The sequence below is a fragment of the Kribbella catacumbae DSM 19601 genome (assembly GCF_000372465.1).
Classification (GTDB): domain Bacteria; phylum Actinomycetota; class Actinomycetes; order Propionibacteriales; family Kribbellaceae; genus Kribbella; species Kribbella catacumbae.
Genome location: NZ_AQUZ01000035.1, coordinates 1 through 95081, shown reverse-complemented (window position 1 = coordinate 95081; position 95081 = coordinate 1). Strand labels below are relative to the sequence as shown.

82 protein-coding genes and 1 riboswitch are annotated in these 95081 nt (G+C 67.6%); of the genes, 48 read left to right on the top strand and 34 right to left on the bottom strand.

Annotation, left to right across the window (positions count from 1 at the left end):
• Positions 1-181: 181 nt before the first annotated feature.
• Positions 182-1621, bottom strand: coding sequence for an NADP-dependent phosphogluconate dehydrogenase (gene gndA, locus A3ES_RS0130125; protein WP_020390568.1), 1440 nt, complete (start codon positions 1619-1621; stop codon positions 182-184).
• 247 nt (positions 1622-1868) lie between these two features.
• Between gndA and A3ES_RS53520 the strand changes: the two genes are divergently transcribed.
• From A3ES_RS53520 to A3ES_RS0130105, 3 genes are all read left to right on the top strand, one after another.
• Positions 1869-6659 carry a DUF2961 domain-containing protein gene (locus A3ES_RS53520; RefSeq protein ID WP_020390567.1) on the top strand — a complete coding sequence of 1597 codons (4791 nt, stop codon included), beginning with the start codon at positions 1869-1871 and terminating at the stop codon, positions 6657-6659.
• An 11-nt stretch (positions 6660-6670) separates the two neighbouring features.
• A complete protein-coding gene (locus A3ES_RS0130110; protein ID WP_237745094.1) occupies positions 6671-7213 on the top strand; it encodes an isochorismatase family protein in 543 nt (180 codons plus the stop codon).
• A 173-nt stretch (positions 7214-7386) separates the two neighbouring features.
• A complete protein-coding gene (locus A3ES_RS0130105; protein WP_020390565.1) occupies positions 7387-7608 on the top strand; it encodes a hypothetical protein in 222 nt (73 codons plus the stop codon).
• Between the two features lie 4 nt (positions 7609-7612).
• On the opposite strand, the gene A3ES_RS0130100 is transcribed toward A3ES_RS0130105, so the two are convergent.
• The 4 genes from A3ES_RS0130100 to tyrS all read right to left on the bottom strand — a co-directional run bounded on the left by A3ES_RS0130100 (position 7613) and on the right by tyrS (position 11064).
• The gene (locus A3ES_RS0130100) at positions 7613-8440 is read right to left on the bottom strand and encodes an NAD(P)H-binding protein (RefSeq protein ID WP_020390564.1); all 828 of its coding nucleotides are present in this window, start codon (positions 8438-8440) and stop codon (positions 7613-7615) included.
• Positions 8440-9144, bottom strand: coding sequence for a 3-keto-5-aminohexanoate cleavage protein (locus tag A3ES_RS0130095; protein ID WP_020390563.1), 705 nt, complete (start codon positions 9142-9144; stop codon positions 8440-8442). Before A3ES_RS0130095 ends, A3ES_RS0130100 begins: the two co-directional genes overlap by 1 nt.
• A 92-nt stretch (positions 9145-9236) precedes the next feature.
• Complete coding sequence (locus tag A3ES_RS48895) at positions 9237-9839, bottom strand: hypothetical protein (protein ID WP_020390562.1); 603 nt, start codon at positions 9837-9839, stop codon at positions 9237-9239.
• A gap of 22 nt (positions 9840-9861) precedes the next feature.
• Entirely contained in the window at positions 9862-11064 is a 1203-nt protein-coding gene (gene tyrS, locus A3ES_RS0130085; RefSeq protein WP_020390561.1) for a tyrosine--tRNA ligase, read from the bottom strand.
• Between the two features lie 235 nt (positions 11065-11299).
• Between tyrS and idi the strand changes: the two genes are divergently transcribed.
• Positions 11300-11851, top strand: coding sequence for an isopentenyl-diphosphate Delta-isomerase (gene idi / locus A3ES_RS0130080; protein WP_020390560.1), 552 nt, complete (start codon positions 11300-11302; stop codon positions 11849-11851).
• Between the two features lie 3 nt (positions 11852-11854).
• Here idi and A3ES_RS0130075 read toward each other — a convergent pair whose 3' ends face one another.
• Positions 11855-12853 (bottom strand): 2-dehydropantoate 2-reductase, encoded by a 999-nt coding sequence (locus tag A3ES_RS0130075; protein WP_020390559.1) that lies wholly within the window; start codon positions 12851-12853, stop codon positions 11855-11857.
• A gap of 129 nt (positions 12854-12982) precedes the next feature.
• Between A3ES_RS0130075 and A3ES_RS0130070 the strand changes: the two genes are divergently transcribed.
• From A3ES_RS0130070 to A3ES_RS0130050, 5 genes are all read left to right on the top strand, one after another.
• Positions 12983-13663, top strand: coding sequence for a response regulator transcription factor (locus tag A3ES_RS0130070; protein ID WP_020390558.1), 681 nt, complete (start codon positions 12983-12985; stop codon positions 13661-13663).
• Positions 13664-13665: 2 nt separating this feature from the next.
• On the top strand, positions 13666-15096 hold the full coding sequence (locus A3ES_RS0130065; protein ID WP_020390557.1) for a sensor histidine kinase: 1431 nt from the start codon (positions 13666-13668) through the stop codon (positions 15094-15096).
• A 226-nt stretch (positions 15097-15322) separates the two neighbouring features.
• Positions 15323-16921 carry an ABC-F family ATP-binding cassette domain-containing protein gene (locus A3ES_RS0130060; protein ID WP_020390556.1) on the top strand — a complete coding sequence of 533 codons (1599 nt, stop codon included), beginning with the start codon at positions 15323-15325 and terminating at the stop codon, positions 16919-16921.
• 273 nt (positions 16922-17194) lie between these two features.
• The gene (locus A3ES_RS53515) at positions 17195-19066 is read left to right on the top strand and encodes a DUF222 domain-containing protein (RefSeq protein WP_020390555.1); all 1872 of its coding nucleotides are present in this window, start codon (positions 17195-17197) and stop codon (positions 19064-19066) included.
• 1703 nt (positions 19067-20769) lie between these two features.
• A complete protein-coding gene (locus A3ES_RS0130050; RefSeq protein WP_026163338.1) occupies positions 20770-21633 on the top strand; it encodes an SDR family NAD(P)-dependent oxidoreductase in 864 nt (287 codons plus the stop codon).
• 137 nt (positions 21634-21770) lie between these two features.
• Here the strand turns inward: A3ES_RS0130050 and A3ES_RS0130045 are convergent, their stop codons facing one another.
• Positions 21771-22046 (bottom strand): DUF1905 domain-containing protein, encoded by a 276-nt coding sequence (locus tag A3ES_RS0130045; protein ID WP_020390553.1) that lies wholly within the window; start codon positions 22044-22046, stop codon positions 21771-21773.
• 81 nt (positions 22047-22127) lie between these two features.
• Here A3ES_RS0130045 and A3ES_RS0130040 point away from each other — a divergent pair, with 81 nt between their 5' ends.
• Positions 22128-22649: a GNAT family N-acetyltransferase gene (locus tag A3ES_RS0130040; protein ID WP_020390552.1), complete on the top strand. Its 522-nt coding sequence runs from the start codon at positions 22128-22130 to the stop codon at positions 22647-22649.
• On the opposite strand, the gene A3ES_RS48885 is transcribed toward A3ES_RS0130040, so the two are convergent.
• From A3ES_RS48885 to A3ES_RS0130020, 3 genes are all read right to left on the bottom strand, one after another.
• A complete protein-coding gene (locus A3ES_RS48885; protein WP_020390551.1) occupies positions 22603-23679 on the bottom strand; it encodes a cation diffusion facilitator family transporter in 1077 nt (358 codons plus the stop codon). The genes A3ES_RS0130040 and A3ES_RS48885 overlap by 47 nt on opposite strands.
• Positions 23679-24086 carry an ArsR/SmtB family transcription factor gene (locus A3ES_RS0130025; protein WP_026163336.1) on the bottom strand — a complete coding sequence of 136 codons (408 nt, stop codon included), beginning with the start codon at positions 24084-24086 and terminating at the stop codon, positions 23679-23681. The genes A3ES_RS48885 and A3ES_RS0130025 overlap by 1 nt, the downstream gene beginning before the upstream one ends.
• 71 nt (positions 24087-24157) lie before the next feature.
• Entirely contained in the window at positions 24158-25165 is a 1008-nt protein-coding gene (locus tag A3ES_RS0130020; protein ID WP_020390549.1) for a LacI family DNA-binding transcriptional regulator, read from the bottom strand.
• A gap of 114 nt (positions 25166-25279) precedes the next feature.
• Between A3ES_RS0130020 and A3ES_RS0130015 the strand changes: the two genes are divergently transcribed.
• Genes A3ES_RS0130015 through A3ES_RS0129995 form a run of 5 tightly spaced genes read left to right on the top strand, consistent with a single transcriptional unit; the run spans position 25280 to position 32522 of the window.
• Positions 25280-26638 carry an ABC transporter substrate-binding protein gene (locus tag A3ES_RS0130015; protein WP_026163335.1) on the top strand — a complete coding sequence of 453 codons (1359 nt, stop codon included), beginning with the start codon at positions 25280-25282 and terminating at the stop codon, positions 26636-26638.
• A 44-nt stretch (positions 26639-26682) separates the two neighbouring features.
• On the top strand, positions 26683-27582 hold the full coding sequence (locus A3ES_RS0130010; protein ID WP_026163334.1) for a carbohydrate ABC transporter permease: 900 nt from the start codon (positions 26683-26685) through the stop codon (positions 27580-27582).
• On the top strand, positions 27579-28451 hold the full coding sequence (locus A3ES_RS0130005; RefSeq protein WP_020390546.1) for a carbohydrate ABC transporter permease: 873 nt from the start codon (positions 27579-27581) through the stop codon (positions 28449-28451). Before A3ES_RS0130010 ends, A3ES_RS0130005 begins: the two co-directional genes overlap by 4 nt.
• Positions 28452-28477: 26 nt before the next feature.
• Complete coding sequence (locus A3ES_RS0130000) at positions 28478-30442, top strand: glycoside hydrolase family 2 protein (RefSeq protein ID WP_020390545.1); 1965 nt, start codon at positions 28478-28480, stop codon at positions 30440-30442.
• Positions 30443-30497: 55 nt separating this feature from the next.
• Positions 30498-32522, top strand: a complete 2025-nt coding sequence (locus tag A3ES_RS0129995; protein ID WP_020390544.1) for a ricin-type beta-trefoil lectin domain protein — start codon at positions 30498-30500, stop codon at positions 32520-32522.
• On the opposite strand, the gene A3ES_RS48880 is transcribed toward A3ES_RS0129995, so the two are convergent.
• The 3 genes from A3ES_RS48880 to A3ES_RS0129980 all read right to left on the bottom strand — a co-directional run bounded on the left by A3ES_RS48880 (position 32474) and on the right by A3ES_RS0129980 (position 35381).
• Complete coding sequence (locus A3ES_RS48880) at positions 32474-32845, bottom strand: GNAT family N-acetyltransferase (protein WP_020390543.1); 372 nt, start codon at positions 32843-32845, stop codon at positions 32474-32476. The two genes, A3ES_RS0129995 and A3ES_RS48880, sit on opposite strands and share 49 nt — an antisense overlap.
• 5 nt (positions 32846-32850) lie before the next feature.
• Entirely contained in the window at positions 32851-34041 is a 1191-nt protein-coding gene (gene rocD / locus A3ES_RS0129985) for an ornithine--oxo-acid transaminase (protein ID WP_020390542.1), read from the bottom strand.
• Between the two features lie 167 nt (positions 34042-34208).
• Positions 34209-35381 carry a hypothetical protein gene (locus A3ES_RS0129980; RefSeq protein WP_026163332.1) on the bottom strand — a complete coding sequence of 391 codons (1173 nt, stop codon included), beginning with the start codon at positions 35379-35381 and terminating at the stop codon, positions 34209-34211.
• Positions 35382-35498: 117 nt separating this feature from the next.
• Positions 35499-35710, bottom strand: a riboswitch (cobalamin riboswitch).
• A 99-nt stretch (positions 35711-35809) separates the two neighbouring features.
• Between A3ES_RS0129980 and A3ES_RS0129975 the strand changes: the two genes are divergently transcribed.
• Complete coding sequence (locus A3ES_RS0129975) at positions 35810-38863, top strand: hypothetical protein (RefSeq protein WP_157630817.1); 3054 nt, start codon at positions 35810-35812, stop codon at positions 38861-38863.
• On the opposite strand, the gene A3ES_RS0129970 is transcribed toward A3ES_RS0129975, so the two are convergent.
• From A3ES_RS0129970 to A3ES_RS0129945, 6 genes are read right to left on the bottom strand one after another with little or no spacing between them, the layout of a single operon-like run.
• Positions 38860-41025 carry a glycoside hydrolase family 31 protein gene (locus A3ES_RS0129970; RefSeq protein WP_020390539.1) on the bottom strand — a complete coding sequence of 722 codons (2166 nt, stop codon included), beginning with the start codon at positions 41023-41025 and terminating at the stop codon, positions 38860-38862. The two genes, A3ES_RS0129975 and A3ES_RS0129970, sit on opposite strands and share 4 nt — an antisense overlap.
• The gene (locus tag A3ES_RS0129965; protein ID WP_051084844.1) at positions 41025-42161 is read right to left on the bottom strand and encodes a glycoside hydrolase family 15 protein; all 1137 of its coding nucleotides are present in this window, start codon (positions 42159-42161) and stop codon (positions 41025-41027) included. Before A3ES_RS0129965 ends, A3ES_RS0129970 begins: the two co-directional genes overlap by 1 nt.
• Before the next feature lie 8 nt (positions 42162-42169).
• Complete coding sequence (locus tag A3ES_RS0129960) at positions 42170-43420, bottom strand: ABC transporter substrate-binding protein (RefSeq protein WP_020390537.1); 1251 nt, start codon at positions 43418-43420, stop codon at positions 42170-42172.
• A 14-nt stretch (positions 43421-43434) separates the two neighbouring features.
• Entirely contained in the window at positions 43435-44259 is an 825-nt protein-coding gene (locus A3ES_RS0129955) for a carbohydrate ABC transporter permease (protein WP_020390536.1), read from the bottom strand.
• A complete protein-coding gene (locus A3ES_RS0129950) occupies positions 44252-45166 on the bottom strand; it encodes a carbohydrate ABC transporter permease (protein WP_020390535.1) in 915 nt (304 codons plus the stop codon). The genes A3ES_RS0129955 and A3ES_RS0129950 overlap by 8 nt, the downstream gene beginning before the upstream one ends.
• The gene (locus A3ES_RS0129945; RefSeq protein WP_020390534.1) at positions 45163-46371 is read right to left on the bottom strand and encodes an ROK family transcriptional regulator; all 1209 of its coding nucleotides are present in this window, start codon (positions 46369-46371) and stop codon (positions 45163-45165) included. Before A3ES_RS0129945 ends, A3ES_RS0129950 begins: the two co-directional genes overlap by 4 nt.
• A gap of 241 nt (positions 46372-46612) precedes the next feature.
• Here A3ES_RS0129945 and A3ES_RS0129940 point away from each other — a divergent pair, with 241 nt between their 5' ends.
• From A3ES_RS0129940 to A3ES_RS0129915, 6 genes are all read left to right on the top strand, one after another.
• Positions 46613-47803 carry an ROK family transcriptional regulator gene (locus tag A3ES_RS0129940; RefSeq protein ID WP_237745093.1) on the top strand — a complete coding sequence of 397 codons (1191 nt, stop codon included), beginning with the start codon at positions 46613-46615 and terminating at the stop codon, positions 47801-47803.
• A 105-nt stretch (positions 47804-47908) separates the two neighbouring features.
• Positions 47909-51220, top strand: coding sequence for a TIM-barrel domain-containing protein (locus tag A3ES_RS0129935; RefSeq protein ID WP_020390532.1), 3312 nt, complete (start codon positions 47909-47911; stop codon positions 51218-51220).
• Positions 51217-54063, top strand: coding sequence for a TIM-barrel domain-containing protein (locus A3ES_RS0129930; RefSeq protein ID WP_020390531.1), 2847 nt, complete (start codon positions 51217-51219; stop codon positions 54061-54063). Before A3ES_RS0129935 ends, A3ES_RS0129930 begins: the two co-directional genes overlap by 4 nt.
• Positions 54064-54288: 225 nt before the next feature.
• Positions 54289-54573 (top strand): hypothetical protein, encoded by a 285-nt coding sequence (locus tag A3ES_RS48875; protein WP_157630816.1) that lies wholly within the window; start codon positions 54289-54291, stop codon positions 54571-54573.
• 40 nt (positions 54574-54613) lie between these two features.
• Complete coding sequence (locus A3ES_RS0129920) at positions 54614-55774, top strand: epoxide hydrolase family protein (RefSeq protein WP_020390529.1); 1161 nt, start codon at positions 54614-54616, stop codon at positions 55772-55774.
• Between the two features lie 84 nt (positions 55775-55858).
• Positions 55859-56455, top strand: coding sequence for a response regulator transcription factor (locus tag A3ES_RS0129915; RefSeq protein ID WP_026163331.1), 597 nt, complete (start codon positions 55859-55861; stop codon positions 56453-56455).
• A 36-nt stretch (positions 56456-56491) separates the two neighbouring features.
• Here A3ES_RS0129915 and A3ES_RS53510 read toward each other — a convergent pair whose 3' ends face one another.
• Positions 56492-56626 (bottom strand): SapB/AmfS family lanthipeptide, encoded by a 135-nt coding sequence (locus A3ES_RS53510; RefSeq protein WP_085955588.1) that lies wholly within the window; start codon positions 56624-56626, stop codon positions 56492-56494.
• 142 nt (positions 56627-56768) lie between these two features.
• A complete protein-coding gene (locus A3ES_RS52940; protein WP_237745092.1) occupies positions 56769-57173 on the bottom strand; it encodes an NAD-dependent epimerase/dehydratase family protein in 405 nt (134 codons plus the stop codon).
• 15 nt (positions 57174-57188) lie between these two features.
• Here A3ES_RS52940 and A3ES_RS55640 point away from each other — a divergent pair, with 15 nt between their 5' ends.
• The gene (locus A3ES_RS55640) at positions 57189-57416 is read left to right on the top strand and encodes a hypothetical protein (RefSeq protein WP_020390525.1); all 228 of its coding nucleotides are present in this window, start codon (positions 57189-57191) and stop codon (positions 57414-57416) included.
• Between the two features lie 340 nt (positions 57417-57756).
• The gene (locus A3ES_RS0129895) at positions 57757-58383 is read left to right on the top strand and encodes a DUF2461 domain-containing protein (protein WP_020390524.1); all 627 of its coding nucleotides are present in this window, start codon (positions 57757-57759) and stop codon (positions 58381-58383) included.
• Positions 58384-58725: 342 nt separating this feature from the next.
• On the opposite strand, the gene A3ES_RS0129890 is transcribed toward A3ES_RS0129895, so the two are convergent.
• Entirely contained in the window at positions 58726-59598 is an 873-nt protein-coding gene (locus A3ES_RS0129890; protein ID WP_020390523.1) for a helix-turn-helix domain-containing protein, read from the bottom strand.
• A gap of 475 nt (positions 59599-60073) precedes the next feature.
• Here A3ES_RS0129890 and A3ES_RS0129885 point away from each other — a divergent pair, with 475 nt between their 5' ends.
• Both A3ES_RS0129885 and A3ES_RS0129880 read left to right on the top strand, forming a co-directional pair.
• Entirely contained in the window at positions 60074-60265 is a 192-nt protein-coding gene (locus A3ES_RS0129885) for a hypothetical protein (RefSeq protein ID WP_020390522.1), read from the top strand.
• Complete coding sequence (locus tag A3ES_RS0129880) at positions 60262-60477, top strand: hypothetical protein (protein WP_040455865.1); 216 nt, start codon at positions 60262-60264, stop codon at positions 60475-60477. The genes A3ES_RS0129885 and A3ES_RS0129880 overlap by 4 nt, the downstream gene beginning before the upstream one ends.
• A 242-nt stretch (positions 60478-60719) precedes the next feature.
• Here the strand turns inward: A3ES_RS0129880 and A3ES_RS0129875 are convergent, their stop codons facing one another.
• On the bottom strand, positions 60720-60953 hold the full coding sequence (locus A3ES_RS0129875) for a DUF397 domain-containing protein (RefSeq protein ID WP_020390520.1): 234 nt from the start codon (positions 60951-60953) through the stop codon (positions 60720-60722).
• Positions 60954-61654: 701 nt separating this feature from the next.
• On the opposite strand from A3ES_RS0129875, the gene A3ES_RS0129870 reads away from it, so the two are divergent.
• Both A3ES_RS0129870 and A3ES_RS0129865 read left to right on the top strand, forming a co-directional pair.
• Entirely contained in the window at positions 61655-62482 is an 828-nt protein-coding gene (locus A3ES_RS0129870) for an SAM-dependent methyltransferase (protein WP_020390519.1), read from the top strand.
• 267 nt (positions 62483-62749) lie between these two features.
• Positions 62750-63550 carry a hypothetical protein gene (locus A3ES_RS0129865; protein ID WP_157630815.1) on the top strand — a complete coding sequence of 267 codons (801 nt, stop codon included), beginning with the start codon at positions 62750-62752 and terminating at the stop codon, positions 63548-63550.
• 38 nt (positions 63551-63588) lie between these two features.
• Here A3ES_RS0129865 and A3ES_RS0129860 read toward each other — a convergent pair whose 3' ends face one another.
• Positions 63589-65076: an alpha/beta hydrolase gene (locus A3ES_RS0129860; RefSeq protein ID WP_020390517.1), complete on the bottom strand. Its 1488-nt coding sequence runs from the start codon at positions 65074-65076 to the stop codon at positions 63589-63591.
• 154 nt (positions 65077-65230) lie between these two features.
• Here A3ES_RS0129860 and A3ES_RS0129855 point away from each other — a divergent pair, with 154 nt between their 5' ends.
• Complete coding sequence (locus tag A3ES_RS0129855) at positions 65231-66367, top strand: NAD(P)/FAD-dependent oxidoreductase (RefSeq protein WP_020390516.1); 1137 nt, start codon at positions 65231-65233, stop codon at positions 66365-66367.
• A gap of 123 nt (positions 66368-66490) precedes the next feature.
• Here the strand turns inward: A3ES_RS0129855 and A3ES_RS0129850 are convergent, their stop codons facing one another.
• On the bottom strand, positions 66491-67453 hold the full coding sequence (locus A3ES_RS0129850; protein ID WP_337587773.1) for a helix-turn-helix domain-containing protein: 963 nt from the start codon (positions 67451-67453) through the stop codon (positions 66491-66493).
• 90 nt (positions 67454-67543) lie between these two features.
• Here A3ES_RS0129850 and A3ES_RS0129845 point away from each other — a divergent pair, with 90 nt between their 5' ends.
• Positions 67544-68434, top strand: coding sequence for an ABC transporter ATP-binding protein (locus tag A3ES_RS0129845; protein ID WP_020390514.1), 891 nt, complete (start codon positions 67544-67546; stop codon positions 68432-68434).
• Positions 68431-69267: an ABC transporter permease gene (locus A3ES_RS0129840; RefSeq protein WP_020390513.1), complete on the top strand. Its 837-nt coding sequence runs from the start codon at positions 68431-68433 to the stop codon at positions 69265-69267. Before A3ES_RS0129845 ends, A3ES_RS0129840 begins: the two co-directional genes overlap by 4 nt.
• Before the next feature lie 73 nt (positions 69268-69340).
• On the opposite strand, the gene A3ES_RS0129835 is transcribed toward A3ES_RS0129840, so the two are convergent.
• Positions 69341-70354, bottom strand: coding sequence for a sigma-70 family RNA polymerase sigma factor (locus tag A3ES_RS0129835; RefSeq protein WP_026163329.1), 1014 nt, complete (start codon positions 70352-70354; stop codon positions 69341-69343).
• A 64-nt stretch (positions 70355-70418) separates the two neighbouring features.
• Between A3ES_RS0129835 and A3ES_RS0129830 the strand changes: the two genes are divergently transcribed.
• Both A3ES_RS0129830 and A3ES_RS0129825 read left to right on the top strand, forming a co-directional pair.
• Positions 70419-70997 carry a DinB family protein gene (locus A3ES_RS0129830; RefSeq protein ID WP_020390511.1) on the top strand — a complete coding sequence of 193 codons (579 nt, stop codon included), beginning with the start codon at positions 70419-70421 and terminating at the stop codon, positions 70995-70997.
• Entirely contained in the window at positions 70994-71614 is a 621-nt protein-coding gene (locus tag A3ES_RS0129825) for a maleylpyruvate isomerase family mycothiol-dependent enzyme (protein ID WP_020390510.1), read from the top strand. Before A3ES_RS0129830 ends, A3ES_RS0129825 begins: the two co-directional genes overlap by 4 nt.
• A gap of 72 nt (positions 71615-71686) precedes the next feature.
• On the opposite strand, the gene A3ES_RS0129820 is transcribed toward A3ES_RS0129825, so the two are convergent.
• From A3ES_RS0129820 to A3ES_RS48865, 4 genes are all read right to left on the bottom strand, one after another.
• On the bottom strand, positions 71687-72454 hold the full coding sequence (locus tag A3ES_RS0129820; protein ID WP_026163328.1) for an alpha/beta fold hydrolase: 768 nt from the start codon (positions 72452-72454) through the stop codon (positions 71687-71689).
• A gap of 215 nt (positions 72455-72669) precedes the next feature.
• Positions 72670-73680, bottom strand: a complete 1011-nt coding sequence (locus tag A3ES_RS0129815; RefSeq protein ID WP_020390508.1) for a 1-aminocyclopropane-1-carboxylate deaminase — start codon at positions 73678-73680, stop codon at positions 72670-72672.
• A 102-nt stretch (positions 73681-73782) separates the two neighbouring features.
• On the bottom strand, positions 73783-74445 hold the full coding sequence (locus A3ES_RS0129810) for a GntR family transcriptional regulator (RefSeq protein ID WP_020390507.1): 663 nt from the start codon (positions 74443-74445) through the stop codon (positions 73783-73785).
• A 22-nt stretch (positions 74446-74467) separates the two neighbouring features.
• Positions 74468-75379: a DMT family transporter gene (locus A3ES_RS48865; protein WP_020390506.1), complete on the bottom strand. Its 912-nt coding sequence runs from the start codon at positions 75377-75379 to the stop codon at positions 74468-74470.
• 113 nt (positions 75380-75492) lie between these two features.
• On the opposite strand from A3ES_RS48865, the gene A3ES_RS0129800 reads away from it, so the two are divergent.
• The 3 genes from A3ES_RS0129800 to A3ES_RS0129795 all read left to right on the top strand — a co-directional run bounded on the left by A3ES_RS0129800 (position 75493) and on the right by A3ES_RS0129795 (position 78501).
• Positions 75493-76746, top strand: a complete 1254-nt coding sequence (locus A3ES_RS0129800) for an MFS transporter (RefSeq protein ID WP_020390505.1) — start codon at positions 75493-75495, stop codon at positions 76744-76746.
• A gap of 141 nt (positions 76747-76887) precedes the next feature.
• Positions 76888-77025: a hypothetical protein gene (locus tag A3ES_RS54405; protein WP_157630814.1), complete on the top strand. Its 138-nt coding sequence runs from the start codon at positions 76888-76890 to the stop codon at positions 77023-77025.
• Positions 77026-77097: 72 nt separating this feature from the next.
• Positions 77098-78501: a dihydrolipoyl dehydrogenase family protein gene (locus tag A3ES_RS0129795; RefSeq protein ID WP_020390504.1), complete on the top strand. Its 1404-nt coding sequence runs from the start codon at positions 77098-77100 to the stop codon at positions 78499-78501.
• A gap of 244 nt (positions 78502-78745) precedes the next feature.
• Here the strand turns inward: A3ES_RS0129795 and A3ES_RS48860 are convergent, their stop codons facing one another.
• The 3 genes from A3ES_RS48860 to A3ES_RS0129780 are packed head-to-tail and all read right to left on the bottom strand — an operon-like array spanning position 78746 to position 80786.
• The gene (locus A3ES_RS48860; RefSeq protein WP_020390503.1) at positions 78746-79516 is read right to left on the bottom strand and encodes a phosphatase PAP2 family protein; all 771 of its coding nucleotides are present in this window, start codon (positions 79514-79516) and stop codon (positions 78746-78748) included.
• Positions 79513-80457: a hypothetical protein gene (locus A3ES_RS0129785; protein ID WP_020390502.1), complete on the bottom strand. Its 945-nt coding sequence runs from the start codon at positions 80455-80457 to the stop codon at positions 79513-79515. Before A3ES_RS0129785 ends, A3ES_RS48860 begins: the two co-directional genes overlap by 4 nt.
• Positions 80454-80786 (bottom strand): PadR family transcriptional regulator, encoded by a 333-nt coding sequence (locus A3ES_RS0129780; protein ID WP_020390501.1) that lies wholly within the window; start codon positions 80784-80786, stop codon positions 80454-80456. Before A3ES_RS0129780 ends, A3ES_RS0129785 begins: the two co-directional genes overlap by 4 nt.
• Before the next feature lie 120 nt (positions 80787-80906).
• Here A3ES_RS0129780 and A3ES_RS56820 point away from each other — a divergent pair, with 120 nt between their 5' ends.
• The 11 genes from A3ES_RS56820 to A3ES_RS0129725 are packed head-to-tail and all read left to right on the top strand — an operon-like array spanning position 80907 to position 92791.
• The gene (locus A3ES_RS56820; RefSeq protein WP_020390500.1) at positions 80907-82502 is read left to right on the top strand and encodes a discoidin domain-containing protein; all 1596 of its coding nucleotides are present in this window, start codon (positions 80907-80909) and stop codon (positions 82500-82502) included.
• A gap of 12 nt (positions 82503-82514) precedes the next feature.
• On the top strand, positions 82515-83744 hold the full coding sequence (locus tag A3ES_RS0129770; RefSeq protein ID WP_020390499.1) for an MFS transporter: 1230 nt from the start codon (positions 82515-82517) through the stop codon (positions 83742-83744).
• Positions 83741-84718, top strand: coding sequence for a TolB-like translocation protein (locus A3ES_RS0129765; protein WP_020390498.1), 978 nt, complete (start codon positions 83741-83743; stop codon positions 84716-84718). The genes A3ES_RS0129770 and A3ES_RS0129765 overlap by 4 nt, the downstream gene beginning before the upstream one ends.
• 32 nt (positions 84719-84750) lie before the next feature.
• Positions 84751-85374 carry a TetR/AcrR family transcriptional regulator gene (locus tag A3ES_RS0129760; RefSeq protein ID WP_020390497.1) on the top strand — a complete coding sequence of 208 codons (624 nt, stop codon included), beginning with the start codon at positions 84751-84753 and terminating at the stop codon, positions 85372-85374.
• A gap of 47 nt (positions 85375-85421) precedes the next feature.
• Complete coding sequence (locus A3ES_RS0129755; protein ID WP_020390496.1) at positions 85422-86633, top strand: Glu/Leu/Phe/Val dehydrogenase dimerization domain-containing protein; 1212 nt, start codon at positions 85422-85424, stop codon at positions 86631-86633.
• Positions 86633-87868, top strand: coding sequence for a CoA-binding protein (locus A3ES_RS48855; RefSeq protein ID WP_020390495.1), 1236 nt, complete (start codon positions 86633-86635; stop codon positions 87866-87868). The genes A3ES_RS0129755 and A3ES_RS48855 overlap by 1 nt, the downstream gene beginning before the upstream one ends.
• Entirely contained in the window at positions 87861-89441 is a 1581-nt protein-coding gene (locus A3ES_RS0129745; protein WP_020390494.1) for a thiamine pyrophosphate-binding protein, read from the top strand. The genes A3ES_RS48855 and A3ES_RS0129745 overlap by 8 nt, the downstream gene beginning before the upstream one ends.
• Entirely contained in the window at positions 89441-90625 is a 1185-nt protein-coding gene (locus A3ES_RS0129740; protein WP_020390493.1) for an acyl-CoA dehydrogenase family protein, read from the top strand. The genes A3ES_RS0129745 and A3ES_RS0129740 overlap by 1 nt, the downstream gene beginning before the upstream one ends.
• A gap of 5 nt (positions 90626-90630) precedes the next feature.
• Positions 90631-91401: an inositol monophosphatase family protein gene (locus A3ES_RS0129735; RefSeq protein WP_020390492.1), complete on the top strand. Its 771-nt coding sequence runs from the start codon at positions 90631-90633 to the stop codon at positions 91399-91401.
• A 59-nt stretch (positions 91402-91460) separates the two neighbouring features.
• Positions 91461-91958 (top strand): SigE family RNA polymerase sigma factor, encoded by a 498-nt coding sequence (locus tag A3ES_RS0129730; RefSeq protein WP_020390491.1) that lies wholly within the window; start codon positions 91461-91463, stop codon positions 91956-91958.
• Positions 91958-92791: a PASTA domain-containing protein gene (locus A3ES_RS0129725; protein ID WP_020390490.1), complete on the top strand. Its 834-nt coding sequence runs from the start codon at positions 91958-91960 to the stop codon at positions 92789-92791. The genes A3ES_RS0129730 and A3ES_RS0129725 overlap by 1 nt, the downstream gene beginning before the upstream one ends.
• 2 nt (positions 92792-92793) lie before the next feature.
• Here A3ES_RS0129725 and A3ES_RS0129720 read toward each other — a convergent pair whose 3' ends face one another.
• Complete coding sequence (locus A3ES_RS0129720) at positions 92794-93810, bottom strand: LacI family DNA-binding transcriptional regulator (protein ID WP_020390489.1); 1017 nt, start codon at positions 93808-93810, stop codon at positions 92794-92796.
• Positions 93811-93963: 153 nt separating this feature from the next.
• Here A3ES_RS0129720 and A3ES_RS0129715 point away from each other — a divergent pair, with 153 nt between their 5' ends.
• A complete protein-coding gene (locus tag A3ES_RS0129715) occupies positions 93964-94881 on the top strand; it encodes a beta-L-arabinofuranosidase domain-containing protein (RefSeq protein ID WP_020390488.1) in 918 nt (305 codons plus the stop codon).
• The last annotated feature ends 200 nt before the right edge of the window (positions 94882-95081 follow it).

Here is a 95081-nt window from a genome sequence, read left to right as displayed (position 1 = left end):
CCGCTGCCGCCGCTGACCAGCCCGGCCATACCACCCCGCACGCACCACCGAACCACGATGACCCAGCGGACACTCCGGGATTTCCATACCCAGAATCATATCCACGCTAAGCGACATAGGACATACGTTCGACCCCCAGCGCCAATCCCCACGCCGCCTCACCGCAGAGGCATCACGAAGATCAGGCCGACTGCTCCTTGCGATCCCCCGACCAGTCGAGGTGGAACGCACCCTCACGATCGACCCGCCGATACGTGTGCGCCCCGAAAAGATCCCGCAGCCCCTGGATCAACGCCGCAGGCAGCCGCTCGGCCCGCAACCCGTCGTAGTACGACAGCGCAGCAGAGAACCCCGGAGCCGGTACTCCGGCCGTGGCCGCCGTAGCGACCACGCGACGCCAAGCGTCCTGGCCGCCGATGACGGCCTCCTTGAAGTAGTCGTCGACCAGCAGCGACGGCAGCGCAGCGTCCCGGTCGTACGCCTCCTTGATCCGGTCGAGGAAGCGCGCCCGGATGATGCACCCACCCCGCCAGATCGTCGCCATCGCCCCGAGGTCGATGTTCCACCCGTACTGGTCGCTGGCCGCCCGGATCGCGTCGAACCCCTGCGCGTAGGCGACCAGCTTCGACGAGTACAGCGCGTGCCGCACGTCCTCGATGAACGCGTCCCGATCCACGTCCACCTTCGAGTCGGAAGGCCCAGCCAGTACGCCGGCAGCCGCCGACCGCCGTACCGTGTCGCCCGACAGCGAGCGCGCAAAGACCGCCTCCGCCATCCCGCTGACCGGAATGCCCAGGTCCAAAGCGACCTGTACCGTCCAGCGACCCGTGCCCTTCTGCTCCGCCTGGTCGAGTACGACGTCCACGAACGGCCCACCGGTCGACTCGTCGACCTGCGACAGCACCTCGGCGGTGATCTCGATCAGGAACGACTCCAGGTCGCCGCTGTTCCACTCGCGGAACACGTCCGCGATCTCGGTCGCACTGAGCCCGAGAACGCTGCGCAGCAGGTCGTACGCCTCGGCGATGAGCTGCATGTCGGCGTACTCGATGCCGTTGTGCAGCATCTTCACAAAGTGGCCGGCGCCGTCCGGGCCGACGTGTACGCAGCAGGCCTCGCCGCCGACGTGGGCGGAGATCTTGGTCAGCATCGGCTCGAGCGCCGCGTACGACTCCGGCGAACCGCCCGGCATGATGCTCGGGCCGTTGAGCGCGCCCTCCTCGCCACCGGAGACGCCGGCGCCGACGAAGTGCAGGCCCTTCGCCTTCAGGGCGTCCTCGCGCCGTCGGGTGTCGGCGAAGTGCGCGTTGCCGGCGTCGACGACGATGTCGCCCTCGTCGAGCAGCGGTACGAGTTCGTCGATCACCGCGTCGGTCGGCTCGCCGGCCTTCACCATGATGATGACCTTGCGCGGCTGCTCCAGCGCGGCGACCAGCGCGGGCAGGTCGTCGGCCGCGGTGAACTCGCCCTCGTGGCCGAACTCCTCGATCAGCGCGTCCGTGCGGGCCTTGGACCGGTTGTGGACGGCGACACGGAAGCCGTTGCGGGCCAGGTTCCGGGCCAGGTTGCGGCCCATCACCGCGAGCCCGGTGACGGCGATCTGGGCTGGAGCAGAACTCATGGATTTCTCCTGCGGGTGAGTGCTGGAAGTCTGAGTGCGAGACCAGTCTGCTGCCCCGGGCAACCTGCTGCTCCATCGGGGCCAACTGCTGGAACGCGCTTCCCATTCCAGCCGCGCGGCGAGTGCGCACCGCCGCGCGTATTAGCAGTCCGTGTGCACGAAGTAAACGGCTTCGAACTCTTCTCAAGCACGCCGGTCCGGTGGTAGACATCTGAGAAATCGATTTCCCAGATCGTGAGGTCCGCCCATGACCAGCTCGCTGCGACCCTTCGTCGCGGTGCTCCTCGGAGCAGTTCTCGCCTTCCCCGCCACCGCAAACGCCGCCTCAGCCAACACCGCAAACGCCGCCCCGGCAGCCTCCAATGCACAGCCCGCCAGTACTGCGCTCGCAGGCGGCAACGGTCCTGTCGGCTGGGACGCCTACCGCCAGCTCGACCGGCTGCCCGAACTCCAGACCGGCGTCCGCACCAAGCAGTTCTCCAGCTTCGGCCGCGACGGCACCAACAACGACGGTTTCGACGGCAAGTACTCCTGCCTCCGTACGACGTCCGCCGGCTGCGTGCTCGCCGAGGACGCCGGCCCCGGCGAGATCGCCTCGATCTGGTTCACCCGTGACGAGGGCGACGTCCGCAAGACCGGCACCATCACGGTGGAGCTCGACGGCAAGAAGGTGCTCGACGCAAGCTTGCAGGATGTTGTCGACGGCAAGCTTGGCTCGCCGTTCGTGTACCCAGTGGTCGCCAACGCGCTGGAGACCAGCGGCGGCGTCTACATCCGTGTACCGATGCCGTACCAGCAGTCGATGCGAGTGACCGTCCAGAACAACCCGTACTTCTACCACGTCAGCTACCGCGAGTTCCCGGACGCGGATGGCGTGAAGACCTTCGACCCGGCCGACAAGGCAGCAGACGTCGTCGCCCTGCTCAAGGCGTCCGGCACCAAAGACCCAAAGCCTGCCAAACCAGGCGCCAAGACGGTCGGCACCCCACTAAACCTTGCCCCCGGCAAGCAACAGACCCTCGCCGACACGTACGGCCCGGGGGAAGTCAGCGCGCTGAGGCTGAACCTTCCGCAGATCGTCGGCCTGGACCTGAAGGCCTTCAGCGACGACGGCCGCGCGTTCACTGGCGGCAGCAAGTTCACGATGCAGGTCGACCCGGCCAACACCGGCGTCAAGCTGATCCGCCGGCTCGACCTGCGGATCGGCAACCAGCGAGCGAAGGTGTTCGTCGACGGCGTCCAGGCTGGTGAGTGGACGCCGTTGCCGGCCAAGGGCGCGCAGTGGGCCGACCAGATCGTCGAGCTGCCGGCCAGCGTCACCGCGGGCAAGTCGCAGATCGAGATCCGCAACGAGTTCGTCTCGTCCGACAACGACTTCAACGAGTTCACCTACTGGGCCGACTCGATCGTCGGCGGAACCGCCAAGCGCACCGACACTCTCGATGTCGGACCGCAGCACCTCGCCGACGAGCAGGCGCACGCCTACTCGATCACCGACCAGAAATGGCAGGGCTCCCACTCCATGCCGTACGCCGCCACCCCGGCGGATGCCGAACGCGTGAAGCCCTCCGACGCCCTGCTGTCCGGCGTACGGGTGCAGGTGACCGTCGACGGCAAGAAGCGCGTCGATGCCCCGCTCGGCGAGTTCTTCGGATCCGGCCTGGGGGAGAACGCGGTCCGCTCGCTCTTCTTCGCCATGGATCCGAACGGCTGGTACTCCGCGTGGTGGCCGATGCCCTACCTCACCCGCGCGACCGTCACGCTGGTCAACACCTCGCAGTACAAGCTCTCAGGTCAAGCGGAGGTCACCTCGGCGCGGGACAGCAGCGTCGCTGGAGATCTCGTCACCGGCCAGAGTGGCTACTTCACCGCGCTGTCGCAGCGTGGTGAGACCAAGCTGGGCAGCGACTGGATGATCGCGAACACCACCGGCCGCGGCAAGTTCGTCGGCGTCTCGCAGACCATGGAAGGCCTGCAGCCGGATGGCAACACCCGCGGCTACCTCGAAGGCGACGAGCGCGTGTACGTCGATGGCGAGCGCACGCCGGCGATCTATGGCACCGGCACGGAGGACTACTACGAGTCCGGCTGGTACTTCAACCAGGGCACGTATTCCACGCCCTTCCATGGCAACTCGGGCCACGAGGTCCAGGCCGGCGAGTGCAAGGTGGAGTGCGACAGCGCGTTCCGCTTGCACATCACCGACTCGATCGGCTTCCAGAACCAGCTGGCCTTCGGCATCGAGCACGGCCAGCAGAACGATCACCCGGCGATCTACGGCTCGACGGCCTACCTGTACTCCGCTGCGAAGTTCGGCGCTCGCGAGACCGACCGGATCGACACCGGCTCGGCGGAAAGCCGCTCGCAGCATCAGTATGCCGACGGCGCGGCCACCCAGGCCGACCTGACCAGCGTCTACGAAGGCGATCACGACGACACCGCGCTGACCGACCAGGTCCGCTCCGGTACGGCGCCGATCCGCTTCACCGCGAAGGTCGATCCGGTCAACCGTGGCGTGACGCTGCGTCGTACCAGCGACCAGAACCTGGCTGGGCAATCGGCCAAGGTGTTTGTCGACGGCAAGGAAGCCGGTACCTGGTTGCAGGCCCTCGGCAACGACCGCCAGCGCTGGCTGGACGACAACTACCAGTTGCCCGCAGCAAGCACTCTCGGTCGCACCAAACTCACGATCGAACTCAGGCCAGCCGGCGCGACACCCTGGACAGCGGCCGGCTATGTCGTCCAGTCCTCAGTCATCCCGTACGCCGACCGCACTGCGCCCGGTCCGGTGCAGAACCTCACCGCCGCGGGTCGCACCGACAACGCGATCGCGCTCAGCTGGTCCGAGACCTCGGACGACAGCGGCATCGCGAAGTACAACGTGTTCGGCGCGAAGGCGGGCGCCGCGGAGAAGCTGATCGGTTCGAGCAGCACGCCTGGGTTCCTGCACAAGGATCTCGGCCTGAATGAGACGTGGACCTACCGCGTCTCGGCCGTCGACCTGGCCGGGCACGAGGGAAGCAAATCGACCTCCAAGCAAGCCACGTCGGGCACCACCGTAAAGATCGAGGGTGAGTCCCTGCTGCCGGTCGTCTCGGCGACAGTGCCGGTGGATCCGCAGGGCAACTGCTGCGGGGTCAGCTGGTCGGGAGGGACGCAACTCTGGATCCACGGCGCGAAGGCGGGTGACAACGCCGTCCTGTCGTTCACGGTCCCAGCCAATGGCAACTACAACTTGTCGGCGGCGCTGACCAAGGCCGTCGACTACGGGATCGTCGACGTCAGCATCGACGGAACCAAAGCGGCGTCCTTCGACGGCTATGTCCCGTCCGGAGTGACGACACAGAAGGTTGACCTCGGCAGGAGAACTCTTGCTGCGGGCAAGCATCAGCTGACCATCGCGCTGACAGGCAAGAATGCTGCCGCCACCGGCGATCTGGCCGGCCTCGACTACCTGGAGTTAGAGTTGGAGCAGATCAAGAGCGAGCCCTTCACGAAGGTCGACGAGGTAGTGGCCGCAGGCAAGTTCGTGAAGGTCTACGACCCGAGCGTCGGGGAGTCCAGCCCGTGGTACTACAACGACCACACGCTGATCCAGGACCGGAAGACCGGCACCTGGCATGTCTACGCGATCACTCACGCCGAGCCGGCCAACCCGCTCGACGAGAAGAGCTTCGGGCATGCCACCGCGCCTTCGCCGAACGGTCCGTGGACCAAGCAGCCGCCCGCGTTGGTGGCCGACCCGGCCGCGGGTGAGAGCCACATCTGGGCTCCGCATGTGATCTACGACCAAGGCGTCTACTACATGTTCTACGCGGGTGGGACGGCCGACCATACGGCGTACCGGATGTCGTTGGCGACCTCGACGGATCTCGCGAACTGGACCAGGGATGCGGCGAACCCGCTGTTCACGGACGGCTTCGACGGGCGCGATCCGATGGTGCACAAGGTCGGCGAGCAGTGGGTGATGTACTACACCGCCAACTCGACGCCGAGTGGCGGCAACCACATCGTTGCCTACCGCACCAGTGCTGACCTGAAGCACTGGAGCGAGCGGAAGACAGCGTTCAAGCATCCGCAGACGGGGACGTTCGGCGGGCCGACCGAGTCGCCGTTCGTGGTCCAGCGCGGCACGGACTGGTATCTGTTCGTCTGCTGCGACGGCGGGTACGAGTCGACCAAGGTCTACAAGAGCAAGGATCCGCTGAACTTCACGATCGACCAGTTGGCCGGCACGATCCCGGCTCATGCGGCGGAGGTCGTGCAGGACGGCACCAACTGGTACGTCACCGGCGCGGGCTGGGGCAAGGGCGGGTTGTTCATCGCGCCGCTCGACTTCAACAAAATGCAGACCACCAAGGGGACGGTGGTCAGTACGAAGTACTACCGGGCCACCGTGCAGACGACTCCGCGAGCCGTGTTGACGGCGCTGGAGGTCGACGCGTCGGGCCAGGCGCAGTACAAGCCTGCGCTGGACTCGTCGTCACGGGCGACCGCGCCCTATCTCGGCGTGGGCAACTTCGGCGCGACCGATCTCACCGGGGCGGCGGCGGAGGTCGAGGATGCGGACGGGAAGCTGCGGATGAAGGGTATTCCGCTCGGTGACGAGCCGATCACCGCCGATTGGACCTTCGACTTCGGGTCGAAGACCTTCGACACGAGTCTGCGCTGGAACGTCAACGAGGCGCCTAGCGCGACACTGTGGGAGGTCTCCTTCAACGTCGACTCCGCGCTCGCCGACCAGGGCGATCCGGGCGGCTTCGGTCGCAACGGTGACTATCCCGGGCTGCCGAAGTGGTCGATGGCAACCAGCCCCGGCCTGAGCGTGGTGACGGCGTACAAGCAGGGCTCGGCCTGGGCGGCGGACAACCACTGGTACGACCCGCAGAACAGCGCTGTCGCCTGGCAGCCACTCTGGCAACCGGGCGGTCGCGCTTGGTCACCCGGCTCGTACGACGGCGGCACCTGGCGCTTCGGCTTCTCCGCCACCGAGAAGGACACTACCTTCGCCGAGACTCTGGCAGGCACGTTGAACTAGAGTCAGAAAATGTGACCACACCTACCTTGGCGCCTCGTACGACGGCGTTGGTGCTGATCGACCTGATGCCCCGGATCATCGCGCTCGAAACGGCGCCGCTGTCCGGGGCGAAGGTGCTGGAGCGCTGCGTCGCGCTGGCCAAGGCCACCCGGTCGGTGGGTGGGCTGGTCGTCAACGTCCGGGTCGAACGCCCGGGCGTCGACGTCCAGCCCGAGGGCAGTGGGTTCGCGCCAGAGCTCGACCGGCAGCCGGGTGACGTGGAGATCGTCAAGCGCACGATCGGCGCGTTCCACCAGACCGGCCTGCACGAGATCCTGGAGGCACGCGGCATCAAGACCGTCGTCCTCGGCGGCATCGCGACGAACTTCGGCGTCGAGTCCACCGGCCGCGCCGCCGACGAGCACGGCTACGACACGGTCTACGTCACCGACGCGATGACCGGCCTGGACGGCGCGGCCCACGAGTTCGCCGTCTCCTACGTCTTCCCGAAGTTCGGCACCACCTGCACCGGAACGGAGTACGTCGCCGCCCTCAGTCACGATCAGGGCGGGTGAGCATCGACGTACCGCAGCCCGATCTTCCAGGTCCGGAAACGTTCAGTGACACTGCGGCAAATCCCTAGCAAAAAGTAGCCGTCTGATCACTGTCCGCGAGACCGGCGGTCGATCCCTGGATTCCTCCCCACGACCAATTGCGTGCTCAGCCAGAAGCAGAGCACGCTTAGGTCATGACGAAGCCGGCGAAACTGGGTGCCGAGAGCTCCGCTTCGCACTATCCGCACGCCAGAGACGACTGCGCCGAATGCCACGGCCATGACGCGGATGTCGTCGCCCGCTGGCCCAATCACGAGGTGCGCTGGTGCCACCGCTGCACCGGGGTCGCACTCGCCCTGGTCGTCAACCTCGGCCACGAGGTAACCGTCGGCTCCCTCGACCGCGTAGACGCCTAGGACACTAGCCGAACAGCGCGGCGTTCTCCCGGGCCCACTGCTGGAGTGTCCGCGCCGGGTGCCCGCTGACCTTCTCGACGGTGTCCGTGACGGTCGTCTCGTCGATGATTCCGTCGCCGAAGAACGCCTCGATCGCCTCCGCGTACTGCGCCGGCATCGACCCGAACAGGTCGTCATGCGTCTCTGTCCGGCTCATCTCATAAGCCTGCAACGGACGCCCGATCGCCTCGGCGACGATCGCCAGCTGCTCCGCCGGCCGCAGCGCCACCGGACCGCTCAGCCTGTACGCCGTCCGCGCGTGCCCGTCCTCGGTCAGCGCAGCCACCGCCACGTCGGCGATGTCGTCCGGGTGGATCGTCGAGATCGGCACCTCGGGGAACTGCAGCCGTACCACGTCGCCCGCTTTGAGCTGATCGAGCCAACGAAGCGTGTTCGACATGAACGAGTTCGGTCGCAGGAACGTCCACTCCAGCCCAGACTCCTGGACGGCGGCCTCGGCAGCACCGTGGTACTGCGCGATCGCATTGCCCGTCTCCGTGCCGATCACCGAACTACTCGACAACAGCACAGCCCGCCGTACGCCGGCCTGCACCGCGTTCGCGAGCAGCTCTTCCATCCGGTCGTACCCGCTGAGCAGGAAAACCCCGCTGACCCCGGCGAGCGCATCGGCAAACGTATCCGGCTGATTGAGATCACCCAGCACCGCCTCAACCCCAGCAGGCAGCTCGACCGGCTTACGCACCAACGCCTTCGCCGGCACCCCTTTCGCAGCCAGCGCCCGCACGACCGCTCCGCCCGCGTTCCCCGTCGCACCGGTCACCAGAACCGCCATCACTTCCCCCTCAAATACGCAACCAGTTGCCCGTTGTCAGTGACGCTCTCACCACGCGGCCCGGTCAGCATGTCCTCAAAACCAGCCCGCAAGCCATACCCCTGCGCCCGCGCCCACTCCAGCACCGGCCAGGCCCAATCGTTCTCGCCATGAACCACCACTTCATAGCCAGCCGGCAGCACGGCGAGGATCGCCCGCGCCGCCGCGACACCGTCTGCACCAGGCGAGATCCCCGGCAGCGCTTCCACCAGAACGCGCACCACCGGCCCTTGCCAGGCCAGGAACTGCTGCGCGGCCGAAGGGGTGAAGAGCCCGGCTTCGATCCCGATCCCGCGCTCGACCAGCAGGTCCGCGACCCGTTCGGCGCCTTCCTCATGCCAGTTGACGCTGGCGAAGTCCGGCCCGGTCCACTCGCCGATCAGAGCCAGCCGCTTGTCCATGTCCGGCTCGATCTCTTGCCGCGTGGACACCCCGACCGCCAGCCCAGGACACCGCTCCCGAACCGCGGCCACCGCCGGCTCCACATCCGACCACTGCAAGCTCTCGCGCTCATCCGCCCCGCGTGGATGGAAGTGCACCGCGTCAGCCCCAGCCAGAACCGCGTCGGACGCGGCCTGCGCCAGTTCCGCCGGAGTCACCGGTACTCCGGGGTGGTCGGCGCGCGAGCGGTCGCCGTTGAGACAGGCCTTCACGATCGATTCCATCCCCAGCCACCCTGCCAGACCAAAGCCTGATCCGCGATCGTTTCGACGACGAGTGGGACTCATTCGCGGTGTTGCCGGGGTCGGCTAGCAGGTTATCCGCCAGCAGGCGGCTGACTGTCGATGGCGGTGAGGCTGTCCCGATCGACAGGACATAGTCGCCCAAACGCACCCTTCCTGCCACCTTCGTGAGCGTGGCGGGCGGGCTGCGCGGCGACTATGTCCTGTCGGTCGGGACATAGTGGCCGCTCCCGGATCGCGAGTTCTCGCTTCTCACTGGTCGCCTTGGCCCAGGCGCCGGCTGCCGGCAGGTGGATCAGACAAGAGAGGTTCCAGGTCTTGTACTGCGTGGGCCTGGCCGGCCCGACGATGCCGGTTGCCCAGTCGACCAGCCGCTGCGGACCGTCGACCTCGGCCCACGTCGACCGCAGCGGATGCGGCTTGATGATGTCCGGCCAGTCGGGACGCGGCGTCGGGTCGAGCACGCCTGGGCGAGGTCCGGTGGCGGCCTGGACGTGGAAGACGACCCGGCCGCCACGACCGAGTTCCGCGTTGTCGGCGTGCACGAGGCGCAGTACGAAGGTGGGCACGCCGAGCACGTCGTCGAGATGCCTGGTCGTCGCTTCGACCTCCGACCACCAAGGCCGGTCCGCTTCGAAGGGCGGCAGCTGTCCGGCGTACCGGTCGCCGACGCTCACCAGCGCTTCGACGGTCTTCGTCTCAGGCGCGGACGATCCGGTGGAAGGTGCGAGAGCCGGAGCGGAGGGTGACCGGCTCGGAGAGGGGGATGGGTTGGTCATGGCTGAGCACCTTCTGATCCTCGATCGAGACTGCTCCCTGACGGATCAGCCGGCGGAGGTCGGAGTTGCTCAGCTCAGGGCGCGCCGCTTGCAGCAACTCGAGAATGGTCGGACTGGAAGTCTGCACCGCTATCTCCGGAAGGTCACCCGGAATATTGCGGTGGGTGAACTGCTCGGTGAAGCCCGCGCGCTCGGCCTTGGCCGTGTTCGCGCCGTGGTAGCGCGTTACGACCGCGGCGGCGAGTTTGAGTTTGGCGTCGCGGGCTGCCGGACCGCCCTGCGCGGCGGCTTCGCCGAGGGCGGCGACGACGTCCAGCGGGAGTTCGGTGTACACGTGTGCGTAGGTCTGCACCAAGGTGTCGGGCAGGCTCATCAGCTTGCCGAACTTGTCCTTCGGGGTGTCGGTCAGCGCGATGTAGTTGTTCAGCGACTTCGACTGCTTGGGCCCGCCGTCGATCCCCGGCGTGATGGTCGTGATGACGAGAGCCTGGGGCGGTGACCCGAGGCGTTGCTGGAAATGCCGGCCGAGTTGCTCGTTGAAGAGCTGGTCAGACCCGACGATGGTCAGATCGCTGTCCATCGCGAAACTGTCGTAGCCCTGCAGTACCGGGTAGATCAGCTCGTGCAGCGCGATCTCCCGCCCGGCCGCGATCCGCTCACGGAACATGTCGCGCGCCATCAGTTGCGCGTGCGTGACCTGGCTGAACAACCCGAGCAGCGTCGCGACCTCCATCGAGCCGAACCACTCCGAGTTGCGGCGTACCTCGAAAACCTCGGGCTCGGTCCGCAGGACGAGCGACACCTGGTCGAGGAACGAGGCCGCGTTCGCCTCGATCTGCGCAGGGCTGAGCGTCGGCCGCGTCTCGGACTTGCCAGTGGGATCGCCGATCCTCGTGGTCAGGTCGCCGAGCAGGAACACCACCTTGTGGCCCAGATCCTGCAATTGCCGCATCATCCACAGATTGACGGCGTGCCCCAGATGCAGGTCGGGCGCGGTGCAGTCGACGCCGTACTTGATCCGCAGCGGCCGTCCTGCCGCGAGCCGTTCGATCAGGGCGGTCTCGCCGACGATGGTGTCGGTCGTCCTCCGCAGCCGTTCGATCACGGCTGGTGCTTCGATCATGGGATTCCTCTCGAAAAATCAACTGCGAGAGGCACTCAGCGCCTCCGGCAACGGAAAGAGGCAGGAACCACGACGGGTTCCTGCCTCGGAGGCTCTGGGGTGGAGCGAACTACAGCAACAGGCCGGCTCGTCCCAGAGCCGGTCGATACTGCGCGAGTCGCTTGATCACGGGCCCAGGCTAACAGTCCCGGGCCGGATCCAGACAGCGAGTTAGGCTGAGCGGGTGGAGACAGAGATGGTGACTCTGGTCGACGAAGCCGGCCAGGCGATCGGTTACGAGGACAAGGCGACGGTGCATCACGCCGCGACGCCGTTGCATCTCGCGTTCTCCAGCTACGTGTTCGACGACCGCGGCCGGGTGCTGCTGACCCAGCGCGCGTTCAGTAAGCGCACTTGGCCCGGGGTCTGGACCAACAGTTGCTGTGGGCATCCACTCCCGGGCGAGACGCTCGAATCCGCCGTACGTCGCAGGCTCTCCGACGAGCTCGGGCTGGTCCCGACCGCGATGGACCTGATGCTCCCGGCGTTCCGGTACCGCGCGGAGATGCCCGACGGCATCGTCGAGAACGAGCTGTGTCCGGTGTTCCGGGTCGTCTGCGAGGGGGAGCCGGTCGCCAACCCGGCCGAGGTCGCGGCGTACGAGTGGGTCGAGTGGCGCGACGTCGCAGTACGGCCTGAATTGTCGCCGTGGTGCCTATTGCAGCTGAGCGAGCTGAGCACCCTCGGCCCGCTCCCGGCGGAGTGGCCGATCGCTGATCCCGCCGCGCTTCCGGCCGCTGCGCGCTAGGCCTTAACGGCTCGTCAGGAGCTTGAGGAGGGTTGGGGCTGGGACCGCTGTGGCTTGGCCTGACTCGGCGGTGCGGATCAGGGCGATCAGTTTGGCGTTGACCGGAGCTTCGCGGCCGAGGGATTCGGCCAGCCGGACGACTTCGCCGTTCAGGTGGTCGATTTCGGTCTGCCGGCCCGCTTGCAGGTCTTCCCACATCGATGACCGGGCCAGCGGATCGATGGCGAGCATCTTGCTGGCGAGTCGCTTGAAGAGGAAGTCCGGCAAGCGCAGTACCGGCGGCATCCGATGGGCCGGCAAAGCCGTGAGCTGAGCCGGCGTGATCCCGGCCGCCTTCAGCAGGTCAAGGGTTTCGGACTGTGCGGCGGCCAGGCAGCGGCGGTAGTCGCGCTGGGCCAGTTCGTCGCGCAGCGGCAGGTCGGACAGCGCGTTGACCGGGTTGTTGAGGTTGAGCAGCAGTTTCGCCCACTGGACCGGGAGGATCTCGTCATGCTGCTTCAGCGGGAGACCAGCACGCTCGAAGGCCTCCTCGTAGGGCTGCAAGGCCGGATCCTTCTGGACGTCGAGCCCACCCTCGGTCCCTTGGTGGAAAGCGCCGCCGCCGCGGTTGAGTACGTTGAACGGAACCATCCCGGTCAGCACGGTGTGATCCGGCAACCGCTCCTGCAGCAACTCGCCGTTCCGGATGCCGTTCTGAAAGCTGATCACCACGGCTCCGGGCTTGAGCACCCCGGCGAGCTCGCCAGCGGCCGTCGCCGTCCCAGCCGACTTGACCGTCACCAGTACGAGGTCAGCCTCAGCAGCCGCACCCGGCGTCGTCTCGTACCGAACAGCCGGTACTACGAGGTCGGCGCCGAGGTAGTCGGTAAGCCGCAGCCCATGCTCGGCCAGCTCGTCCGCGAGCCGCTGCCGCCCGATGAAGGTGACGTCCGCGCCACCGGCCGCCAGCCGCCCGCCGACGTAACAGCCGATCCCGCCCGCGCCGTACACAGCGATCGCCACAACAGTCTCCTCATCCGAGCCGGAGTCCCTTGTCTAGCAGGGCGCTAGTGCAACCGGACGCGCGGGTCCAGGGCCGTGCCGCACCGCCCGCACCTGCAATCGCACCCGAGGGTGCGCCACACTGGTTGGGTGGCACACAGCTTGTTGTTGGTCGACGACGAACCGCGGATCCGGCGGGTACTGCGGCTCGCCCTCGAAGACGAGGGCTACGAGATCTTCGAGGCCGCCAACGGGCTGGACGCGCTGTCGGCGCTGCGACGCGAGCCGCCGGACGTAGTACTGCTCGATCTGATGCTGCCGGACCGGGACGGGTTCACCGTCTGCCGGGAGATCCGGCGCACCAGCGACGTACCGGTGATCATGGTGACCGCGCGGACTGACAGCCACGATGTCGTCGCCGGGCTGGAGGCGGGTGCCGACGACTATGTGACGAAACCGCTCGTGGCCAAGGAGTTGTCGGCCAGGATCAGGGCGTTGCTGCGGCGGGTGGAGCCTGGTACGCCGGTGCAGGAGCAGTTCGTCGTCGGCGACCTGGAGATCGACGTACCGGCTGCTGAGGTGGCTCGGGACGGGGCCGTGCTGCCGCTGACCAGGACCGAGTTCAAGCTGCTGGTCGAGCTGGCGAGCCTGGAGGGCAGGGTGTGCAGCCGCGAGCACCTGCTGTCGAAGGTCTGGGGCTATGGGTACTTCGGTGACAGCCGAATCGTCGACGTGCACATCCGTCGGCTGCGGCTGAAGATCGAGCGCGACCCGGCCAGCCCCAAGCATCTCGTCACCGCTCGGGGCCTCGGCTATCGACTGGTGAGCTGACCGTGCGGCAGCGATTCGGGCTGCGCGACCGGGTGATGCTGGCTTACGGGTTGCTGGCCCTCGGGCTGTCCGGCGTACTGGCGCTTGTCACCTTCGGGGTGGTGTCCAACTACCTCACCGACCAGCGGACGTCGTCGGCGATCGTGGAGACGTCCGACAACGCGGCGACGCTGCACTACGGGCTCTATGGACTGACGCCGGAGTGTATGCCGGTTCGTCGCGAGGAGACCGAGTGTGCGACAAGCGTTGCGGTGCCACCGGCCAAGGTGGCGAAGCTGGTCGAAAGGCTGCCGTCGACCGACTCCGCCGCGATGCTGCTGGGCTACAACGGCAGCTGGTACACGGTTTCGGCAAATGAGGGCGACGTACCGGCCGACATGGTGGCGACCGCCCGGAGCGGTATCGAGGTGCATCGGCGGATCGAGGTAGGCGGCGAGCAGGTGCTCGCGGTCGGGGTGGCGGTGGGCAAGCCGGGCGAGGCTTTCTTCGAGTTGCATCCGTTGACCAGGCTGGACAGCACGCTGCGGACGTTGAAGCTGACGCTGATCTTGGCGGCGATCGTGACCGCGCTGCTGGGGTTGGCCGTCGGCCGGCTCGCTAGCACGGTGGCGCTGCGGCCGCTGGCCGAGCTGACGCAGGTGGCGGCCGCCGTTGCACGCGGGCGGCTTGATGCCCGGCTGCAGGCGGAGAACGATCCGGATCTGGGTGGTTTGGCGCGTTCCTTCAACCAGACGGCCGCGGCACTGGAGAAACGCGTCGTCGCCGATGCGCGCTTCGCCGGCGACATCAGTCATGAGCTGCGCACGCCGTTGATGACGATGATGAACTCGATGCAGCTGATCCAGAACCATCGCGCGGAGCTGCCCGGGGCGGTGCGCGAACCGGTCGAGCTGCTTGGGGACGATCTCGATCGGTTCCGGCGGCTGGTGGTCGATCTGCTGGAGATCTCCCGCGACGACGGTGGTGACCAGGGCACCCGGGAGACGGTCCGGATCGCCGACCTGGTCCGCGCCGCCGCCGACGCGACCGCCGGACGGGAGATCACCGATGTGTCGCCGGATGCGGCCGAGCTCACGATGGAGGCGGACAAGCGTCGCCTCGAACGCGTGATCGCCAACCTGGTCGACAACGCGGAGCAGCACGCGGGTGGTTGCAAGGGCGTCACCGTCAGGGCCGGCGGCAAGGGCGTCATCGTGTACGTCGACGACGCGGGCCCGGGCATTCCGGCCGCCGACCGCGATCGCATCTTCGAACGCTTCGGCCGCGGCGAAACCTCCCCGGACAGTCGCACCGACGCCCAACGCGGCGGCATCGGCCTGGGCCTGGCCATCGTCGCCCGCCACGTCGAATGGCACCACGGCACCATCCAGGCCAAAGAGCGCCCCGAAGGCGGCGCCCGCTTCATCATCGAGCTCCCCACCCAAAACCACTAACCACCGCATAGCCACGCTCCACCTCAGTGCGGAACTCCGTCGTCGCACCCACCTCGGGCTGGCCGGCCGCGGCTTATCGGGCCCGGGCGGCGAAGACCGGATAAATCGGCTGACGTGCTAGGCGTGAAGTTCTACTCTGGGGCATGGCTACTTGCCTCTGTGTCTAGCTGCGGACTCGCTTCCCCACCAGAAGTGCGTCCGCTTGCTATCACGGAGAGTAACCATCATGATCACCGTCCGCGGTGTAGATATTCGCGTCGGCGCCCACCTACTGCTGTCCGACCTCTCGTTCCACATCAGCCCCGGCGACCGGATCGGCCTCGTCGGCCGCAACGGCGCCGGTAAGACCACGCTGATGAAAGCCCTGGCCGGCGAGGACCGCCCGGCGCCCGGCACCATCGCGTCCACCGGCTCTGTCGGCTACCTGCCACAGGACCCGCGCGCCGCCGACCCCGCCATCACGGTCACCGCCCGGATCCTGTCCGCGCGCGGCCTCGACGTCGCAGTACAGCGGCTGAAGAAGGCTGAGACCGCGATGAGCAGCGCAGTCGGCGAAGCTCAGGAGCGCGCGATGGTTGCCTATGCCCGAGCCGAGACGGAGTTCCAGGCCGGCGGCGGCTATGCGGCCGAGGCTGAAGCCGCACGTCTCGCGGCGGGCGTCGGTCTGCCCACCCGCGCTCTCGACCAACCGGTTGGAGAGCTCTCGGGTGGTCAGCGGCGCCGCGTCGAGCTGGCGCGCATCCTGTTCGCCGAACACGACACCCTGCTGCTCGACGAACCAACCAACCATCTGGATGCCGACTCGGTCGGCTGGCTGCGCTCGTTCCTGCTCGGCTACCCCGGTGGGCTCGTGGTGATCAGCCACGACCGCGACCTGCTCGCGGCGACGGTCAACCGCGTGTTCCACCTGGACCCGCACCGGACGACGATCGACATCCACAACACCGGCTGGAAGAAGTACCTAGAACAGCTGGAACTGGACGAGCGTCGCCGTACCAGGGAGCGCCACACGGCCGAGCGCAAGGCCGCAGTACTCCACGCCCAGGCAGACAAGATGCGAGCCGGAGCCTCAACCGCCGCAGCCGCAAAGAACATGGCCAGGCGAGCCAACAAGCTCCTCACCGACCTCGAGCCGGTACGCCGTACCGCCCGCGTCGCCAAGATCCGCCTGCCCGACCCAGCGCCATCCGGCCGGACCCCGCTGACCGCGAGCGGCCTGACCAAGTCGTACGGCGGATTGCAGGTGCTCAAGGGTGTCGACCTGGCCGTGGATCGCGGCAGCAGACTGGTCATCCTGGGCCTCAACGGCGCGGGCAAGACCACGCTGCTCCGGATCCTCGCCGGCCGGGAACACCCGGACGGCGGCGAGGTGATGCACGGTCACGGCCTGCGGCTCGGGTACTTCGCGCAGGAGCACGACACGCTCGACCTGGCCGGTACGGTCCGGCAGAACCTGGCGTCCGTAGCGCCCGGCCTGACCGACGGCGAGGTCCGCAACGTGCTCGGCTCGTTCCTGTTCAGCGGAGATGATGCGGACAAGCCGGCCGGCGTGCTCTCGGGTGGCGAGAAGACCCGGCTGGCGCTGGCCGGCCTGGTCCACTCGGGCGCGAACGTCCTGCTGCTCGACGAGCCGACAAACAACCTGGACCCGGCCTCCAGGGGCGAGGTGCTCGGCGCGGTCGGCAGCTACCCGGGCGCGATCGTGATGGTTACCCACGACGAGGGCGCGATCGAGGCGCTTCGCCCCGACCGGGTCCTCATCCTCCCCGACGCCACCGAAGACCTCTGGACCGACGACTATCTGGACCTGGTCTCCCTCGCCTAGCCCATAACCCGCCAGTCGCAGTGCGATGGAAGCGGCGGCTATGTCCCGACCGACAGGACATAGTCGCCGCGCAGCCCGCCGGCCACGCTCACCGGGGCGCCTGGCAGGTGCGTTTTGAGGACTATGTCCTGTCGATCGGGACAATCTGTCCGCCATCCACAGCCAGTCGACTCCTGGGGATAGTCTGGCCGCTTCCTGCCAATCGCAGAATCCCTTGAAAATAAGGGGTTCTGGGTTCGGAAACTGTCGGTGGGGATGCCTAGACTTTTGGGTATGGAGATCCCGGAGCTGCGCCCCGCGTGGTCGCAAACTGGCAGCGAACTGCTGGTCACTTTCGACACGCTGCAGGCTGCCCGCTCCGCCCTCGACACCTACGAACTGCAGATCATCGCCCGCATCGACGAGACCGGCCTGGCCAAAGAAGAAGGCGCCCGCGACACCGTCGAACTCCTGTCGCTGCGCGCCCGCCTGAACGGCAACGACGTCCGCCGCAACCTGGCCCTGGCCACCAACCTCGCCAAGTACCCGGCCGTCACCGCCGCCCTGCCCGACCCGTCCGCCGGACCCACCACAAGCAACACCCCCGAGACCCCCGACGACACCGACACCGAGGCTGCCGCGGACCGTGGCGGCGATCTCCCTCAGCCGCCGGTCATTCACCCAGGCCAGGCCAAGGCGATCGTCGCCGCCCTCGAGAAAGCACCCACCACCGTCCCGGTCGAGGACCTGGAAGCCGCCGAACGGATCATGGTCGAAGCGGCCCGCCACCTGGCACCGGGAGACCTCACCATCCTCGGCAAGCAGATCCTGGCCCGCCTCGACACCGACGGCCCCGAACCCGCCGAAAACGACGCCGCCGAACGCGAACGTCTCCGCCTGCGCCGCGTCGACAACGGCGTCCAGTTCACCGGCTTCCTCGCCAACGAGCATGCCGAACTGCTGCAGACCCAGATCGACAAACTGTCCAAACCCCACAAAACAGACGACGGCGAGCGCGACCCTCGCTCCCGTGACAAGCGCCAGGCCGACGCCTTGACCACCATCCTCGAACGAGCCGCCGGCAGCACCGCCCCCGGCCCCGGCGTCCCCCACATCACCGTCACCATCGACTTCGACGACCTCAGGACCGCCACCACCGAGGCCCACAGCAACGCCCGCACCGACGAGCGCGACCTCAAAACCGCCACCACCGAGGCCCACAGCAACGCCCGCACCGACGAGCGCGACAGCGAGCCCGGCTGCGAGGCGGGTTATGGCGACGCGGGGTCTGGCGAGGCGGCGTGTGGCGGCGCGGGGTGTGGAGACGCGGACTGTGACGGCGCGGGGTCTGGCGAGACGGTGTGTGGCGACGCGGAGTGTGGAGACGCGACGCGTGGAGGCGCGGGGTGTGGCGAGGCGGAGTGTGGCGACGCGGTGTGTGGAGACGCGGACTGCGATGGCGGTGACTGCGACAGCGGGAGATTGTTCGGGGGTACCGGCGGCGTGGGGGAGTTGGTGTTCGGCGAGAACCTGTCCGCCTCAGCCGTCCGCCTCCTGGCCTGCGACGCCCGGATCCTGCCGATCGTCCTGGGTTCGGACTCGCGGCCGCTGGACGTCGGCACGGAAGAACGGCTCGTCACCCCAGCGATTCGTCGCGCCCTGGTCAAACGCGACAAGGGTTGCGTGATCTGCCACGCCCCACCTTGGCAGTGCCATGCCCATCACATGATCCACTGGGCCGACGGCGGCCCGACCAGCCTCGCCAACCTGATCCTTGCCTGCAGCCCCCACCACACCGCCATCCACCACGGCCACTGGACCATCACCATCACCCACGGCGCCGTCGAGGTCACCCGTCCCGCCTGGGCCGACCCAGTACGCCGAACCCTCGCCGACCTCACCACCCTCAAAGACACAGCCGGCAACCCCTGGCCACAACCCGCCGACAACACCAACACCAAGGTCAGCACCAACACCAAGGTCAACGCCAACGCCAAGGTCAACCCAACCCACGAACAGCCCAACCGCCTACCTCCAGCCGCCAGCCTCATCCCCGCACCCACCACGGCAATGGCGCGCGACAGCATCCGATCCTGGCTAACCCCAGAAGCCACCGCCCAACTAAACCCCTGGGGCGACAGCGGCACCCCCTCCGCCGGCCCGTAACCCACACCCAGCACGTCCCCCCAGCGACCACAGCTAACCGGCAGGCCGTCGCTCACTCCTGCCCAGCCCAGCGCCTGGGTCGACATCGGTACCCCGTCCGCCAGCCCGTGGGCCTGCGCCCGGCACATCAACGCCCGGCGCCCACAGCAGGACGGACGAGCCCAGATCCATCGCTCGCGCGTGCTGAACCAGCTGGCCGTCGCTCGCTCCTGCTCAGCCCAGTGCCTGGGTCGGCAGCCGGTACTCCGTCCGCCGGTCTGTGGGTCCGCGGCCGGTACGTCAACGCCCAGCGATCACAGCTGAACTGGCGGGCGGTCGCCGGATCCTGCTCAGCCCAGTGCCTGGGTCGACATCGGTGCCCCGTCTGCCGGCCCGTGGGTCCGCGGCCGGTACGTCAACGCCCAGCGGTCACGACTGAACTGGCGGGCGGTCGCTAGCTCCTGCTCAGCCCAGTGCCTGGGTCGACATCGGTACCCCGCCGGCCGGCCCGTGGGTCCCCGCCGGTACTCAACGCCTAGCGATCACGGCTGAACCGGCAGCCCGTCGCTCACTCCTGCCCAACCCAGCCCAGCGCCTGGGTCGACATCGGCACCCCGTTCGTAGCCCCACGCCCGGCACCTCACCCCGGCGACCACGGCTAACCGGCTGGCCGTCGCTAGCTCCTGCCCAGCCAAGCGACTGGGGGCGACATCAGTACCCCGTCCGCCAGCCCGTGGGTCCCCGCCGGTACTCAACGTCCAGCGATCACCGCTGAACGGCAGGCGGTCGCTCGTTCCTGCTCAGCCCAGCGCCTGGGTCGGCAGCCGGTACCCCGTCCGGCGGCCCGTGGGTCCTCGCCCGGTACGTCAACGCCTATCGGCCACAGCTGAACCAGCCACCCGTCGCTCACCTGTGCCTAGCCCCAACCCCCGCGGCAGAGCGGCGAACGGCGACGGGCACGCGATCTGGGAGGTGGTGCGCGGTAGGCCAGCAACCTTGGCTTTCTGCATCAACGCCCGTCCCGGGAAGCCCGCCGCCCGCCGCCCGCCGGCCCGCCGGCCCGCCGCCCGCCGCCCGGCCCGTGGGCCCACGCTGGCACCTCAGCGCTCAGCGACCACAGCAGGACAGTGGTCGGTCCAGGTCCATCGCTCGTGCGTGCTGAAGCAGCCGGCATCGCTCGCTTCTGCCCAGCCCAACCCCTTGTACGCATCCGCGCCCACTCGACCAAGCCGCATCGACTACAGCTCACTGCAGAGCTTGGGCTGGGGAGCAACGAGCAACGGCGGGGCCGGTTCACCTGATCGCTCGCATTGAGGGCCGGGCGTGGGGCTACGTCTCGGGCGTGGGGCTACAGGCCGACGGAGGGGTACCGCTGGCGTCACAAGGGGCTGGGCTGGGCACGAGCGAGCGACGGCCGGTTCACCTGTGATAGCTGGGCGTTGAGGTACCGGGCATGGAGCCACGGGGCCGGCGGAGGGGTACCGCTGTCATCAGAAGGGGGTGAGCTGGGTATGGGCGAGCGACGGCCTGCGGGTTCAGCTGTGGTCGCTGGGGGAGGCGCCGGGCGTGGAGCCACGGGGCCAGCGGAGGGGCGCACCGCTGTCGCTCAAGTGTGGACGGTGTCTGGCGCGGCTCGACGAGGGGAAGCAGGGGGGCGGAGTTGTCTGTGCTGGACTGTTTGGCTGGGTATGCTCGCCGACCAACTAGCCAGGGAGAGTCTGTAGATGACGGGAAGACTGTGGTTTGTGACCGGGGCCGGTCGGGGGCTTGGGCGGGCTTTTGCCGAGGCGGCGCTGGAACGGGGTGACCGGGTGGTCGCGACGGTTCGGCGCGTCGGTGTTCTGGACGACCTGGTCAAGGTGTACGGCGATCGGCTCATCCCGCGGCGTCTCGATGTCACCGATCGGGCCGAGGTTTTCCGGGTGCTCGACGAGGTGGCCGCGACGGTCGGCGTACCGGATGTGGTCGTCAACAACGCGGGCTACGGGTTGGTCGGCGCGATCGAGGAACTGTCCGAGGAAGAGGTCCGGGCGCAGTTCGAGGTGAACCTGTACGGCGCGCTGTGGGTTTCGCAGGCCGTGCTGCCGCATCTGCGGGCGCGTGGATCGGGGCGGATCGTCCAGGTGTCGACGGTCGGCGCGGTCGGGCATCTGCCGCTCTTCGGCGCATACAACGCGAGCAAGTGGGCGCTCGAAGGCTTCAGCTCCGCGCTTGCGGCTGAGGTCGCGCCGCTCGGCATCGGCGTACACCTGCTGCAGTTGGGTGGCTTCGCGACCGACTGGTTCGGGTCGAGCATGCAGTACGGCACGGCCCTTCCGGCGTACGACGAAACGCGGGCAGGCATCTTCGGCATGCCCGGATATCCGACGCCGGAGATGGTGCAGGAAGCCGAGCCGTCGACCGACGAGTCACCTCGGGTCGCGGCGGAGGCGTTGCTGGCGCTTCTCGATGAGCCCGAACCGCCGCTCCGCAAGGTGATCGGTACGGGCGCGCACGACATGGTCCGGATGGCGCTGGAGTGGCGGCGGGACGACTACCAGCGCGACCCGGCCTTCGTCTGGCCGGATCCAAGTCAGCCCACGGGGTGAGCCGGCCCGAGTCAGCCCGGGGTGAGCTGGCCCGAGTCAGCCCGGGGTGAGCTGGTCCGAGTCAGCCCGGGGTGAGCTGGTCCGAGTCAGCCCGGGGTGAGCTGGTCCGACTCAGCCCCAACGGTGAGCCAGGGCGCCTAGAGTCGCTCCTCCAGATGCACGGTGATCTCCTCGCCGGGCTGTTTGCCGAGCAGGTCCCGGAGCTCGCCTTTCACCGGGAGCTTGTGGGTGCCGTCGCCGAGCGCCATGAACGAGCTCTCGAACGGGTGCCCGTCCATCGTCCCGCGTACCTTCACCAGGCCGCGCGTTCCGAAGTACTCGGCGGAGCCCGGCATCTGGAGGTACGTCCAGCCGCCCTTGGCCGGGCTCTTCAGCAGCGGTGCGATGAACGTCTTGTCCAGTTTGGTGGTCATGATGTTTCCTCCTCAGGATCGGCCTTCACTGGGTACGTAGAGACCGTCATCCCGTTTTCGACAGGGTGCGAGGATGGTGCGGTGATTTCTTCTCTGAGTATCCGGCGCGGTGGGCGCGATGACGTCGCGGCGGTCCTGGAGATGCTCGACAAAGCAACCGACTGGTTGGTTGCCCGCGGGCGGACCGACCAGTGGGGGACCGAGGCGCATTCGACCAACCCGCGCCGGGTCGAGCAGATCGAGGGGTTCGTCGCCGACGAAGGGCTCTGGGTGGCCGAGTTGGCCGGGCGGGTCGTCGGCGCGCTGGCGGTCGGTGAGGCGCTGCCCTACGTGCCGCCCGCGACCGAGCCGGAGCTCTACATCCGGCTGCTGGTGACCGATCGGACGGTTCAGGGCAGCGGCATCGGCACCGACCTGCTCGAGCACGCGCGCACGTTGGCACGCGGGCTCGGCGTCGAGCTGCTCCGGGTGGACTGCTTCGGCGGCGGCGACGGCGCCCTGATCCGGTACTACGAGGAGCAGGGCTTCACCCGGGCGGAGCCGTTCGGCGTACAGGTCAGTGATTCGGAGTGGCCGGGCCAGCTCCTGTACCAGCGGCTCTGACCTCGACGGCCTCGACGGCCTCGACGGCCTCGACGGCCTCGACGGCCTCGACGGCCTCGACGGCCTCGACGGCCTCGACGACCTCGACAGAGCCGACGGGCCGGTGCACCTCGCCGTGCGCGTCACTGCAGTGAGCAGCCTGTACGTCGCCTGACGCGTGGTCGACCTGGAGCGTCGAGTGGGTCAGGTGGTGCCGCTCGGCCAGCAGCGTCTCGATCTGGCTGCGGATCTCGTGGCAGTCCAGCCCTTCGCTGACCAGGATGTGCGCCGACGCGGCCGGCTCCCCAGAGGTGATCTCCCAGACGTGCAGATCGTGCACCTCGACCACCCCCGGTACTGCGCACAGCTCGGCGCCGACCGTGGCCGGGTCGAGGCCGGCGGGTGCCGCCTCGAGGAAGATCCGGCCGGAGTCGCGGACCAGCCCGATCCCCGCCTTCAGCATCAGCGCCGCTACGATCATCGCGGCGATCGAGTCGGCGCGGGTGAAGCCGGTGAGCAGCACGACCAGACCGGCGACGGCGGTGGCGACGAAGGCGAAGAGATCGTTGAGGATGTGCTGGAAGGCGCCCTCGACGTTCAGGCTGGAGCGGTTCGCCTTGCTGAGCAGCCAGGTCGCGATCAGGTTCACCACGATGCCGACGACGCCGGTGATCAGCACCAGCGCGCCCTTGACCTCGGGCGGGTCGATCAGCCGGCTGATCGACTCGTAGACGAAGAACGCCGCGAGCAGCAGCAGGGTGATGCCGTTGGCCTGCGCGGAGAGAATCTCGACCCGCTTCAGACCATAGGTGAAACCACCGGCAGGCGGCCGCGCCGAGAGCCGGATCGCGATCAGCGCAAGGGCGATCGCGGCGGCGTCGGTGAGCATGTGCGCGGCGTCGGTGATCAACGCGAGCGAACCGGCCGCGAAGCCGACGACCACCTCAGCGGCCATGAACGCCAGGATCAGCGCGAGCGCCCAGCTCAGCAGCTTCCGGTCGGCATCAGCACTGACCGCGTGGCCGTGACCATGGCCGTGACCCGCACCCATCAGCCACGCTCCGGGTGGATCGCATCCGTGTGCTCGGTGTGGGCGACGGCAAGATCGACGAGCATCCGGACGTGCGCGTCGTCGAGCCGGTAGTACGCCATCCGGCCGTCCCGGCGTACCGAGACCACCCGATGGGCCCGCAGCAACCGGAGCGCGTGCGAGGTGGCCGACTCGCTCATCCCCGTCACCGCGGCGAGATCGCAGACGCACAGCTCGCCGTCCAGCAGCGCGACGAGCAACTTCAGCCGCCGCGGGTCACCGAGCAGCCCGAACACGTCGGCCGTGTCGACGACATCCTGCTCGGAAGGCATCCTGGCATTGACCGCCTCCACCCGCTCGGGATCCACCAGCCGCACAGTGCAACTGTCGATCGCCGCAGGCGTTTGCACATCTGCAGAACTCTTCATACGTCGACTATAGACCACCCGGCCCGACCCCGCTGGTTCGGTGGGGCCTACCCGCTGGGCTGACTGCGGGATCAGAGGGTGGTGCTTTCGCGGATCACCAGGTCGTAGTCGGCGGAGAGTTCGGCGGGGGCGGATTTGTCGCCATCGAGGCGGTTCAACAGGAGTTGGACGGCGTGCTTGGCGATCTGGGTCTTGTCGGGGCGGATGGTGGTGAGGCTGGGGGTGCTGTAGCGGCCGTCCTCGATGTCGTCGAAGCCGACCAGGGCGATGTCGTCGGGGACGCGGAGGCCGTGGCTGAGGATGGTACGGAGGGCGCCGAGGGCCAGCAGGTCGTTGTAGCAGAAGACGGCGTCGGGGGGATCGGGGAGCGCGAGCAGGTCGGACATGGCAGCGGCGCCGTCGGCGCGGTGGAAGAACTCGGTGGGGCGGATGAGGTCGGGACGCATCTCGTGGCCGGCCGAGCGCAAGGCTGACTGGTACCCCTCGGTCCGGAGACGGCCGGTCTGGCGGCTCTCGTCAGACTGGTCTCCGATCGCGGCGATCCGCTGCCGGTCCAGGTCGATCAGATGCCGGGTCGCGAGCTCGGCGGCGCCGACGTTGTCGATCATGATGTGGTCGAGCCCGCCCTGGACGACGCGCTCACCGAGCAACACCACCGGCGTCGACGACGACCTGTTGCGCAGGTCGGCACTGCCGAGCGCCAGTGGGTTGAAGATCAGCCCGTCGAACATCGCGGCACGGTTGCCACGCATGACCAGCTCGCGCTCGCGGACCGGGTCACCGTCGGTCTGGTCGACCACGACCGTGTAGCCGGCGGCTGCCGCCTGCTCGATCACAGCCCGGGTCAGCTCGGCGAAATACGGTACGTCGAGCTCCGGCAGCACCAGTGCGATCAGTCCCGAGCGACCGTTCCGCAGGTTTCGGGCGACCGCGTTGGGCTGGTACCCGAGCTCGTCCAGCGCCTGCTGCACCCGGGCTCGGGTGGCGGGCGCGACCTGGGGGAAGTCGTTGACGACGTTCGACACCGTCCGGGCCGAGACCCCGGCCCGCTCGGCGACTTCACGCAGTGTGGCGGCCACTGTGCACCTCGTTTCCGATAGGGCGAACTCTTGACACTTGCAACGTTGCAACCTTAGCGTCTCCAGCATCACTTGCAACGTTGCAAGCCCAGCGAATTGTCCAGAGGACGCGACATGGCCAATCCCCTTGTAGTCCCGGTTTCCCGTCGAAATGTGCTCCGGGGTGCTGGTGCCGCCCTGGTCGCCGGCGGCCTCGGTGCCTGCGCACCGGGCAACACCACCGGCAGCAATCCGCTGCCGACCAGCACTGCGACCACGCCACCGTCGGGCGAGCTCACCATCTGGGATCGCACCGGCGACCTGTACAAGGTGTTCGACAAGGCGATCGCGTCGTTCACCGCGAAGTACCCGCAGGTGAAGGTGAATCACCTCGCTGTCGACATCAACGCCAAGCTCCCGGCCACGCTGATCAGCGGCGCGGGTGTCCCCGACGGCGCGTTCTACGACGACGCGCTGCTGACCGGCGTTGCGCCGCATCTGCATGACCTCAGCCGGCTGATCGAGCAGTACAAGTCCGACATCGCGCCGTACAAGCTCGGTGTGGTCACCGTCGACGGCAAAGTCATCGCGGTGCCGTGGGACCTGGACCCCGGTCTGCTGTTCTACCGCGAGGACATCGTCACGCAGGCGGGCGTCGACCCGGCGAGCCTGACGACGTACGACGCTCTGCTCGGGGCAGCGCGGACGGTCCGGGAGAAGTTCCCGCAGGCCAAGCCGATCCACCTCGAGAACGACCAGTTCCTGGCGCAGCTGTGGATCGACATGTTCGCGAACCAGCAGGGCGGGGCGATGGTCGATGCCCAGGGCAAGCTCTCGATCGACTCCGACCCGTACCGCAAGACGCTCACCTGGCTGGATACGGTGCGCGGCGAGGGGCTCGGAACGCTGGCGAAGTACACCCAGCCGACCGACCTGCAGACGCAGGACAACGGGACCCAGGTGTTCGTGCCGTGGGCGCAGTGGTTTGCGTTCGTACCGCAGCAGTTGCTGAAGGCAAGCAAGGGGAAGTGGCGGGCAGCCGCGCTGCCCGCCTGGCAGGCCGGTGGTCCGCGGGCCGGCGTGATGGGCGGCTCGTCGTTCGTCATCCCGGCCAAGGCGAAGAACCCCGAGCTGGCCTGGCGGCTCTATGAGCACCTCGTCTTCAGCAAGGAGGGCTACACCACGGTGTACGGGTCGAACGAGGTCTACCCGGGCGGCCTGAACACGTCGATCCCGTCGTACCTGCCGGCGCTCGACCCGAACGCTCCGCTGTTCAAGCCGATCGAGGCACTCGGCGGCCAGGACCTGTGGAAGGTCGCGGTCGAGGCGGGCAAGCAGGTCCCCGGCGGGTACAGCATCCCGACCTGGTGGGGGAAGGCCGTCGACTACTTCGGCGTCAACGTGCAGAAGTTGCTCGCCGGGCAGATGGGGCCCGATGAGGTCCTGAAGACCTCGGCGACCCAGATTCAGAAAAACCTGATGGGGCCCAGTTGATGGTGACCGTCACCGAGCCGACGGCGACCCGGGGGGAGGCGAGCATGATCCGGCGACGCCGCGGCGGACGGCCGGGCCGGCGCGGGTCTCGCCGGGTCAAGGCCGCGCCGTACCTGTTCGTCGCACCGTTCGTCCTCGTGTTCGCCGCCTTCAGCGCCTACCCGATCTTCTTCGCGCTGCAACTGAGCTTCACCAACTGGCACGGCGCCGGTGCGCTCGAGGTCATCGGGTTCGCCAACTACCGCTTCCTGCTGACCAGTCCGGACTTCTGGCAGTCGATGGCAACGTCGGGTGCGCTGTGGCTGCTCGTCGTACCGGCGCAGATCCTGCTCGCGCTGACGATCGCGGTCGCGTTGCGGAAGGCGAGGTTCCGCGGGCTGTTCAGTGCCGCGCTGATCGCGCCGTTCGTCACCCCGCTGGTGGCGATGGCGCAGGTCTGGATCATCTTGTTCGACCAGGACTTCGGCGCGGTGAACCATGGCCTGACCTCACTCGGGCTGCCGGCCGTCGGATGGTTGACGACGTCGGCGTGGGCGAAGGTGACCGTCGCGCTGCTGGTGCTCTGGCGAACGACCGGGTACGCGGTCATCTTGCTGATGGCGGGATTGTCGACGATCCCCTCGGACGTCTACGAGGCGGCCCGGATCGACGGCGCCGGCGCGTGGCAGCAGTTCTGGTCGATCACCGTCCCGCTGGTGACGCGGACGTTGAGCTTCGTCGTCGTGATCGGGACGTTGACCGTGTTCCAGCTCTTCGCCGAGCCGTACGTCGTGACCGGTGGCGGACCGTTCAACGGCACCCGGACCGCGGGGCTCTATCTCTACAAGCACATCACCAACTCCGACCTCGGCCTCGGTGCTGCGAACTCGATGCTGCTCGTGCTGATGGTGCTGGCCCTGTCGCTCGCGTCGATCCGCCTACTGCGGTCGAGGGAGGACTCATGAGCACGCGGACCGGAACGTCGGCTTCCGTCCGGCTCGGAGCTGCCGGACGTTACGGCCTGCTGGTCGTTGCCGGGGTCGTCAGCCTGGCGCCGCTGCTGTGGATGATGGCGTCCTCGCTCAAGGCCGGCGGTGACATCATCGCCCGGCCGTTCAGCTTCGATCCAGGTCAGTTCACGTGGGAGAACTTCCGGTCGATGCTGGACACGATCCCGATCGGCACCGGGTTCCGGAACACGGCGATCGTGGTCGTGGTCAAGGGCGCGCTGACGATGATCTTCTGTCCGATGGCCGGGTTCGCGTTCGCGAAGTACGCCTTCCCGGGCAAGCGGCTGCTGTTCGGCACGGTGCTGACCACGCTGATGCTGCCGACGCTCGTACTCCTTGTCCCGTTGCTGCTGGAGATGAGTCAGCTCGGGTGGGTCAGCACGTTCCAGGCCCTGATTCTCCCCGGCGCGATCGATGCGTTCGGCGTTTTCTGGATGCGTCAGGTGATCATGGCGATCCCCGACGAGCTCCTCGACGCCGCCCGGGTCGACGGTGCCGGCGAGCTACGGATCTTCGCGAGCATCGTGCTGCCGGTGATCCGGCCGGGGCTGGCGGCGCTCGGCGTACTGACCTTCATCAATATCTACAACGACTTCGTCTGGCCCGTGGTGGCGGTGAACGACGAGCAGCACCAGACCTTGCAGGTGATGCTGTCGGCGCTGGCGCAGAACATCCGCTCGGGTCAGCTCGGCGCCGACTGGACCAGCGTCTGGGGTCAGCTGCTCGCCGCCAGCACCGTGGCCGCGATCCCGGTGCTCATCGTCTTCATCGTCCTGCAACGCCATCTGATCAAGGGCGTCATGGCCGGCAGCCTCAAAGGCTGACGCGTACGCCGACCTGGAGAACAACCGTGAACACACCACGCCCCGACTACCCACGCCCCCACTTCGACCGCTCGTCACGCTGGCTCAACCTGAACGGTGACTGGGATTTCGCTCGTGACTCAGCCGACCCTGACGACTTTCCCGAGACCATCGTGGTGCCGTTCCCCTGGGAGCACCCCGACTCCGGCGTTGGCGCGCACTGGTTGCCGACGGCCTGGTACCGGCGGCGGATCGCGCGGCCGGCACAGTGGGCGGGGGAGCGGATCATCTTGCACTTCGGCGCCGTCCATCACCACGCGACTGTGTGGGTGAACGGGGAGCTCGCCACCGAGCATGAGGGTGGATATCTGCCGTTCGAGTCGGACATCACCGAGCTGCTCGACGACTCCGGCGCAGGGACGCTGGTCGTGCGTGTCGACGCGCCAACGGACAAGCGGTTCATCCCGCACGGTAAGCAGCGAAGCCTGCCGGCCGACGACTACGACGGCTGCGCGTTCACTCCGTCCAGCGGGATCTGGCAGACCGTCTGGCTCGAGCCGCGGCCGGTGGCGTACATCTCCGAGCTCGCGCTCCGCCCGACTCCGGCGCTGGACGGCATCGAGGTCACGGTCACCGGCCCGTCGCCGATCCGGATCGAGATCCCGGGCGTCGCTATCCGCGAGTACGACGGATGGCCGGGAACGGTGACGATTCCGATCGCCGAGCCGCGACTGTGGAGCACCGAGGATCCTTTCCTGTACGACGTGATCGTCACGGCCGGCCAGGACACGGTTCGTGGGTACACCGGTCTGCGCAAGGTCGAGTGGCAGGGCAGCACCCTCACGCTGAACGGCGTACCGACGTACGTGCGGGGCGTGCTGGATCAGGGATTCTGGCCGTCGGGCGGTCACGCGGCGCCGAGCGACGAGGCGTTCCGGCGTGATCTCGAGCTGGCGCGCGAGGCCGGGTTCAACCTGGTCCGGAAGCACATCAAGCTCGAGGACCCCCGCTGGCTGTACTGGGCCGACTGTCTCGGCCTGCTGGTCTGGGCCGAACCGCCGTCGACCGGACGGTTCACGGACGCGGCCGTTGCCGCCTTCGAGGAGGTGACAGCAGGGATGGTGGCGCGGGACGGGAACCACCCGAGCATCGTGATCTGGGGTGCGTACAACGAGGAGTGGGGGCTGGACTGGGACGTCCCCGGCGATCCCGCGAAACAGGATGCCGTACGCCGTGCGTACCGGATCATCTCCGACGCGGATCCGACTCGTCCGGTGGTCGACAATTCGGGCTGGGCGCATGTCGAGACGGATCTGGTCGACTGGCACTACTACGACGACAACGTCGAGTCGTGGGCCGCGGTGGTGGATCGGTTGACCACCACCGATGACGGGAGCTTCCCGGTGCGGCTCGGGCCGGAGTTCGTTGCGAAGAAGGCGATTGCGGCCCCTGGGTTCGACGCGACGGACAAGGTGCAGCTCAACGGCGAGTACGGCGGCGGGTCGACGAGCGTCGAGCGTGGATGGCACCTGCGCTGGCAGACACAGGAACTCCGCCGCCACCCTCGCAACGCCGGCTACATCTACACCGAGCTCTACGACATCGAACACGAGACCGTCGGCATCTACACCTACGACCGCAGAACCAAGGACCTCGGCGGCACCGTCCCCGCCGACGTCCATGCGCAGACCACACTGATCGTCGACCTCGCCCCGGAGGCACCCGGCCGCGATCTCGTCGTGCCGGCCGGCGAAACGGGCGGGCCGGATGCGATGCCGGTCGTGGTGCCGGTCCGGATCTCCCACCACGGCCGTGATCAGCTCCTCGGGACCCTGCACTGGTCCTTGTCAGGCGCCTCCGGCTCGGCACCGGTCGATGCCTTGCCGTTCGCCGTCGGTGATCCGATCGACATCGTGGTGCCTGTCTCGCGCGACGATCGTCTGCTCCTGTGGATCACCGATCCGGCGGGCGCGGTTGTTGCCCGCACCTTCGTGGACGTCAGGCAGAACTGACGCTCACCTTCTCTTGGACTTCTCGACCCACCCGCCGTTCGTCAGAGGAGGCAACATGTCCATCCGTAGGTTGTTGGTCACCCTCGGCATCATCGCCGCAGCCCTGGTGGCCACCCCGGCCAGTGCGGCACCGCCGGGAAACGTGTTGTACAGCCCCAACCTCAGTACTTATCCGAACGCCGACGCCAGCTATCCGCGGGCGATCCGGCTCGATCACGACGGGAACGGTGGCCGGACCATCCTGTCGACGTTTGCCCGGCGCAACGAATCCGGCCCGGCCACCTTCCCGATCTTCCGGAGTACCGATGGTGGTGCCACCTTCGGCGCGAGCCCGATCAGCACGATCAGCTCGAACACGGCCGGCTGGGACCTCGGCGCGCCAGTCGTCTACGAGGTGCCGCGGACCGCGAGCGGCCTGAACCAGGGCGACCTGCTCGCCGCCGGTACGGCGTGGGACGAAGGCAACTTCACCGCGCAGAAGATCGAGGTCTTCAAGAGCACCGACCACGGCGCGAGCTGGCAGTACCTGTCGAACTGCACCCAGACCAGCGGTCAGCCGAACACTATCGGTCAGGGCATCTGGGAGCCGTGGTTCCTGCTCGCGCCGAACAACACCCTCGCCTGCTTCATCTCCGACGAACGCCCAGCGGGTTCGCCGACCAACAACCAGATCATCGGGCACTACACCTCGACCAACGGAGGCGCGTCCTGGAGTGGCAGCATCACCCCCGACGTGGCGTTCCCCGCCGACAATCTGGCCCGCCCGGGCATGTCGATCATCACCGCTCTGCCGAACGGCCAGTTCCTGATGACGTACGAACTGTGCCGCGACGCCACCAACGCCGACCACGCGTGCGAGGTGTACCTCAAGACCAGTGCCGACGGACTCAACTGGGCACCGACCAACAGCCCCGGCACTCTCGCCCAGACGACTGACGGCCGCCATCTCCTGCACACGCCGTACGTCGCCTGGATCCCTGGCGGTGGACCGAACGGCACGTTGCTGATGTCCGGACAACGCGTGGTCACCGGACCGACCGGCAGCAAGGCGGTGATGGCGGAATCGGGATCGGTGCTGTTGGCAAACACCTCGCTCGGCAGCGGCAGCTGGACCGAGCTCGAAGCGCCGGTCAACGTCAACCCCACCGGCAGCTACGGTCCTGGTGCTCCCGGCTGCCCGGGCTACAGTTCGCCGATCGTCCCGTCGATCAACGGTACGTCGTTCCTCTACCTGGCGGCGACGTGGCTCGGGACCGGGAACCAGTGCCAGGTGCGCTTCGGGACCGGAGTCGTCGGCGGACCGACTGGCACGATCACCGGACCGGCCGCGGCCGGCAAATGTCTTGACGTCGATCACAACACGGCGGTCAGCGGGAATGCCGTGCAGTTGTGGACCTGTGGCGGCGTACCCGGACAGCAATGGACGGTGATGGCCGACGGCACCCTTCGCGCGTTCGGCAAGTGCCTCGACATCGTCGGCAACGGTACGGCGAATCTCACTAAGGTCCAGTTGTGGGACTGCGGCACCGCCGGTGGACAGCAATGGCGCCCACAGGCCAACGGCTCGCTACTGAACCCGCAGTCTGGTCGTTGCCTCGACAGCCCGAGTGGCGCGACCGCCGACGGCACTGACCTCCAGATCTACGACTGCAACGGCCTCGATCCGCAGAAGTGGAACCTGCCCGGCTTCCCGACCGGTCCGATCACCGGACCCGCGGCCGCCGGCAAGTGCGTCGACGTGGACACCAATACGCCGACCAGCGGGAACGTCGTCCAGTTGTGGGCGTGCGGCGGCGTACCGGGTCAGCAGTGGAGCATCTCCACCGACGGCAAGATCCGTGCCTTCGGCAAGTGTCTGGACATCGTCGGCAACGGTACGGCGAACTCCACCAAAGTCCAGCTGTGGGACTGCGGCACCGCCGGTGGGCAGATCTGGCAACCACAGGCGAACGATTCCCTGCTGAATCCGCAGTCAGGTCGCTGCCTGGACAGCCCAAGCGGTGCGACCGCCGACGGTACCGACCTGCAGATCTACGACTGCAACGGCTCAGACGCGCAGAGATGGAAGGTGCCGGTGTAAAGAGGGCCTACCCGGGTCATCAGGGCCGCTGCGACGCCGGTGCCCCAGCCGTCGGGATGGGCGTAGAAGCTGTAGAGCTCCGCGAGGTCCGCCGACGAGGGAACGCTCCAGGAGAAGGCCAGCGGGCGGCCGTCCACTCCTGCGAGCAGGACCAGGCCGTGCGGGTCGGCGATCCGGTCGTGCCAGCGGTTCAACCGCGAGGAGATCTGATCGGCGGCGAACTCGGGATCGAAGAAAGGTGCGTACGCCGCCTCCCAGGAGGCGGCGTGCACGCTCCCGATCGCCGTACCGTCGGCCGCGGTCGCGAGTCGGACCTCGATCATCGGGATCAGCCCGCCAGCGCCTTGAGCGACAGGGCGAGTCGCTCCGTCATCCAGTCGAGCTCCTCGGTAGTGATCACCAGCGGCGGCGACAATCGGATCGTCGACCCGTGCGTGTCCTTCGCCAGTACGCCGTGCTCCGCGAGCTGCTCGCACAGCACCCGGCCCGTCCCGAGCGCGGGATCCAGATCCAGCCCGGCCCACAAACCATGCACCCGCAAGCCGACCAGACCCTGCGCCCGCAACGGCTCCAGCCGGTCGCGCAACGCCTGCTCCATCGCCAGCGCGTGCTCCTGCAGGTCACCCGGCTCGAGCAGCTTGATCACGGCGCGGCCGATCGCCACCGCGAGCGGGTTCCCGCCGAAGGTGCTGCCGTGCGTACCGGGCGTGATGACGTCCATCACCGCGCGGTCGGCGACGACGGCCGACAGTGGCATGATGCCGCCGCCGAGCGCCTTCCCGAGGACATAGACATCCGGTACGACGCCCGCCCGTGAGCTCGCGAAGGTGGCGCCTGCACGACCGAGCCCGGACTGGATCTCGTCGGCCATCATCAGCACCTGGTTCTTGGTGCAGAGCTCGCGAACCGCAGCCAGATACCCCTCGGGCGGTACGACGACACCCGCCTCGCCCTGGACCGGCTCGATGAGTACGGCGACCGTGGTCTCGTCGATCGCGGCCTCCAGCGCGGCCGCGTCGCCGTACGGGACCGAGCGGAAGCCGGGCGTGTACGGGCCGCAGTTGTCGTGCGCCTCGGTATCGCCGGAGAAGCTGATGATGCTGATGGTCCGGCCATGGAAGTTGCCGTCAGCAACGATGATGGTGGCCTGGCCGTCGGGCACGCCCTTGACCAGGTAGCCCCAGCGGCGGGCCAGCTTGAGTGCGGTCTCGACCGCCTCGGCGCCGGAGTTCATCGGCAGCACCGCGTCCTTGCCCGCTAGCGCGGCGAGCTCGGCGCAGAACGGGCCGAGCTGGTCGTGGTGGAAGGCGCGACTGGTCAGCGTGACGCGGCCGAGCTGCTCGGTCGCGGCGGCGATCAGCGCGGGGTGCCGGTGGCCGAAGTTGAGTGCGGAGTACCCGGCCAGACAGTCCAGGTAGCGGCGGCCCGAGGTGTCGGTGACCCAGACGCCTTCAGCCGTCGCGACGGTGACAGGCAGTGGGTGGTAGTTGTGCGCGCCGTAGGAGTCCTCCAGCGCCATCGGGTCAGTCACAGATCAGCCTTTCGATCACGAAGCTCAGACGAGCTGAGCTTAGGCGCCGCACACGCACAGCTGTGCTCACTCCGTCACCATATGCGACGGGATCGCAGATACAAGCGATCGGGGCCAGCCTTCCGACAAAGGCTGGCCCCGGTCGGTCAGTGGGGTCAGGAACCGAGGACGTCGCGTACTTCGCGCGCCGCGCCGACCAGGTTCTGCAACGAGTCGCGGACCTCCGCCCAGCCGCGTGTCTTCAGGCCGCAGTCGGGGTTGACCCACAGCCGCTCGGCCGGGATCGCGTCCAGACCCTTGTGCAGGAGGGCGACCATTTCGGCGGTACCCGGCACGCGGGGTGAGTGGATGTCGTACACGCCCGGCCCGACCTCGCGGGGATAGCCGGCCTCACCCAACTCGTGGGCGACCTGCATGTGCGACCTGGCCGCCTCCAGGCTGGCCACGTCGGCATCCATCTCGTCCAGCGCGTTGAGGATGTCGCCGAACTCGACGTAACACATGTGCGTGTGGATCTGGGTGTCCGCGCGGACGCCGCTGGTGGTCAGCCGGAAGACCTCGGTACCCCACGCGAGGTACTCCGCCCGATCGGCCTGCCGCAGCGGCAACGTCTCACGCAACGCAGGCTCGTCGACCTGGATCACCGCGGCGCCGGCCGTCTCCAGATCGCCGACCTCGTCCCGCAGGGCGAGCGCCACCTGACGAGCCGTCTCGCTGCGGGGCTGGTCGTCGCGAACGAACGACCACGCGAGCATCGTCACCGGCCCGGTCAGCATCCCCTTCACCGGCCGATCGGTCTGCGACTGCGCGTACTGCCGCTTCGCGAGCAGCAGATAGGTCACCGGACCTACTAGGACCGGCCGGGCCTTGAGACCTAGCGCGACGGCTTCCTTCAGTTCGGCGACCTGCTTGCCGGCGTCGGCGGTGAAGACGGTGTCAGGACCGAGCTCGGGGACCAGGTAGTGGTAGTTGGTGTCGAACCACTTGGTCATCTCCAGCGGCGCGACCTCCTGCGTACCGCGCGCCATCGCGAAGTACCCGTCCAGCGCGTCGGCCTCGACGGCGGCGCGGTACCGGTCAGGGATCGCACCGAGCATCACCGAGGTGTCGAGCACGTGGTCGTAGTACGAGAAGTCGCCGGTCGGCACCTCGTCGATGCCATCGGAAACGAGGTGGCGCCAGTTGGCCTCGCGCAGGTCCTTCGCGGTCTGCCGGAGGGCTTCCGCGCTGACGCTGCCCTTCCAGTAGCCCTCGATGGACTTCTTCAGTTCCCGGTTCTGACCTTGCCGGGGGTAGCCGTACACCGTGGCCACGGATTGCGTAGTCAAGCGTCTCTCCTTCGTGAGCGCGTCTCGAAAGACCACGGGCCCCGAACGGGAGAGAAAGCGCAGCAACCACTCGCGCGCCGACCTTCCCACGAGGTCACCGAGATCACCACGAGCGCCGGGCGCACGTGGGCAGTGGCAGGTCTTCGGACTCGCGGGCACGTCTGTCGCCAGACACCTACTGGCCGTCGCTTCCCGGACCCGAAGGCCCAGTGCTGATGACGGCGGTCGTTCCCACTCACCGCTGCGGGGCAGTCCCGGAATCACACCGGGTTCCCTCTTACGACGTCCTGCCTGGCGGGCAGGACGAACCAACTGCGACTACCACCCTACGCCCTGAACTCTTGTTGGAGGCAGCCAAGTGTGCGGCAATGTAACTGCACGTAACGGACCGTTGACTGTGGCGATCTAGCTTGTGGGGGCGAAGGCCGATGGTTGAGACCGAGGCGCCTGGGCCTGCTGATTTTCGGTGGGTGGGGGCGGTGCTGGCCGGGCTGGCGGCGGTTTGGCTGGCGATGAACGAGATCGGCCTGCTGGCGAAAGGGTTTCTGGAGCAGGGCGGATCGTCGTGGTCGTTCAACGGGATGAGCGGGCCGCTCGCGGCGACGGAGTACCGCGATTGGCACGGCATTCTCACCACTGAACAACTGAGTAAGTGGTTGCCGTTGCTGGAGTTCTACCTCGTGCTCGACTTCATCCTCATCGCCATCTACGTTCTGGCGCTGAGACGCTTCGTTGCCGTCGGCCCGGTACTGGTGCTGGCGGGACTCGACGTGGCCGAGAACGTCATGACCTACTGGCTCGGCACCGAGCGTTGTGGCGGGGGAGACTGCGTCTCAACCGCGCAGGCGTTCATCGTCATGGTGATCACGGAGCTCAAGTGGGCCGCTTTTGTCGCCGTCCTCATCCTCTTGATCTATCGCCACCGCCGGACGATCTGGGCAGCACGGCCACGGATCGTCCGCGCGTTATGGATCCAGCGGTTCAGCCTGCTCGCCTTCCTCCCACTTGCCGTGCTGGCGGTCGTGCCCGGCACCGAGGTCCTCGACCAGCTCCCAGACGTCCAGCGCAGCTGGCTCGACACCGGCACCGGTGTCCGTCACGCCCTCATCGCCGCTCTCCTGTACTACGCGGTGCTGCTGCCGGCGCTCTTCTTGCTGGGCCGGCTCCGTGCTGACTGGGCCGTGCGCCGAGTGAACGGTGCAAGCTTCGGATGGCCCTTCTACAATCAAGAGGGGCAACCGCGCCGGCACAACCTCAAGCTCTGGATCATCGGTCCGATCATGCTGCCAGTGGTGGCGCTCGTGATCGTCGTGACCGGTCAAGGCGAGGTCTTCAAGCGGCGCCTGGTCGTGTTCTGCCTGATCCCGCTGCTTGTACTGCTCCTGTCGTACCTCTTCCGCAAGTACCTGGAGGTCGAGCCGAAGGCGCTCCGTCCGGTCGGGGAGTGGTTCCCCCGCGACGTGATGATCGCCGGCGATGCCCTCGCCGTGACGGCGGTGTCCCTCGGCGGTCTGGGCATGATCCGCGCCTTCGCCGCACTTGCGGCCGGTGACGAGGTCGGGCTGTTCGATTCGTCGTACGTCGTCCATCCGTCGGTGGCGCTCGTGATCGGCGTGGTGCTGGCCATCGGTCCGTGGCTGCTCTCGTGGCCGCTCCTGCGAGCGATCCAGAAGTGGGGACAGCCGGAGACCACCGGACCACTCGGCTGGTACGGCCACCTCGCCACGCCTGGCGTGAACCCCAACGGGGAGACGCAGGTCGATGTGGCGCCGCGGGGCAAGGTGCGGTCCGGGCTCGTGGTCGGTGCCAGCCTCGCGGTACTCCTGCTCGGGTCCTTCCCGCGACGGATCGCGGACGCGCTCGGTGTACTGGCGGCGACGATGCTCGGGATCGCGACGCTGGTGATCCTGATCGCGGTGATCGTGGCCTACGCCCAGGAACGGCAACCACCGGAGGCGTTCCAGACCCGGTGGCTGCGACTGCGTGCCACGCCGATCATCGCCTTGCTGGTCGCCGCGATGATCGCGACGAGTCTGATCGGCGGCAAGACAGAAGTACACCCGGTGACGGCGGACACCAGCGCCGCGCCGCCGGACCGACCCACCCTGCGGGAGGCCTTCGATGCGTGGGAAGGTCAGTCGACTCGGTGTACGGTCGCTCTGCAAGGTGGTCTTACCTTGCGGCCGATGGTGATGATCGCCGCGGAGGGTGGCGGCATCCGGGCGACGTACTGGACCGCGTCCGCACTGGAGAAGCTCAGTACTGCGGGCAATGGTTGCGCGAAGCATGCGGTGCTGTTCTCCGGCGGTGCCAGCGGAGGTGCTTTCGGGCTGACGGTTGCCCGGTTCCACGATCGGCCCTTGACAGCGGTCAAGGCGATGGCGGGTCACGAGGCGCTCGGGGCCGCGACGATCTCGTTGCTGTCGAGTGACCTGCTCGCGAGTGTCGCAGGGCTGCGGTTCGATGCGTCCGCGGAGTACCGGACTCCTTCGCGGCAACCCTTGGACCGGGCAGGCTTGATGGAGACGGCGTGGGAACGCAAGGTCCCCGAGTTGCGCCGATTGTTCCTGCCGGACGACGGGAAGGCCGGCGAAGCGATGACCGGCCAGCTGATTCTGACTACCTCGGCCGTCCGCAACGGGTGCCGCGCGCTGGTGAGCCAGGTCGACCTCAGCGACGGAGCCCGTACTGCGAACGGCTGGCCCGACTGCGGCGCTGGAGTGGCAGGAGCACACAACTACGACCTCTTCGGCGCCTTTGGACCGACGGAGGATCGCAAGGACGCCGGATGTGTCGGCAACCTGCAGGCCCTGAGCGCGGGTCTGCTGGCGAGCCGGTTCCCCTATGTCACACCGTCTGGTGTGGTCGGCCGTTGTGGTGACCTGAAGCCGGCCCAGTTGGTGGATGGTGGTTACACCGACAACACCGGGATCGGCACGATCGTCGATCTCGCGCCGGCCTGGGGTCCCGCGGTGCGGGAGCACAACGACAAGGTCCTTGCCGCGGGCACCGGTGAGGTCGTGGTACCGCTGGTCGTCTACATCGAGAACGGCACCGGTAAGGACTACAGCGTCGGCAACGACGACCCGGTGGAGGGGATCGGGAACACCTTCAAGCAGGGAACGAATCTCTCGTCGGTCCCCGAACTGCTGGTGCCACCGGCAACAAAGCTGATCACGGCCAAGGAGGATGGCACCAGCGACCGCGCGCTGCTCCAAGAAGCGCGAGCGGCAGCGGCCAAGCAGCTGTGCTCGGACTCGACCGCGTGCGCCGACCTTCGCAAGAAGCTGCCGAACTCGACGTACGTGATCAGCCAGAGCACCCAGCCGTCGCTGTCCGCGCCACTCGGCTGGACCCTCTCCCAAGCCAGCCAGAACGACCTCGACCACGACCTCCTACTCCAAGCCGACAAACAATGCGCCCCAGACTGCCGCGGCTACGGCACCCTCCACGACCTGCTTGTTGCCCTTGGCATCGGTTAGCTGAAGGTGGGGGCGAGGTCGGGCCAGCGGGACGCCTTGCAGTAAACGGGGACTACCTCTAGCGGTACTTCGCGGGTGACCAGGCCGCTGAGGGCTGGTTCGCCTGTCCAGACGTCGATCCAGTCGCCTTCTGGGAGGTACGTCGTCCAGGTGGTGGCGGCTGGTTCGAGGACTGGGTTGACGAGGAGGTCGTTGCCGAGAAGGTACTGGTTCGGGTGGTTCCAGATCTCCGGGTCGGTCGGGTGGTCGAAGAAGAGCGGACGCATCAGCGGGTGGTCCGTGCTGATGGTGAGGGCCGCTTGCTCGGTCAGGTACGGGACCAGGCGCTCGCGGAGTTCGGCGTACCGGCGGAAGAGGGGGATGACGCGGTCGTCGCCGGTGGTTTCGGCGACATGCCAGGGGGTGCGGTCGCGGAGGGGGAGTTGGTGGTGGTTGAACTCCGAGTGGTACTGCATGATCGGCATGAACACCGAGGCCGCCGCGGCTCGCAGATAGAGCTCCGCGTCCGGGACGGGTCCGGAGAAACCGGCTAGATCCCAACCCCAGTAGACGATTCCGCAGGATGCGGCGGTCAGGCCGGCCGTCACCGAGGCGCGGAATGCCTCCCAGGTGGAGTCCTCGTCGCCGGCCCAGAAGATCCCGTGCGCCTGCGAACCGGTGAAGCCTGCGCGGGAGAACGTCACCGGCGCCTTGCCTGCCGAGCGAAGCAGATCACCGAAGGCTCGCGCGTAGTGCACCGGGAACAGGTTGTTGCCTTCGTCTCCCCGTTTGCCGTCGGCGTACTGGAGATCGTGGCCCCAGGCGTGCTCGCCACCGTCGGTCTTGAAGCCGTCCACGTCGAGGTCGTCGACGAGGTAGCGGCGCTTCTCGGTCCACCACTCGCGGGTGCGCTGGGTGGACAGATCCGGCATCAGCGCCTTCGGGAACCACCAGCCGCGGTTGTGGTACGCCGTACCGTCTGCTTCCAGTACTGCGTGGCCGTCGCGGACCATCGCGTCGGCGTCGGCTGCGACCTGACCGGTACTGAACTCCGTCTTCTGCAAGGGGATCTGCCAGAGGATGACCTTGACCCCGCGCGCATGCAGCTCGTCGATCATCGCCTTGGGGTCAGGCCAGGCGCCGTCGGGACGGTATTCGAAGTCCCCCGCGCTGTGAGCGCTGCCGTCAGCGGTCACCTCGTAGCGCGCGTCCCGCCAGATGGTGATGCCTTCCTCGTCACTCCAGGCCTCGATCACTACCGCACCGACCGGGATCGCGAGGTCGCGATGCGCGTCCATTCGCGCCATCACCAGCTCCTGGGTGTTCCACTCGTTGCCTGAAGCCCACAACCGAAACACCCACTCCGGCAACTCTTCAGCCCGTCCCACTTCATCCAGGAACTGCTGCAGTACTGCGGTCGCCGAGCCTTCATAGATGCCGAGATCAACTACCGGGTCGTTGCCCAGCGCCACTTCGACGACGAGCTTGTCGCCTTCCGACGAGTACCACGTACGCCGCGACGTACGGACGTGGAAACCCCACCCGTCGCCACCCGTCACATGAGCGAACGGCATCGGCAGATACGTCCGCCCATGCACCCCCTGCGACTTGTACTGCTCAAACACCACAGCATCCAGCCGCTTCCCCCGCTGATCCAGTGCGTCGTACCGCTCCCCAAATCCCACCAAGTGCTCACCCTCCGCCAGAGGCAGTGCGAACCGAGCCCGGTGAACACCTTGCGACGAGACCAGCCACTCCACCTCCCGCACCCGCGCACCACCACGCCGCACCTCACCACGGTCAGCAACCCAGGAAGCCGGCGAGACCTCGAACCACTCAGTACTCTCGACCAAGTCGCCGAGGTATGCGTGGAAGCGGTACTTGATTGGCTGGGTGAGTGGTGGCGTCACCACCGACCAGCCGCCATCGCCTCCGAGGGAGCTTGCCTGGGCCTCGGCCAAGTGGCCCTCGCCGCCCGCCAGCGCTGCGGCGTCTGCGGAGTTTGCCTCCGCCGGGGAGAGTGCGAGCTCGACCGAGCCCCACTCGCAGACCACCCGCTCGACATCCGGCGACGCCACTACTCCAAGGTGGACTCGTTCGCCGGTGAGCGGTTGCACCGGGATGCGTTGGTCGGGGGAGGTGGCGTACGGGTGTTCGATGCCGTACGGGCGATGGGTGAGCATCAAGCGTCCTTCTCGGAGAGGATGCCGAGTTCATCGGCGAGGATCAGGTACATACCGTGGGACCAAAGCAGCGGGCTGGCGACCGTCCCCCAGCGGGCGATCCACTCGGTGCGGGAAGCCGGGTGGAGCAGGTGGTGGGGGACCTGCTCGGGAAGATCACCGTGCTCGTCGACTTGGTCGGCAATCCACCGCAGATGCCGCAGCGCACCGGCGGTGTCACCCGCCGCCGCCAGGTTCCAGCCGAGCAGCGCCGACAGCAGAATCCACTGCCCACCGCCGTAAAACACGTCGGCCGTGAACCGATGCACCCCACCATCGAAGTCGAGATCCTTCGCCACCGCCGCCCGCGTCATCGCCCCTAGCGAGTCGTCCGGAGCGACCAACCCGAACGGCACGATGCAAGCCGGTAACGACCCGTCGACCGCCGAGCTGCCGAGCCACTTCACCAAGTGCCCGTCCACGATCCCCTCGGTCGTCACCAGCGAACGGATGTCAGCGGCAACCTTCAGCGCCGCAGCCGACCATGATGCCGACCGCAACGCCTCACAGGTGCCAACGGCAACCAACCCGCCATGGATCGCACCCAGCGTGGAGACATGCCGATGCTCGACATGCTCCTCCCACCAGTCGTAACAAGGCCGATCCCAGAAGGCGACAAGGTAGTCGACCGCGACATCGATCCCCTCCCGCCAGCGAGCCAGATCCAGCTCGTGCCTCGCCGCATGGGTGACCACCGACCACAGCCACATCCCGTAGCCATCGGTCTGGAAGTCCCACCAAGGATCCGACCCGTTCTCACCGTCGAAGGTGAACCGCGTCGGCAACATCGCCTCGTTAGACGGCACCTCACCCCGAGTGAGGGCCGCACGCAGATCGTCAACCTGCGCGCGGCGACTACGCAGTACGCCGTCCACCCAGTCGTGGAACCGCCCGGCCGAGCCGACATCGCCGTACCGCGAGATACCTTCGGCGGTGAAGGACCCATCGCGCAGCCAGGCATACCCCTTGTACGCCGAGAACGTCGGCGAGGCCGGATAGGCACCGCCCGCGTCCTGGTGCTCGGTGATGACCGCGTGGCTGTGCTCGGCCAGCGCGCGCAGGCGGGTGAGTTCTTGCAGGTCTGGGGCGGAGATCATCGGTTCCGTCACTTCTTCAGCAGGCCGTTGACCTTGGTCTGGGCATCGGCCAGCGCCTTCTCGACCGGCTTGCGCCCGGCCGCGGCCGACGTGAGCTCAGCGGTGACCAGGTCCTGCATCTCCTGCTGACGCTCGATCACCGGCGGCAGCACGGTCTCCTCCAGCGCGGCGAAGACGGCCTTGCGGTTGGCCGGCTTCTTCTGGTCGAGGTACGGCGCCAGCTTGGCCTCGTCCGCGACCGGCGGCAGCTCCCACGAGGTGGCCAGCCGGGTCTTCGTCGTGTCGTCCGAGGAGGCCAGGAAGGTGACCCACTTCTGCGCGGCCTCGGCGTTCTTCGAGGCGGCGGAGACGACCAGGCCGTTCACGAACATCGCGGACGCCTTCTTGGTGTTGCCGGGCTCGACCACGACGTCCCACTCGAACGGCGCCGCCGCCATCGCGCTGAACATCCAGATCCCGGTGTGCCACATCGCCAGCTTGCCCGACTTGAACAGTTTCGAGTCGAAGTCCGGCGTACCGGCGCCGTCGGCCTCGGTCGGCATCGACTTGCCGACCTTGTCGATCAGGAACTTCGCCGCCTCGACACCGGCCGGTGAGTTGAAGGTCGCCGCGGTCTTGTCGGCGTTCAGGAACTCGCCGCCGTTCTGCGCGAGCACCTTGTAGAACTCGTTGTACGACACGGGCTGGTAGTCACCCCACACCTTGGCGCCCTTGTCCGTCAGCTTTGCAGCTGCGGCCTGCTCGTCCTTCCAGGTCCACTCCGCCGTCGGCTCGGCAACGCCGGCCTTCTTGAACAGCGCCTTGTTGTAGAACAACACGACGTTCGAGAACGACTCCGGTACGCCGTACTGCTTGCCGCCGTCGTTGAACGCGTCGACCAGCGACTTCTTGTAGACACTCGTGTCGACGTTCTTCAGCTCCGCCAGCGAACCGTTCTTCGCGTAGGTGACGAAGTTCTCGTAGTTCAGCTCGAACGCGTCGGCCGCGGTGCCACCAGCTACCGAGGTCTGCAGCTTGGTGAAGTAGTCCGCGTACGGCACGGTCTCCACCTGGACGGTGATGTTCGGGTTCGCGGTCTGGAAGGCGTTGACGATCGCCGTCAGGTCCTTCTCATGGCCGTCGTTGGAGGAGAAGTTCATGTACCGCACGACGGACTTGCCCTCCGGCGCCGCGGCCTCCTTGGTCGCCGATCCCTGCCCGCACGCAGCCAGTAGCACGGTGAGTGCGACCGTGGTGGCCGCTGTTTTGATGAGACGCATGATGGTGGTTCCCCTCATTTGATACCGGTGTGTGCGACACCGGCGATGATGTGGCGCTGCGCGAGCAGATACACGATGGCGATCGGGACGATCGAGACGACGGAGCCCGCCATCACGACGTCCCACTGAGTGGTGAACTGGCCCTGCAGGGTGGACAGACCGAGCGGGAGTGTCATGAACTCCGGCGACCTGATCACCACCAGCGGCCAGAGGAAGCTGTTCCAGCTGCCCATGAACGCGAACACCGCGACGGTCGCGAGCGCGGGCCGGATCAGCGGCAACACGATGGTGGTGAAGATGCGCAGGTGGCCGGCGCCGTCGATGGTGGCCGCCTCGTCCAGCTCCATCGGTACGGCGGTCACCGCCTGGCGGAGCAGGAACACCCCGAACGCCGAGGCGATCGTGGGCGCCAGCAGGGCGAAGTACGTGTCCTGCAGGTTGAAGGTCTTCATCTCGATGAACAGCGGAACGACGAGCACCTGCAACGGCACCATCAAGGTGGCCAGGTAGAAGCCGAACACGACGTTCTTGAGCGGGAAGTGCAACCGCGCGAACCCGTACGCCGCCATCGAGCCGGTCACCAGTTGCAGGGCGGTCGAGGCGATCGCGATCCCGAGCGAGTTGAGAATGATCCGCCACATCGGGATCGCGTCGAGCAGCGTGCGGTACGCGTCCAGCGTCGGGTTCTCGACGACGAGTTTCGGCCCGTCGGCCAGCGAGCCCTCGGGAGTGATCGAGGTGATCACCGTCCACAGGAACGGGAACAGCATGATCGCGGCGCCGACCAGCACAGCGACGTACAGGGCGAGCTTGGCGGGGAGGGATCTGGTGTCACGCATAGTGCACCCACCGGCGCTGGCCGCGGATCTGGACCACGGTGATGAGCAGGATGACGGCGAAGAGGATCCAGGACAGCGCGGACGCTTCACCGGCCCGGCCGTAGCGGAAGGTGAGGTCATAGATCTGGCCGACGACCACCTGGCTCGAGCCGGACGGCCCGCCGGCGGTCATCACGTAGACCTGGTCGAAGACCTGGAAACCGTTGATCAGGGAGATCACCACCACGAAGAAGGTCGACGGCGAGAGCAGCGGAAGAGTGACACGCCAGAACCGTTGCCAGGCGCTGGATCCGTCCACCTTCGCGGCCTCGTAGATGTCACTGGGGATGGCCTGCAACCCGGCGAGCAGAATGACCATCACGAACCCGAGGTCCTTCCACGCCGAGCTCAGAATGACGGCCGGCAGCGCCCAGTGCGGATCGGTCCACCAGCCCGGCTCGGGCAGACCGATCGCCCCGAGCACCTGGTTGACCAGGCCGTTCGTTGGATTGAGCAACCACTTCCAGACCAGCGCGACGACGACCCAGCTGGTGACGACGGGGAGGAAGTACGTCGCCCGGAGGAACGCGCGACCTTTGAGTTTCTGGTTGAGCGCCAGCGCGAGGCACAGCCCACCGGCGTACACGATCGGGAGGTAGCCGGCGACGTAGATCAGCGTGTGCAGGAAGACCCGCCGGGTCATCTCGTCGGTGAGCAGGTTCCGGTAGTTGCCCAGACCCACCCATTCCATCGGTGAGATCAGGTTCCACTTGTGCAGGCTCACCCAGAGCGAGGACACCATCGGGACCAGGGTGAAGACGAACAGCGGGATCGCGCTCGGCAGCAGGAAGAACAGCACCCAGCCGAGGCGCTTCCAGCCGCCCGGCTTCCGGGTCTTGGTGCGGACGGGCGTCGCGTTTGCCTTCATCGGGTCTCCAGCCGCGCGCGGACGAGACGGCTCTGCTCGCCGCCGTTGCCGGCGGAGTCGAACGGGGACGACAACACCAGCGACGCGGCGCCGCGGGCCCATTGGTCCTCCGTCCACGGCTCCACCACGACGGGTACCTCTCGGCGGGCCGGTAGCAACGATCGCCGGAACGACGGCTCGAACCCGGTCTGCCAGAACTCCCATCCATCCACTCCCTCGCCCATCAGCACGACGACCTCCGGGTCGACCGTGTGGATCACTCCGGCGAGCGCGCGGCCGAGCATGCCGCCTGCCTCTTCGAAGACCTGCTGTGCCTGGGCGTCGCCGGTGGTTGCTGCACGCAACAAGGTCGGCAGGGTGCCCCGCGGGCCGATCGCTTTGCGAGCGCGCGCAGTACGGACGATGCCGGCGGCACCGATGTACGCCTCGAGGCAGCCGACCGAACCGCAAGTGCAAGGCGGCTGCTCGGTGCCGGGGGACCAGACGGGGATGTGGCCGATCTCGCCGGCGCCGCCGTTGGCTCCGCGATAGATGCCACCGTCAACGACGATGCCGCACCCGATACCCCGCCCGATGGTGACGACCAGGTACGCCGAATGGTCGCGGCCGATCCCATAGAGCCGCTCGGCAGCGGCCAGCGTGTTGACGTCGTTGTCCACCAGGACCGGGGTGCCGATCGCAGTACGCAGTACGGGCCCGACCGGAACGGATTGCCAGCCGAGGGTCGGGGCGTCGACGATGCCGGACGCCTGAGAGTCGACAGACCCCGGCACGCCGACGCCGACGCCGAGCAGCCGGTCGTCCAGCTCGGCGACCTGCTTGGCGAGGATCTGGCCGAGGCGCTCGATCGCGTCGGCGGCACCCGGGTCGTAGTCCAGCTCTGCCGACGACCTGACGGTGCCGTCCAACTCGACGGTCACCACGGCGACGTGATCGGCGGTGACCTTGGCCCCGAGCGCGACGCCCGCATCCGTCACCAGCCCCAGCAGCCGGGCCGGCCGGCCACCCTTCGAGGGCACGGACTCCAGTTCCTCGACCAGCCCGCGGGCGATCAGATCCTTGGTCACCTGAGTCACCGTCGCCGGGCTCAATCCCAGCCCCTTGGCGATCTCGGTCCGCGAGGTCGGGCCTTGCGTCCCCAGCAACCCGACGATCCCCGACGGCACCAGATCACCCCGGGGGATCGGACCTTGCCCACTCGCCACGTGCTCTCCTCGACTTACTTCGCCACTAAATTTAGCCAAAAACTAAGCCCGCTCCCGAGAGGTGTCAAGGGTTTGCGTACCTAAGAACAGGCAGTACTCGGTCGCACGCCGTCGGTAGCCGGTCTGCCAGGCGTGATCGGTGCCGCGGCCGGGCACTACTTCCTGTCGGTCGGTACGAGGTGTTGACGACGGTCAGGTGCCGGGGTTAGCTGGGACTTCCTTCGGTGACCTTAGTAAGGCGGTGAGGCGGGTGCAGCCGGTTCGGGTGGGGAGCAAGGAGCTGATTCGGGAGATCAACGCGTCGCTGGTGCTGGGGGAGCTCCGGGGTGGGCTGGTGTCGCGGACGGAGTTGGCCAAGCGGACCGGATTGAGCCTGCCGACGGTGTCCGAGATCGTCGGCGACCTGATCGGCTCCGGCGTGATCGAGGAGCGGGAGACCGCGTCGTCCGGAGGTGGCAGGCGACCCGTGCTGCTCGGGTTGAAGCCCGATGCCGGGTACGTGATCGGCATCAAGCTCACCGAGACCCGCGTGATCGCCGTACTCACCGATCTCAACGCCGGGATCGTCGAGCGGATCACCGCGACCGTCAGCCAGGACGACGTCGGTACCGTCGTACGGACTGTTGCCGCCGTGGTCAAGAAGCTCAAGACCAAAGCCAGTCCCGTGTACGGCGTCGGCGTCGGGCTCGCCGGCGTGATCGACCGGGCCAGCGGTCTGGTCCGGCACGCGACGTACTCCGATTGGCACGACGTCGACCTCGCCGCCTTGCTGGAGAAGCGGACCGGACTCCCGGTCGTCGTCGACAACGACGTCAACACCTTGGTGGCCAGCGAGCAGTGGTTCGGGGCCGGCCGGGGTGTCGCCGACGTGGCCGTGGTCAGCATCGGCCGTGGTGTCGGACTCGGCATGGTGCTCGACGGACGCCTGTACCGCGGCGCCGGCGGCGGGGCCGGTGAGTTCGGGCACACCAAAGTGGTTGCCGATGGCCCGCTTTGCGACTGTGGCGGCCGCGGCTGCCTCGAAGCGCTGATCGGCGAGCCCGCCATTCTCGCCGCGACGAGCACCACCACCATCGAGCAGGCGACCGACCTCGCCCGCGGCGGTGATGAGAATGCCCGCGAAGTCTTCACCCAAGTCGGCCGGACCCTGGGGACGGCCGTCGGCAACCTGGTCAACCTGTTGAACCCGAAGCTGATCGTTCTCGCGGGTGAGGGGACCCGGGCCGGCGATCTCTTCCTTCCCGGCTTCGACGAAGCCCTGCACCAGGCCGTTTTCGACGGACTCCAGCGTGACCTGGAGGTCGTCGTGGACGACTGGGACGACGAGGCCTGGGCGCAGGGCGCCGCGGGCCTGTTCCTCGGCGAACTCTTCCAGCCCAACCTCCGCCCGGATGAGGCCGACCGCCCGTCCCTCACCACGCGTTCCGCCTGACCACACCACCTTCCGCCTGACCACACACCACCTTCCGTCGGCCGACCGGGCTCCTCCGGCGCCGACCGCACCGGCTGTCCCGGCCGGAGAGACGTGAGGCCGTAGATGAGGTATGCCCTGACACCGCCGCGAAGGCGGTGGGTCGCTGCGCTCCTGGTGCTCGCAGCGGTCATCTTCCAGTTCACCCCCACACCTGCTTTCGCCGGCATGCTGACCGGCGTCTTCCACGCCCCGTACGGCGCCGACGAGCTTTACAACACCGCCCTGACCGAGCGCGCACCCCGCGACCCGATGGCCGGCCAGGCCGTCGAGGTCAAGGCCACCACCTGGCCGATCTCACCAGGGCAGACGGTCTGGATCACCTGGACCAAGAACGGCGTCAACCAGACGCCCGTCGGTGCCGCGTTCGACTACAACAGCGGCAACAACACGTACTGGAAGGTCCCGCTCGGCACCTTCGCCCGCGGCGACAAGATCACCTACACCGTCAACGCCGACGTCGACGGCGCCAACCAGAAGACCACCGGCCCGTTCTCCTTCGCAGTCACTTCGTACTCCGGTACGGGCAACGTCTCAGGTTTCGTCAACAACGGCACCAGCGTCGACGTGACGACCGGCGACACCGCCGGCAGCTTCACCCCGAAGGTCCGGTTCGCGTTCCCCGCGACCGACCGCTTCCACGTGCAGGTCGCCCCGACGGGCAGCGGACTCAACATCACCGGCTCCTCGGCGTACACGGTGACCGACAGCGCGGGCACCTTGCAGATCGCCACGACCAAAGTGGTTCTCAAGATCCAGAAGTCGCCATACCGCGTCGCTGTCTACAAGGGCGACGGCACGACGCTCATCGCCAGACAGTACGACCCGACCGCCTTCCGCAACACCGGCTGGGCTAGTGACGGCAGTACGACGGTGACGAAGGTCGAGGACCACTGGCTCTCACCCGTGGGTGAACGTTTCGAAGGACTGGGCGAGCGGTACGACGCGCTGAACCAACGTGGCAAGGACGTTCACAACTACGTCTACAACCAGTACCAGGACCAGGGCCCCACAGCTCGCACCTACCTCAGCGTCCCCTTCTTCACGAACTCCGCCGGCTACGGCATCTACGTGCCCAGCACCCGCTACTCCGTGTTCAACCTCGGCACCCACTTGAGTGACATGGCCGGCTTCACCGTCGACACCGGTGGCGCGCTCAACTCGACGGTCGACTACTACTTCTTCACCGGCACGCGCGCCGAGATGCTCGACCAGTACACCGCGACCACGGCCAGGCCGAAGCTGCCGCCGAAATGGTCGTTCGGGCTGTGGATGTCCGCGAACGAGTGGAACACGCAGACCGAGGTGAATGCCGAACTCGCGAACGTCACCTCGAACAACATCCCGCACAGCGCGATGGTGCTCGAGCAGTGGGCGGACGAGGCCACCTTCTACCTGTGGCACGGCGCGACGTACACGCCGAAGCCGGGCGGCCAGGCCCTCGCCTACAGCGACCTGACCTTCCCCGCGGGCAGCGCGTGGTCGAACCCGAAGGCGATGGTCACCGCGGCACACAACCAGAACATCAAGATGATTCTCTGGCAGATCCCGGTGCTGAAACAGGACTTCGACACGAATCCACCGACAGCGCCACAGCAACATGTCAACGACCGTGACTATGCCGTTGCCCAGGGCTACGTTCTCGGCGACGGCGCGGGCGGTCCATACCGGGTCCCGTCTGGTCAGTGGTTCGGCAACAGCACCGTGCCGGACTTCACCAACACCGCAGCCACCAACTGGTGGATGAGCAAGCGGTCCTACCTGTTCGACGACATCGGGATCGACGGACTGAAGACCGACGGCAGCGAGGCGGTCTTCGGCCGCAACGTGACCAGCAGCAGCGGCCGCAAGGGCGACGAGCTGCACAACGCCTACCCGAACGAGTACACCCGCGCCTACAAGGACTTCGTCGAGACCAAGACCGGTTCGCAGGGCACGCTGTTCAGCCGCGGCGGTACGTCGGGTGCGCAGGCCAACTCGATCTTCTGGGCCGGCGACCAGGCCTCAACGTTCGACGCGTTCCAGCAGGCCGTTCGGGCTGGGCAGAGTGCCGGTCAGTCCGGTATCCCGTTCTGGTCCTGGGATCTGGCGGGCTTCACCGGCACGTTCCCGAGCAGCGAGCTCTACCTCCGATCGGCGGCACAGGCAACCTTCTCGCCGATCATGCAGTACCACTCGGAGAAGTCGAACCCAGGCGTCTCCGAGGCCCGTACGCCGTGGAACGTGCAGGCCCGCAGCGGCGACGCCACGGTGATCCCGAAGTTCCGCAAGTTCGCCAACACCCGGATGAACTTGATCCCGTACCTCTACACGGAAGCCAAGAACGCTTCCACCACTGGCCTTCCGATGATGCAGGCGATGAGTGTCGCCTATCCGGGGGATGCCACCGCGGCGGCCCAGGAGCAGCAGTACATGTTCGGCCGGCAGTTGCTGGTGGCACCGATCACCACGCAGGGCGCGACCAGCAAGAACGTCTATCTGCCGGCGGGCGAGTGGTACGACTTCTGGAACGGCGGCCGCGCACAGGGCGCCGGTACCAAGGTCTACACCGCTGATACCGGCACCATCCCCGTCTACGCAAAGGCCGGCGCGATCGTCCCGCTCAACCTCAACGCGAACTACGAGCTGGGCGGGACCATCGGCAACAGCGTCGACACCTACGCCAACCTCGCCTTCCGCATCTATCCGTCCGGCACGACGAGCTACGGGTACTTCGAGGACTCGGCGAACCAGACGCGCACCGTCACCTCGACCGAGAACTTCGCCGGTCACCAGGTCACCGTGAGCGTCCCGCCGCTCGCCACCAAGAGCACGCTGCAGGTCGCCTCCAGTAAGCCGACCAGCGTGTCGAAGGATGGTTCAACAATGTCGGCCCACGCGACGCTCGCTGCCCTACAAGGAGCCACCGAGGGCTGGTACTGGGATCCTGTTCAACAACTCACGTTCGTCAAGACGGCGTCCAGCGCGGCGGCGCGGAGCGTAGTACTGAACGGTGTCGACAAGGCTGCTTATGAAGCCGAGTTCGGCAGCAACACCGGTACTACGACGAACACCGACCACCCGGGCTTCACCGGCACCGGATTCGTCGACGGGTTCGAGACGGCCGGCGACGCGGTCCAGGTCGACACGAACGCGAGCGTCACCGGCAGCCACATGATCAAGCTCCGCTACGCCAACGGCGCCGCGACCACGGCAACCCGCACGATCCAGGTGGACGGCGTCAGTGTCGGCTCGGTCAACCTCCCGAGCACCGGCAACTGGGACACCTGGGGCACAGCCACGCTGACAACCAACCTGACCGCAGGAAAACGCGTGGTGAAGGTCGTCTACGGCACCGGCGGCATCAACCTCGACAACGTGGGGGTGGTGCGTCCATGAAACGTCTCGCAGCATTCCTGCTACTTCTTCCGCTCTTGGTTGTGTTGCCTACCGCAACGGCAAACGCGGCGGTGCAGAGAGTCCAGTTCGCTGCCGGGGGCAACTACCTCGTGGTTGAGTTCCTCGACAACGACCTGGTCCACTTCGAGATGGGTGCGGGCAGCGGTCCCGGCACCGGCTCGCCGGTCTTCACCACCACGCAGATCGCCAAGGCCGACTACCCCGGGCCGACCAGCCTTAGTCAGGTTGGCGGGGTGCTGACGACGCCGGGCATCAAGGTGGATGTCAACACGTCCACGCTGTGCGCGACGGTCACCGACACCACCCGCACGCCGCAACTGCTGCTCAACACCACCTGCCCGCGCAATCTCGGCCAGGCGTGGAAAGGCCTGAGCTTCACCAAGTCGTCCATGCAGAACGCCTACGGACTCGGCGAGCAGTTCTTCATGGGCGGTAGCGCCGACGGCGACTGGGTCGGCCGGCAGCGCACGGGCGGCACCTATGGCAACGCGATGCTCTACGACACGGACAACGGCCCGGTCGGCAACGCGCAGATCCCGGTGCTGTTCGCGGTCGGTGCCAACACCACGAACTACGGCATGTTCGTCGACCAGGTCTACAAGCAGCAGTGGGACCTGACCGGCGATCCGTGGACGATGGACACCTTCGGCGACCAGCTTCGCTGGTACGTGATGAGCGGTCCCGACCTGCCCGATCTCCGCAAGGACTACCTGGAGCTGACGGGTCGCCCGCCGGTCCCGCCGAAGAAGGCGTTCGGCCTGTGGATGTCGGAGTACGGCTACGACAACTGGTCGGAGATCGACGCCACCCTCAATGGGCTGCGCGCTAACAAGTTCCCGACCGACGGCGTGATGCTCGACGTGAACTGGTTCGGCGGCGTCACGGCCGGCTCGGACAACACCCGGATGGGCACGCTGGAATGGGACCCGGTCAACTTCCCCAACCCGGCGACCAAGCTCGCGGCGTACAAGAACACCAACGGCGTCGGCGCGATGACGATCGAGGAGTCGTACGTCGGCAAGAACCTGCCGGAACACACCACGATGGCCAATGCGGGCTACCTGATCCGAGCCGGCTGCTCGAGTTGCAACCCGGCGTACCTGACCGGGAACGACTGGTGGGGTCGCGGCGGCATGCTCGACTGGACCCAGCCCGCCGCCAGCACGCAATGGCACAACACCCAGCGCCAGCCGCTGATCACCGATGGCGTGATGGGCCACTGGCTCGACCTCGGCGAGCCCGAGATGTACGACGCCAACGACTGGACCGCCGGCCTGCTCCCGGGCAAGCACGCACACTCCGACTACCACAACCTCTACAACCTGGAATGGGCTCGCGGCATCGCCAAGGGCTACACGGACAACGCAGTACAGCAGCGGCCGTTCATGCTCGCCCGATCAGCAGCCGGCGGCATCCAGCGCACCGGTACTGCGATGTGGTCCGGCGACATCGGCTCGAAGCTCACGGCACTCGCTGCGCAGCAGAACGTCCAAATGCACATGTCGATGTCCGGCATCGACTATTTCGGCTCCGACATCGGCGGCTTTCGGCGCGAGATGCTCAACACCGACCTGAACGAGCTCTACACCCAGTGGTTCGCGAACTCGTCCTGGTTCGACGTCCCGATCCGGCCGCACACCGAGAACCTCTGCAACTGCGCGGAGACCTCACCCGACTCGATCGGCGACGTACCGAGCAACCTGGCCAACCTGCGTCAGCGGTACGAGCTCACGCCGTACTACTACTCGCTCGCGCATCGCGCGCACACGACCGGCGAACCGCTGATCCCGCCGCTGGTCTACCAGTACCAGAACGACCCGAATGTGCGGGAGACCGGTCACGAGAAGCTGATCGGCAAGGACCTGCTGGTCGGGGTCGCGGCCGGGGCGAACCAGCGCAAACGCGACGTCTACCTGCCGGCCGGGACCTGGTTCGACTACTACACCAACAGCAAGACGGTCAGCACCGGCCAGAACCTGACCGACGTGCCGCTGTGGCGCAACGGCAAGTTCCAGCTGCCCGCCTACGCCCGGGCCGGCGCGATCATCCCGAAGATGCACGTCGACGACCAGACGATGAATGTGGTCGGCAAACGAGCCGACGGTACGACGCGCAACGAGCTGGTCGCCCGGGTGTACTCCGACACCACGGCCTCTTCGTTCACGCTGGCCGAGGACGACGGCTCGACCGTCGGCTACCAGACCGGGGCCAAGCGGACGACGGACCTGACCCAGTCGCGGTCGGGCAGTACCGCGACCGTCGGCATCGCCGCATCGTCGGGGACCTACACGGGAGCACCGGCGTCGAGGCAGAACGTGGTCGAGCTGGTCGCCGACACGCAGGCGTCGGGCGTCACGCTCAACGGCACCGCGCTGACGCAGTACGCGAACAAGGCGGCCTTCGACGCGGCCGCGAGCGGCTGGTACAACGCCGGCGGCAACCTGGTCGTGGCCAAGTCGGCCTCGCTGGCGACGAGCGCCGCCAAGACGTTCGTCTACACGCTCGGCCAGGCCGTCGTCTCGAAGACGTTCAGCTGCGCCAACGGCACGACAACGGCCGGACAGTCCGTGTATGCCGTCGGCAGCGCGCCGCAGCTTGGCGCCTGGTCGGTGGCGAGCGCGGTGAAGCTGGCGCCGACGAGTTATCCGACCTGGACCGGAACCATCAGTAACCTGCCGCCCGGCACAACCGTTGAATGGAAGTGCATCAAACGCCAGGAAGCGAACTATCCGGCGACCGCCGACCAGTGGGGCCCGGATCCGAACCTCTCGTTCACGACCCCCGCGACGGGCAGTGGAGGGACCACCTCGGGCGGGTTCTGAACCGCCCACGGCCGGTGGCACTGTGATGCCAGTGTCACCGGCTGTCGCGCGCTCTGAGACCATCGTCACGTGGAAGTATGTCCTGAGTAAGGACTGTGTGAAGATTCGCTGCTGACGGCTCTGTAGATGTGGTTCACCGCTCAATGAACCGTAAGTTCTGCAGAGATGTCGGTCGAAGTCAGGAGTGAGCGAAGTGCAACGGGGCAGTCGGGTCGTGTCGTCGACATGCCCGTGGGAGCCGGTGTCGCGATGACGACGGTGAACAAGATTCTGATCATCGCCGGGGTGGCTCTGCTGCTCGGCGGGGTGGCTCTCGGCTTCCGCTCGGTCTCGGCCAGCGGCGCCGACTGCGGTTCGGTGTTCCAGCCGGCCGGTGGCATCACCCCGATGGCCTGCGACGGCCGCCTGAACAGTTCGGGCACGCTCGTCACGCTGATCCTGGTGGCCGGCGGGCTGTGCCTGGCCGCCGCCCTCACCGTCAAGGTGGTGCGCGACCGCGTCGCGGCATAACCCAGGTGCGGGACCGGACGCCGTGCTGGAGGGTGCTGCCATGAGCCTCGAACCGTTCCGGCTAGACGTCCCGCAGGCCGAGCTGGACGACCTTCACGCCCGCCTCGACCTGACTCGGTGGCCGGACGAGCTGCCCGGCGTCGGGTGGGCGTACGGCGTACCGCTGAAGTATCTGCAGGATCTCGTGCACTACTGGCGTCATGAGTACGACTGGCGCGAGGCTGAAGCGCGGCTCAACGAGTGGGAGCAGTTCACCACCACGATCGACGGCACCAGGGTGCACTTCGCCCACATGCGCTCGCCCGAGCCCGACGCGACGCCGCTGCTCATCACCCACGGCTGGCCCGGCTCGATCGTCGAGTTCCAGGAGATCGCGGGCCCGCTGACCGATCCGAGCGCGTACGGCGGCGACCCGGCCGACGCTTTCCACCTGGTGCTCCCGAGCATCCCCGGCTTCACGCTGTCGGGTCCGACCACGGAGACCGGCTGGGAGTACGAGCGGGTCGCCCGCGCCTTCGCCGAGCTGATGAAGCGACTCGGCTACGCCCGGTACGGCGTACAGGGTGGTGACTGGGGTGCGGCGATCTCGCGGGAGCACGGGCGGCTCCACCCCGAGCGCGTCATCGGCGTACACCTCAACCTGATCCCGGGTGGGGGAGCGACCTCGGAGCCGACTGAGGAGGAGCTCGCGCCGCTGGCTCCGGCCGAGCGTGAGCGCACCTGGGCGTCGTGGCGCCGGTACGAGGCCTGGCTGAAGGACTCGCAGGGGTACGCCGACCTGCAGTCGACCCGGCCGCAGACGCTGGCCTACGCGCTGACGGACTCACCGGTCGGTCAGCTGGCCTGGATCGCGGAGAAGTTCGAGGAGTGGTCGGGCAGCACGCCGATCGACCGCGACCACCTGCTCACCAACGTGACGCTCTACTGGCTGACCCGTACGGCGGGATCGTCGGCGCGGATCTACTACGAACGGGCCCACGCTGCGTACTGGGGTCAGCCGATCGAGCGGTCCGGCACGCCGACGGCGCTCGCGGATTTCCCCGAGGACAACTTCATCCCGCTGCGACAGGTCGCGGAAATGACGAACAACATCGTTCGCTGGACTGAATTCGCCCGGGGCGGCCATTTCCCCGCGCTGGAAGAACCGGAACTCCTGGTCGCCGATATTCGCGCATTTTTTCGGGGACTCGCTCCGGGGTGACAACCCGGCGGATCCCCTTCAGGATGGGGGGAACCGGGTTCTGGGGGTGAGGCCTGGGAACCTGTCGCAGGGGGGAGCGGGGCGGTGATCCGGATATTGCTCGGACACCGCGGCACATTGCTGAGGGGTGCGCTGGCCGCGGTGTTGTCCAAAGAAGAAGATTTACACGTGGTGGCCGAGTTCGGCCGGACAAGGGACGTGTTGTCGGCCCTGAACAGGGTCCATCCTGACGTCGTCGTGGTCGAAGCGCGGATGCCGGCCGAGATGGGGATCGAGGAAGTCAGCCGGCAACAGTCCAGGATGCTCATCCTGGTCGACCGGGGCGACGCGGTCGGGGCCAACCTCGCGCTGGCCCGGCTGGCACCGAGGGTCGGGCTGATCGCCACGGACGCATCACCGGACGAGCTGGTGGTCGCGGTCAGGCAGCTCGCGCACGGCCGGCCGGTGCTCGACCTCGAGTTGGCGATGACGGCACTGCACGCCAAGCAGAATCCGCTCACCGAGCGGGAGTGCGAGGTACTACGGATGCTGACGACCGGTGCCACGGCGCAGGAGATCGCGCACAAGCTCTGCCTGAGCGCGGGGACGGTCCGCAACTACCTGTCGCACATCCTGACCAAGACCGGCGCTCGCAGCCGCATCGAGGCGATTCGCAAGGCCGAGGAGGCCGGCTGGATCTGACGGCTCCCCAGGTGCCGCCAGATCATTACCCGTCGGTCAGTGACAGAGCAGCAGGCTCAGGTTGCTCGGGCGCTGGGACCCGCAGCCGAGGATCGTCAGCGTGCTGCCCCCGCCGCCGCCGCCCCCGCCACCGGTGGGAGCCACGAGACCCTGCAGACCGAGAAGTGCCATCTTCGCCATCTCCTTCTGTTCGTGGGGTTACTACCGCGCACATCGTCGTCCGCGGCGGCCCACCCGGCGTAGTGGATGACGTCACAACTCACCCGTGAGGAACGCAGTACAGAAGTGGTGCAAACTTCCCGTCACGAACCCTCTACAGTCCGTGATGATTCAGCGGTCGATCCTGAGCTTCCCGTTGTCGACCAGCCAGCCGAGCGCGTCCAGCGTCGCGCGCGACCGACCGGTTGGCCAGTGCGGCGAGGAACACTCCGGCGACGTCGGCCGCGTGAACATGCTGGACGGTCTCCAGCCCGAGGTTGGGCAAGGCGAGTTCGTTGCCATTGGCAAGGGCTTCGAAAACGCCGAGGTCGAGATGGCCGGCGGGGTTGACCGGCGGCCAGCCTGGTCCGCTGATGTGCCCGGGACGGATGACGGTGGCCGGCAACCCGTCGCGGCCGAGCAGGTAGCTCTCGATCGCGGCCTTGGCGATTCCGTAATCACCGAAGGGCACCGTCACGGCCTCTTCCGGCGTAGGGACTATGGCGCTGGGGCCGTGCACCCAGATCGTCCCGCAGTGCAACAAGTGCCGCACCTGACCGCGAAGCGCCTCACCGAGCTGCCGGGCGCTCTCTTCGGTGAAACAGATCAGGTCGATCACCACGTCCGCGCCGAGCGCCCGAACCCTTTCCCCAAAGGTCCCGGCGGCATCCTCCGCGTCGCGATCGATGGTGGCTCGACCCGCTGGAAAGCCGAGCCCGCCCGGTACGGCGTACGCTCGCCGCGGCTGAGCACGATGACTTGATGCCCCGCCTGCACCAACACCCCCACACAAGGACACTTTCCTCCCCGAACGGGCCTGCGCTCCGGAGTGATAGGTCGGCACCGATGGCCGGGCTTGCTACTTTCGTCGCCCTCCGGACCGCCACCACTCACCAACCTCGCCTGACCAGTCTTGGTCAGGCGTGGATAGCTGTGCTCTGGGCCGGATATGGCGCGTTGGCATGTGGTGGCGGTCCGGTCCCTCCGCCAACTCCAGGCCGACGCCGCCTGACGCGCTTACGCTCCCTCCAGCACCGCGCTGGACTCATCTGGCCGCCGCAACCACTCGAACAACCGCGGGCGCGGCGAACTATGGTGACCACATGAGTTTCACCGGCTTCCCGGCGGCGGCGCTGGACTTCTACGACGATCTCGAGATGGACAACAGCAAGACGTTCTGGACGGCGAACAAGCACGTGTACGAGGAGTCGGTGCGGGCGCCGATGGTCGCGTTGCTGACCGCGCTGGAGGAGGAGTTCGGGGCGGCCAAGATCTTCCGGCCGTACCGTGACGTCCGGTTCGCGAAGGACAAGACGCCGTACAAGACGGCCCAGGGCGCTTTCATCGCGCTCGGTCCGGCGACCGGGTGGTACGTGCAGGTGTCGGCGCCCGGCGTGCGCGTGGGGGCAGGCTTCTACGAGGCGTCGGCCGATCGGCTGGCGCGGATCCGGACGGCGATCGACGAGGAACGACGCGGGAGCGAGCTGGAGAAGTTGCTCGCCGACCTGCAGACCGACGGCTGGGAGCTCGGTGGCGACAGACTCAAGACGACACCACGCGGGTACGACGCCGGCCACCCACGCATCGAGCTGCTCCGGCACAAGTCGATGACGCTGGGCAAGTCCTACGGCTTCGAGCCGATCATCCACAGCTCCGAACTCGTCGACGAGATCCGCCGCGACTGGCGCGCAACCGCACCCTTCCTCGACTGGGTCACCGCCAACGCCTGACCATCGCCCCAGCCGCAATCGCCGCCGTGTGCCGTGGCCGGGGTCGCAGCGCGCGGCAGCGGACCGCCACCACTCACAAACCTCGCCCGGTCAGTCCTGGCCAGGCGTGCGTGGGTGTGGCTTGGGCCGTGTAGAGCAGGTTCGTGAGTGGCGGCGGTCCGGGCCTTCTGTCCGACCTCGTGCGAGCTGTCCTCAAGGGTCGGCCAGCCTCGATGAAGCATCGACGAGATCAGCGCTGCCCGCACCGCCTCCGATCTTCGGCTTGTAATGCACGACCTCGGCCAGCCGGTTCCGCAGTACACAGGCGCAGAAAGTCCTCGTTGTCCACAGGGCTGGAGCAGCTCAGCGGTCGTAGTCGTGCAGGATGGCTGCCAGGCGGTCGCGGGTTTTGCTTGGTGGGGGAGCGGCGACGCAGAGCGCCTCCATTGTTGCCGTGTACTGGTCCAGGTCTTCGAGCTTGTCCAGGTAGAGCGCGCTGGTGAGGTGCTCGATGTAGACGATGTCCGGTAGGTCCTGCTCGGGGAAGCGCAGGATGCTGTACGCACCGCCGGTGGCTGCGTGGCCGCCGGAGTCGAAGGGCATCACCTGGAGCGTCACGTTCGGCAGGTGCGACGCCTCGATCAGGGACTCCAGCTGGACCCGCATCGCCTTCAGCCCGCCGATCGGCCGGCGCAGTACCGACTCGTCGACGACGGCCCACAGGCGCACCGGGTTCGGCCTTTGCAGGATCTCCTGGCGGTTGACCCGCAGCGAGACACGGCGCTCGACCTCTTCGGCCGGGATCAGCCCGCGACCGAGCTGGACGACGGCGCGCACGTACTCCTGGGTCTGCAGCAGGCCGGGCACGAACTGGAGCTCGTAGGTACGGATCAGCTGCGCGGCGGCCTCGAGACCGAGATAAGAGTGGAACCAGCTGGGCAGTACGTCGCCGAAGCGGTGCCACCAGCCGGGGTTGTTCGCGTCGCGGGCCAGCGACATCAGCCGCTCGCGCTCTTCGCCGTCGTCGAGGCCGTAGAGGGTCAGCAGGTCGCGGACATCGCGCTCCTTGAATCCGACCCGGCCCAGCTCCATCCGGCTGACCTTGGATTCGGAGGAGCGGATCTCCCACCCCGCATCGGACCGGGTGATCCCGGCCGCTTCACGCATCCGCCGCAGGTGCGCGCCGAGAATGATCCGCAGCGCGGTCGGCCCGCCTTGGGCGCCCGACTCCGTCACACTCACCTCCGACGCCCCAGCTCGAACCCAACGGTGGCCTATTACCCCGACCGAATCATCTCACGGCGCGGGCGTGATCTGTCGAAGTTCTTACATAAGAGCCGGGGTGATGTCCAGCGACCGGCATCGATTCCACCTTCCGTCACCCTGTGTGACCGACGATCAGGGCCCTTCCTCGTGCAAGCCGGCCGGTCGCCAGACCGGCAATCGCTTCCCCGTCAGCTTGATTCGGGCGTTTCGCGCTCAGATGAGCAGGTTTGGGGCCGTCGCTGAGCCTTCAGTTGGTCACAAGTCGAAAACGTGCGAATGCACGTGCATCGGGCGCTTGCATTCGTTTCGTGCGACCGCCATGATTGCTACATGCACAGAAGGTGAGCTGAATCTCGCGAAAAGTGACATCGCGTGATGCGGCAGGCCGGTCCTACAGACCCGCCGGGCAATGCGGCCGGCATGACTGGTTGGGGAACCCGAGTCGATGAGTGACGACGACACAGATGCCGTCGAGTTCGCTGCCCGCCCCTCCGGCGAGCGGGCCCCCGACGAGCTGACCGAGCGGGAGATCCAGGAACTGGTGGCGCGCTGCCCCGAGCAGCAGCGCTGGGCCTTCGAGGGCTGGCTACGAGGAGAGCGTCTGCTGGACGGCGATCCGATCGTGAGCCTGGGATGACCACCGAACGAGCGGGAGGCTGGAAAATGGTGCGGATCTGGTTGGGCGACCACCTGATCGCCGAGTACGTCGCGGAACCCGACCGGGCCTCGCGCTACCAGCGGGTGATGACGCCCAAGTTCACGGGTCTGCGGATCACCGTGGACGGCGCGGCGACCACCGGCGCCTCCGAACTCCCCAGCGAACAGCTCTGGCCGCTCACTGTTCAGTGAGCCCTTGTTTTCCAGGGTTGTGCAGTAGTGCCGTGTACAGCGCGGGCGGTGTTCGCCCGCGCACCTGAACTGAGGAAAGGCCGGCCTCCTAGCGGAAGGCCGGCCTTTGTTATTTCCAGCGGTACACCGTCGCGTGATCTCGCCGGCCGGGATGTCGCAACGAGATTGTGTGCTGCCCGCAACGTTAAGAGGCCCCTTCACCACTCGCCTGGTGAAGGGGCCTCTTGTCTTGCCGGGAGCGTCTAGGCGAGATCGTCGAACTCGCCGTCGAGGACACCACCGAGGAATGCTTCGATCTCGGCCTTTGTGAAGACCAGCGCCGGTCCGTCCGTGTGACGCGAGTTCCGCATCGCCACACCGCCGCCAGGAAGCTTCGCTACCTCTACGCAGTTGCCGTTCGGGCCACTCCGCTGACTTTTCCGCCAGGTCAGCTCGCTCATCGAGTCGCCGGGCATGCCGTTGTAGACAGCAGTCATCAGCTGCACCTTCCGTACGTCTTTGGCATATGCACGTGCATTTGGGCTTGCATTTGCATCGTACACGTTGGAGGGCCTCGTGTCCGGTCCTTTACGAAGCGTGCTCAAACGCCCGTTGGGTGCCCGCCGAAGATGGCTGTCCGTGACCGTTTTCGCCCCGTCGTCCCGCCCAAAACCCGCTCGCCATCCCCTGGCGGTCCCTTGCCCCGGGAGCAGGCAACCCCGCAGCGCGTCCCATCGGCCGGCCCCCCGGTACGGCGTACCGGGGCCTTCCCGACGAGTGCGCCATGCCCGCACCCGCCTGCTCGCCCTCCAGTCCCACCTTGTGCACGCGCTGAGCGTTCTACTGGCGGGTAGGCGCCTTCCCCGTGCACAAAGTGGGATGGGACTGGGCCGGCCGCTGGCGTCAGTGGGCATGCGCGGCGGGCGTCGGCGGGGCGGGTGGCGCGAGGTGGGAATGTGAAGAAGTCGGGGCGTTGGTTTGCGGGTGAGGGGTGGGGGAAGAAGGGAGGATGCGGCGCAATTGGTCGAGTGTTGGGCGTAACTCGGGAACGCCTTGTGTAGTTGAGAGATCAGGCAAGGGTCCGGAGTTTGTTAAATCAACTCAGGGACACTCCCGTAACCGCCGGACCAGGCTGCCACTGGTATGCAGATGCACTACTATGACGGCAACGATTCCCTACGACTCAAAGGCTGCGCCGATGGCGACTCCCGACGGCCCGGATGCTCCTCCGGAGTTCGACACCACCCAACCGACCATCGCTCGCGTCTACGACGCATTGCTCGGTGGTAAGGACAATTTCGCCGCCGACCGCGAAGGTGCGGCGACCTACCTGAAATACGTTCCGGACGCCGGCCGGGTCGCGATCGACAATCGCGACGCGCTGGTCAAGGGCGTGCAGTACCTGGTACGAACTGCGGGGATCGACCAGATCCTCGACATCGGCAGTGGGCTGCCGACGCAGAAGAACACCCACCAGGCCGCTCAGGAGATCAACCCTGAGGTCAAGGTGGCCTACGTCGACAACGACCCGATCGTGCTCGCGCACGGCCGTGCGTTGCTGGCGACCAACAACAGCACCATCGTCGTCACCGCGGATCTGCGCGAGCCGAAGGGCATCCTCGAGAACAAGGAGATCCAGGCGCACCTGGACTTCAGCCGCCCGATCGCGCTGATGGTCGTCGGCATCCACATGCACTTCCACGACGACGAGCAGCCGGACGAGTGGGTCCGGACGATCATGGACCAGCTCGTCCCGGGGAGCTACCTGTTCATCACCGACTTCGTCGACACCGGCGAGCCGCTGCAGAAGGCGATCGAGCAGGCCGGCCTGGAGAGCCTGGGCAACGGCTGGGTCCGGACCCCGGAGCGGATCACCGAGCACTTCCTCGGCCTGCCGCTGATCCCGCCGGGCCTGGACTTCCTCGCCCGCTGGTTCCCGGAGGACCCGGAAGGCGACATCACGGACGCCGAGGACCTGCAGCCGTACCAGCGCATCCTGATGGCAGGCATCGCCAAGAAGTCCTGACCCTCAGCACCTCGAAGGCGCGTACTCACTCCCCCTGATCATTCGCCCCTTTTTGACCCTCGCCGCTCAGCTGCAACTCCGGGCTGTCTCCGCAGAGGGTCAAAAAGGGGCGAATGATCAGGGGTTGGTGCGCGCCTTCTGCGTTTCCGCCGTTCCCGAAAGGTTGCCAACTCGCCCTGACTGGTTGTGACTGGACGGGCGGGGTACCGGCAGAATGAGGCATAGACCAGCCCCTAGCGACGGAGTACCAACGTTTTCGTGTTCCGGATGATCAGGACGGTGCCCGCCGACGCGGTGGCCATCGTGCGGTTCTATCCGCCGATGGTGATCTGCTTCGCGGCCGCACTGGCCGGTACTGCGCTCGTCTTCGACGTCTTCTACCTCGTCGCCAGCCCGGGGCTGACGCTGGCTGCGGTCTATACCGTGCCGGTGCTGGCCGGGCTGATCGCCGGACTGGTCGCGGCGGCCGACGACGTCGAGCTCGAGCGCCGGGTGCTGGTCTGGACGATCGCCGCGACGGTTGCCACTGGTATCACGAACGTGGTCGTGGTCGCGATGATCGCGGCGATGCGGCGAACCGGACCGTCGGACTGGAAGGCGGGTGGTCAGTCGGTCCTGTTCGCCGGCTGCACTGTGCTGACCGTCGCCGTGCTGGTTGTAGTGGTCGGCGCTCTGATCCGCACCCTCGGGATCGACATCAAGACGAAGCTGCCGCCGAAGCAGAGCTACGTGCCGCCGGCGCCGCTCGCCAAGCCGAAGGTTGTCGTCAGCAAGGAAGGTGCGGCGCGAGCGAAGCCTGCCCGGGTCGACCCGGTGCCTGACGAGTCGGGTGACCTCCTGGTGGACGAATCGGAGAGCGGACGCCGAGTCGAGCCGGTGCCGGCCCTGACGCCGCCCTCGTTCCTCCCACCGCTGCCGAAGGTGATCGACCTCGACGAGGCCCGACCGGTAACGCCCTGGGCCGAGGGCACCGGGCACGCCGACCGCCGCGGCTCGCGTTCTCGGCGGATCCCAGCGGTGCCGCCATCTCGTCGCCCGCAACGACCGGGCCGCCGAGGCGAACGCTGACTCACGTCCGCCCCGGCGCGCTAGGTTCGGCATCTTGATCAGGCGTGGCAGGTCCGGTCGGTCGACGGAAGCTGGCCCGATCCGAGGTAGTCGATCACGAGCCGATCGACACACTCGTTGCCGTACTCACCGAAGACACCATGTGTCCGAGCGTTCCGCAACGTCACCAGCCGGGACCCGGTCAGTGCCTGGTGCAACACCTTCGCCTGCGGATAGGTCGTCCGCGGATCACCGTCCGCCGCGACCAGAAGAGCCGGTACTGCGTTCGCGACCCGCGTCGGCTTCTCCACCGGCTCGCCCGGCCAGAATGCACACGCCAACAGGTTCCGCGTGAGCGCACCGAAGTACGGCTCGCTCTTGCGGTGCCGCTGGATGTCTCGCCAGTAGCTGTTCAGGTCGCGGTCCGCGGCCCGGTCGCCGCAGATGATGGCGATCTGCGCGCTCGCGCCGGCCGCCATCTCCTGGCCGAACAGCAGGTCGAGGAACTGCCCGAACTGCTCGCCCGGCTGAACCGGTCCAGTGGTTGCCTTCAGCAACGTCTGGATCATCGCCGCGAATCCTGCCCGGGCCGGATCCCGATCGTTCGCGAGCTGGCTCATCAACAGCAGCGGCACCATGCTGTCATCCAGTGGATGCCGGCCAACCTGCAGCGGCCGCTCACTGCTGACCCGGTAGATCCGTTGCACCTTGGCCATCACCTGATCGGTCGTCCGGCCGAGGTGGTACGTCCGATCCCGCGCCGCGGCCCAGCCGGCCCATGCCCGCAGGGCTGCCTCGTTCGCCGGCCCTGCCGTCTGGAGCAGAGCAGGCCCGTACTGGTCGGGATCGACCGGCCCATCCAGTACTACGCGGTCAAGTCGGCCCGGGAACATCTGCAGATAGACAGACCCCAGATAGGTCCCGTACGAGTACCCCAGATACGAAATCTTCTCCTCACCGAGCGCGGCCCGGATCTGGTCGATGTCCCGCACGGTGTTCCGCGTCGTCACGTACGGCAGCAGCGCGGCCTGGCTGTCGCTGCACCGCTTGGCAAGATCCGCCTGCTTCCGCGCACCTCGCTCGAAGCTGGCGCGAGTCGCTCCCGCAGACCAGATGCCATTACCATCCGGCCACTTGCAATCCAGCGGCGTACTTCGTCCGACGAACCGCGGATCCATCCCGATCAGGTCGTACCGCGTCCCCGTCTCCTGCATCGCCGTCCGCAACCGCACCGGCATGCCGAGCCCCGGCCCGCCAGGCCCACCGTCGTTCAGCACCATCGTCCCGATCCGGTCCCCGGTCGCCTTCAATCGCGACATCGCGATCTGGATCTTCTTCCCCTCCGGCCGCCGATAATCCAGCGGCACCGTCAACTCCCCGCATTGTGCGCCGGCCCGATCGAGCTCAGCCCCTTCCTCATCACCCGGCCCGGTCTGACACCCGTGCCACTTGATCCCACCAACCTTCCCGGGTTCCGCAGCCGCCGCCACCGGCATCACTCCACCGGCCAGCAGCAACCCCAGCCCGGCAACCAAGATCCGCTTCATGAAATCTCCTCTCTGGACATACCTCCGACGCTAGAAACGAACCCGCCCCGGCACACTCACGCCAGCACCCGTCCCCAGGTGGCGCAGGCGCTACCCAGGCAGATCGATCGCGCACGACCTCAGCGGCATCACGGAGAAGAAGTAGCCTGCGGGTGTGCTGTGGGATCTCGTGGTGATCGGGGCCGGGCCGGCGGGTGCAGCGACTGCGCTCGGGGCCTTGGCTGTCGAGCCTGGGTTGTCGGTGTTGGTGCTGGACAGGCAGGACTTTCCGCGGGACAAGGCGTGTGGCGACGGTATTGCGCCGCAGGTCTTCGACTTGCTGGCCGAGGTCGGTGTCACGGGCTTGGTCGATGACCGTACGCCGGTGCGGCGGCTCTCGTTGCGGCGTGGAGAGCTGGGAGTCGATCGGCTGATGGCTCGACCTGCGTGGGTGGTTCCACGGGCCGTGTTCGATCACCGGCTTGTCGAGGCGGCACAGGCGGCCGGCGCGGTACTGCGGAAGCAGCGCGTGCGCGGCATCGACGTACGGGCTTCGTCGGTCTTGGTCGGTGGCGGCGATGAGGTCGAGGGGCGGGTGGTGGTCGGGGCGGATGGGGCGCATTCGGAGGTACGCCGGGCCTTGGGGCTGAAGGCGGGACCGACGGCGCTGGCGTTGCGTGGGTATGCGCCGACGCCGCCGGATCGCGCCGCGCAGCAGGTGATCGTGTTCGGGATGGCGAGGCAACCGTCGTACGCGTGGTCGTTCGATCGCGGAGATGGCTGGTCGAATGTCGGCTATGGCGAGCAGTTGCGGGCGGGGCGGCAGCCGACTCGGGCAGAATTGCTGGCCCAGTTGGAGGTTTTGTTGCCAGGGGCAAGTGTCGGTGGCGAGAACTGGCGCGGGCATCAGCTGCCGTTGTCCGGCTGGTCGTGGCGTCCGCAGCGCGGGCGGGTGATGCTGGTCGGGGATGCCGCCGGGTTGATCAATCCGATGACCGGCGAAGGGATCTACTACGCCGTTGCGACGGGGTTGCTCGCCGGGCGGGCGGCTGCGCGCGCAGTACGGCGAGGAGACCCGGGTCTGGAGTATCGGCGATCGGCGGCCAAGCTGCTGGGGCAGCACTTCCGGCACACCACGCTGGCTGCCCGATTAACGAGGTCGGGACGCGTACTGGACGCGGGCATCAAGGCGTCGGCGGACGATCACCGGGTCTTCGACAACCTCGTCGAGATCGGCCTGGCCGACGGCGTACTGCACTCCGCCTCGCTCCGGCAGGTCGCGAAGCAGTTGATGGGAAGGGGAACACCATGAAGCTGCGAATCATAGCGACAACGCTGGCCGTCGTGGCAGGGCTGCCTATGCGGTTTCCTCGACGGGTGAAAAGGGGGCGAATGAACGAAGGGGTGTTGGCGCCAGCCGATGCGCGGCGCCGTATCAAGTGAGCGCCAGCCGTTGCGCGTCCGTGAGCCGGGGGGTGGCGATCTTATAGGTGCTGGGGGCAACTAGTTCGACGGCTAGTGGGTCGGTGAAGGCTTCATAGGCCTCGGCGGTCGCCAGTGCAATGGCGACGCGGGTGGTGGGCCAGTCGAGGGCGTTGGCCAGTTGGGTCGTGGTGACCGGGCGGGCGGCGTGGACCAGGGCGGCCAGGATGGTGACGGTGTCTTCGGCGATCTCTTGAGTCGGGCCGGCACCGGCCATGTCGTCGCTGAGTTGCTGGAAGAACAGGCTCATCCGCTCGAGCCGCTGGCCGGCCGGCGTGGCCGGGTCGAACAGGTCGGCGCCCTTGCGCGCGGTGTCGGCCCAGTTGGCGTTGGCGCGGGCGCTGGTTCGCCAGGCCTGGACCCAGATGTCCTCGGCGATCAGGTAGTGCTCGTGCCGCTTGCCGGGGTCCGGCTCACGGCGTACTAGTTCGATGCCTTCGAGGTAGGCGATCGCCTTGGAGATCGAAGCGGGGCTGACCTTCAGCTCGCGGACGAGTTCGGCCGCGGTGAGGCTGGGAGCGTCCGCGGTGTAGAGATAGGACAGGACGCGCGACGCCATCCGTGGCAGGCCTGTCTCCACCATCGTCTCGGCGAAGAGTTCGGCGTACTCCCGGACTGCCAGGCGATCCCGGCCGTAGGCGTCCGTCGTCGGCGCTGACTCCGCCGGGGTGGAGGGCTTGCGGCGGCGGGCGCGCGAACCGGTCGCGAGGTGGGCGTGCTCGGCGCGGTAGCCGGTGCGTCCGCCGTTGCGGGTGACCTCGCGGCTGATCGTCGAGGTCGGGCGGTCGAGCTCCCGCGCGATGTCGGCGTACCCGTGGCCGTCGGCCAGCCGGATGGCGATCAGTTGCCGGTCCTGCTGGGTCAGCCGGCCGCCTGGCATCTCGTCCTCCTCGGTTGCATTAGCACTCAAAGTCATTGCAACAATAGCCGATCTTTCTTCGTTTAGTGCGGTTCAGGGGCTCGATCAGTGTTGCCGACTTGTGAAACGCAACGTAGCTTCCGGGATATGACGAGAACCGATGAAGTCGTGCTCGAGGTCGACGGGCTGCGGATGCGGTACGGCGCGACCGATGTGCTGCACGACGTGACGCTGCGGGCGCATCGCGGCGAAGTACTGGCATTGCTCGGCCCGAACGGCGCCGGGAAGACGACCACGATCGAGATCCTGGAAGGGTTCCGGTTGCGGTCCGCCGGGCGGGTGCGGGTGCTTGGCGTGGACCCGGCGGATGGCGACGAGCGGTGGCGCGCACGGCTGGGCGTAGTACTGCAGTCCTGGCGGGATCATGGCAAGTGGCGGGTGGGTGAGTTGCTCGCGCATCTCGGCGAGTACTACGTGCCGTACTCGACCGCCGAGCGCCAGCGGCCGTGGGATGCCGACGAGCTGATCGCGGCGGTCGGGCTGACCGAGCATGCGGGGCAGAAGATCAAGACGCTCTCCGGCGGGCAGCGGCGACGGCTGGACGTGGCGATCGGGATCGTCGGGCGGCCCGAGGTGCTGTTCCTTGACGAGCCGACGGTCGGGTTCGACCCGGCGGCGCGGTACGAGTTCCACGCGTTGGTGCAGCGGCTGGCGGCCGACGAGGGGACGACGGTGCTGCTGACCACGCATGATCTCGCCGAGGCCGGCAAGCTGGCCGATCGCATCATGGTGCTGACCGCCGGGCGGATCGTTGCCGCTGGCACCGAAGCCGAGCTGACCCGGCAGATCGCCGGCCAGGACGAGGTGCGCTGGACGATCGACGGCCGGCAGTTCACCGAGTCGACCGGGGAGTCGACCGCTTTCGTCCGCGGACTCTTCAACCAGTACGGCGAATCGGTGGCCGGGCTCGAGGTTCGCCGGGCGACTCTCGAGGACACCTATCTGACCCTGGTACGAGAGAGCGAGGTGGCCCGATGACGGCGATCAAGACCGGCTGGCGGCGCGGGCTGATCGAGCTGCGGCAGTCGTTCACGAACCCCGGCGAGCTGTTCAGCCACTTCCTCTGGCCGGTGCTGATGCTGGTCGCGCTGTTCTTCCTGCGGGACAGGTCGTTCGGGTCGACCGGCTTCGCGCTCGGCGCGCTGGCCCTGCCGAGCATCCTCGGGATGAACGCGGCGATGGGCATGGTCAGCATGAGCCAGCAGCTCACCGCCGATCGCGAGGACGGCACCCTGCTGCGGGCCAAGGCGATCCCGAACGGGATGGTCGGTTATCTGGTGAGCAAGGTGGTCTCGGTCGCGGGCGGGTTGCTCGCGGATCTGGCGATCCTGCTGATCCCCGGGCTGCTGATCATCGGCGGCCTCGCGGTCGATCGGCCGGGCGCCTGGCTAACGCTCTTGTGGGTGCTGTTGCTCGGATTGCTGGCGACATTGCCGATCGGGGCGATCCTGGGATCGGTCTTCACGAGTGCGCGGTCGCAGGGGTTGATGCAGCTGCCAGTGCTGGGGCTGATCGCGATCTCGGGCATCTTCTACCCGGTCACGGCGCTGCCGACCTGGCTGGAATGGATCGCGCAGTTGACGCCGATCTACTGGCTCGGGCTCGGGATGCGGTCCGCGTTGCTACCGGGTGAGGCGGTCGCGGTCGAGATCGGCGAGTCCTGGCGACACCTGGAGACGATCGGCGTACTCGGGGTCTGGGCGGTGCTCGGGTTGCTGCTCGAACCCGTCGTACTGCGAAGGATGGCGCGGCGGGAGTCGGGGTCGACTGTCGCGGGCCGCCGCGAGAAGGCTTTGCAGCGACTCGGCTGAGGGCGTGCGGTCTTCGAGTAGCGACGAGGTCGGCGGAGTACCGGGCGCCTTGAGGCCCGGAGTACCGGGTGTCTTACTTCGTTGCCGGGAGGCCGAGGAGGGCGAAGTTCTCGAGGCCGATGAAGGAGGTCACGCCGGCGATCTTCTCGTCGCGCAACGTCAGCACGCTGACCGACCAGCCCGTGTGCTCGCTGTCCGGGGTCATGCCCAGGTAGCAGGCGATCGCGGGCTGGCCGTTCGCGGTCGTGATGACGTTGCGCCAGCTCGGGCATCTGGTCAGCGGGATCTCGATCGCGAAGTCCATCACCGCGGCGATCCCGCTGTACCAGTGGCCGAGCGGCGGCATCGACCAGGTGACGTCCTCGGTGAGCAACGCGACGAGGGCGTCGGCGTCACCTCGTTCGAGGGCGGTCGAGTAGCTCGCGACGAGCTCCTGGACGCGGCCGTCGCCTAGTTCGCGGATCGTCTGTTGCTGGCTGGCGGCCGGGACCTTGTCGGCCACGATCCGGCGGGCGCGCTGGAGTGCGCTGTTCACCGAGGCTGTCGAGGTGTCCATCATCGTGGCGATCTCGGCCGCGCTGAACCCGAGTACCTCGAACAGCAGGAGTGCCGCGCGTTGGTTGCCGGGCAAGTGCTGGAGCGCGGCGACGAAGGCGAGCTCGACCGCCTCGCGCTGCTCGTAGCGGGCGACCGGGCCGCCCGCAAGTTCGCCAACGGCGTACGGGCCGAGCCAGGCGATCTCGGTGAGCGGTGCGTCGTCCAGTACTGCGCGGTCGCTCGACGGGCTGAGGTCCATCGGCAACGCGCGGCGGCCACGGCTCTCCACCAGGTCGAGGCAGGTGCGGGTGGCAACCGTGTAGAGCCAGGAGCGGAGCGTGCTGCGGCCCTCGAACCGGGCGATCCCCTTCCAAGCACGCAGCATGGCGTCCTGCAGGGCGTCATCGGCGTCGTGCGACGAACCGAGCATGCGGTAGCAGTGAGCGTGCAACTCGCGACGCAGCGGCTCGACCAAGCGGGTGAAGGCGGCGTCGTCGCCCTGCTGCGCCAGGGTGAGGTCCTCGATCAGTTCCACGGAAATTTCACTCACACCGATGAGTCTGCCTCATCCGGGGAGTCCTACCTGCGAACCGATCACCAGAGAGGACCTTCCGATGGACCTGAAAGCCGACTTGCATCACTATCTGCGCACCGCCCGCGAGGCGGTGTTGTGGAAGCTTGACGGGCTGTCGGAGTACGACGTACGCCGCCCGCTGACCCCGACGGGAACCAACCTGCTCGGCCTCGTCAACCACCTGGCCGGCGTCGAGATGCTGTACTTCGGCTTCGTGTTCGACCGCCCTGTCGCCGACCCGCCCGAGTGGTTCCGTGAGGACGCCGAGCCCAACTCGGACCTGTGGGTACCGGCTGCGCAGTCGCGCGAATCCGTCGTCGAGCTGTATCGGCGGGCCGCGGCTCACGCTGACGCGACAATCGCGGACTTGGACGTGGAAGCCACCGGCTACGTGCCGTGGTGGTCGCCGGAGCTGGCCAAGGCTCCGCTGCGGCGAGTGATGATCCACGTGATCGCCGAATCCCACCGCCATTCCGGCCACGCCGACCTCACCCGCGAACTGATCGACGGAGTCGTCGGTCTCCAGCGCCCGAACGACTTCATCCCACCGGGCGACGAAGCCTGGTGGAAGGCTCACTACGACCGCGTCGAACTGAATGCCAAGGAGGCTGCGCGATGAGCGAGTTGATGGGGTGGGTCGAGGCTGAGCGGTTGTCGTTCGCCGATCTGCTGGACGACCTGAGTGATGACGAATGGTCGGCGGACTCGTTGTGCGCCGGCTGGACGGTGACCGATGTGGCGGCGCACCTGACTCTGTCGACGCGGACGACGTTAGGCATGGTCGTGTGGGGCGCGATCAAGGCGCGCGGCAGCTTCGACCGGATGGAGGCGGAGCTGGCCCGGCGGCGCGCGACGCAGTACAGCCGAGGGGAGCTGATCGAGCAGATCCGCTCCACCGCGGGCTCGGAGCGCCATACGCCCGGCTCGAGTCACGTCGACTGTCTGCTGGACGCGTTGGTTCACGGGCAGGACATCGCTCGACCCCTCGGCCGGGCGCGGACGATGCCGACAGAGCCTGCGATCGCGGCACTCGAACACGTCCGTACCAGCGCCTTCTACGGCGCCCGCAAACGCTTGCGCGGCGTACGGCTGGTGGCAACCGACGCCAACTGGTCAGGCGGCGACGGCACCGAGGAACTCCGCGCCCCGCTAGCCGACCTGATCCTTCTGGCCACCGGCCGCCCCGCCGGCCTGAAAAACGCCTCAGGCCCGGGCCTCGCCCACCTCACCCTGTGAACTCGCGGAGCCGCGGGCCGGCCTGGGTCGTGGAGCGGCGTGCTGGCTCGTGCTCGTGGAGTGGCGGGCTGGTTAGCCGATGAAGTCGCGGACGAGAGGGCTGGCGATGTTCTGGAATTCGTGGAAATAGGCGTGGCGGGCGCCGGGGATGACATGGGCCCTGGCGTCGGGGATGCGCTCGGCGAGAAGTTCGGCGTTGGCAGCCGGACTGAACACGTCGTCCGAGCCATGCAGCACCAGCGTCGGCGCCTTGATTGCGGGCAACTCCTCCCACGCCTCGTGGCTGTTGCTCGCGACCAGATGCCGCCCCTTCGCGTACACCGGCATCGTCGCGTCACCCAGTACGTCGTACGGCCCGGTGTGCTCGGCCAGCCACTCCGGCGTGTACATCAACTCGAGCAGAACCCGATCCCGCGCACCCTGATCAGCCGTCGCCAACGCCCGCCGGATCTCCTGACTGCGCTCGAAACCATGCTTCTTGCCAGGCGACGTACACCCAAGCACCAGCGACCGCACCCGCTCCGGAAACCGGATCGCGACCCACTGCGCAACCCGCCCACCCATCGACGTCCCGTACACGTCGGCCGTCTCCACCCCAGCATCATCCAGCACCGCGATCACATCCGCCGCAAACCCTTCGGTGCTATGGGCAACATCCGGCCGATCGCTCTCACCGGTACCGCGCCAGTCCAGGGTGATCGTGCGCCGCTGGAAGTCCCCTCGCACTTCATCCCACCACCGATGCGAATTAGCCTGCCCCGCCAGCAAGACCAGCGGAGCCCCTTCCCCCTCAACCTGATAAGCAATCCGGCACCCATCCGCACCCACCGCAAACCCCATACCCCCATTATCGCGCCGGCCACGTCGACCACCCCACCAGCCACCCGACCCCGATCGCCGCGAACGGGGGGAGGCGCCCGGCGGATGCTCAAGGTTGGGGGCGGCGGATCGCCAGCACTGTCAAACCTGTGGTCGAGGCGCGACATGCCTGGGGGAAGCGTTTGCTGGCGAGGTTCGGTAGTGGTGGCAGTCCGGCCCACCGGGAGCCTTTGGGGTCAGGACTTGAAGAGGGCGGAGTAGGCGTTGAGGGCTGGTTGGCCGCCTAGGTGGGCGTAGAGGACTGTGGAGGTGCGGGGGATTTCGGTGCTGCGGACCAGGTCGATCAGGGCGGCCATCGACTTGCCTTCGTAGACGGGGTCGAGGATGACGCCTTCGAGGCTGCCGGTGAGGCGGATGGCGTCGAGGGTGCTTTGGACGGGGATGCCGTAGTACTGGCCGGCCCAGCCTTCGAGGACGGTGATTTCGTCGTCGCGGAGTTCGCGGCCGAGGCCGATCAGGGCGGCGGTGTGGCGGGCGATCTTCTCCACCTGGGCGCGGGTCTCGTCGATCTTGGCGGAGGCGTCGATGCCGATCACGCGGCGCGGACGGTCCTGGCCGGCGAAGCCCGCGATCATGCCGGCGTGGGTGGAGCCGGTGACCGAGCAGACCACGATGGTGTCGAAGAAGATGCCGAGGGCCTCTTCTTGCGCCTGTACTTCGTTCGCCCAGTTCGCGAAGCCGAGGCCGCCTAGCGGGTGATCGGACGCGCCCGCGGGGATCGCGTAGGGGATGCCGCCTTCGGAGCGGATCTCTTCGAGCGCGTTTTCCCAGCTCTCCTTGAAGCCGATGCCGAAACCGGCCTCGACCAGTTCGAGCTGGGCGCCCATGATGCGCGACAGCAGGATGTTGCCGACCCGGTCGTTGACCGCGTCGGGCCAGTCGACCCAGCTCTCCTGGACCAGGCGGGCCTTGAGCCCGAGCGACGCGGCGACGGCTGCCACCTGGCGGGTGTGGTTGGACTGGATGCCGCCGATCGTGACGAGGTGGGTCGCGCCCTGGGCGAGGGCGTCGGGCACCAGGTACTCGAGTTTGCGCGTCTTGTTGCCACCGAACGCGAGCCCGGAGTTGCAATCCTCCCGCTTGGCCCAGATCGCCGCCCCGCCGAGATGCTCGGACAACCGCTTGAGCGGGTGGACCGGGCTCGGCCCGAAGGTAAGGGGATGGCGGGGGAAGTCGCTGATGCTCATCGAGGCTCCTGTCATTGGATGCCGGTCGGGGTGGCCGGCTACGGGCTCGACGGAAGGCGGAGCGGACTCAGCCGCCGCCCTCGGCGAGCAGAGGTCGCGGGGTCAGCCGTCGTCTTCGGCGAGTAGCGGTTCGAGGGTGAGCCAGTTTTCGCGGGCGGCTAGGGCGGCGGCGTCTGCGTCGCCGGCGGTGGCGTGGGTGATGATTTTGTCGTGCAGGGCGGCTGAGGTGCGGCCGGTCAGGGAGGCGAAGCGGATTCGCTCGATTCGGCGGAGCATCGGGGTGACCTGTTCGAGCACCGAGCGGATCATCGGGTTCGCGCACGCCTCGACCGCGACCTCGTGGAAGTCGTCGTCGGCCGCGAGGGCCGCGTCGACATCGTTCGCGCGCAGGGCCAGGCGGAAACGCCGGTTCGCTCCGCGCATCGCCCGGAGCTCCTGCTCCGACATCAGTGGCACCGCCTCGCGGACCGCGAGCTCGTGCATCGCGGCCGCCACCAGCTGGGCGGATCTCGTCTCGCGGACGTTCAGCGGGCTGACGATCGTGAAGCGGCCCGGCTTGGTCTGCACGAGTCCGGCCTGCTCAAGCCGGGCGAGTGCCTCACGGATCGGCGTACGGCTGATGCCCAGCCAGGCGATCAGATCGGGATCGTTCAGCCGCTCGCCGGGTGCGAGGGTGCCGTCGACGATCGCGTCGCGGATCGTCCGGTAGGCGTCGTCGCGCAGCAACGATCGGGCGACAACACCTTGGGACTCCGGTACTGGCATGCAATATATTGCACGCCGAACATCACCGGATGTCAACTTCCTCCCGTACGACGACCGCCGGCGCCACCGTCCGCGGTCGATAGAGCCCGACCAGCAACCCGGCAATGACCAGCGCGACCCCGACGAGCTCACCCGGCGCAGGAAGCCCGAAGCCGAGGACCAGCGAGGTGATGATCGTGCCGACCGGGATGACCCCCGCGAACAGACCGGCCCGGTCGGCGCCGAGTTGAGGAAGAGCGCGGTACCAGAGCAGGAAGGCCACGCCACTCACCAGCACAGCGAGGTAGGCCAACCCGCCGAGCTCGGCGAGGCTCGGAGTACGAACGAAGGCGGAGCCGTCCGTCAGCAACCCGAGGCCGAGCAGCATCGGCACCGAAGTGGCGGCTGTGTAGGCGGACACTCGCACCGGCCCCAGCCGGACCAGCAGCGGAAGCGCCAGCAGGGAGAAGCACGCTTCGCAGGCGAGCGCGCCGACGGAGTACAGGATGCCTTGCAGGTCAGAGGTTCCGAGTCCGGAGGCGACACCGGTGCCGGCCACCACGATCGAGGCGGCGACGAGGATCCGCCCGGACGGCCTGGTACGCCGCATCAGTGGCCCAGCGAGCGCCAGGACGATCGGGACCGTCCCAACGATTGTCCCGACGATGGCCGGGTTGGCGTGCTTGGTCCCCTCGATGACGAAGAGGTTGAACAGAACCAGCCCGGTCGCGGCCAGCGCGATCAGTAGCAGCGTCTCGCGGGTGGTCGGCCGGATCAGCGGGATCCGCCGAGCGAAGGCGACGGCGAACAGCAGCACGGCGGAGATGAGGTAGCGCGCGGCCTGGCCGCCGTAGAAGGGAAACTCATTCACGACGCCGGAGACCGCCGCAAGGCTGCCGACCAGGAACATCGCGCCGCACGCCCTGCTGTACGCCGGCCAGGAATGGTTGCTCATGCTCTCAACCTAAAGCCATTTTGGCCCGCCACAGAGGTCCAAAACTGATCAGAACGAGTGGACCATAAATCGGCCCCTTGCTGGATGGCCAGCCTGCGGACATAGTCAGCACAATGTCTGCGCAGCATGAGCCGAGCGTCATCGCCGATGACCCGCGCAGCAGCCGTTCGCTGGTGGTGGCCGCACTCGCCATCACCCAGACCGTCGGCTACGGAGTCCTGTACTACGTCTTCGGCGTTTTCCTCGGCCCGATGAGTGCCGACCTGCGGATCTCCACGGCCACCTCGGCGGGTGCGCTGACCCTGGCGATCTTGGTCAGCTGCGTGATGTCGGTGCCCGTCGGCCGGTGGCTCGACAAGCGCGGCGCCCACCTGATGATGACGACCGGCTCGCTACTCGGCAGCGCCGCCGTGCTCGCCTGGTCGCAGGTGCAGAACGTCGTCCAGCTGTACGCCGTGTTCGTGCTGATCGGGATCGCGTCGGCGATGGTCCTCTACGGGCCGGCCATCGCCGTACTGGTCGCAGTACTCGAGCCGAAGCGGCGTACCAACGCCTTGCTGGTGGTGACGTTGGTGGCCGGCCTCGCCAGCACGATCTTCATCCCGCTCGCGGGCCAGCTGATCCGGGCGCACGGCTGGCGGCACGCACTGCTGATCCTCGGCCTGGTCCACAACCTGGTGACCGTGCCCCTGCATGCGCTGGCGCTCCGGCACACCCGGCCGTCGCATTCGAGATCAGCCTCCGACCGCGCGGATCGCAGTCGAGCGATCCGCGCAGCACTGCGCGACGGCGGCTTCTGGCTGATCACGACCGGCTTCGTCCTGCACAGCGGCGCGCTGGCGATCGTGTCGGTCCACCTTGTGCTCTTCCTCGTCGACCTCGGCTACAAGCCGGCAGTGGCCGCCGGCTTGACCGGACTCCTCGGCCTGTACTCCGTAACCGGCCGGATCGTCACCTCGGTCCTGCAGCGCTGGCTCGACATGTCGACGATCGCCGCGCGGACATTCCTGATCCAGTGCTTCGCGATCGGCATCCTGCCGCTACTCGGTCGACACCCGCTCGGTGCGGCCCTTTGCATCGTCCTGTTCGGACTCGGCTTCGGCGTCTCCACGCTCGCCACCCCCGCGATCCTGCTCGAGCGGTACGGCGCCTCCGGCTACGGCACCATCTCGGGCGCACTCGCGACGCCGGTCCTGGCAGCCCGCGCGATCGGCCCACTCGGCGCGGCCATAGTCGCGACGACGGCCGGCTACCGCTACACGATGATCCCGGTCGCGCTGGCCTGCGTCGCGGCCAGCCTCTGCCTGACCTTCAGCCGGCACGTCCCGGCGCCACAGCGAGAAGCCATCAAGGGGCCTGGCGGCTGACGTACAGCTCGTTGGCGGCTTGACGCTGACTTCTCCAACGAGAAGGGGTACAGGGTCGTGCAGGTCACGCCGCCGGGGCTGCACCTGGTCGTGAAGGAAGTCGTTACCCGGGCACCGGGCCGCTGAGCGAGGACTGCGACCATGGATGCGGTGAAAGACCAGACCTGGGTCATTCTCGACGCGCTGCAGCGGCAGCGGCAGCGCACGGCGTACACGAGGCGGAGGAGCTCGGCGGCAAGTTCGACGAGCAGTGGCCGCAGTGGTACGCCGAGCACATGACCAGGAAACTGGCGGACAGCGGATACCGGATCGTCCGTACCGCGGACGACGACAAGTAAGGCGGAGCCGGGCATGGAAACGACGGAGTACGACGTCATCGTTCTGGGCGGCGGAGCCGTCGGGGAGAACGCCGCCGACCGCGCGGTCCAGGGCGGTCTGACCGCGGTCATCGTCGAGAGCGAACTGGTCGGCGGCGAGTGCTCGTACTGGGCCTGCATGCCGTCGAAGGCGCTGCTGCGTTCGGCCCAGGTACTCCGCGCCGCGCGGCGGGTGCCGGGTGCCGCGCAGGCGGTGACCGGTGAGCTTGACGTACCGGCCGTGCTTGCCCGGCGCGACGACTTCACCAGCCACTGGAAGGACGACGGCCAGGTGAAGTGGCTGGACAGCGCCGGCATCTCGCTGGTGCGCGGCCACGGGCGGATCACCGGGCCGAAGGAGGTGACCGTCGCGGGGCAGGTGCTCACCGCACGGCACGCGATCGTCGTGTCGACCGGCTCCGACGCGCTCGTGCCTGGCATCCCGGGACTGCGCGACGTCGACCCGTGGACCAGTCGCGACGCGACCAGCGTGAAGACGGTGCCGCGCAGCCTGGCGATCATCGGTGGCGGTGTGGTGGCCACCGAGATGGCGACGGCGTACGCCGGTTTCGGTACTGCGGTGACCGTGATCGCGCGGAGCGGGTTGCTCGGTGCGATGGAGCCGTTCGCGGGCGAGCTGGTGGCCGAGGGGTTGCGTGAACTCGGCGCCACCGTGCTGCTCAAGACCGAGACCAAGAGCGTGAAGCGGGTGGACGACGAGGTTGTCCTCGAGCTGGGCGACGGCTCGACCGTCTCGGCGCAGGAGGTGCTCGTCGCGACCGGCCGCACCCCGAGGACCGGGGACATCGGCCTGGAGACCATCGGGCTGAAGCCCGGCAGCTGGCTGGAGACCGACGACACCTTGCTGGTCAGCGGCTATGACTGGCTGTACGCCGTGGGCGACGTCAACCATCGCGCGCTGCTGACCCATCAAGGCAAGTACCAGGCGCGTGCAGCGGGTGACGTGATCGCGGCCCGCGCGAACGGCGTACCGGTGTCGGATGCGCCGTGGGGGACGCACGTCGCGACGGCAGACCAGCAAGCCGTCCCGCAGGTCACCTTCACCGAACCTGAGGTCGCGTCGATCGGCCTCACCGCGACCGCCGCGAAGGCAGCGGGGTACCAGACCCGCGTCGTCGACTACGACCTCGGCAACATCGCGGGCGCGAGCGTCCACGCCGACGACTACAAGGGCAAAGCCCGGATGGTCGTAGACGAGCAACGCAAGGTGCTCCTAGGCGTCACCTTCGTCGGCCCCGACGTCGCAGACCTGTTGCAGGCAGCAACCATCGCGATCGTCGGCGAAGTCCCCCTCAACCGCCTCTGGCACGCAGTCCCGGCCTACCCCACCATCAACGAGATCTGGCTGCGCCTTCTGGAAACCTACGGACGCCCATAACCCAGACGCCCACCACCAAGCCACCACCCCACCCGGCCGGGCCGGGCAAGCAATCGGTGGGCTTCGCCCCTCCAAGGGGGCATCGCCCACTGGTAGAGCAAGGGGCTAACCCCATACCGAGGGGCGAACCCCTCCCGGTGTACGGGTAGCCCAACCCGGGCCGTCGTCCCGATCGACAGGACATAGTCGGTCGTTGGGACGGGCGCCACGCTCACGGGAGCGGCGCTCGGCCGCAGTACGGGGACTATGTCCTGTCGGTCGGGACGGCCATGCGCGCTGAGGCGGGTTGCTCTGCTGGGGAGTTGCGGGTGACTGTGAACCAGAGGAGGGCGGCGCAGAGGGTGGCGGTGGTGGCGAAGATCAGCGGGCGGGCGTAGGCGTCGGTTCGCGAGCTGGCCAGTACTGCGCCGAGTGCCGCGACGGTCAGGACGAGGGCTGTGTGCGGCTTCGGCATTGGGTGTTTGCGGCTGGCGATGGTGTAGCAGGCGCAAGCTAGGAGGGTGGCGCCGAGGGCGTCGCTTGGGCGGTGCCAATACAGAGCCTGTACTCCGGCCGCCGTGATCGCGAGCCAGAGTGCACCCGCCGCTGCGACGTACGGGCGGGTGCGTGGTGAGGCGACCATGATCGCGCCGACGGTCAGGCCTGCGGCGATGGCGACGTGGCCGCTGGGGAAGCTTGCCTCGACGATGGTGCGAGGGGCATCCGAGATGTCGGGGCGGGGCAGGATGAACTTGTTGAGGACCTCTGTGCCGCCGATGGTGGCGACCGCGACGCCGAGGCCCGCCAGGCCGTTGAGCCACTGCCGGCGGAGTACGGCGACGATCGCGATCAGCGCCAGGCCGATGATGAGGGTTGCCCATTCGGCCTTCAGGGGTGGCGGTCCGATGGAGTACAGGATGTGGAAGATGCGTGCCTGGTCGGCGTAGCCGACGATGAGGGAGTTCTCTGCCGCTTGGCCGAAAGGTGTGCATACGGCGAGGACGTAGAGCGCCACGAAGGCGATCAGGGACTTCATTTGAGTTGGGTGTTCCTTCTGGTCGCCAGGATCAAGGCAGGCAGGGTGGCGGCCAGTGCCAGCAGGACGGTTGTGCTCGGCTGCGGATGGAAGGCGAGGAGAGTCGAGTCCGTGAGTATAGCCTCGACCCGGACGATCGCGAAGGCAGCGACCGGGATCGTCCAGCGGTAGTCGCGGGTGGCGATGGTTGCCCAGCCCGCGATGATGATCACCGCGACCTCGAGGACGAACTGGCCACGCTGGAACCACGGGTTGTAGGAGGCGAGATGGAGGCCTCCGGCAACAAACATGAAGACCGCGACCGGGATCAGCCAGCGGTAGCTGTATCGCTGCAAAGTCCTCGCCGTAAGGACTGCGCAAGCGGCGAACAACAGCACCGGAAGAACGATGTCATGGGCAAGGATCGGCGCGCCCAGGCCGTAGTAGCTCGCGCCCGAAACGCCTTGATCACCGAAGACGTTCGACGTCCCGATCGTGATCCCGGAGTAGATCATCGCGGCCACGGCCGGCAGTGCGATCCACGCCCGGCCGCGTAGCAGCGCGACGAAGGCGATCAGCGGGAGCAGACCGTAGGGGAGCAAACGGGTTCGCGTCCCCTCGCCTGTTGCCCACGGATACCAGCCGTTGAAGTGGAAGTTGATCGCATGCCGGGCTGGGTCGATGTGCAGCATCCAGTTCCATACGTCTTGTAAATAAGGCACCAGCGCGAGCAGGGCAAGCCAAAGCGCGGCCAACTGCAGACCTTCTAGCCACCATGACCGGCTCTTGTCATCGGCAATGATTCGAGCCCGTTCCTGTACGCCGCCGCGCACCAGGGCGGTTGCCTCGCGCAACGGCGGCCACTCGCGACCAGGGTGAACCTCAGTGAGACAAGCCAAGAGCTCATCGCCGTGGCTGTCGCGATAGGCCTTGGGATAGGCGAGCAGCACGAGACGGTTCACGCTTCGGCCGTCCGGGCGCGTCCGATGACGACGGCCGCCGCTTGCTGCAGGCGAAGGGCTTCGCGCTGAAGCATCGCGCCTCCGTCGTCGGTCAGGCGGTAGTAGCGCCGGGCGCGGCCGTCCACGATCTCCTCGTGATCGGCTTCCACCAAGCCGGCTCGCTCCAGCCGTTCCAGGGCGCCGTACAGGGTGCCGACGGCCAGCCGGAGTCGCCCATCGGTGGCTTGTTCGGTGGCTTTGATGATGCCGTAACCGTGCAGTGGACCGTCCAGGAGAGCGGCCAGCAGGAAGTACTGCGATTCGGTCAGCGTCGGCGACTGGTTCCTCACGGCAGCGAGTATATATCGTCTCCCGAAGTATGGTGAGCAGGGGCGTCTGGGCATTGACGGTGCGATATCTGTTAGGTAACTTTCCTAACAATTCACTGACCCGCCCCGGGAGTCCGCCTCATGTTCAGACGCATCCGCCGTTCGGCAATCCTGTTACCGCTAGTGTTCGTCGCCGCGATCGGCATCTCCGACGCGACCGCCGGCACGACAGCAGATGTGCTGTTGTCCCGGCAGAAACCAGTCCTCACCTCCAGTAACGAGACCAGCTCGCTGACCGGCGAACGTGCGGTCGACGGCAGCACCACGACCCGATGGGGCAGCACCGAGGGCGTGGATCCGCAGTGGATCCGCGTCGATCTCGGCCAGCCGGCCACCATCAGCCGGGTGAAGCTGAACTGGGAAGTGGCCTACGGCAAGGCGTACCGGATCGAGGTCTCCGACGACGGGGCCACCTTCCGGACCGTCAAGGAAGTCACCGCCGGCAACGGCGCGATCGACGACCTGACCGGGTTCGTGGCGCACGGCAGGTACGTCCGCCTGGTCGGGACCCAGCGAGGCACCAGCTACGGCTACTCGCTGTGGGAACTCGAGGTCTTCGGCACCACCGACTCCAGCGGTGACACCGAGGCCCCGACTGTGCCGACCGGCCTGAAGACCACCGCCATCACCGCGACGTCCGCAGCACTCCAATGGACCGCGTCGACGGACAACATCGGCGTGAGCAGCTACGACGTACTGCGCAATGGCGTCGTGGTCGGCTCCTCCGCCACCACGCAGTACAACGACACCGGGCTGACGGCCAGTACGGCGTACCAGTACTCCGTGCGTGCTCGTGACCTGGCCGGCAACCAGTCGGCGGCGAGCGCGGCTATCACCGTGACGACCGCCGCGGGTGGCACCGGCAACTTCGTGCTGGCCGCGGCCGGCGACATCGCCGAGCAGTGCACCGCGTCCAGCTCCAGTTGCGTGCACCCCAAGACGGCAAACCTGGTCGAGCAGATGGCTCCGGCCAATGTCCTCACGATGGGCGACAACCAGTACGACGACGCCCACCTGTCGGACTTCCAGAACTACTACGCCAAGACGTGGGGCCGGTTCAAGTCGATCACCAAGCCGACTCCCGGCAACCACGAGACCTACGACAACACCCCGTTCGCCGGCTACGAGCAGTACTTCGGTGCGGCGATCGCAAAGCCGCAGGGCAAGCGGTACTACAGCTGGAACAAGGGCAACTGGCACTTCATCGCCCTCGACTCCAACGACTTCAGTGGTGAGTACCTGGCCGAGCCGGAGCAGCTCACCTGGCTGAAGGCCGACCTCGCGAAGAACACCAAGGGCTGTATCGCTGCCTACTTCCACCACCCGCGGTACAGCTCCGGCGACCATGGCGACAACCCCAACCTCGCCTCGCTGTGGAACACGCTGGTCGGCGCGAAGGCCGACCTGGTGCTCAACGGGCACGACCACCACTACGAGCGCTTCTTCCCGCAGAACGCGAACGGCCAGGCCGATCCGAACGGCCCGGTCCAGATCATCGGCGGGATGGGCGGCGCGCCGTGGTACCCGGTGAGCGCAGCGCACCCGACGACCGCCAAGCTGCTGCAGGAGACGTACGGCGTACTGAAGCTCTCGATGACCGACACGACGTTCCAGACTCAGCTCGTCGGTCTCGACAGCACCGTCAAGGACAGCAGCCCGACCTACACCTGCCACTGACGGGCCGGACTGATGTATCTCGCCGAGAGTCGCAGTAGCGCATCGACCAAGGTCGGGCGCAGGGGCCGTCGCGCGCCGGCCAACGTGGTCGCACTCGGTGTGGTCAGTCTGGTCACCGACATCTCCTCGGAGATGGTGACGGCGATCCTGCCGCTCTACCTGGTGATCGGGCTCGGTCTGAACCCCTTGCAGTTCGGTCTGCTGGACGGGCTGTACGCCGGGGCGACCGCGGTACTGCGACTTGTCGGCGGGCATGTGGCCGATCGCTGGCGGCGGCTCAAAGCCGTCGCCGGCATCGGCTACGGGTTGTCAGCAGCCTGCAAGCTCGGGCTGCTGGCAGCCGGGTCGTCGATCGCCGCGATCGGCGGCGTGCTGGCCCTCGACCGAGCAGGCAAAGGAATCCGTACTGCGCCCCGCGACGCGCTGATCTCGTTGAGCAGCGCACCCGAGTCGCTGGGTCGCTCGTTCGGCGTCCATCGGGCAATGGACACGGTCGGCGCCCTACTCGGACCGCTGGTGGCGGCCGGGGTGTTGTGGGCGAGTCTGGGTGACTTCGACGCCGTCTTCGTCACCAGCTTCTGTGTCGCCGGATGTGGCGTGCTGCTGCTGGTCGTGCTGGTCAAGGACCACCCGCGGCAAGGACCGCCCGGCGCTGTGCCTATCCGAGGCATGCTCAAACTCCTGAATATCAAGGCCTTTCGAAGGTGTTGTGGCTGGGCTGCCGCACTCGGGCTGGTCACGATCACCGACTCGTTCGTCTACCTGGCGCTGCAGCGGCGGTGGGACGTCGACACCGCGTTGTTCCCTCTGCTTCCGATCGGCACGGCCGCGACCTTCCTGCTGCTGGCCGTTCCGCTCGGGCGGCTAGCTGACCGCGTCGGACGCTGGAAGCTCTTCCTGGCAGGACATGTAGCTCTCGTAGTAGCCCTGCTGATGCTCTGCGGTCCGGCGAAGAGTGCGTGGCTCGCGGTTGCCGCGCTGTGTCTACACGGGATCTTCTACGCCGCGACTGACGGAGTACTGCCTGCCGTAGCAGGTCCTTTGCTCCCAGAACACTTGAGGGCGAGCGGACTCGCACTACTCCAGACGGGTCAGGCATTGGCCCGGATGGTGTCAGCAGTGCTCGTAGGCCTCGTCTGGACCTTGTGGGACCTTCGGCCGGCGCTACTGCTGACTACCGGCGCCCTGCTGGTGGTCACGATCGCGGCTGCCGTCGTAAGACCTTGGGAGGAAGCACGATGAAAAAGGTTCTCGCCAGCGCACTTGGCATGATTCTGCTGATCGGTGCCGCGGTCCTGTACGTCGTACAGGCGCGTGGCGGCGGTCCGGCGGTCAACGCGCGGCCCGTGGTGTCCGGCAGGCTGGCGCTTGCCCCCGGCAACTTGTACTTCCGCAACCTCGCCGAGGGACCGGATCAGGGGAAGCTCGCCGCGGTGTCCGCCGATGATCCGGACGGCACGCGGCAGGTCGGGAACCTGATGTGCGATCGGTTCGCGACGGCACGCAGTACGAGCATCTGCCTGCGTACCAAGGCGGGCTCGCTGCCACCGCTCACCGAGCTGCTGGTGCTCGGCGCGGACCTCGCCATCAAGCATCAGCAGACCTTGCCCGGTACGCCGAGCCGCGCCCGCGTCTCGCCCGACGGCAAGATCGTGAACTGGACGTTGTTCGTCAGCGGCGACTCGTACGCCGCCTCCGGGTTCTCCACTCGCACTGGCCTCTACGAGGTCGACACCGGGCGCCTGGTCAAGAGCATCGAGGAAATCCCTGTCTTCGTCGACGGCCGGCGGTACTTCGCATCGGACGTCAACTACTGGGGCGTCACCTTCGCTGCCGACGGCAACCGTTTCTACGTCACCCTGGGCAGCAAGGGAAAGACCTATCTGATCGAGGCGGACTATCGCCGGTATCGCGGCGATGCCATTCTGCAGAACGCCGAATGCCCGTCCCTCTCGCCGGACGGACGACGCATCGCCTACAAGCAGAAGAACGCCGACGGGAGCTGGCGGCTCGCAGTACTGGATCTCGGCAGCCGCCGGGTCACACATCCCGCGGAGGGCCACGCGATCGACGACCAGCCGCTCTGGCGAGACGCCGGCAACCTGCTCTATGCGCTCAAGCGCGACGCGACGACCGACATCTGGTCGACCCCGATCACCGCGACCGGGACGCCGATGATGCTCGTCCCGGACGCTGCATCACCAGCCATCCGCTGAACCGTTATTCAGCAGTGGCGTAGAGTCGGAGGATGCCGAGGAAGAACGCAGAGGTCCGCCGTCTCGAGGTGCTCGACGAGACGCTGAACCAGATCCGGGCGGTCGGGATGTCCGTCGTCCGGATCGCCGACGTGGCCGGCGCGATGGGTGTCAGCCCGGCGCTGATCGTGTACCACTTCCAGACCAAGGAGAATCTGCTCGCCGAGGCGCTGATCCATGCCGCCGAGCGCGACCTCGCCACCCTGGGCCGGGTCCTGCGCGGTGCGGATTCGCCGGCCACGCGACTGATGGCCGCCCTCGACTGGTACTCACCGACAGGCCGGGCGCGGGGCTGGCAGATCTGGATCGACGCGTGGTCGGCGGCGATGCGGGACAAGACGCTCGCGAAGGTGCTGACCGATCTCCATGGCCGGTGGGTCGACGAGATCGCGAAGGTGGTCGCCGACGGCGTCGAGACGGGCGTGTTCACGTCAGCCGATCCGCGCGCGTCCGCGACCCGGATCACCGCGCTACTGGACGGTCTGGCGGTCAGGATGGTCGTGCACACGGCGAGGCCGACCCGGGGTGAGCTGCGGGCCTGGCTGCTGCTTCAGGTCTGCGCCGAGCTCGCTGTCGAGGAGTTACGGCTCCTTGACAGTGTCCCGGCGCCGAACTGATACTGAACCAACGTTCAGTAGTAGTCGCTGAGTCAGGAGCCGCCCCGGTGTCCGTCGTCACGCCCGCCCGAGCCGTCGTCGGCACTGATGCTCCGTACCTCGAACTGACCTGGACAGACCCGGTCACCGGCTTGCAGGGCTTTCTCGTCATCGACCGGCTGGTCCGGGGCGTCTGCAGCGGCGGGCTCAGAGTGCGGGAGGGATGCACTCTGGCCGAAGTCCGCGGCCTGGCGGCGGGGATGACGCTGAAGGAAGGGCTCTACTACCGGCCCGAGAACCGTTACGTGCCGCTCGGTGGTGCGAAGGGCGGCATCGACTGCAGCCCTCACGACCCTCGCATGCGAGGCGTGCTGTCCCGCTATCTCCAAGGTGTGCGCGCTCTGCTGGAGCGGCACTGGACGACCGGCGAGGACCTCGGGCTCCAGCAGAAGCTGATCGACGAGGTGGTGACCGAACTGGGGCTGGAGAGCTCGATCCAGGCGGTGTATCCGCTGCTCGACGACAAGGAGGCCGCGATCGCCCGGCTCGCCGCCGCCTTCGCGGTCGAGGACGACGGCATCGGGTTGGGGGAGCTGGCCGGCGGCCTCGGCGTTGCCGAGGCGGTGCTGACCGCGCTCGACGAGCTCGGCCGTCCCGCGGAGGGGACACGGGTTGTCATCCAGGGGTTCGGCTCGATGGGTGGCGCGACCGCTCGCTACCTCGCGCGGGCCGGTTTGAAGGTCGTCGGTATCGCCGACGCGAACGGAGTGATCGCCAACCCGGCGGGCCTCGACGTCGAGGCGCTGCTTCGCGCCCGCGACGACTTCGGCGAGATCGACCGCTCGGTACTGCGTTCAGCCGACGTCGAGGCTCCGGGTGATGAGTGGCTGGCGATCGACACCGACGTCCTGGTCCCGGCCGCGATCTCGTACTGCGTGACGCCGGCGAACCAGCACGAAGTACGGGCTGCTCTGATCGCCGAAGCAGCCAACCTGCCCGTGCTGCCTGAAGCCGAGGCGATGCTGACCGCGCGTGGAGTGCACGTCGTACCGGACTTCGTCGCGAACTCGGCGACGAATGCCTGGTGGTGGTGGACTCTGTTCGGCGACATCGGCGCCGATGCCGCACAAGCCGATCGGCAGATCCGGACGGAGATGCGGCGGATCGTGAGCGGGGCCTTCGTCCGTGCGCGAGCCGATCGATGCACGCTGCGCGAAGCGGCGCGTGCGTTCACCGCGGAGCAGTTGCTGGCGATCGATGCCCGCTTCGGTCAGTTCTGATGGAGCTGGCCTCGTTTCGCGATCCGGCATCGGTCGCTGTCGTCGGCGCATCGAACAATCCGGCCAAGTGGGGTTACTGGCTGGCGCGCGGGGCACTCGGCGGCCGGCATCGGCGGGACGTGTTTCTCGTCAATCACAAGGGATCTTCGGTGCTCGGGCAGCCGGCCTGGCGGGATCTTGGCGAGCTACCTTCGGTGCCCGAGCTGGTCGTGGTCTGCGTGCCCGCCACCTCGGCTGCTGACGTGATCGACCAGGGTCTGAAGCTCGGTGTGCCGGCTGTTCTCGCGATCACAGCCCGCCTGGCCGATGGGATCGCGGAGCGCGTCCGTGCGGCCGGCGCTCGGCTGCTCGGGCCGAACAGCCTTGGGCTGTACGACGCGGCGGGCGAGCTCCAGTTGGCCTGGGGCGACTTCACGCCGGGTTCGCTGGCGGTGGTTTCGCAGAGCGGCCAGCTGGGGTTGGAGATCGCCGGACTGGGTGAGCGGCTGGGGATCGGCCTGTCTCGCTTCGTGTCGATCGGCAATCAGGCCGACCTCCACGCGCGGGAGCTGCTCGAAGACCTTGTCGACGACAGCGCGACCCGCGTTGTCGCTGTGTACCTGGAGAGCTTTGCCGATGGCAACGAGTTGGTCCGGGTGCTGTCACGGCTGACCGAGGCTGGGAAGCCGGTTCTCCTGCTGACGACGGGAGGCAGCGATGGTAGTCAGCGGTTGGCTCGGTCCCACACCGGGTCGCTGACGTCGGCGCTCGACGTGGTGGACGCCGCTTGCCGGGCGGCTGGTGCGCTGCGGGTGGCGACGCCGACGGAGTTGGTGAACACCGCGGCGCTGCTCCTTGCGAGGCAGCCGGTACGTGGCCGGCGTCTTGCGGTGGTCAGCGACAGCGGCGGACAAGGTGGCATCGCCGCTGATGTTGCCGTCAGCAACGGCTTGCTGTTCCCCGCGTTCTCGCCGGAGTTGCGGGAGCGGCTGGCCGGAGTGTTGCCGGCCGGAGCCTCGGTGGCGAATCCGGTCGACCTGGCTGGCGCCGGGGAGGCCGACCTGTTCGCGTATCCCGAGGCCGTCCGGCTGGCGCAGGAGTCGGGCGAGGTCGACGCGATGGTGCTTTCGGGGTACTTCGGTTGTTATGGCGAGGATTCGCCATCGCTGTCGCAGGTCGAGCTGGAGATCAACCCGGTCCGGGTGTCGCCATCGGGTGCGCTTGCGGTCGACGTACTGGTGGTGACAGATGCCTAGTGGGGGAGAGGTACTGGTCGCTGCGCTGGCAGCGCGGGGCGTCGACACTGTCTTCGGGATTCCCGGCACTCACAACCTGGCGGTGTACGCGGCGCTGGCAGCGCACGGGATCAGGCACATCTCGCCGCGGCATGAGCAGGGCGCGGGGTACGCCGCGGACGGCTATGCGCGCTCGGCCGGCCGGCCGGGTGTCGTCCTGACCACGACAGGACCGGGCATCCTCAACGCGGCGGCTGCGGCGGCTCAGGCGTACTCCGACTCGGTCCCGGTGCTGTTCATCTCGCCTGGCATGCCGTTGTGGCACCCGGTGCTGGGCAACGGCTTCTTGCACGAGGTCAAGAACCAGAGCGCGGCAATGGACGCCATCGTGGAGTACAGCCATCGGGTGACCAGCGTCGAGGAGATCCCGCTGGCCGTCGCCCGGGCTTTCGCCGTGATGACGTCGGGCCGGCCGCGCCCGGTCCACCTCGAGATCCCACTCGATCTGCTGGAGGAAGAGGCAAGGGCGCCACTCCTGCCGGACGCGCCCGGCGCCCCAACCGCGTCGACCGCCTATGGCAGCCCGCTCGCCGCGACCGCGTTGGCGGCCGCGGCGACGCCGGTGCTGATCGTCGGCGGGGGCGCGCACCAGGCAACTGACCAGTTGGTCGCGTTCGCCGACGCGCTCGGCGCGCCGGTGTTCACGACGGCGAATGGCAAAGGCGCCTTCCCGACCGACCACCCGCTGCACGCGGGCGCCGGCGTCCATCACCCCGCAGTACAGGCGGCTGTGGGGGAGGCTGATCTGGTGGTTGCTGTTGGCACCGAGCTTGCGCCGTCTGACTGGTGGTTCGGTCTGCCGGAGTTGACCGGCAAGCTGGTCCGGATCGACATCGATCCGATCTCGATGCACCGGAACGCCCCAGCCACCCATGCCCTGGTGGGTGATTGCCGGCGAGTCCTCGACGACCTGCTCGCGCACCTGGGCGACTCGTCAGCGGACGGGACCGCGCGCGCCGCAGTACTGCGAACGAGGCACCAGGCCGACGCCCGGGCCGAGGGTGAGCCGTGGCTGGAGATGCTCGCCGCGATCGAGGCAGCACTCCCACCCGAGGCGATCGTTGCCGCCGACAACGCGATGGTCAGCTACTACGGAGCACTGTCGAACCTGCCGCGCCGCTTCCTCTATCCGACGGGTGCGGGAACGCTCGGCTACGGTCTCCCGGCGGGGATCGGCGCGAAGGTCGCCAACCCGGAGCTGCCGGTGCTGGTGCTCCAGGGCGACGGCGGGATCATGTTCACCATCGCCGAGCTGGCGACCGCCGCCGAACTGCGGTTGCCGCTGCCGATCGTTGTCGTGGACAACGGTGGTTACGGAGAAATCCGCAACGAGATGGCCGATCGGGGCGACCCGGTCCACGCCGTTGCCCTCGGCCACCCCGATTTCGTTGCCCTGGGCAAGTCGTTGGGCTGCCGCGGGGTTCTGGTCGGCGCGGCCGAGCTGGCCGGGGCGATCGAGACGGCGCTGACCAGCGACCGCCCCACGGTGATCCACATCCTCGAGTCAAGCCGCGCGGCGAAGGCCCTGCTGTGATGGACACCTACCGTGACGACGCCCTGATCCGAGGCACACTGATGGAGTACTGGCCGCTGACCGACGAGCAGCGCTCGATCATCGAGCTGTGCAAGGACTTCGCGATCCGTGAGATCCGGCCGCGCGGTCGCGAGGTGGACGAGGCCGACGTGGTCTCGCCGCTCGACATCTTCGCCGCCGCGGCGAAGGTGGGCATCACCGACTTCATGCTGCCGCAGGAGTACGGCGGCGGCGGCTTCACCGACGTCTTCACGCAATGTCTGGTGCAGGAGCAACTGTGCTGGGGTGATCCGGGCATCGGCAATCTGCTCTGCTCGCACGGCTTCTTCGCCGACCCGGTATTGGCGCTCGGTACGCCGGAGCAGAAGGAGACCTGGCTGCGTCCGCTGACCGGTCCGCACTCCGCATTGACCGCGCTCGCGACCACCGAGCCGGGATCGGGATCCGACTCGGCGTCGATCGTTACGCAGGCCAAGCGAGTCGACGGTGGGTACCTGATCGCCGGGCAGAAGGCGTGGATCTCCAATGCCGGACTCGCGGAGCGGTACGTCGTCTTCGCCAAGACCGACCCGGCCGAACGGCCGAAGGGGGTCACCGCGTTCCTGCTGCGCAAGGGCGCCGCCGGGATGACGTTCGGGGAGCCGATGAAGAAGATGGGGCAGCGGGCGATCGTCTGCCGGGAGATCTTCCTCGACGAGGTCTTCGTTCCTGCCTCCGCCCGGTTGGGGGCCGAGGGCAAGGGGTTCTACGGGCTGATGGAGACCTTCGACATCTCCCGGGTCGTGCTGGCCGCGGCGGCCACCGGCGCGGCGCGAGCGGCGTACGAGTTCGCGCTGGACTACGCGCGGACGCGGGGCCAGTTCGGCAAGCCGATCATCGAGCACCAGGCGGTCGCGTTCCGGCTGGCCGACATGGCGACCCGGATCCAGGGGGCGTGGCTGCTGACGCTGCACGCCGCGCGGCAACTCGATGCCGGGCAGCCCGCGACCGGACTGGCGGCGATGGCGAAGCTGACCGCCTCGGAGACGTCGATGTTCTGCACCTGGGCCGCCGTGCAGACCCTGGGCGGCTGGGGGTACTCGCGCGAGTTCCCGGTCGAGCAGTGGATGCGGGACGCGAAGCTGGAGGAGATCGAGGAAGGTACCTCGGACATCATGCGGCTGGTGATCTCACGTAATCTCTGACGGCTATGGACGATATCGAGGTGGCGATCGCGGCGGCCGAGGCCGGGGCAGCGGTGATTCGGGGGATGTACGGGACCGCGGTCGGGCGGCATGACAAGTCGCCGACCGACTTCGCGACCGACGCCGACCTCGCCGCCGAGAAGGCGATCGGCGAGGTGATCCGGGCGGCGCGGCCCGACGATGCGGTGGTGGGCGAGGAGTTCGGCGCCTCCGGGCAGGGCGACCGCACCTGGCTCATCGATCCGCTTTGCGGCACGCTCAACTTCGCCGCGCAGACGCCGCTCTTCTCAGTGAACATAGCGCTACGGTCCGGCGCGGAGACTGTGGTGGCGGCGGTGGCCGATCCGCTCGCCGGGGAGATCTTCTGGACCGCCGGTACGATGGCTGCGCTGCGCCGGGATGGCATCGACTCACAGTTGGTGCCGTCGGCAACCTCACGGCTGGTGGATGTGGATGCCGACGCGCCTCGCGATGCGGTGCTGCTGCCCGCAGACTTGATCGACCGCGACTTCCGGGACGTCTTCGCGCCGCGGATCTCGTCGACCACGCTCACCCTGGCCTGGACGGCGGCCGGACGGCGAGCGGCGTACGTGTCGAACGGAATACTCCGGGACAGCGTGCACTTCACGCCGGGCATCGCGCTTTGCCAGGCGGCCGGCTGCATCGTCACCGACCTGCGCGGCGCACCGCTCCACACCGGCCCAGGTCTGGTCGCGGCCGCCGACCCCGCAACCCACCAGCAACTCTTGGAATTCATCGCCCGCCGCTTGGTGTGAGATTGAGGGAACCTCGCGCTGCCGCCATCCTGTCTATCAGGTGTGAGAGCAGGTGAGGTGTGAGCGAGGACGACGACTTCAGCGAGTACGTCGCGGCGCGCTGGACCGGTTTGGTGCGCTCCGCGGTGTTGCTGGGGTGCAGCCGGCCCGAGGCTGAGGATCTGGTCCAGACGGCGCTGGAACGGTGCCTGCTGAAGTGGGACAAGGTACGGGTGGCCGAGGACCGGAACGCCTACGTCCACCGGATCCTGATCAACCTCTTCATCTCCGCGCGTCGCCGCAAGTGGACGGGGGAGCGGCCGACCGCGGTACTCCCGGACCGAACAAGCCTCGACGAGACCATCGGCGTCGATGACTCCGACGCGGTGATGCGTGCGCTCGACCGGCTGACCCGGGAACAACGCGCCGCCGTCGTACTGCGCTACTACGCGCACCTGAGCGAACAGCAAATGGCTTCCGTACTCGGAGTTGCTTCGGGCACCGTGAAGAGCCGTCTGGCGCGAGCGCTGAAGACGCTGGCCGAGGACCCGAACCTGGCAGAACTGCGAGGAATCTGATGAACGAATCCAAGCTGACCGAGTTGCTCGAACAAGCGGGTGAGCGGACGACCGTCGGGCCGCCACCGATCGAAGCGATGCGCGCGGGCGCCACCCGCCGCCGGCGGCGTCGTACGGCGGTGATCTCGTTGACCGCCGCGGCCGCCGTGGTGGTCGCAGTCGGCGGAACGGCTCTGCTCACGCCACCGGGCACGAATCCGGACCAGACGAAACCGCCGGTGGCTTCGCAGGCGCCGGAGCGGCTGCGTCTGGTCGGCCTCGGGCATGTGGCGATTGCCATACCGCGGGAGTGGGGAACGAACCAGCACCATTGTGGGACGCCGCAACGAGACACGGTCATGATCAACCTGGGCGCGATTAACCTCTGCCTTCCCCCTCGGCCGAGCGGGGTCGAGAGCCTGCAGCTGGGAACCGGCAAGCCAGGGAAGTACGACCCCAAGTTCTCCGCCGACGAGATCTTCGAGATCGACGGGGTGCGGGCCGAACGTCAGCGGACGACCTGCACGAAGACCGGCGAACTGCTCTGCTCCGGCATGGTTTTCGTTCCGTCGTTGAGCGTCTGGTTCCAGGTGGAGTCGTCAACCAGTGCCGCAGAGGTCGATCGCGTTCTCCAGCGCATCAGGGTCGTCCCGGATCTGGTCGGCGTACCGGAATCCGGCATGCTCGACCGGCAGGCCTACGCAGACCTGCTCATCGCCCAGGGTCTGCGGCCCGAGCTCAAGATCGTCAAGGTCTCCCAGAACACCCTCGAGCAGATCATCGAGGTCTCCCCGGCCGCCGGAACGATGCTGAAACCCGGCTCGAAGGTCACCTTCACCGTCACCGAGCGCTGACCTCAGGACTCCCGGACCACCAGGTGGCCGGGGACGACGTGGACGCCTGGGCTCGGGCGGCCGTTGATTGCTTCGAGCAACAGTTCGGCGGAGCGGCGGCCGATCTCCTCCAGGCCGAGATCCACCGTCGTCAGGGGCGGCCGGGCCGCTTCGGCGACGAGACCCCAGTTGTCGACCCCGACGACGCCGACCTGGGTGGGCAGGGAGATCCCGGCCTCCCGCAATCCATCGGTCACCCCGCGGGCTAGCACGTCGCTGCCGCAGAACACCCCGTCGAAGTCTTCCTTTGCCCGGAGCAACTGTGCCACCGCGAAGCGTCCCCAGGCCTCGGTCCAGCTGCCGAAGAGCGGATGGCCGACAGGTTCGAGGCCTTGCGCGGCCAGCGCCTCGGCCATGCCGGTGGCCCGTTCGCGAGCGGAGGCGTGTGATTCCGGGCCGGTGATGTGGGCGATCCGCTGGCGGCCGGTGTTGACCAGGTGCTCGACCGCGAGGCGTGCGGCGCCGCGTTCATCGCTGACGACACTGCAGTCGTCCGGATCGCTGCTGGGCGCGAAGGCATAGACGACAGGAACTGGCAGGTCGTCGCCCAGCGGCCGTCGCGGATCGGTACGACGGCCCGCGACGATGATGCCGTCGACCCGTCGCTCCAGCAGTTTGCGCAGGTGGTGCGACTCGCGGATGGGGTCGTCGCGGCCATCGCACAGGAACGCGATCATCTCGCCGGCGGCCAATGAGTCCTCGGCGCCACGCATCACCGGGATGCCGAACCGGCCGTAGCTGTCGGTCGTGATGACGCCGACGGTGAAGGTCCGTCCGGTCAGCAGACTCCGGGCGACGTTGTTCGGCGCGAAGCCCAGTTCGGCGGCGACGGAGCGGACCCGGGCGCGGGTCTCGTCACGGAGCCGGCCGCGGCCGTTGAGGGCCTTGGACGCTGTGCCCACGGAGACGCCCGCCTTGGCGGCGACATCTGCGATGCCGACCCGGCGGACGACGGCCGGGGGGCCGGGTTCTTCGGTCATGGCGCGGTCCTGGTCCTCAAGCGGGAAACATTTTCCTTGAAGATACCTCAACGCGGCGATGGACCAGGCCATGGTCTTGACCGACGCGCCTAGGAGGCTTAAGTTCTCGGTCGAGAAAACCTTTTCCTGATTTTCCTAGCCGGGAGGTAGCCGGTGAACCCTCAACGCGAGGTCGGGCCCGTTCACGCCGACATCCTTGGACCAGCCGCACCGCGCAGGCTCCCGCGCCTCGCGCCGTTGCCGTTGAGCGCCGCCCGACTGGATCCCGCCTCCCTGCTGGGCAAATGGCAGGAGCTCAACGCCGCGGCCACCATTCCGCACTGTCTGGCCAACGTCCGGCGTACCGGCGTGATCACGAACTTCAGCCGGCTCGCCGACGCGGGGACGGACACCCCGCAAGGCCGGTTCGCGGGGATGTGGTTCGCCGACTCCGATCTGTACAAGACCCTCGAGGCGATCGGCTGGGAGATGGGCCGCTCCGGCACCGACCAGTGGGCAGACGTCCTGTCCGAGGCTGCCGATCTCCTCGAGCAGGTGCAGACCTCCGACGGCTACCTCAACACCTACGTACAGGGGACCGCGGGGGTGGAGCGGTTCGCGCATCTCGAATACAGCCACGAGCTGTACTGCGCGGGACATCTCCTGCAAGCTGCCGTGGCCCTGCATCGCGGTGGCGGCGACAAGCGCATCCTCGCGGTCGCGCGGGGAGTGGCTGACCTCATCGTCAGCGCGCTCGGCGACGACCTGCCGCTCATCGACGGGCATCCCGAGGTCGGGACCGCGCTGGTCGAGCTCTACCGCGAAACGGGCGAGGAGTCCTATCTGCGCGCGGCCGAGCTTCAGGTCGAGCGGCGTGGCCACCAGGTTCTGCCCATCGGGCGCTTCGGTTCGCAGTACTACCAGGACCACCTGCCGGTAACCCTGACCGTGCTCGCCTCCAACCAACTGGGCACACTGAACTGGGGCCTCATGCAGGCCGGCGTCGCAGTCACCGCCATCCCCTGCATCATGCTCTACCTACTCCTCCAGCGGTACTACGTCGCCGGCCTAGTGGCCAGCGCCGTCAAGTAGCCCGGCCTCCAAGCACCCCGCGGTCTGCTCGATAGCCCCCTATCCGACCAATAGCCCGCTACAGCTTGCGTTTAAACCTCGGCCGCCTTGGTGTCGTGTCTGGTGATCAGTTCGGTGGCTTCGGCGGCGATGTCGCGCATCTGGGTGATGAGGGCGCGTAGCTGCCGGTCGTTGTTGATCCATTCGGCGTACAGGTTCGC

Excerpts from the sequence above, each read along its gene's own strand:
- A3ES_RS0129860 (WP_020390517.1), bottom strand. The coding sequence starts at position 65,076 with ATGAAGCGGATCTTGGTTGCCGGGCTGGGGTTGCTGCTGGCCGGTGGA.
- A3ES_RS48855 (WP_020390495.1), top strand. The coding sequence starts at position 86,633 with ATGGAGCTGGCCTCGTTTCGCGATCCGGCATCGGTCGCTGTCGTCGGC.
- A3ES_RS0129850 (WP_337587773.1), bottom strand. The coding sequence starts at position 67,453 with ATGACTTTGAGTGCTAATGCAACCGAGGAGGACGAGATGCCAGGCGGC.
- A3ES_RS0129895 (WP_020390524.1), top strand. The coding sequence starts at position 57,757 with ATGAGTTTCACCGGCTTCCCGGCGGCGGCGCTGGACTTCTACGACGAT.
- A3ES_RS0129840 (WP_020390513.1), top strand. The coding sequence starts at position 68,431 with ATGACGGCGATCAAGACCGGCTGGCGGCGCGGGCTGATCGAGCTGCGG.
- A3ES_RS0129975 (WP_157630817.1), top strand. The coding sequence starts at position 35,810 with ATGGTTGAGACCGAGGCGCCTGGGCCTGCTGATTTTCGGTGGGTGGGG.
- A3ES_RS0129770 (WP_020390499.1), top strand. The coding sequence starts at position 82,515 with ATGTATCTCGCCGAGAGTCGCAGTAGCGCATCGACCAAGGTCGGGCGC.
- A3ES_RS0129760 (WP_020390497.1), top strand. The coding sequence starts at position 84,751 with ATGCCGAGGAAGAACGCAGAGGTCCGCCGTCTCGAGGTGCTCGACGAG.
- A3ES_RS0129970 (WP_020390539.1), bottom strand. The coding sequence starts at position 41,025 with ATGCTCACCCATCGCCCGTACGGCATCGAACACCCGTACGCCACCTCC.
- A3ES_RS0130100 (WP_020390564.1), bottom strand. The coding sequence starts at position 8,440 with ATGGCGGTTCTGGTGACCGGTGCGACGGGGAACGCGGGCGGAGCGGTC.
- A3ES_RS0129930 (WP_020390531.1), top strand. The coding sequence starts at position 51,217 with ATGAAACGTCTCGCAGCATTCCTGCTACTTCTTCCGCTCTTGGTTGTG.
- A3ES_RS0130010 (WP_026163334.1), top strand. The coding sequence starts at position 26,683 with ATGATCCGGCGACGCCGCGGCGGACGGCCGGGCCGGCGCGGGTCTCGC.
- A3ES_RS0129960 (WP_020390537.1), bottom strand. The coding sequence starts at position 43,420 with ATGCGTCTCATCAAAACAGCGGCCACCACGGTCGCACTCACCGTGCTA.
- A3ES_RS0129795 (WP_020390504.1), top strand. The coding sequence starts at position 77,098 with ATGGAAACGACGGAGTACGACGTCATCGTTCTGGGCGGCGGAGCCGTC.
- A3ES_RS0129845 (WP_020390514.1), top strand. The coding sequence starts at position 67,544 with ATGACGAGAACCGATGAAGTCGTGCTCGAGGTCGACGGGCTGCGGATG.
- A3ES_RS0129880 (WP_040455865.1), top strand. The coding sequence starts at position 60,262 with ATGACCACCGAACGAGCGGGAGGCTGGAAAATGGTGCGGATCTGGTTG.
- A3ES_RS0130045 (WP_020390553.1), bottom strand. The coding sequence starts at position 22,046 with ATGACCACCAAACTGGACAAGACGTTCATCGCACCGCTGCTGAAGAGC.
- A3ES_RS0129735 (WP_020390492.1), top strand. The coding sequence starts at position 90,631 with ATGGACGATATCGAGGTGGCGATCGCGGCGGCCGAGGCCGGGGCAGCG.
- A3ES_RS0129820 (WP_026163328.1), bottom strand. The coding sequence starts at position 72,454 with ATGGGGTTTGCGGTGGGTGCGGATGGGTGCCGGATTGCTTATCAGGTT.
- rocD (WP_020390542.1), bottom strand. The coding sequence starts at position 34,041 with ATGGCGCTGGAGGACTCCTACGGCGCGCACAACTACCACCCACTGCCT.
- A3ES_RS48885 (WP_020390551.1), bottom strand. The coding sequence starts at position 23,679 with ATGGGTGCGGGTCACGGCCATGGTCACGGCCACGCGGTCAGTGCTGAT.
- A3ES_RS0130050 (WP_026163338.1), top strand. The coding sequence starts at position 20,770 with ATGACGGGAAGACTGTGGTTTGTGACCGGGGCCGGTCGGGGGCTTGGG.
- A3ES_RS0130005 (WP_020390546.1), top strand. The coding sequence starts at position 27,579 with ATGAGCACGCGGACCGGAACGTCGGCTTCCGTCCGGCTCGGAGCTGCC.
- A3ES_RS53515 (WP_020390555.1), top strand. The coding sequence starts at position 17,195 with ATGGAGATCCCGGAGCTGCGCCCCGCGTGGTCGCAAACTGGCAGCGAA.
- A3ES_RS56820 (WP_020390500.1), top strand. The coding sequence starts at position 80,907 with ATGTTCAGACGCATCCGCCGTTCGGCAATCCTGTTACCGCTAGTGTTC.
- A3ES_RS0129865 (WP_157630815.1), top strand. The coding sequence starts at position 62,750 with ATGATCAGGACGGTGCCCGCCGACGCGGTGGCCATCGTGCGGTTCTAT.
- gndA (WP_020390568.1), bottom strand. The coding sequence starts at position 1,621 with ATGAGTTCTGCTCCAGCCCAGATCGCCGTCACCGGGCTCGCGGTGATG.
- A3ES_RS48865 (WP_020390506.1), bottom strand. The coding sequence starts at position 75,379 with ATGAGCAACCATTCCTGGCCGGCGTACAGCAGGGCGTGCGGCGCGATG.
- A3ES_RS0129965 (WP_051084844.1), bottom strand. The coding sequence starts at position 42,161 with ATGATCTCCGCCCCAGACCTGCAAGAACTCACCCGCCTGCGCGCGCTG.
- A3ES_RS0129875 (WP_020390520.1), bottom strand. The coding sequence starts at position 60,953 with ATGACTGCTGTCTACAACGGCATGCCCGGCGACTCGATGAGCGAGCTG.
- A3ES_RS0129720 (WP_020390489.1), bottom strand. The coding sequence starts at position 93,810 with ATGACCGAAGAACCCGGCCCCCCGGCCGTCGTCCGCCGGGTCGGCATC.
- A3ES_RS0130095 (WP_020390563.1), bottom strand. The coding sequence starts at position 9,144 with ATGGAATCGATCGTGAAGGCCTGTCTCAACGGCGACCGCTCGCGCGCC.
- A3ES_RS0129920 (WP_020390529.1), top strand. The coding sequence starts at position 54,614 with ATGAGCCTCGAACCGTTCCGGCTAGACGTCCCGCAGGCCGAGCTGGAC.
- A3ES_RS48875 (WP_157630816.1), top strand. The coding sequence starts at position 54,289 with ATGCCCGTGGGAGCCGGTGTCGCGATGACGACGGTGAACAAGATTCTG.
- idi (WP_020390560.1), top strand. The coding sequence starts at position 11,300 with ATGGTGACTCTGGTCGACGAAGCCGGCCAGGCGATCGGTTACGAGGAC.
- tyrS (WP_020390561.1), bottom strand. The coding sequence starts at position 11,064 with ATGATCGAAGCACCAGCCGTGATCGAACGGCTGCGGAGGACGACCGAC.
- A3ES_RS0130060 (WP_020390556.1), top strand. The coding sequence starts at position 15,323 with ATGATCACCGTCCGCGGTGTAGATATTCGCGTCGGCGCCCACCTACTG.
- A3ES_RS0129740 (WP_020390493.1), top strand. The coding sequence starts at position 89,441 with ATGGACACCTACCGTGACGACGCCCTGATCCGAGGCACACTGATGGAG.
- A3ES_RS0130015 (WP_026163335.1), top strand. The coding sequence starts at position 25,280 with ATGGCCAATCCCCTTGTAGTCCCGGTTTCCCGTCGAAATGTGCTCCGG.
- A3ES_RS0130105 (WP_020390565.1), top strand. The coding sequence starts at position 7,387 with ATGACGAAGCCGGCGAAACTGGGTGCCGAGAGCTCCGCTTCGCACTAT.
- A3ES_RS54405 (WP_157630814.1), top strand. The coding sequence starts at position 76,888 with ATGGATGCGGTGAAAGACCAGACCTGGGTCATTCTCGACGCGCTGCAG.
- A3ES_RS48880 (WP_020390543.1), bottom strand. The coding sequence starts at position 32,845 with ATGATCGAGGTCCGACTCGCGACCGCGGCCGACGGTACGGCGATCGGG.
- A3ES_RS53520 (WP_020390567.1), top strand. The coding sequence starts at position 1,869 with ATGACCAGCTCGCTGCGACCCTTCGTCGCGGTGCTCCTCGGAGCAGTT.
- A3ES_RS0129825 (WP_020390510.1), top strand. The coding sequence starts at position 70,994 with ATGAGCGAGTTGATGGGGTGGGTCGAGGCTGAGCGGTTGTCGTTCGCC.
- A3ES_RS0130025 (WP_026163336.1), bottom strand. The coding sequence starts at position 24,086 with ATGAAGAGTTCTGCAGATGTGCAAACGCCTGCGGCGATCGACAGTTGC.
- A3ES_RS0129810 (WP_020390507.1), bottom strand. The coding sequence starts at position 74,445 with ATGCCAGTACCGGAGTCCCAAGGTGTTGTCGCCCGATCGTTGCTGCGC.
- A3ES_RS0129950 (WP_020390535.1), bottom strand. The coding sequence starts at position 45,166 with ATGAAGGCAAACGCGACGCCCGTCCGCACCAAGACCCGGAAGCCGGGC.
- A3ES_RS0129885 (WP_020390522.1), top strand. The coding sequence starts at position 60,074 with ATGAGTGACGACGACACAGATGCCGTCGAGTTCGCTGCCCGCCCCTCC.
- A3ES_RS0129800 (WP_020390505.1), top strand. The coding sequence starts at position 75,493 with ATGTCTGCGCAGCATGAGCCGAGCGTCATCGCCGATGACCCGCGCAGC.
- A3ES_RS0129995 (WP_020390544.1), top strand. The coding sequence starts at position 30,498 with ATGTCCATCCGTAGGTTGTTGGTCACCCTCGGCATCATCGCCGCAGCC.
- A3ES_RS0129765 (WP_020390498.1), top strand. The coding sequence starts at position 83,741 with ATGAAAAAGGTTCTCGCCAGCGCACTTGGCATGATTCTGCTGATCGGT.
- A3ES_RS0129725 (WP_020390490.1), top strand. The coding sequence starts at position 91,958 with ATGAACGAATCCAAGCTGACCGAGTTGCTCGAACAAGCGGGTGAGCGG.
- A3ES_RS48860 (WP_020390503.1), bottom strand. The coding sequence starts at position 79,516 with ATGAAGTCCCTGATCGCCTTCGTGGCGCTCTACGTCCTCGCCGTATGC.
- A3ES_RS53510 (WP_085955588.1), bottom strand. The coding sequence starts at position 56,626 with ATGGCACTTCTCGGTCTGCAGGGTCTCGTGGCTCCCACCGGTGGCGGG.
- A3ES_RS0129830 (WP_020390511.1), top strand. The coding sequence starts at position 70,419 with ATGGACCTGAAAGCCGACTTGCATCACTATCTGCGCACCGCCCGCGAG.
- A3ES_RS0129955 (WP_020390536.1), bottom strand. The coding sequence starts at position 44,259 with ATGCGTGACACCAGATCCCTCCCCGCCAAGCTCGCCCTGTACGTCGCT.
- A3ES_RS0129745 (WP_020390494.1), top strand. The coding sequence starts at position 87,861 with ATGCCTAGTGGGGGAGAGGTACTGGTCGCTGCGCTGGCAGCGCGGGGC.
- A3ES_RS0129935 (WP_020390532.1), top strand. The coding sequence starts at position 47,909 with ATGAGGTATGCCCTGACACCGCCGCGAAGGCGGTGGGTCGCTGCGCTC.
- A3ES_RS0129815 (WP_020390508.1), bottom strand. The coding sequence starts at position 73,680 with ATGAGCATCAGCGACTTCCCCCGCCATCCCCTTACCTTCGGGCCGAGC.
- A3ES_RS0129870 (WP_020390519.1), top strand. The coding sequence starts at position 61,655 with ATGGCGACTCCCGACGGCCCGGATGCTCCTCCGGAGTTCGACACCACC.